Source organism: Pedobacter borealis DSM 19626, assembly GCF_000708285.2.
Lineage (GTDB): Bacteria > Bacteroidota > Bacteroidia > Sphingobacteriales > Sphingobacteriaceae > Pedobacter > Pedobacter borealis.
In genome coordinates, this window is sequence record NZ_JAUG01000003.1 from 1 (window position 1) to 115,343 (window position 115,343).

Sequence of the window (115,343 nt, forward strand, 5' to 3'; positions counted from 1 at the left end):
ATAAGAGGAGCTGAGCCGAGCCGTGCAACCAGTGGGCACAATGCCTGACAACAGGAGAATACTACCGGTTGTTAAGAGATACTATTTCAACAAACCGCCGTATGCCGAACGGCACGTACGGTGGTGTGAGAGGACAGATAGGGAAATAATCCCTATCTTCCTACTCGATTTAAAACCAAAGTGTTTCATCGTTGTTTCTAAATAAAACAAATATCATGGCTAAGTTTTCAGATTTAATTAACGGTGATAAACCTGTTCTTGTTGATTTTTTTGCCGAGTGGTGCGGTCCTTGTAAGATGATGAAGCCGATTTTAGAGCAGTTAAAATCTCAGGTTGGCGATGTTGTTTCTATCATTAAAGTAGATATTGATAAGAATCAACCAGCTGCTACTTCTTTTAATATTCAAGGCGTACCTACTTTAATTCTCTTTAAAAACGGAAAACAGGTGTGGAGACAAAGTGGTGTTTTACAGGCATCGCAGTTGAAACAGGTAATTGATGCCCACTCCTAAACTTCTACCACACTTTTAGGCGTTACTGCAAAAATTCGTTCGTTTACTTTCGGATAAACCGTATAAAGTCCGGTAAATAAACTAAATGCGGGCAAAACGGCGTAGGCTTTACCAAAATAGAAGCATGGGAATTTTAATCTTTGCTTGGCTTTGCCCACAATGGTTACCCCAGGATGGATATGGCCGCTGATGGGATATAATTCTTCTTCCATACCATTTGGAGCATCATGAATAAAGCAAAATGGCCCCAGGCAAAAACTAGGTTCATGTATTTCGATATTCATCGCAGCATAATTGGCGTCCGAAAGCCTATCATGGTTCCCCTTTACCAATAGAAAGTTAAGCTCCTGGTATTGTTTTCTCCATGTAGAAAATTCATCAATATCGGTATTTAAACCATGGTGGAACATATCTCCATTAATTAGCAATGTTTTAGGATTGTATTGTTTAATCAATAAACTTAAGCGTTGAAGATCTGTTTGGGCAATGGTAGAAGGTACTTGCAAACCGGCCTGACGGAAGTGCGCCGATTTACCCAAATGCAGATCGCTTATGGCTAAAAGCTGATGTTTAGGTAAAAACAAAGCCCTTTCTTTATCTAAAATCAGTTCTTCACCCTGGCTTGTAATAGTCATTTATTTTATGCTATGTCATCCTGAGCTTGTCGGAGGGCTTTTGAGGCGTTTCGACAGGCTCAACGTGACAGGTAATTTTACTTAATTTTTTCCGATTCTGCCTTCATTCTTACAATCCGTTGTTCCAATTCCTCCGAGCTCATATTTTCACGCAGGCTATCTACCTTGATCGGGAAGGACAGCGGTGTAAAACTTTTAGGATTGGTGATTACAATTGCTCCATGCTGAATTCGATCCAACGCTGCCGCCAATCTTGGTTCTTCCAGCTGTCGGTAAAAAACTTCATCGTATGCCTGTCGCAAAAGTAAATTATGTTTGTCGTAATCGCTAAAAACATTAAAAAACAAACCAGCAGATGACTGGAGGTGCTTATTGGCTACATATTTACCAGGGTAACCCTGAAAAACGAGCCCGGAAATGCAGGCAATATCCCTAAATTTCCGTCTTGCCATTTCAGTTGAATTGATACTCAACGTAATATCTTCAGTCAAATTTACAGGCGAAAAAACCTCGTAGGCAATCGATTCGTCCATGGGAATTTCTGTTTCACTCAAAAGTTCAAAGCCATAATCGTTCATGGCAATAGAAAAGCTGATCGGCAACAATTTACTTAAACGATAGGCAACCAGGGCCGCCAAAACCTCATGTACCAAACGCCCTTCAAATGGATAGGCAAAGAGATGAAAACCTTCTTTATTATTAATGAGTTCGATCAGTAACTCATCATTTTTGGGTACATGAGAACGTTTTTCCTGTAATAGAAACAATGGGTACACGGCATCTAATTCTTCATACTGATGTGTTTTATCCAATGCTTCATTGTATTTCTTCCGCAAAACCAACCCTAAATTGGAAGAAAGGGGTAATCGGCCACCATTCCAGCTCGGAGAGATCGCATTTTTCTGTTTACTTACCCTCACCACAACAGTCATATCTTTTACCTGGATAAATTCTAAAACCCTGCCAGCCAAACGGAAATTATCGCCAGCCTTTAACCGGGTAACAAAATATTCTTCAACCATGCCGATGTAACCACCAGAGATGAATTTAACTTTTAACATTGCATCACTTACAATTGTTCCAATATGCAAACGGTGTCGCATAGCCAATTGTCTGCTCTTTACTTTCCAAAGCCCATCTTCGTCCTTAACCACTTTCTTAAATTCGGTGTAGGCACTTAAACTATCTCCTCCTGAGGTGATAAATTGCATTACCCAGGTCCATTCTTCAGGAAGGATAAGCTTAAAAGCATGGGTGTTCTTAATTTCTTCGTAAATGATTTTATCATCAAATCCGTCGCCTATGGCCAGCGTAACCAAATACTGGACCAAGGTGTCAAATACCATAATAAATGGCTCACGGCTCTCTATATTGTTTGTTTTGGCTGCTTCTTTAATCGCTGCTGCTTCTACCAGTTCTAATGCATGGGTAGGTAAAAAATATATTTTAGAGGTTTCGTGAGGGGAGTGACCTGAGCGGCCTGCCCTTTGCAAAAACCTGGCAACACCCTTTGGCGAGCCCACCTGAACAACAGTATCAACAGGTTTAAAATCTACGCCTAAATCTAACGATGAAGTAGCAATAACAGCTTTAAGCTGTCCGGTATGTAAAGCATCTTCAATCCAGTTACGAAGTTCAAAATCTATCGATCCATGGTGTATGGCAATCCTCCCGGCCAGTTCGGGTTCAATATTCAACAAATGCTGATACCACATTTCCGATTGTCCGCGGGTATTGATAAAAATTAAAGTGGTTTTACTTTTTTCAATAATCGGTAAAAGCTTGTAGGCTAGCTTTAAACCCAAGTGCCCAGCCCAAGGCAATGTTTCGATATCATCGGGTAAAATTGATTTGATCAGGATTTTCTTTTCCAAATCGGCTTTAACAATAATCCGTTTGGCCTCCATATTGGGTTCGAGTACATCCAGTGCCTCTTCAATATTACCAATAGTGGCAGAAATCCCCCAAATTCTTAAAAACTGGTTTTTCTCTAACTTTTGTAAACCCTTAATCCGCGATACGGCCAACTCCACCAACACGCCTCGTTTACTTCCTAAAAGCTCATGCCATTCATCAGCAACAATACATTTAAGATTTTTGAACAAAGTTGAAGCGCCTTTTTGCGCCAGTAACAAGTGCAGGCTTTCTGGCGTAATCAACAAAATTTCGGGCATCGATTTTTTCTGCTGCAATTTCTCTGCCTGAGAGGTATCACCATTACGCACACCTACATACCAATCCAACTCCAGCTCCAATAAGGTTTCGCGCATGGCCCTTGCAATATCTTTGGCCAGGGAGCGGAGTGGGGTAATCCAGATTAACTGTAAACGGTCTTTCGCTTTTTTATTGTTGGCCTCTGATGCATTTAGAGCCTCAATAACCACCGCCAAAAATAAGGAAAAGGTTTTTCCGAAACCTGTAGGCGCATTTACCAAACCGCTGTAACCATCCAAATAATACTGCCAGGCATCTTCCTGAAACTGAAAAGGCTTGCGTTTATTGGTCTTTAGCCAGGCTTTTATCTTTTTATAACCTTTGGTTTTGGTTTGGTCCATGCTTAAATACTGTTTCTTTGATAGTTATATTCCTCAGTCTGTGTCCTCACAGACCGAAAATTCTCGAATTATAATAATAGTCTGTGAGGACACAGAACATGGCTTAAAATATTTTTTTTGAAAAGCAATAACAGTAATGCTTCGGTTAGAGCAGTCCCGCCATTCGCTTTACCTTTTTTGTAATTACCGTTAAATGTTAATTTATCCCTAACAAAAAAGGGTATCGTTGCTGTCGGGTTTAAAATCGTGCGGTAAACCTATTAAGCTAAACCCATTTCCTCGGTCTGTGTCCCCACAGACCGAAATTGTTAAATTTTGGATCTTGATGGTCTGTGATGACACAGACCATGGATTCTCTTACAAAGTCGATTGCAATAACTGCCTCAAATCTTCCAAAGTATTAATTTCATGGGCTTTTTTATCTTTTCGCCACCGAAATATACGCGGAAAACGCAAAGCTAAACCTGCTTTATGCCGTTTACTTTCAGCAATTCCCTCGAATGCAATTTCGAAAACCAGTTCGGGTTTTACGGTACGTACCGGGCCAAATTTTTCAATTGCATTACGGGTTACAAAGGCATTTACTTCTTTAATTTCTTTATCTGTTAAACCCGAATAGGCTTTTGCAATCGTGACTAAATTTTCTCCATCACGAACAGCAAAGGTATAATCGGTAAAGAAATTAGCCCTTCTGCCACTTCCTTTTTGTGCATAAATCATTACCGCATCAACCGTGTAGGGATTGATTTTCCATTTCCACCAATCGCCCCGTTTTCGTCCACTATGATAATGAGAGGTCAACTTCTTCAACATAATCCCCTCGCTGTTAATCGATCGGGATGTTTGCCTTAATTTGGCCAATTCTTCCCACGAATGGCAATTGATTACCGGAGATATCATCACCGGACTTTCAGCTAAACCACCAATCAACCCTTCGAGTATTTTTCGTCTTATACTTAAAGGTTCTTCTCTAAAATCCTTGGCTTCATATTCTAAAATATCATAAACAAAAAAGCCAATGGGTGCATCTTCCAATTGTTTTTTACTAATCGTTTTGCGGTTTAAACGTTGTTGCAGCGTACTGAATGATAAAACCTGTTTATCTTGCACAGCCAGTATTTCACCATCTAAAACCACACCGTCAGGCAAAACATCAATCATAAAATGCAATTCGGGGAACTGTTCTGTAACCAGTTCTTCGCCACGGCTCCAGATAAAGAGTTCTCCATTCCGTTTTACAATCTGCCCGCGGATGCCGTCCCATTTCCATTCGGCCTGCCATTCAGAAATATCACCCAATTTCTCTGGTTCTTGCTCTAAGGCATAGGCGAGGCAAAAGGGGTAAGGCCAGGAATTATCGGTATTTACATGGATACCATTTATCAGTTCGTGAAAAGTAATTTCATAAGGATTCCATTTCCCCATAATGCTATGCATAATCTGGGCGCTATCTAAACTGCTTTGTTTAGCCAGCGCATTCACGAGCATTTTATTGGAAACACCAATCCTGAAATTTCCAGAAATCAATTTGTTAAAAATAAAACGTTCCTGTGTTTCGAGTTTATTCCATGCGCTCAGAATAAATTCTTTTTTAGTTTCATCGTCTTTACCTTCCAGATCGTGCAAATCTTCAACCCATTTATGCAATTGAAAATCTGAGGTGTTTTCGGCAGGCGGCAATAACAGGGCGATGGTTTCGCTTAAATCGCCAACATTGGCATAACTTTCGGCAAATAACCATTCTGGCGTTTCGGTAATGTTTATAGCCCAGTATTTAAGCAGGGCTGATTTAATTGGTCTTTTAGGTTTTTTACCTGTAAACAATGCGATAACCCACACCTTATCTTTATCATCAGCATGGTTAAAATAATTAACCAATGCCGCGATTTTATCGTTGGTTTTATTGCTCAGTTCGAGCTGTTGGATCAATTGGGCAAAACGTTTCATCCTTATTTATTTTCGTTTTGATCAACCAGATCTACTTTATTTTCTTTATCATCTTCTTGGCCAAATTTGGTTAACACTTCAGCAGCTTCTATGCCTGCATCGTTTAAAAACCGACTGAAGGCAGCTGTAAAACCATGCGTAACATATACTTTTTCCGCTCCGGTTGCAGTAATAGCTTCCATTAAGCCAGGCCAGTCAGCATGATCACTCAGCGCAAAGCCGGCATCGGCACTTTGCCAACGGCGGTGTGCCCGCACCTGCACCCAACCAGAGCAAATACCTGTTACCGGGTGGGCTAAATTTTTGATCCAGCGGCTATCTCTCATGGCTGGTGGCACAATTACAATACCTTTCTGCAATTCATCTTTAGTAGTTTCAGGAGTAATTCTGATGGTTTTTGGAAGCTTTACACCTGCGTCAATAATCAATTCATTCAGATTAGCAATACTGTTATGTACATAAATAGGAGTATCACCAGCCAAATTTTTAATTAAACGTTGTGCTTTACCCAAGCTATAGGCAATTAATACACTTGTTTTTTGCTGTATAATATTATCGCTCACCCAACTCTTGATGCCATTAAAAACAACTTCCTGCTTTTGCCATTTGTAAACAGGTAAGCCAAAAGTACTCTCAGAAACAAAAGAATGGCACTTTACAGGCTCGAAGGGTGTGGTAATGCCATCATCTTCAATTTTATAATCACCAGAGATTACACAAATTTCACCTTTATAAGCTAAACGTACCTGCGCAGATCCGATAATATGTCCGGCAGGAAAAAATGAAATATTCACTCCATTGCGGATAATGCTTTCTCCATATTCCAATGTTTCTACGTTCAAATCTTCGCTGATCCTGCGTTTGATGATAGGCTTGGTTAAGGTATGGCAGAGATAGTATTTATTTCCAAAACGCACATGATCGCTATGTCCATGCGTTGTAACCGCATAATCTACAGGCCACCAGGGGTCTATATAAAAATCGCCTTGCTTACAGTAAATTCCTCTTTTGGTAAATTCTATTAATGCCATAGCTACTAAACAATAAATTTATTGTTTAGTTTTAGGTAAATATCGGCTAAATGCCCGATAATTTAAAATATCGGCTAATTACCCGATAAATAGAAATATCGGCTAATTAGCCGATATTAGTTTTGAAATATGAATAATAAGTTCGATATTGTAATATGATTTGCATTATAACAGGTGATATTGTAGGCTCAAGGAAGATTAAAGATAGCTGGTTATTAAGCTTAAAAACCGCTTTAAAAATAGTTTCCGATCAGAATAATAAGTGGGAGATTTACCGGGGCGATAGTTTTCAGGTAGAAGTTGAGCCAGAAAATGCCATCAGGGCTGCTGCTTATTTAAAAGCATCTATCAGGGTAAATAAACCTGCAGATGTAAGGATGGGTATTGGAATTGGAGATATCAAAAACAAACGGAAAAAACTTTCAGAATCCAGTGGAGATGCTTTTGTAAATTCAGGGGCGGCATTTGACAGTTTAAAACAGGCTAAGGTTAATTTAGCCATTAAAACTGATTCTGCTGATTTTGATGAGGAAATTAATGTCTTAATTAAGCTTTCGCTAATATCAATGGATAGCTGGGGAGTTGTAGCTGCCGAAATGGTAAAACTTGCCTTAGAGAACAATAATCTCTTGCAAAGCGAACTGGCGGCTATTTCGGGCCGAACGCAATCATCTGTAAGCGAAGCTTTAAAGCGTGCACATTATACCGAAATTATGGAAATGGACAGGCTTTACCGTAAAAAATTGAACCAAATGATTTTAAAATAATGGATATCTATTTAATCAAGCTTATCCTTGTCCATTTAATTGGAGATTTCTTTTTACAGCCAAATGCTTGGGTAAAAGATAAAGAAAGGAAAAAATTAAGATCAATAAAGCTCTATTTGCACGTGGCCATCCACATAGTTTTGATATTCCTTATTTTTTTAAACTTTGGCGTTTGGAAGGTAGCACTATCAATAGGGGTGCTTCATTTTGTGATTGACGCTTTAAAATCGATTTTTCAGAACAAAAAAAATGCACGGATACTGTTTTTTGTTGATCAGGTTCTGCATTTTACTTCGATAATAGTGGTGTGGCACTTTTTTTATAAGGGAAGTTTAAACATCAGTTTTTTTAATGAAACCAAAACCTGGGTTTTAATTACGGGAGCTTTATTTCTAACGATGCCTACATCTATTGTAATGCGGGTAATTATTGCCAAATGGCTTCCAGATAACCAGCCGGACAGCCCGCAATCATTACAAAATGCAGGTAAGTATATCGGGATACTGGAAAGAGTGCTGATCTTCTTGTTTATCTTAACCAGTCATTTCGAAGCTGTTGGTTTTTTACTCGCAGCCAAATCCATATTTCGGTTTGGCGATTTAAAAGAAGCACACGACCTTAAATTAACTGAATATGTATTGATCGGAACTTTGTTAAGCTTTGGAATAGCTATTGTAACGGCTATGCTTATTCAAATGTTTATTTTGTAATGACAGCCACTTTAAAGGGCTCCTTTATACTTGCATGACTAAATAAATATTTTGGCCTTAGCCATTTTTCTGACCATATAAGGCATTTAAGAAAATATAAGCTAAAATGCCCTTATATTTCTTATATGGTTAAATTGCATAAAAAAAGCAGCCCGAAAGCTGCTTTTAAATTTTTCTATCTTGCTCCCGGAGGGCAGTTTTCTTTTAAAAACTTAGTGTAAGTTAAGGATAAATGTTTGCCAGTTCCTTCGCCCTCAGAGATACTGTGGGTGCGGTTTGGATAACTCATCAATTGAAAAACCTTACCGTTTTTGATTAACTCATTAATCAGCATTTCGGCATTCTGATAATGTACATTATCGTCGCCAGTACCGTGGATATACAATAAATTGCCTTTTAAGTTTTTAGCATAAGTAATCGGAGAACCCTTAACATACGCCTCTTTACTTGGGAAAGGAGTGCCCATATAACGCTCCTGATAAACATTATCGTAGGTTAATTGATTACCAACTGCTGCAATTGCAATACCTGTTTTATAAATTTCTGGGTATTGGAACATCAGGTTTAAAGTAGATGAACCGCCACCACTCCAGCCCCAAACGGCAACACGGTCTTTATCCATAAAAGCATTAGTAGCCAATAGTTTTTTAGCGGCCATCGCCTGATCGCGGATATTGATTACCCCAATATTTTTATAAATACTTTTGCGCCATGTACTGCCTTTTGGCACAGGCGCTCCTCTATTATCCATTGAAATATAGATATAACCATCTTTGGCCATATCACCGGCATATAAACGGTTTCTTCCTGCACCATAAGTATCTAATGCTGTAGCTGTAGCAGGCTCACCATAAACATAAAATACTACAGCGTATTTTTTATCTGGATTAAAATTATCAGGTTTTTTCATCCAACCGTCCATTTCAATACCATCTTCAGTAGTTACTTTAAAAAACTCAACTTTGTTTTTAGTTGCAGCTTGTTTGGCTAATTGTGTAGTAATGCTACCGTCCATTGTAAATGGATTCCCCGTAGTAAAGTTCATCCACTCTGTAATTGGCTCAACAAGCGAACTGTTATATGAATGGCGCGCATAAGCAGCATTTGGAGAAATATCATAATTATGTGTTCCTGGTAAAACCGAAGGTGTAACCTGTTCTAATTTACCTTTTCCATCTAATTTGGTTTTAAATAGATATTTCTGAGTGGCATTTATTGGTGATGCCAGAAAATAGACCATGTTATTTTTTACATCGATCAATTTTACATCAATCACATCATAATTGCCTTTAGTAACTAATGTTTCTTTTTTTCCATCCAAACTGATTCTATACAGGTGGTTCCAACCATCCTTTTCAGATACAATGGTAAACTCTTTATTATCATTTAACCATCTCCACTCATCCTGTGCATCAATCCAGGCTTTAGCTTTTTCGGTATAAACTGCTTTTGCCGATCCTGTACCTGCATTACAAACGAATACTATACTTTCGTTTTGCTCGCGGTTAAGCTGTTGTAAAATAATGTCATTACTGTTAGGTACCCACTGCATACGTGGAATATAGTGCTGGATATTATCTCCAGGAACATTTAACCAGTTCGTTTTGGCCGTTGCAATATCAACCACACCAACTTTACAAGCCGACGGATTTTCGCCAACCTTTGGATATTCTACAGGAATGGTATATGGATAAATAGAATCTGTATTATTGATCATTAAGAAATTTTTGATCTTAGTTGCATCAAGCTGCCAATAAGCAATAGATTTGCCATCCGGACTCCATCTAAAACCATCACGACAATCAAATTCTTCCTCATAAACCCAATCGAAAGTACCGTTAATCATTCGGTCTGTACCATCAGTGGTTAAGGCTTTTGCGCCAGTTCCATCAATATTTTCTACATAAAGGTTATGTTTACTTACATAAGCAACTTTACTGCCATCGGGCGATAGCTTAGCAAACATTAGTGATGAAGCTGGTCTATCTTTTCCAATTTGAGTGATTTTATTGGATGTTAAATCTGCCAACCAATAATCTCCACGTGTATCATAACGCCAAACTTTTTTACTATTGGTGTAGATTAGTGCTTTCGTACCATCATCCGATAACTGGAAACTTCTTACTGTAATAGCATCATTTTTTCCCGCAGGTGTTAATAATCCCCTTGATATAACGGTTTTTCGGTCGTTTTTAGGAAGTGTTATTGAAACGATTTCGCCACCAATATTCTGATAATAGGAGTTACCGTCTTTTGCCCAATTAATATTTTGAGCTTTTGCATCAATTAGCGCGCATAATGCTATACAAGCAATTGATAATCTTAATAATAATTTTTTAATCATATATAGTTTTTGGACATAAAAAAAGCTTTTCAACTTTCGGCTAATTTAAATAAAAAGCCTGCAGTTAAAAAGCTGTAAATTACCTGGAATTGGTTAATTATTCACCACCTTGCATGGCTTTCAATTCTTCCATAGTTACTACATCGTAACCAGTAGGAATTTCAGTGCTAATGGCACCTACTTTAGCTTCAGAAAGAGATTTTAGAACCAGATCTGAATTTACGCCATTAATTACTGCCGAATATTTTACAGGAAGTGCGCCTAAACCTTTAAAGAAACCACCATTGGTAATTGAAGCAATATCAACATCTTTTGTTGCCCATAATTCGTGAGCTCCGCCTTTGTCATCTTTGTAAGTATATTTTTCAGCACTAAATCCAGCAATTGTCTGTTTTTCACCAGTTGCTTTATAGTCAGAATATTTTGGCAATAAAGCTTCTTGTGCTTCTGTTTCTGCTTTGCTCACCTTTACTGCAAACTGTTTTTGAGCTACAGGAACATCAATTAATAATAATCCGGTTTTATCTGCTGTATTTGAAATGATGTTAACCATGGCAGGGCCATTTTCAATTTCTATTTTGGTTAAGTTACCATTAAATTTAGTTTTAATATCGGTTGTTGTACCATTAGCAGTTACTGCAAATACCAAAGTACCTTCAGTAATTTTCTTTTGTGCATGGGCAATTATAGCAGTACTTACTAAGATTAATGCTATAACACTAGTTTTGATTGATTTGAACATGTTTTTATTTCAGTTTAGTTTTTTACCAATTAATTTTTTCTTTGTTTAAAAATGAAGAGATTCCTTTTTTAAAATCTTCACTCTCCCTTACATGGGCATTTATCTGTACCGCAGTTTCCAAGCATTTTTCCAATAGGGGATTGGTTGTTTGCGTAATCAATTGTTTAGTAATCATTAACGAATTACCAGAGCTCCCGCTGCACAAACTTAGTGCAAATTCTCTTACTATTTGATGAATATCGGATGAATTTGTTACAAAATTTATCAAATTATATTTCAATGCCTGCTCAGCAGAAAAGATTTTTCCAGTCAGTAAAATTTCCTTAGCGATGGATTCGCTTACCTTTTGTTTTAAAAAACAAGAAACAATAGCAGGTACAAAACCAATTTTCACTTCAGTATACCCAAAATTACTTTCAGGGGTAGCAAAAACAATATCACATATCGTGGCCAAACCACAGCCGCCGGCAATGGCATGACCTTCTACCTGTGCAATAACGACTTTTGGTAAATAATAAATGGTTGTAAAGAGTTTTTTTAAATGATTAGAATCAGCCACATTTTCTTCAAATGTATTGTGCTGCAATTGCTGAAGATATGCTAAATCGGCACCCGCACTAAAAGTATCGCCATTTGCATTCAATATTACCACTTTTACCAGGTCATCTTCAGATGCTTTTATAAATGCAGAAGTTAATTCAGCGATAAGTTTGGGGTTTAGCGCATTCCTTTTTTCGGGTCTATTGATTGTTATTGTTGCTATTCTTTCAGCAACCTGATATAAAACCAGATTTTCCATGTTATTGGGTTAGTTGCACCAAATATGCTTTATTTTTCTTTAAAACATGTACATCTATATCATTATTCTCCATACACTTCTTTAAGATCTGAATTTTATAATCTTTATTAGTAGCATCGATTATTGCAGTTTTATATTTTATATCAAGGTCCATTTTGGCTAAATTAAATTTAGTATTTCCACTTAGCCAGATACTTGAAAAAGTAGCATTTCCGTTTATATTTTTATCATTCAGGTTTTCATCAATCAACAGTACCTTATAATTAAAAAAGGCAATTTGCTTGTTCTTTAAAACGAACTGCCCCAAAACGGTATCTTTGTTAAAACTAATAAAGCGTATTTTGTTTACCTGTAATTGCGTTAATGCCGGAACAATAGAAAAATTATAATTTTTATCTTCAGCGCTTAAATCTGAAACCAAAACAGCTTCTTTTCCATTAATAAAAGCAGCCGCATAGTTTTTTCTTAGGGAAAAGAAAATAATTTTCCTTTGATGGGAAGCGTTTAGATCATCGTGTACAATCAAAAGTTGATAGCAAACAAATAGCATTAAAGAAGAGAACAAAAGTCGTTTGTTTAATTTCGCCAAGGCATAAATAAATAACCCGAGCGATAGGCTCAACAATACAAATTCAGGCAAATTAATCCATATTGATGAAAAGCTAGCATATGGTAAATTGGCAATCCATTTTAACACGGCGTTTGTAAAATTTATTACCCATTCGAAAACCGCCGCTAAAAATCTGAATGCTGGAATTAATACTGCAATTCCTAAATACATCATTAACACCAATGGGATGGTGATAAAAAGATTCGCAAAAAGAAAGTAAAATGGGAATTGATGAAAATAGTAAATGCTTAATGGAAACGTGACCACTTGTGCGGCTAAAGACATAGCTGTGAAATTCCATAACTTATCTAGCCAAATATTTTCAGTATAAAGAAGGTTATAAATTTTAGGCTGAAGATAAATTAGTCCGAATACAGCCAGATAGGAAAGCTGAAACCCAACATCTAAAATTAAAAAAGGATTGTAAACCAGCTGACAAAATGCCGAAAAGGCCAAAACATTATAACTGTTGGTTTGCTTCGATAAAACTTTAGCCGTAATTAAAATGCTGATCATTACAGCCGAGCGAACCACAGAAGGTGATAATCCTGTTAACAAAGCATATCCCCAAATCAAAGTACAGATTAACAACAGTTTCACAATCTTTAGCGCCCGATTCTTGTTCAAAAAGAGGAACAAAAAATCCAAAACGACATAAATAATGGCTACATGTGCTCCTGATACAGATAAAGCATGAATGGTTCCTGTTTTGGAATAGGCCGATAAAGTTTCTTTGCTTAAATCAGCACGGTAACCTAAAATAAGGGTAGAGGCCACCGCAAAAGCTTCATCACTTTTAATCAGGCTTCGGTATTTGGCTACCTGCTTTTCTCTTAAGTTTAAAGCCGTCTTTATAATGGGATTACCAATGTTATTTCTGTTGCTAACGATATGATCCTGATCTATAAAAGCCTGATGATAAATATTTTGACTGCCCAGCCAGGCTTTAAAATCAAATTCTGCAGGATTATATGGAGGCTCTACTTCGGTATATGCAGCTGGGATCATTATTTCGTCGCCATACTTTAATTTAATAGGCTTTAAACTATCTAATTTTACGGCAAGAAGCATCTGCCCCGATAATCTGATCTGTTTGTCTTTTTGATATCCCGATATTACCTTTGCTTTAAAACGTACGATATTGCTACTTTGCTGAGGTTCATTGTTCACCCAAACTTTTAAATAGCTACACTCCGTTTTTGCAAAGTAATTTTGGTTTAAACTTTCGTTATGGAGCAGGCAAAGTAAACCGCCAAGGCTGAGGAAAAGTATAAAAATTAAAATACCAACAGCTCCCTTGTAACGGTAAACATTTAATTTTTTATAAGTAATATTCAACAATAAAATGCACAGTAAAACAACAAGTAAGACTGAGGCCCACCATTGAATACCTATGCTTTTTGGAAAAAAATAAAAAACGCAGATGCCTAAAAGAAAAGGAAACAGGATCCTAACAAAAACATATTCGGACTTAAACATTGTTTAAAATTGATAGCGTACCTGAACTTTAACTTCCGATTTTTTATTGCCCTTAATTTCATCCAGGTAGGTACCTACTGTTTCTACGTCCTTATAAACAAACAACCCATATCGAACCCAAACATTTAGCTTCTTAACTATACTGTATTTCAGGTTAAAATAAGTCCTAAAACCTCTTCCACTGTACATTCCAAATGCAAAACTGTACAAAACATCATCTTCATAGGCATAAATTCTGCTGTTATAACTTGGGGTATTGAAATAGGCAAATCTTACGTTTCCTGTCAGCTTGGCGAACATTGGAGAATAGTCTACATCCTGATAAACGAGATAACCAAATTCTCTATTGGCACTACCTTTTTTATATTGTGAAATCTCCAGCCTGTTTTGGAAGCGCCAATTATTATTCAATTGCCAGCTTGCCTCTGCCCGATAACCTTCTCTTTTTACATTGTCTAAAAAGTTAGCAGGCACATCCAAATCCGTATTTTGTTGTTTATGTTCTGTTTTAAACCGGACTGAAATTTTAAAGGTTTTGCTTGGTGTATAAACGGCCTGGGTTAAAATCTCGTAACCTTTTGATGGCTCATCAACACGGTATTTTAACCACGGGAACCGAAAATAATCACCATAGAAAGAAAAGGCCCAATGTTTATTGGGGTTAATATTTAAGCCTGCATACAATCCTTTTTCATTTACCGCTTCGCTCGATTCGGATACTGCCTGATTTAAGAAACTATGATAATCTTTATCATAATCGCGATAAGTTAAAGCAGCAGAAACTGTTGGCGACAAACTAATGAGGACTCCGTTAATATGGGCGATGCCACCACCTAAGCCTTTGGCGGCCTCGCCATAGAGGTACATGTTTTTATATGTATAATTGTAAAACAACCCCAAATTGGTTAACGCCGTGCCTGTGAAACTATATCGATCGTAAGCTGCTGTTTGCGTAACAAAACGGTTCTTATAATGAGTATGATAAGCAATTGCACCAACAGCAAATTCGTTTTTGGCATATTGAACCGTAGTGCCAAATACGCTTTGCGCTAAAACACCCTTATTCTTAATCTCAGTAGGGGTTCTATGTAAACCGGTTTGATTAATGGTGGCCTGAACTAAATTTCCTTCTGAATCTAATTTTTGGCTAGCATCAAGATTGCGGAACGAAACAAAAGGGGTAATGTCTACATTTTTAAATAAGTTAATCGTTGCAGCGCCTCCTCTAAAAAAAGAATATTCATTCGTGGAGTTATAAGGCCTTAAACCTAAATCTTTTTTAGCTACGCTGGTTACATCAGGACCTTTGCCAAAAGAAAAACCCGACCATAATGTTAAGCCCTGCCCAAATTGCAATGTATAATCGCCAACTACCAGTTTTTTTAGCTTACCCAATTTGAATAGTGCAATATTGCCAGAATAAAAATCGAAAGGCTTGCCTATAAATTTTTCACCAGCATCTTTGTCTAAAGTAATGGCTGCTGATAAAATTGAGCTATAATGATATCTGTAGCGCATCTGAAATCTTTCCGGCGAAGCTAAATACCGATTCCCGGGTAAATCTGTATAACCTTTTTGTTTTTGTAAGGCCTGTGCAAATCGCATCATCAAATCATTTTCACCAGTACCTATAATGTTTTTAAAATTGAGTTGCTGGTATTCAGCGATATTGGTCAATGTTACAAATGGGAGGAGATTATTGACGGTTTTAATATCAAAACCGTCAATACTTTGTAATTCCAGCACATCTGTAAGCTGACCATTTTCCTTTAAATGTGTAAAGAAATTACTAATTTGTAGGGGGGAAAGGAAAACCAAAGTCTTTAATTCTTCAACTGAAGTACGGTTCAGATTAATTGGATGTTTACGATATTTTTCCAATACATCAATTAGCTCGGTCATATCGTAATCATCGGGGAGGTTTTCGGCCATACTCTCCAAAATATCACGTGTATCTGTTTCCTCAGTATTGATTTGAGCATTTGCCATGAATCCAATCATTACAAATGCAACAATTAAGCTCTTAAACCGCATAGTCACCTCCAAGTAGAAGTTTATCATAAAGGTTAACAGCGCATGCAGTTACCACTTCTCTGTTACGGATCAATGTAATTCCAAAAGGATTTTCTCGAAGAAAGAAATGATTAACTATTGTAGATAAATAGCCACCCAATTGGTTTTTGGAAAATAAAAAATAGGGGAAAAAGACAAGCAACAATACATACCATATTTTCATAAGCAGGGGTTATACCAGTTAATAAAAAATAGGGGTGATTGATGTTTTGGTTTTGCTAATATAGTAAAATAATTAAAAAAACTACAAAAAATGTGTTTTTCTAATTACATAGGAGTAATATGAAAAAAATCGATAATTATAAAGGAAATAAAATATTTACAGTTCTTCTGCCAGGTTTACCAAAAAACCTTTAAGTTTTTCTAACGAATCTATAATCTTTTGATTCTCTCTAACACCTGTTTTATTATTCTTTAAATAGTCTTTGGCACCTTTTAATGTAAATCCTTTTTCATCCACAAGGTTGAAGATGATCTTTAGGTTTTCGATGTCTTCTGGAGTAAAAAGACGGTTGCCTTTTTTATTTTTCTTGGGCTGTAGGATATCGAATTCCTTTTCGTAAAAACGGATCTGTGATGCGTTAACATTAAACATTTCAGTCACTTCGCCCATGGTATAATACATTTTATTAATGTCTCTTTCTTTATACGGCATATTTTGTGCTTGATTATGAGTGTCTTATATCGATTAATTAAAGTATTCAAATGTAGCTCGATTTTTCCTTAATAACGCAATAAAATTTTAATTTTGTTCCCTCCAATAATATTGAAATGACAGCAAAAGAGATTAGACAGGCATTCCTTAGTTTTTTTGAATCGAAACAACATCATGTTGTTCCTTCCGCACCAATTGTGGTTAAAAACGACCCTACTTTAATGTTTACCAATGCGGGTATGAACCAGTTTAAGGATCTGTTTTTGGGAGAAGCGGCCATAAAATATTCTCGAGTTGCTGATACACAACGTTGTTTACGTGTTTCGGGCAAACATAACGATCTGGAAGAAGTAGGTATTGATACTTACCACCACACCATGTTCGAAATGTTGGGTAATTGGAGTTTTGGCGATTATTTCAAAAAAGAAGCCATTGCCTGGAGTTGGGAGTTATTGACCGAGGTTTACAAAATCCCGAAAGAAAAATTATATGTTACCTACTTTGAAGGCGACGAAAAAGAAGGTCTGGAAAAAGATCAGGAAGCTTACGATCTTTGGAAACAATATGTTGATGAAAGCCATATTTTACCCGGAAATAAAAAAGACAACTTCTGGGAAATGGGCGATACCGGACCATGCGGACCATGTTCTGAAATCCATGTAGATTGCCGTACTGATGAAGAAAAAGCTTTAGTTGATGGTGCTACTTTAGTAAATGCCGATCATCCTCAGGTAATCGAGATCTGGAATAATGTATTTATGCAGTTTAACCGTTTAAAAAATGGTTCTTTGCAAAGTTTACCAGCTAAACACGTTGATACAGGAATGGGCTTTGAGCGTTTGGTACGTGTTTTACAGGAAAAAACTTCTAACTACGATACAGATGTTTTCCAGCCGATGATTCAGTTTATTGCAGAAAAATCGGGGATTAAATATGGTGCTGATGAGAAAACCGATATCGCTATGCGTGTTATGGCCGATCACATCCGTGCCATTTCTTTTGTTATTGCCGATGGTCAGTTACCTTCCAATAATAAAGCGGGTTATGTAATCCGCAGGATTTTACGCCGGGCCGTACGTTATGCTTATACTTTCTTAAACTTTAAAGAGCCATTCTTAAATCAATTGGTTCCTTTATTGGCTGAGCAATTTAAAGGTGTATTTGAGGAACTGATTTCGCAACAGGATTTCGTTCAGAAAGTAGTGCTGGAAGAAGAAGTTTCTTTCTTGAGGACTTTAGAAAAAGGTATAAAGATTTTTGATGATTATATCTTTAGGGTAACTGCAATTACGCACCCTGATAAATTTAAGGAAGTAGAAGCACACGTAGCTTTTGAATTATCAGATACATTTGGTTTTCCGATCGATTTAACGGAATTAATGGCTAAAGAAAAGGGGTTAACTGTTGATCTGGTTGGATACGAACAGGCTTTGAAAAAGCAAAAAGACGATAGTCGTGCCGCAACAGCCATTGATACAGGCGATTGGATTGTCGTAAACACAGAAGACCAAAGCGAGTTTGTAGGTTACGATGATTTAGAAATCGAAACAGAAATTTTAAAATACCGTAAAGTAAAAGCTAAGGGTAAAGAACAGTTCCAGATTGTTTTACGCCAAACACCTTTTTACGCCGAAAGTGGTGGTCAGGTAGGAGATACCGGCCGATTAGAAGACCACAGTCGGCAGTTTTGGGTAGACATTACCGATACCAAAAAAGAAAATGGCTTAACCGTTCATTTCACCGATATTTTGCCCGATAATTTAGAAGGTAAATTTTGGGCTGTTGTAGATGAAGATAAACGTGTTTTAACTGAAGATAACCACTCTGCCACACACTTACTGCATGCGGCCCTTAAACAGGTTTTAGGCAAACATGTTAATCAGAAAGGTTCGTTGGTGAATGCAGACTACTTACGTTTCGATTTTTCTCACTTTGCTAAAGTTTCTGATGAGGAATTAGCACAGATTGAGGTAATTGTGAATCAGAAAATCCGCCAGAATATTAAGTTAAAGGAGCAACGCAACGTTCCTTATCAAGATGCCATTGAAAGCGGTGTAACGGCTTTATTTGGCGAAAAATATGGCGATTTTGTGCGTATGATTACTTTTGACGACCATTTCTCTAAAGAACTTTGCGGTGGTACACACGTAAAAGCTACCGGGCAGATCGGTTCATTCAAAATTGTTTCTGAAAGTGCTGTAGCAGCTGGGGTTCGCCGTATCGAGGCCATTACTGCTGATAAAGCTGAACAATATTTCTTGGACCAAAGAAAAGAGCTTGGTCATTTAAAAGCATTGTTAAACGGAAGTAAAGATTTATCCACATCTGTTCAGGCCTTATTAGATGAAAATGCAAAACTGAAAAAAGAAATTGAAAAGTCGACAATAGAACGGGTAAATACCTTAAAACATGAAATCGTTCATCATGTTAGAGGAATTAATGGCATTAACTTGATTGCTAAACATATTGATCTGCAGAGCGCTGATGCAGTTAAAAATCTGGCTTTCTCTTTGAAAGATATGGTTGACAACCTGTTTCTGGTTTTTACTACAGAAATTGATGGCAAGCCGGGAATAACAGTAATGCTTTCTGATCACCTGGTGAAAAAGGGATTAAATGCTTCTAATATTGTTCGCGAGTTGGGTAAAGAAATTCAGGGTGGTGGCGGTGGACAACCGTTTTATGCTACTGCAGGGGGTAAAAACCCATCAGGATTAAAAGTTGTTTTAGAAAAAGCCGAAAGTTTTATTCCTTAGGAAATCGTCATTGCGAGGAGGCTTTTTCAGCCAACGAAGCAATCTTATAAAACAGATTTAATAAAAAAGAGGCTCTGGAGCCTCCTTTTTTATTTTAATGTCTTCCATGTTTTTCTCTGTGTCCTCTAGAGAATAAGCTTGAATTTACATTTCTATCATGATATCTATTATCTCCACGATAAGATCTGTAATTATTTCTTGGCGAGCTATAACGTACCCGGTTTCCACCACCGTAAGATGAACGGTAATAATTATCATGATTTGAATATCTTACCCTGTGTGTGTTGTAACTACGAAATGGAGTATTGCCATAAACCACCACTTTTCTTCCGTGATGCAGATCGTAACCTCTATATCTCGCTGGTAAATACCTTGATCTTGTCCATCTGTTTCCACTTAAATAAACAAACTGCCTTTGAGGGACATAATAATAAGACTGTACTTCAGGAAGGTAGTAATAATCAACGCTTTGATAACCAGCAGGAACCCAGGTAGGTTGAGCGCCAATATTTACGTTAATACTCACCTGAGCGTTAGATTGATTAGATGTTAAAGCCACGATACCTAAAATCGCGGAGATGATAAATAACTTTTTCATAATAATCTATTTTATTTGTGTGTACTTCAACAATTCAAACGCTGTGCCAAAACTTCTATTGTAACAGATATATAAAAAAAGGAGTCTCTTTCGAAACTCCTTTATAAACATATAAAGTTAAAGGTTAGTGTTTTTCTTTACCGTTTCCGTGGCCTTTATCATTTCCATGGCCCTTACCGTTATTTCCTTTTCCATAAATCTTTTTAGCCTGTCCTGGAGGCATGCCATGAGGATGTCCTTTTACGACATAATATTTTCTATCACGGCTATCCCTAATTACAAATTGCCCTTTATTACCTTTATATTTTGCATACTTTACCTTATCATTCCTGAAATTCAAATAGGGTTTAGGCGAATTGATCACAACTTTATAACCATTATACAGATCGTAATTCCCGTATCTCGAAGGTAAAGAATTGGCAAAAACCCATTCGTTTCCGTTTAAATAAACAAACTGTTTTTGTGGAACATAATAATAACTTTCTACGTCAGGAAGATAGTAATAATCAACATGATCATAACCCGTTGGTCCCCAAAGTGGTTGCGAACCAATGTTAACATTAACATTTAACTGTGCTTTCGCAGGGATGCTGAACAATGAAACCATCATCACTACAGCAACTAAAAATAATCTTTTCATAATCAATTCATTTAGTGTTTTCTATTTATAGCCAAACCACGTGCCAAAAGCAAGTAAACCATAAAGGAGCCCCTCTCAAAGCTCCTTTATTTACAACTAAATATTAATATTAATGGCGCTCGTTACCACGGCCTTGACTGTTATTTCTTTCAGGACGGCCATTCCCACCTCTGTTATCAGTTTTGTGTTCATTGTTGCGGGCAGGACTTGAATTTTGATTTACCCTTACAACAGTTTTCTCCCTACGCATAGGGCGATTATTATTAATTACTACAGTTTTGTTCCCATTATAGTTCGGATGTCCTTTAACTACATAATATTTGGTATCACGACTATCTCTTATAATACCTTGGCGACCACCATAATTTTTATATTTGCTGTATTTGGTTACATAAATATTGTTTCTTAAATATGGTTTTGGCTCATTGATTACCACTTTATAGGCGCGGTATAAATCAAAGTTCCTATATTGAGCAGGCAAGCTGTTTCCCCAAACCCAACGTCCGCCATTCGAGTAAATGTATTGTGCAGAAGGCACATTATAATAGGCATCTATATCAGGAAAATAATAATAATTTACATGATTATATCCTGTTGGGCCCCAAACTGGCTGAGAACCAATATTGATATTTAAGCTAACCTGTGCTTTTGTATTGTTTACGCTGAATAATGAAACCATCAGAACTGCAGCAAATAAAACTAACTTTTTTATAATGTTTTTTAATTAAAGGTTTCTTTTGTGTGTTTACCGATAGACAAACTCAATAGGTTCTGGTTTAACCAGAGTCATCCGATTTAACATTCTTTAACGATTGTATAGGCTATTGAGTAATTTTACTCAGTTCATTGAGTAATTTGTAAAAATAATCATAACTATCTTATTAACAGTTATTTGTTTATTAATTTTTAATATGAAAACAAGCAGATAATACCATTTCTTATTAGAATTATTTAATTAGAACTTAGTGATCGTTTTGAATTACTAAGTACATTGAGTAATTTTACTCAATATTTTGAGTAAATTGTTAAATATGTTCCAAAGATCTTATTTACAGAAACTTGTAAAGGTTATGAATGAACCAAAAAGGTTTATTCAAGTGCTTGTGGGCCCTAGGCAAATAGGCAAAACAACATTGATCAGTCAATTGGTCAAGGAAATTGATACACCTTGTATATTCGAATCTGCAGATGCTGTTGCTGCTTCAGATAGAACTTGGATAGAGCTGATATGGTTTAATACAAGAGAACTACTAAAAGAACCTGGGGTTAATGAATATTTGCTTGTAATTGACGAAATTCAGAAAATTGATAACTGGAGTGAAATTGTGAAGCGCTTATGGGATGAAGACATGCGAAATGGGCTAAACTTAAAAGTAATTTTATTGGGATCTTCCAGACTGCTGATTCAACAGGGATTAACAGAATCATTAGCAGGAAGGTTCGAATTAACCTATTTAGGGCATTGGAGCTTTGCTGAAATGGAAAATGCTTTTGGTTTTACTGCCGAACAATACGTTTGGTTTGGTGGCTACCCGGGCGCTGCAGATTTAATCAACGACGAAGAGCGATGGAAAAACTATGTCTCGAATGCTTTAATAGAAACCAGTATTTCAAAAGACATTTTAATGCTAACCCGTGTAGACAAGCCTGCTTTAATGAAACGCTTGTTTGAATTGGGCTGTTTATATTCCAGTCAGATCCTCTCTTTCACCAAAATATTAGGTCAACTCTCCGATGCAGGCAATACCACAACATTGTCGCATTATTTGCAATTATTAGATACAGCCGGTTTACTGGGTGGTATTGAAAAATTTGCGGCTGATGTGATCCGTAAACGTTCATCCAGTCCAAAATTCCAGGTGCATAATAATGCTTTGGTAAGCGCGCAAAGAAATGAATTCTTTGGAGAGATAAAAAAACAGCCAGCAGAATGGGGGAGGATGGTAGAGTCATCTATAGGTGCGCATTTATTAAACTCTTCATTTGTAGAAGGTTATAAAGTATTTTATTGGCGACATAGAAACGATGAAGTAGATTTTATTTTAGAGAAACGAGGTAAAATAATTGGTATAGAAGTTAAAAGTACAGGCCATGTTACCGGTACTTCGGGAATGGATGCTTTTAGCAAAATGTACAAGCCTGATAAAATACTTTTAGTTGGAGCAGGAGGATTGCCTTGGCAGGAGTTTCTAAAAATTTCTCCATCAAGCCTTTTTTAACGAAAGACTAAATAATAACTATATTTGACACATTAATATTTAACCACAGATTAAATCTGCACTAGGTATAAAATCTGTGGTTAATAAAACTTATAATAACACGAAGCTTTAAATGCCTTTACAAGAAACAAGCCCCCAAACTGCTTTCGAACTCGTTTCAGGACTAGAAATCCACGTTCAGTTAAACACCAACACTAAAATATTTTCTGCTGACAGTGCATCTTTCGGGGCTTTACCCAATCAAAATATATCTACGGTTTCGCTGGCATTGCCTGGAGCCTTACCGAAGTTAAATAAAGAAGTAGTAGCAAAAGCCATCCGTATCGGTCTGGCTTTAAACTGTACCATTAACCAGACCAACCATTTTGATAGGAAAAACTATTTCTATGCCGACTTGCCAAAAGGTTATCAGATTACGCAGGACAATCAACCCATCTGTGTAAATGGTTTTCTGGAGCTGCAACTGGCTGATGGTTCTACGAAGAAAATCGGAATCAATCGCATTCACCTGGAAGAAGATGCCGGAAAAAGTATCCATGATCAGGATGACAACTATTCGTTGGTTGATTTGAACCGTGCGGGTGTGCCTTTAATCGAAATTGTAACCGAACCCGATATTCGCAGTTCGGAAGAAGCATCTGTTTTATTAAGCGAAATCAGGAAACTGGTGAGGCATTTAAATGTAAGCGATGGTAATATGGAAGAAGGTAGTTTGCGCTGCGATGCCAATATTTCTATACGCCCACAGGGCACTACCGAATTTGGAACACGTTGCGAAGTAAAAAACCTAAACTCGATGCGTAATGTACGTAGAGCGATGGATTTCGAATTTGGTCGTCAGGTAGAAGTGATTAGCAATGGAGGAAGAATTATTCAGAGCACATTGAATTTTGATGCTGATAAAGGCACTACATCACCGATGCGCACTAAAGAAGAAGCGAATGATTACCGTTATTTTTCAGATCCGGATCTGCAACCCATTTATATTTCTGATGATTGGTTAGCAGAGATTAAATCTTTGATGCCGGCTTTACCAAATGAAATTTCTCAGCAGATGGTTGCCGACTTTGGGATCAGTAAAGCTGATGCGGCTCTTTTTGCCGAAGATTTAGATCTGTTAAACTACTTTAACCAGGCACAATCAGTCGTTCACAATAAAAAAAGCTTAATTAATTGGTTAATTGGTCCGATTAGAGCTGTTTTAAATGAAAAAGGGATTACGATCTCTGATTTCAAAGTCAATCCAGCACAACTGGCACAAGCTATCAATCTGGTTGATGATAAAAAAATCACACAGCAAATTGCCATCCAACAATTATTACCAGCTGTTGAGCTGGAAGAAAATGCAAAAGTTAATGATTTGGCACAGTCATTAAACTTATTGATCTCTGAAAACGGAGACGAATTAAGTAGTTTTATTGAGGAAGTGTTAAATAAATATCCGCAACAGGTAGAAGCGTACAAGAAAGGCAAAAAGGGCGTTTTAGGTTTGTTTGTTGGCGATGTAATGAAATTAGCCAAAGGAAAAGCTGATGCTAAAAAATTAAATGAATTAATACTTGAAAAACTGAAATAATGAGATTAAAACAATTGAGCCTGATTATGCTGATCGCGATTGCCTTCACTGCATGTAAACCCAAAGATAGCTTTACGATTGACGGAACTTTTCAAAACCCAGGCACGGAGAAAAAAGTATTTTTATACGGGATGCAAAATAGCAATATGGTTGCAATCGATTCTACCAATCTATCAGAAAAAGGTGAATTTAAATTCATCCGTAAAACCCCATCGGTTGATTTCTTTAGGGTATCGATAGGTAACCATGAGTTTATGTTAATTGCAAAAAATGGCGACGACGTTAAATTAGAAGCTGATTTAGCCGACAAAACAATGGCTTATAAAATTTCGGGGGCGAATGAGGTAGAAAAATTATCAGAACTAAATACGATTAGAAACAACTTTGCCAAACAGGTAGAAAAATTACAGGCCGATTTCGAGGCAAAAGTAGCAACACAACCTCAAAACAGGGCAGCTGTGCTAGAAGCAATGAAACCTCAGTACGAATCGTATATCAATCAATTAAACACGCAGATCATAAAATTTGCTAAAGACAATAAAGGTACGCTTGCCAGTTTCTATGCCATGAATACTTTGAGTCCGCAGGAATTTGAAGCAGAACTGGTACAATTTGCGGATGAAGTGAAAGAAGAAATTAAAGGCAATGCTACAGTTGATACTTTTGTAAAACAGATGGCACTTTTAAAAGCGGTTCAGGTGGGGCAGGTTGCTCCGGCATTCACCATTAATACGGCAGATGACAAACCTGTAAGTTTATCAGACTATAAAGGAAAATACGTACTGATTGATTTTTGGGCATCATGGTGCCAGCCTTGCCGCCAGGAAAATCCGAATGTGGTTAAGGTTTACAATAAATATAAAAATAAGAACTTTGATATCATCGGCATTTCGCTAGATACCGACAAGACAGCATGGTTAGGTGCAGTGAAAGCAGATGGATTAACCTGGGCGCACGTTTCCGAATTAAAAGATTTTAACGGTGCAACCGTAAAAAAATACCAGGTACAGGCTATCCCAACTTCTTACTTAGTTGATCCCTCTGGAAAAATAATTGCTAAAAACCTGCGTGGAAACGAATTAGAGGCGTTTTTAGCTAAAACGTTACTTTAAAACAAAATCCATGTTAAACTAATTTAAGTAATTAACAATTTATTAACTTAGGCTTAACTAAATATTGCATCATAGACACTACTTTCGTAACAAATATTTAACTATGAACAACGCAGGTCAGAAAATATTAATTGTTGATGATGAACCAGATATTCTGGAGCTTATTGAATATAACCTTAAAAAAGAGGGTTATCAGGTTTTCACAGCTACCAATGGCCAAGAAGGAATTACTGTTGCGAAAAAGGTGCATCCGGATTTGATTATTCTGGATATTATGATGCCTAAAATGGATGGAATTGAGGCTTGCCGTTTAATGCGTGCAATACCCGAATTCAAGAATACATTTATGGTTTTCTTAACCGCCAGAAGTGAAGAGTATTCAGAAATAGCAGGTTTTAATGTGGGTGCTGATGATTATATCGCAAAACCAATTAAACCACGTGCTTTAGTTAGCCGCATTAACGCGATTTTGAGACGAAATACAGGAACAGAAGAAGTATCAGAGAACAAATTGGAAATTGGCGATTTAGTAATCGATCGTGAAGCCTATTTGGTTTTTCAAGGCGGTAACAAAGTGGTATTGGCAAAAAAAGAATTTGAACTTTTATACTTGTTGGCATCAAAACCAGGAAAAGTTTATACCCGCGAATCGATCCTTAAAAATATCTGGGAGGATTCGGTAGTAGTAACCAATAGAACTATTGATGTTCACATCCGTAAACTAAGAGAAAAATTAGGCGAAACTTATGTATCAACCGTAAAAGGAGTAGGTTATAAGTTTGAGCTTTCTTAAATAGCTTTACCACAGATAGACACAGATTAGCGCAGATTTTTTCTGATGATTAATCTGTGTTTTTTTATGCGTTGTTAATTAGATCCTGAAACAAGTTCAGGAGGACGGCACTCCTTAAAAAAATCGTCATGCTGTCCCGAATATTCGGGATCAGCATCTTCCTTGATTGAGTCCCTGAAATAAATTCAGGGTGACGCCCGCCTTAAAAAAATAAAATCGTATTTTTGCGCTTCATTAATTACAGCACAGTTTGAAGTTTCCAAATTTTAAAGACCTTATTCTTTTCGAAGACAACGATTTTATTGTTATCAATAAACCTCCATTTTTAGCCTCGCTCGATGAACGTGGTGGATCTGGAGAAACCAATGTGTTACGCCTGGCCAAACAGTATAGTGATGATGCACAGGTTTGTCACCGTTTGGATAAAGAAACTTCTGGCGCTTTAATTATCGCCAAAAATCCTGAAGGTTACCGTCATGCTTCTATGCAGTTCGAAAGAAGAAAGGTGAATAAAACCTATCATGCGGTAGTAGATGGGCATGTCATTTTCGACCAGTTAACCGTTGATCTTCCGATCTTGAACGATGGCAATAAAAATGTAACCATTGATAGGGCAGAAGGCAAAAGAGCAGAAACCATTTTCGATTCGTTAAAATACTACAAACATTATACACTGGTTGAGTGCAAGCCAATAACTGGCCGTATGCACCAGATCCGTATTCACTTAGCAACACAAAGGGCAGCCATTGTTGGCGATGATATGTACAAAGGGAAACCTGTTTTTCTTTCGTCAATTAAGAGAGGTTATAAATTAACCAAAGGCGAAGAGGAGCAACCCATTATGAAACGTTTCGCATTACATGCCAGGCACCTGGTTTTTAAAGGATTAGACGACAAAGATATTGTGATCGATGCACCATACCCAAAAGATTTTGCAACCTTAATTAAGTTATTGGATAAATTTGATGCATAACCCCTAAATCCCCAGAAGGGGACTTTGAAATACTGATAAGATGTACATTAAATTTGTAAATTACCTTAATAAGATTAATCAGTACCGAAAATCTAAAATATCAAACCGTAATTTCTTAATTATCCTCGCTGTAATTGTTGGGGTTTTAGCAGGATTAGCCGCCGCCGCTCTAAAGAGCCTAACGCATCACATCGAAGAATTTCTTCAATCAGATTGGCACTGGAAATATAAATACTACCTGTATTTTGTTTTTCCGATGATCGGTATTTTCTTAACGGTTTTGTACATCAAGTATTTTATCCGTAAAACTAAATTCGAAACAGGTTTAACCCCATTGCTTTATGCCATTTCGAAAAAATCGAGCAAGGTAGAAGCACACAATATTTATTCGCAGATTATTACCGCAGCCGTTACGGTAGGTTTTGGTGGTTCAACAGGTTTGGAAGCACCAATTGTTACAAGTGGATCTGCAATAGGCTCAAACCTTGGCCGTTTACTGGGTTTATCATATCGCGAAATTACCATGCTAGTGGCCTGTGGCGCAGCAGCAGGTATTGCAGGAGCATTTAATAGTCCAGTGGCTGGGATTGTATTTGCTATCGAAATTTTATTACCAGAGTTTACCATTCCTGCGTTTATCCCGCTTTTATTATCGGCTGCAACAGCTGCAGTAGTAGCAAGATTATTCTACACACAGCAACTTTTCTTTTTGGTTACAGAAGGATGGAAGGTGAACGCATTGTTTTATTATGTGATACTGGCTTGTTTTATCGGCTTATTCTCCATTTATTTTACAAAAGCCAATTATGCTGTAAAAGGATTATTCTATAAAATAAAACATCCTTATACCAAAGTTATTGTGGGTGGTTTAATGCTTGGAGTTTTGGTTTTTCTATTCCCAACACTTTACGGCGAAGGTTATATCACAATAAAGGGACTGTTAAAAGGCGATTACCAAACAGTGATCAATAATAGTATTTTCGCCGATTACAATACAATTCCGGCTTTAGTGGTGTTGTTTACAGTGGTAACCATTTTCATGAAGTCGATAGCGACTTTGGTTACCTTGGGCGCTGGTGGTAACGGCGGAACGTTTGCGCCCAGTTTAATTATGGGCGGTTTAATCGGGTTTATCTTTGCCTATGTGGTAAATTTATCTGGTTTGGCGCAATTAAATGTTTCGAACTTTATTGTTGCAGGTATGGCTGCTGCTTTGGGCTCGATTATGCATGCTCCCTTAACTGGCATCTTCCTGATTGCCGAAATTACTGGTGGATATATCTTAATGGTACCGCTAATGATTACCACTGCCATTTCTTATGCCATTAACCGCAGCGCTCAAAAACATTCTATTTATACAAAAGCATTAGCGGATAAAGGAGAACTGTTATCGCATGATGATAAGGATACGACTGTTTTAAATCAGATGAAACTAAAGTATTTGATCGAGAAAACCTATCCTCGATTAAACATGAATGATCAAATTTCGGTTAAGATGAACGAAATCATGCAATCGCGTAAAAATATATGTGCTGTCACAGATGAACTGGGCGATTTTAAGGGCATCATTTATATAGAAGAGCTATTTAATGAAATGATTAATCACCCTGATAAGGAAAATTTGCTAGCTTCTTATTTGGTACAACCTGCACCAAACGCCATTACCGAAAATGATGATCTGAAAATGGTATTAGAGAAGATGGAGCAAGATAATGTATGGATTTTACCGGTATTAACTGCGCAGAACCAATACTTAGGTTTTGTTTCTAAAACCGCAATTTTTAATAAATACAGGGCATTGCTAATGAGGCAGAATGATTACATGGGCTAACCCCTAAATCCCCTTGAGGGGACTTCAAATTCCCCGTACGTCATTACTTCAACATAATTATCTTTAATAAAAAAAGTTGAAATGATTAAGATAATCTGCTCATTTCAACTTTAAATTATAAAAAAAAGTATAGTCGATCTCCCCTTTAGGGGCTAGGGGTTACTCAGCTCTCTTTAAACCAAACTTCTCAATTTTGCTGTACAAATGACTTCTTTGGATATCAATCTCATCCGCCGTTTTTGATACATTCCAGTTGTTCTTTTCCAGCTTGAATTTGATGAATTCGCGCTCTGCATGATCTTTATAATCCTGGAAGTTATTGAACGAATCGAAAGAAAAAGCCAGAGTCGAACCGCCGGCACCGGCAATCTGTGCACTGGTTGCAGCACCAATGTTTGTACCGCCTCCTGGATTAGCGAATGCACGTACATCATTTTCGTTAATTACCTTATCACTCAAAATAATCAATCGCTCAATCATGTTATGTAATTCACGTACGTTACCTGTCCACGGTAAGGCCTTTAAAGCAGCCATACCCGCTTCATTTATTTTCTTCACAGGCATTCCATAATCGCTGCAAATATTTTCTAAAAAGTTTTGCGCAATAACCGGAATATCATCTGTACGCTCCGTTAAATGCGGAACATGGATATTGATTACATTTAACCGGTGGTATAAATCCATACGGAAGTTACCATCTTCGATTTCTTTCATTAAATCTTTATTGGTTGCCGCTAAAACACGAACATTTACTTCAATTTCCTTTTCGCCACCTACACGCGAAATTTTATGCTCTTGTAAGGCACGTAAAACTTTTGCCTGGGCAGAAAGGCTCATATCGCCAATCTCATCCAAAAATAAAGTACCTCCATTGGCCAGTTCAAATTTACCGATGCGTTGTTTAACAGCAGAAGTAAATGAACCTTTCTCGTGGCCAAACAACTCACTTTCAATCAGTTCTGATGGAATAGCCGCACAGTTCACTTCAATTAAAGGACTATCGGCACGGTTCGATTTTTCGTGTAACCAACGGGCTACCAATTCTTTACCGCTACCATTTGCTCCAGTAATTAATACACGGGCTTCGGTAGGGGCCACGCGCTCTATGGTTTCTTTAATTTTAGAAATGCTTTCCGATTCGCCTAAAATCTCTCTGGTTTTACTCGCTTTACGTTTTAAGACCTTGGTTTCGGTAACTAAATTTCCACGGTCTAAACCATTGCGGACCGTAATTAATAACCGGTTTAAATCTGGTGGTTTCGAAATAAAATCGAAAGCTCCTTTTTTACTGGCTTCAATGGCAGTTTCAACTGTTCCATGACCAGATATCATAATGAATGGCAAATCGGGTTTAATGATCTGTGCCTGTTCCAGCACTTCCATACCATCCATCTTATTCATCTTGATATCGCAAAGTACCAAGTCGAAATTTCCTTTTTTGATCATTTCGAGGCCATCAATACCGTTATCGATATCTTCAACATCGTAATTTTCGTACTCCAGAATTTCGCGTAAGGTACTCCTTATCGCACGCTCATCATCAATTATTAATAGTTTAGCCATTAGAGATGTATCCTTTAATTTTGAAATGCGAATATATTATTTTTTAATTAATGTATAGTTTTTTATACAATTAATACGCTATAAACCTTAAAAGATGCGAAAGGTTTTAATAAGTATAATCCATTTTGAACTTACTTAAATCGGGCTTATGTTTTTTAGCTCTTTTTAGTTCCAATTCGTAAATGGTTATGCCCAGATTTTTCATAAATGGAAAACAAACTGTTTCGTACTCGTATTTATTATCGTTAAATATGCCATCCTCATTACTATGAACAACCGCGGTTAGGAAATATTCAATTCCATTTTTAAAATCAACGAAATAAGAGTTATCAATGATATAGCCGTAACTATCACCATATTTATTGAAGATGCGGATATTTGGATCAGGAGTTACCTGTTCCCGTCCATAGTATAACATTTTTGCGTAAGTAGTCCAAAATTCTTTCGGATCGTATTTAGGAAAATCACTTTCGGTTGGATACTTACTCATATAAGTATAAATGAGTTTATAATCTTCTTTAGTAAGGTTAAACCGTTCTTTAACCGGAAAAGCATCAGGAAAAATCAATTTCTGCATCAGTTTCTGTTGATCGTTAATGGCGAAAGCGTTTTTCCCCGCTAAACTGAAAGGTTTGTTTACCAGCTTGTTGGTACTGTCCATGTATCCAGTGCCCATTACCAGGTTGCTTAATTTTAATTCATATTCTTTTGAATCGTACTGGGCAGCTTGATCATACACCAATTGTTCGCCATTGTAAAATTTGATGGGATTGGTATGTTTCGCCGATTCTCCTGCATCGCCAATGGCGAGGCGGTTTAAAATGCGGCTATCGTATAATCCGTTAGCTTTCAGTTTTTCATTAATTTCGGCACGACCAATAAACTCGAATAAACGGTTAAAAGCATCATTGTCACTGGTAAGCAAAATCTTTTTAACGTAATGTTCTATCGATGGAAGCCCATTTTTAGCACTTGTATCTGTTAAAACCTTCGTTTGTCCTTTATAGGCACTATCGGTAATCATGGTACTCTTAGCCGTTAAGCCTGTATTTTTTAAGCGGTTTACTTTCTCTAAAGCAAAAATTACAGCGGCTAGTTTAACCGTACTGGCAGGATAAAAATAATGGTGTGGGTCTAAATTGTAGCTAAAGGTTTTAAAAGTGGGTTTATTCTTCGCATCGCGGTTAACCTGGGTATAGAGAATCTGGATCTGGTTTTGATCAGGATGATGAAGTACAGCAGAAAAAAGCTCAGGCTTAGACTCCATCAGTTTCTTCAAAAAAACAGTATCGGTTTTTTGCGCCATAACAGATAGGCTTATTAATGAAAATGTAACAATTAATATTCTTCTCATGGGTAAAAATTTGATTTCTAATTTAGCTTTTTCTATTAAAACCACCATTTTCCATCATCCATTTTACATGTTGTTTAATTTTGTTACTTTTGCAGCGCTTTTGGTTTCCGGCTTTACACCCGGAATTAAAAGGGAATACAGTGTAAATCTGTAACTGTCCCGCAGCTGTAAGCTCCATAACGGATTTCCAATCAATCTGCCACTGTTCCGACTTGTCGGGATGGGAAGGCCGGAAACCCGGGAGTAAGTCAGAAGACCTGCCTTCAGCATTTAATTTCATAGCTTTCGGGGATTGAAGCTAGGATTGAGGTACTTAACGTTTTTCGTATTTTCATTTCCTTTTCTATCTGTTGGCTGTGGGCAAAACCACAATCAAATGAACAAAAAAAGAATGCTAACTGTAGCCAGTTTAGGGCTAGCGCAGTTAATGATTAGCCAGGTGGCTAATGCTCAAACACAAGACAGTTTGCAGCTCAAAGATGTTGTAATTTCTGCAACAAAAAATGACCAGAAACAATCACAGATAGGTAAAGTGGTTACGATCATCAGTCGTGAAGTATTGGAGCTCAGTAACGGAAAATCATTGCCACAACTTATTAGCGAGCAGGCAGGGATTATTGTAGCAGGTTCAAGCAGCAATCCGGGATTAAACAAATCGGTATTTTTTAGAGGTGCAGGAAGTGCTTATGCCGTGGTTTTAATTGATGGTATTGTGCAAAACGATCCATCAGGAAACGGAGGTGCATTCGATTTAAGATTGATTTCTATCGATCACATCGATCACATCGAAATTTTAAGAGGCGGTCAGTCTACCATTTATGGTTCTGATGCTGTTGCAGGTGTAATTAATATCATCACTAAAAAAGGTGGCCCAAAAGGCAATACCATTTATGGTGTGGTCAGTGCAGGCAGTTACGAAACTTACAAAGGAACCATTGGCTTAAACGGTGGTGTTGAAGATTTTTCGTATAATATTAACTATACCCATACCAAAACCGATGGAATTTCAGAAGCGGCAACACCAGTGGGAAGTACAGCCGTATTTGATAAAGACGGCTTTAAAACTGATGCCTTAAATGCTAATTTCGGAATCAAACTGGATAATCATTTCTCTGTAAATCCATTTGTACGCTATTATTATGGCAATTACAAGTTTGATGGTGGCGCTTTTACCGATGCAAACAATTATTCTATCCTGAAAAACTTTGCTGCAGGTACCAATGCCAAATACGAATTTGCAACTGGTAAAGTAACGTTAAACTATAGTTTCGAAAGTACCAGAAACGATGCGCACAGCCAGTACCCAAGCATTAACGAAGGAAGGGTATCGCTATTGGATTTATTCTACAACCAAAAATTGGGTAACAAACTCGATTTATTGGTGGGTATCGATAACCGTGTGATGAAATTATCATCAGCGACAGATAAACCGGAAACCAACATTTTTGCCGCTTACGGATCATTATTCTTACACGATTTAAGTGTGTTTAACCTTGAAGTAGGCGGACGTTACAATAAACACGAACAATATGGCGAAAACTATACCTACTCAATTACCCCAAGCATCAATATCATTAAGGAGATAAAATTATTTGGAACCGTTTCAACAGCATTTAAAGTCCCTACCTTAAACATGCTTTTTGGTCAGTTTGGTGCTAATTTGGATTTAAAGCCGGAAAAATCGAAGAATTACGAAGCTGGCGTTAATTTTAGCTTTGCTGGCGACAAATTTAGCTTACGTTTAGCAGGGTACAAACGCGATTTAACTGACGCCATTATTTATGCTTACCCTAACGGATACATTAACCAGGTAAGTCAGAAAACCAAAGGTTTCGAAGTTGAACCAGCAGTTAAATTCAGTGTGTTTAACATTAATGGCTATTACGCTTATGTAGAAGGCAATGAGTTCAATTTTGTTGATAATGCCGTTGCTAACTATCTTTTCCGCAGACCAAAACATACATTTGGCATTACTGCAGGTGCACAGGCAACGAGCAATTTATATGTGAGTGCAAATTACCGTTATTTCGGCAAACGTACCGATGGTAATTTTAACACGTATACAGTCGACAATCTACCTGCTTATAAATTGTTAAATGCTTATGCCGAATATGCATTGGCAAAGAAACGCGTAAAGATATTTTTTGATGTAAAAAACATTCTGAACGAAAAATACAGCGAAATTATTGGTTACAATAGCCTGGGCTTCAACTTTAATACAGGTGTAAGTTTTAATATCCGCTAATAAAAATTTAACTTTGCTTAAATATTAACCAGAAATAGCAAGTCTCATTTAAAATTTAATCCACGCACTTTAATTTTGTTGTTAATGATATTGGCAATAACGGCTTTACGTTTGCTGGTAACATTCAACTCAGATGAATTAAAGTTTGCCAATTTTTCATCAATAGGAGCAGTAGCTTTATTTGGAGGAGCATATTTTAAAGATCATCTTAAAGCATTCGCTTTTCCGCTATTGAGTTTGTTTTTAAGCGATTTAGTACTTTATACAACCATTTATAAACAGTATGTAGATATGTTTTTAGTTCAAGAACTTTGGACATACCTTGCAATTGCATTAATGGTTTTGGCAGGTCGATTCTTATTAAAAAAGGTAAATATTGCCAGCTTATTCCTGTCTACAATCATAATTGTATTCATCCATTGGATTATAAGTGATATCGGCTCATGGTATAAAAACCCACTGTATACACAAAACTTAAATGGTTTTATAGATTGCTTAATTAAAGCCATTCCGTTCGAAATCAGATTCTTAGAAGGGACAATAATCTATGGTGCTTTGCTTTTTGGCGCTTTTGAAATTTTAAAAGCAAAATACCCGGTATTAAAACTGCAGACACAAGAGTTGTAGTAATATCTATTATTTGGTATAACATCTATCAAGTAAAAACAATATAGAAATCCTCTTTTGATTCGATTCAAAAGAGGATTTTTTTTAACTTAAGGTTTATCGTCATGCTGAATTTATTTCAGCATCTCATAAGACGACGATTAGATTTTCTTTATCTTAGAGGCTATAAAACTATCTGGATCTACCTTATGGGTACCTGACGTTAAGAATAATAGATCCTGAAACAAGTTCAGGATGACGCATAAAATATAGATATGAAAGTTGTTTCCTTTTTACCTGCTGCCACTAAAATGATTTACGATATGGGCCTGCAAGAATACCTGCATGGCGTAACATTCGAATGCCCTAAAGAGGCCGCAGATCAGCCAAAAGTTGTACGTTGCATATTAGAAGGCAAAAACTATTCGAGTATCGAAATAGACCGGATCTTTTCGGCATCAAAAGCACAAGGCAAAAGTTTGTATTGGGTAGATGATGCACTGTTGGAAAGCATCGCGCCCGATGTGGTTTTCACACAAGATATATGCGAGGTGTGCAACATCGATACGGTTTGTACCGAAACAGCCGTAATGAAGCTTAGCAAACAGCCAACGCTGGTACCTTTATCCCCAAATAACTTACAGGATGTTTTCGATTGCGCCATTACCATTGCCAGGGCTTTAGGAAAGGAAGAGGTAGCGTTAAACTATCTGGCAGGCCTGCAAAAGAAAACAGATCATATTTTAGATCAGCTTAGGGCAAACCGTGCACCGTTAAAAAGGATTATGCTAATGGAGTGGATCGAACCGATATACAATTGCGGACATTGGATTCCTTTTCAGATTGCTGCAGCCGGTGGCGTTGATATGTTGTCTAATCCTGGTGGCGACTCTATTGTAACCCAGTGGGATAAAATCCTGAAATATAACCCAGAGGTTTTGGTTATCGCACCATGTGGTTTTGACATGAAAAGAAGCATGGAAGAAATGGAGCTGTTAACGTCAAAATCAGGCTGGACCGATCTTGAGGCAGTAAAAAATAATCAGGTTTATATTGCAGATTTTGATATGTTCACTCAGCCGAGCGTAGGTACGCTGGTTGAAGGTATACAAGCTTTAGCCTGTATGTTTCACCCGGAGATATTTAAGGCAGACGAAAACATAGCCAAAAAATTCATCAGCTACAGCCGGTCTGTTAAATTACTAAAATCAGTGTAATCATTTAAATCTGTGTAATCATAATTATGAAATTAGTTGTTTTAACAGGAGCAGGAATCAGTGCCGAAAGTGGGTTAAAAACATTTAGGGATTCTGATGGATTATGGGAGGGCTATAATGTTTACGATGTAGCTACCCCAGAGGCCTGGGAAAGAAATCCCGGATTGGTGCAAGAATTTTATAATGAAAGAAGAAGACAGGTTTTAGCTGCAAAACCAAATCTGGCCCACCAGGTGCTTGCCGAGTTGGAAAAAGACTTCGACGTTGAAATTATTACCCAAAACATCGATGATTTACACGAAAGGGCAGGCTCTACCAAAGTTACCCATCTTCATGGCGTAATTACCAAGTCTCAATCTGATAGAAAATCAGATTTAACCTATCCCATCACTGGTTCAGAAATCAAAATGGGGGAGCTTTGCGAGTTGGGTTCTCAACTTCGGCCGCATGTAGTTTGGTTTGGTGAAGCAGTACCCATGATAGAGGTAGCCGCTAAACTTTGCAAACAGGCAGACTTGTTTGTACTGATCGGAACTTCATTGGCCGTTTATCCGGCGGCAGGTTTAATCGATTTTGTGCCTTCCTTTGTCGACAAATACATTATCGATCCAAGAACACCCGATGTAAAACGTTATAAAAACGTGATCAACATCGAGAAAAACGCTGTAGAAGGCATTACAGAATTAAAAGAAATATTAGCCAATGCCAGATAAAAAGCTTTGCATTTTTAATTGGAGTGGTGGTAAAGACAGTACACTGGCCTTACACCATGCCCTACAAGATCCTACCATCGAAATCCGTTACCTGATTACTACAGTTACTGAAAAATACAACCGTGTTTCGATGCATGGCGTTAGAGAAGCTTTACTGATTAAACAGGCCGAAAGCATTGGTATTCCGCTGTATCAGATCCATTTGGGCGAAATGCCAGATATGGAAACTTACGACGGTACCATGAAGCATCATCTTTCTAAATTTAAAGAGGAGGGTATTACCCATTCTATTTTTGGTGATATCTTTTTAGTGGATTTACGTACTTATCGCGAAAACAAATTAGCAGAAATTGGGCTTAAGGCTATTTTCCCACTTTGGAAAAAAGATACAAAACATTTAATTGAAGAATTCCTAAACCTGAACTATAAAACCATCATTGTTTGCACACAGCAAAATCTCGAAAATTTTTGTGGAAAAGTAATCAGCCTTGATTTAATCAAGCAACTTCCGGCAGATATTGATCCTTGTGGCGAAAACGGAGAGTTTCATACCTTTGCTTTTGAAGGACCAATTTTCAAGAACAAAATTACTTTCACCATCGGAGAGAAGGTATTCAGAACTTATAACGCACCAAGTAAAACAACGGCTAATGAAGATTCACCTTGTTCAACAACAGCGCTTTCTGGTTTCTGGTATATAGATTTATTGGAATAATTTTTCTTTTCAAAACATTTTGGCATCATTTTTTCTTTAGTATGGGTAATTAACTAAATCACACATCCCATTGAAACCTGTTTAGTGAGGTTAGGTAACTAAACAAGCGTCATATTAAAAAATTAAGAGTTATGAAAAAGATATTGGTAGTAATCGCATTAAGTTCTTCAGTTTTATTTGCTTGTAATAATAAAGCAAAAGAAGAAGCAGCATTAAAACAACAACAGGCCGAAAAACAATTGGCAATTAAAGCAGTTAAAGATAGTTTAAGATTAGATAGCTTTAAAAAAGCCGAAGTGGCCAAAGTAGAACAGGAAAAAGAAGCTAAACACCAGGCAGAATTAGCTGCAGCAAGAAGAGCAAGCTCATCTAGATCGTATGCAAGCTCAGGTGGTGGTTCTAGCAGTGCTTATGGTGGTGCACAACCAACAGCTAAGAAAAAAGGTTGGAGCGATGCAGCTAAAGGCGCTGTTATTGGTGGTGCAGCCGGAGCAGTTGGTGGTGCTTTAATCGATAAGAAAAAAGGCAGAGGTGCCATTATTGGTGGATTAGTTGGAGCTGGTGGCGGTTATTTAATCGGTAGAGGTGAAGACAGAAAATCTGGCCGTGTGCAGCCTAAAAACTAAAAAAAAGGTTTTTAAAGATATAAAAAGTCGCGATGTAAATCGGGACTTTTTTTTGTACCCAAAAAAATGATTTATATATTTAGCGAAAAAAGAACTATGATAGAAACCCAAACTGCAGATAAAGAACAGATCCAACACTTCGTAATGTTCTGGTTAAAACCTCAACTAACCAAAACTGAGATCGCAGATTTCGCTAACTTCTTCGAAAGTTTAAAACCTATAAAATACATTAAAACATTAAGTTATGGCTTAGCGGCAGGTACACCTGTACGCCCTGTTACCGATAACTCTTTTACCTATTCGCTAACCATTACCTTTGCCAACATTGCAGACCATAATGCTTACCAGGAAGATAAAGTGCATTTAGATGCTGTAGAAAAATTCTCTAATAACTGGTACAGGGTAGTGGTACACGATACAGTGATTGCTTAATACACCTTGTTATAATCAGCCGCGGAAACACCTAGCACACGGAATATTCCGTGGCAACTCGTCATCCTGAACTTGTTTCAGGATCTTTCAAAGAGTTGATAAGAATGCAATTATTTTAAGCCACGGCAGCACAGATTAACACAGAAAATTACTTTCGTCGATAGAAGCTATCATTTCTTTCAAAAATACCACAAGCAAAAGATTTTCTTAACCATATAAGACATAGAAGATTCATATAAGCTCAATAACCTTATATTTTCTTAAATCCCTTATATGGTTAAGACATTTAAAATAAAACCTGGCCTAGATTTCCAAAGTGCTTTAAGATTAACTTTAGTTGTAAAAAACACAAAACCTCCCATTAATTTGGTAAAATAAGCACTCAGAATTATATTCTGTCAATCAATTTAAAAACAAGTATATCAATAAGTTACATCAAATCACTTAAATAAAAACTGATATTCAGCATGTTGCTGATAGCGAATAATGGCTTTAAAATCAAAATATAATTTCGATAAACGATTAAATTAATTAGTAATCAGCAACTTACATAAGTTAAGTCATTAATATTGATGCCTGTTATATGCAGCCGTAAAATCAGAACGCATTAGCTTAAATCGCGTCACTACGGTTTGGATAAATTCCTCATCAATAATTTCAAACACATCATTAACACCACCTCCGCTTAGATCAAGTTCAGCGAGTTTATAACTTTGCTCAAAGGTGCCCTGCTCAAACTTTACAATGTATTTTTGATTCATCGAAAAAATCGTGATCTTACATTCTGGATGCGGAAGTTCTGCTACTACTCTCATTTATTTATATTTTTATTTATAATTCAACAGATACGCCATTAAGCGTGCCCCAGCTATCTACAATCGAGAACCGGGCAAACAACTCTTCCTTATACCATTCGCGCTCCCTGGTAAGCTTAATCACATCCGAATGATCAAAAGATTTGTAGGCATAGTTTTTCATGCTATCAGCATCGGCCCAGATTGAAAAGGTAGCCTGATCGAAAAATGGATTTTCGCCAATACCTGCCGACAAGATAAAACCGGGAGCGGTACGCATGGCATCAGCTGCTCTTTTAATATTGCTCCTAAACTCTTTTAACTTATTAAATTTAATCGCCGCCCTTGTAATTACAGCAATCTTACCCGTATGGGTATTACTTGTTTTATCGGATTTAAATGGCTCTACTGCTGACCATAAGCCATGACTGGATAAAGGGTTTAATAAGATAGTAAAACTTTCAACCCCAAAGAAACCAAACCATTTTAGCGCAAAAGAACGACGATAAAAATCACCACAATCGCTCCGGTTATCCCAGGTGGTAAGCACGGCCCAATGTTTATAATCAGGAGCTAAATCTACCTGAGCATCTTTTCCGCTCCCCATTAACTTCCAGAACCTGCATCTCTTATTTAACCACAATGGCAACCGTAAAACAGCTATCCCTACAAATGCAAAAGGAACGGTAAGGCCAGGGAATTTGGTAATGGTTAAAGCTACAATCATAAACTCACGGTTAATGATGCCAAAACTAAGGATTTTAAGAATAGGTTGTCATTCAAATTTTCGTCATTAAAATTCACTATTGCCTTACATCTCACAAATCATAATTAACTTTAATTATAGAAATAAAAAAAAATGGCAGAAGACTTAACCATCACCAGAAATACATCAAAGGAAGAGCAATATCAATCGATCATCTCCCAGATAGAGGCTTTACTTTATGGTGAAACCGATTTTATTGCAAACCTTGCAAACGTTGCAGCAGCACTTAAAGAACAGTTTAACTGGTTTTGGGTAGGTTTCTACCTGGTAAAGCAAGATGAATTGGTATTGGGCCCATTTCAAGGGCCGGTAGCCTGTGCACGGATTAAAAAAGGAAAAGGGGTGTGTGGAGCCTCATGGCAACAGGCAGAAACCATTATCGTTCCGGATGTTGAAGAATTTCCTGGTCACATTGCCTGCGCATCTGCCTCTAAATCAGAAATTGTTTTACCGTTGATTGTTAATGGTGAAGTGATAGGCGTTTTAGATGTAGACAGCGAAGTGTTAAACAAATTTGATGAAACAGATAAAACTTATTTAGAGCAAGTTATATCAATTATATTAAATAGATAGTTAATTAAGGTATTGAAACTAAAAGAAGAATATTATCTAAATGAAGACGTGGTTAGCCTGGCTAAAGATCTGTTAGGCAAAATACTCTATACCAGAATTGATAACGAAATCACCGCAGGCATCATCGTCGAAACCGAAGCTTATTTTGGTGTAAAGGATAAAGCTTCGCATGCTTACGGCGGCCGCAGAACCAACCGAACAGAAACGATGTATAGCAATGGAGGCATTGCTTATGTATATCTTTGTTATGGCATGCACAACCTCTTCAATATTGTAAGTTCGAAAGAAAACGACCCGCATGCTGTTTTAATCAGGGGTATAGAACCTTTGGTTGGCATCGACATTATTGAGCAGCGTAGAAATATGCTGCATACAAAGGGCGCTATTTCGGCTGGCCCAGGCTCTGCCGCAAAAGCACTGGGAATAGATAAAACTTTTAACGCCAAAAATCTAACCGGAGATGAAATCTGGATCGAGGATCATGCTATCCGCTACCTAGATGAAGATATTGCTGCCACACCTCGCGTAGGCATTGCATACGCAAAAGAGCATGCTTTATTACCATGGCGGTTCTTTGTGAAAGGCAATAAATATGTGAGCAAACCAAATAAGGTTTAATAAAATAACATAAATTGAAAAGCAGGTTTGGGAACAATATCTGCTTTTTTTGTATTATTGAGGCAATGAATTTTGAAAACAACTTATTATTCGCACAAAGACAAGACGAAACCGACCAACTACGCGATTTCAGGTCTCAGTTCTTATTTCCAAACCACAACGGAAAAGATTTTATTTACCTGTGTGGCAACTCATTAGGGCTTCAACCTAAAGTTGCTAGTGAAGTTTTAAAAGGTCAGCTTAACAACTGGGCCAACTATGCAGTAGAGGGCTGGTTCGATGGAAACGAACCCTGGATGTTCTACCACAAAGCACTCAAAAAGTTAATGGCCCCGATTGTTGGCGCATTACCATCGGAGGTATGCCCGATGAATACCCTAACCGTAAACCTTCATTTGTTAATGGTTAGCTTCTATCAGCCTAAAGGTAAACGCTTTAAAATCATTATGGAAGGTGGCGCATTCCCATCCGATCAGTACGCAATAGAAAGCCAGGTAAGATTTCATGGTTTCGACCCAAAAGAAGCGATTATAGAGGTTTTCCCCAATGAAGGCGAAGAAATACTCCATACCGAAGATATCTTGGCTAAAATCAAAGAAAATGCAGATGAGATCGCTTTGGTTTTATTTGGCGGAATAAACTATTACACCGGACAATGGTACGATATGGAAAGCATTACAAAGGCAGGGCATGAAATCGGCGCAATTGTAGGCTGGGATCTGGCGCATGCCGCAGGTAACGTTCCTGTAAAGCTTCACGATTGGAATGTTGATTTTGCCTGCTGGTGCTCATACAAATATCAAAACTCAGGTCCGGGGGGAATAAGTGGAATCTTTGTTCACGAAAAACATTTCAGCAACACCGAATTGAACCGCTTTGCAGGATGGTGGGGCTACCAGGAAAGCAAACGTTTTAAAATGGAAAAAGGCTTTATTCCAGAAGCCGGGGCAGATGGCTGGCAGGTAAGTTGCACACAGGTAATGCCAATGGCTTTATATCATGCTTCCCTTCAAATTTTCGAACAAGCAGGCTTCATTGCGCCATTAAGAAACAAAAGTATTACTTTAACTGCATATCTTGAATTTATTATAAATGAAGTAAATAAGGAGTTAGAAGTGGAGCAATATAAAATCATCACACCTAAAGTGGCTAAAGATAGAGGTGCACAGTTATCCATCATCGCGCAACAAAATGGTAAACAGATTTTTGATGGCTTAATGGCAAACCACATACTTGGCGATTGGCGCGAACCTGATGTGATCCGCTTAAGCGCAGTCCCTCTTTATAACTCTTTCGAAGATGTCTATTTGACTGGGCAAGCACTTTTAAAAGTAAGTAAAGAGGTTTTACGATAAAGAAGAACAAAGGCTCGTCAAATAAAAAAGCAAGAAAATGATCAATTACAACCCTAAAGATTGGAGTACCTTCATTTTTCACATCCACAAAAGTGACACTTTTAGAAAACTGTGGCCATTAATGCTTGCGGTAGCTGTTTTTTCGGGTTTGGTGGCATTTGCAGAGCTCAATTTTTTTCAACTTTCTAAAAGCAGCTATGTGACCAATATCGGCATGATGCACAGCTTATTAGGCTTTGTATTATCAATGCTACTGGTTTTCAGAACAAATACAGCATACGACAGGTGGTGGGAAGGAAGAAAGTTATTGGGATCGTTAACCAATGTGAGCCGCAACCTGGCCTTGAAAATAAAAGCGCTTAAATTAACAGAAGAAGATGTCCGTTTTTTCGAATACGGCATTCCTAAATATGCTTTTGCCTTAAAAGAACATTTACGCGAAAGGATGTATTTTGGCAAAAACAGTCTTTTGATAGAGGTTGAACAAGGTAAACACGTGCCAAACCAGATTGCAGGAAGCTTAATTAACAGGTTATACGAACTACTCGAAAAAGGCGCTATTTCGCAGGAGCAATTTATTGTACTTTCTAGCGATTTTAATCAATTTACCGATATCTGCGGTGCTTGCGAGCGCATCAAAAACACTCCGATTCCGTATTCTTACAGTGCTTTTATCAAGAAGTTTATCTTTATTTATGTAGTTACTTTACCTATTGGCTGGGTATTCAGTTTAGGTTATTTTGTGATACCAATTGTCCCCTTTATCCTCTATGTATTAGCGAGTTTGGAGCTGATAGCTGAAGAAATAGAGAACCCATTTGGAGAAGACGCAAACGATCTTCCTGTAGACCAGATCTGCACGAACATTGAAAAACACGTGGAGGAAATTTTAGGCTAATGATTAAGATTGCCTGGCATCCACTCTACGCGCATCCTTTACCCGAAGGACACCGTTTTCCGATGCTGAAATATGAATTGATACCCGAACAACTTTTACATGAAGGGACTATAGCACAGCAGAATTTATTTAGTCCAGAACCGGTTTCTGAAGATATTATACTCCTGACTCATGAAAAAACATATTGGGAACAGCTTAGAGATTTAACACTTTCTACGAAAGACCAAAGGAGGATAGGTTTCCCCTTAAACGCGCAGCTATTAGAACGCGAGCTGCGAATTACCCAAGGCACAATCGATGCAGCCCATTTTGCAATGAGTAACGGAGTTGCCTTTAATGTAGCAGGTGGCACCCATCACGCAGGTAGCAATTGGGGCGAAGGTTTTTGTTTATTGAACGATCAGGCTGTTGCAGCTAATTACTTGTTAAATAATAATTTAGCTAAGCGGATCTTAATTATCGATTTAGATGTACATCAGGGGAATGGCACGGCAGAAATCTTTCAAAAGGAGCCAAGGGTGTTCACTTTTTCGATGCATGGCGATAAAAATTTTCCTTTCAGAAAAGAAATTTCAAGTCTGGATGTTCCTTTAGATGATGGTGTGCAGGATGACGAATATCTGTCAGCTTTAAATATCAATTTAAAAAAGGCATTCGAAAGGGCCAAACCTGATTTTGTATTTTATCTATCAGGGGTTGATGTGCTTACTACCGATAAGCTGGGAAAACTGGCATTAAGCAAAATCGCATGTAAAGAGCGCGACAGAATCGTGCTACAGGCCTGTAAAGATAAAAATTTGCCAGTGCAAGTGAGTATGGGTGGAGGCTACTCCATCGATATCAGAGATATTGTAGATGCGCACTGCAACACCTACCGCCTGGCTTTTGATTTATTTGGATAAGCTCATCCACAAAACCATAATATCCTTATCTTCGCGGCCATATGTTGGAGATTATTTATCAGGACGAAAATCTAATTGCGATTAACAAACCCCATGGGTTATTGGTTCATCAATCTTCCATTGCAAGAGATGCCACGGAGTTCGCACTTCAGTTACTCAGAGATCAGGTAGGCAAGCATGTTAGTCCGGTACATAGGCTAGACAGGAAGACAAGCGGGATCTTATTATTTGCTTTCGACAAAGTATCTGAAATTGCTATGCATCAACAATTTATGAATGCTGAAACTGATAAAAAATACTTAGCTATTCTGCGAGGTTTCACACCCGATGCAATGGATATCGATTATCCATTAGCCAAAGAAAACGGGACCATGCAAGATGCTTACACTTCATTTAGAACACTTCAAAGAGCAGAAGTAGCAGTAGCTTTCGGTAAACATCCAACCTCACGGTATTCATTGGTAGAGGCCAGACCCAAAACCGGGAGGATGCATCAATTGAGAAGACACTTTAGTCATATCCTACATCCAATTATTGGCGATAGGACACATGGCTGTAACAAACAGAACAAATTCTTTAAAGCGCAATGGGATATGACCACCATGTTACTCCATGCCTCAGAATTATCATTCACCCATCCCATCACAAACGAAAGAATCCATTTAAAAGCCGGTTTACACGACGAATTTAAAAGAGTGATGGATTTCATGAAAATGGAATCTTAGCACAATTTTTGCCATCAAAATCTGTTTATATAGCATCTATGATTAAATACTTACGATTTACACTCCCAGTTTTAGCGCTTTTCGCGGCCAGTTGTTCTTCCGTTTATATGCCAAACGTACCAAATACCCCCATGTTAAGTAAACAGGGCGAATTTAGTGGCGGTGCACATATCTCTTTAAAAGGCAATGCAAGTGTTAATGGCGCTTACGCCGTTTCCGATCATATTGGTTTACTTTTTAGTGGTTCGAGAATGAATAGTGAACGAAAAAGCAAGGATTTCGGACATAAACTTATTGAAATTGGGGGAGGATACTTTGATACTTTTGGTCCAGATAACAACCGGATTATTGAAATTTATGCAGGCGTCGGGAAGGGCTGGAGTGATATTACCTTCCGCGATTATAAAGACGACATCCTCATCAGCAGCGAATTGCAGGAAGTAGATTACCGGAAAACATTTTTACAGGTTAATTACAGTTCGAAAAAGAAAAACAACCTTCGGTTATTTGGAACAGATTTCCCAATTAACTATGGTACAGCATTAAGGATTAGCCATATTAAGATGGATAGGTTCTTTTTAAACGGTATTGTTCAGCCGAAAGAAGATAATATTTTCTTTGAACCGGTTTTCTTTACGCGTATGGCGCTCAGCAAAACTTTTCAGCTACAATATACCACCAGCAGTAATATTGGCTTAAAAAACCGTAAATACATGTCTGCAGGCAATTCTATCTTCACCATTGGTGTTGTGGTTAATGTTGGGGGTAAATAATATGAGTAAAGCTCCTTCGACAGGCTACCATTGACAGACCTCCATAGAAAGGTCGTCATTGCGAGGCACGAAGCAATCTTAATGCGCACGCTAGTAGCGATCGTTGTAAGATTGCTTCGTCGGCTGAAAAAGCCTTCTCGCAATGACGATTCCTCGCAGCTTACAATACGATAAAAATCCTTATGTCATTTATATTGATTTTTATATAATAAATTATCCCTCAGAATGACAATTACCTACCAAAGCCTTCGTTTTATTCTGAAAACGCATAAACAACAGGATAGAAGCCGTTAATAAACCCAGGGTTAATCCATACCAGATGCCATTAACGCCTAAGTTAAAATGGAATCCTAATACATAACCAATTGGAATACCAACTACCCAGTAGGCTAAAAAGGTAATAAACGTTGGAATATTAACATCACCAACACCACGTAAAACACCTAAGCCAACCACCTGTGTGCCGTCAAACAGCTGAAAAAAGCCAGCAATAATTAATAATTGGGCAGCAATGGGAATAACAGCGGCATCTTCCGTATAAATGAAGGGCATGATGTTATTGGCCAGAACAAAAATCACTGCGGTAATAGACATAAACAACAAAATAACATGATAGCTGGCTATGGCAGATTTACGTAAATCGTCGAAATTATTTTTACCAAAGTTATTTCCCGTTTTAATGGTAGCTGCCGAGGCTACACCACTGGCAATCATATAGGTCATGGCGGCTAAACTAATCGCAATCTGATGCGCAGCCTGTTCTACCGCACCAATTGTACCGATAAGCACTGCAGCACCGCTAAAAGCACTGATTTCGAAAGAGTACTGCATGGCAACAGGCATCCCAATTTTAGCAATCTTAATCGCCCTTATTTTATCAAAAAACGTGGCTTTAAAACTGATCAGGTATTTTTTGAAATGCTGAGAACGCAATACATAAAAACACATTACGGTGGCCATTAAAATCCTGTCGATTAGAGTACTTAACCCCACACCACTAACACCCATCGATTTAATACCGAACATACCTTTTACGAAAATGATTCCTAAAATGATGTTGATCGCATTTCCCCAGATAGAAACAAACATGGATTGTTTGGTAAATCCTAAACCTTCAGCAAACTGCTTAAAAGTCTGAAAAATCAGTAAAGGGATAATTGAAACAGATAAAAGATTCAGATAAGGTTTTGCATAACGCACTACCTCGGGCGTTTGCTCCAGGTGGTCGATCACAAAAAATATCCCTAATTGAACCAGTATGTATAAAAATATCCCCACACAGATATTAATAATTAAGCTGTTTGATAAAAGCTTTCCGCATTCATCATAATTCTGACGACCGTTTTCCTGTGCGATAAGCGGCGTTAAACCATACGAAATACCCAAACCAATTACCAGGATAAGCATAAATATGCTGTTCACTAACGAAACAGCAGCCAATTGAATGGTATCAGTAAAATGACCGACAATAATACTATCGGCCATGTGTACCAAAGTATGACCAACCTGAGAACCTACAATTGGCAATGCCAGATGAAGATTTTCTTTGTAATAGGGCTTATATTTGGTGTAAATTTTAGAAAACATAGGGTTGCAAAGGTCGCGTTTTTAAAGCTCAAAAAGTAGGTGTGTAGAAAAGTTAATGTTCGGTTTACAAAAAGACGGTCACCCTGTTGCGCTGAATTATTAAGACTAGCAGTTTGCTAAATAAGTTCATGTTTGGTGCATAGTTATCCCACAGGTCAAAAATTGATATCCGAAATCTATTTTGGAGAGGCCGCCAGCAAAGGAGCATATTTCTTAAGGATTGAAAGAATTTTAGTTCTATCGGCAATGTAAATATTACTCATAAAGATAATACCTGTTGTTTTATTGAAGAGTATATTAGCACTTGCACCTGGGTCATCACCATCATGACCAATATATCCATCATTGTAAATATTCCAGAAAACGCCCTTATTTCGTGTTTGTAAACTCATATTCTCGGGTACGCTTTGGAGCGTAAATACTGGTTTAAACATCTCAATTGCAGATGTGCTCTCAATCAAACCAGAATTACTATTGAGCATTTTCATCATCTCCCGTACATATAACGACAGTTCGGCAGCAGAAGTTCTTAATCCTCCATCAGGGTAAGTTGTAAGGTGATAAAAAGGCAATACGATATCTGCTGTTAAATAAGGAACCGCCTGTTTTGCAGCGTTTTGTTTTGTTCTAAACCAATTTGTATTTTTCATTCGAAGTGGTTTAAAAATATACTGTTGGGTAAAGTCGGAGAATGACATACCAGATTTCACTTCAATCAGAAAAGCGGCAAGTGCTGAACCAATATTACTGTATGAGGCCCTTTTTCCAGGTTTCGAATTACTAAAATTCTCTTTTTTATATAACGCACCTTGAGGGGTTAAATAAGCTTTTAGAAATGTTATTAAAGTAGTATCATTAAGATCTGAAGTATAATTATTCTCCTTCATCATTTTAATTAACAACTCATTTTGAACTTTAGGGCCCTCAAAACGATAAGACCGATTGTATATTTCCTGATTATCTAAAATACCAGAAGTATGAGTGGTTAAATATTTAACTTTAATAATTTCATCAGGTAAGTAAGGATTTACAATTTTAAACGGAAGGATAGTATTAATATCCGTTTCCAAATCAAGATAACCGAGTTCTATGGCCTTCATAAGCGATACAGCTATAAATGTTTTACTAACTGAACCTATATTTTGAATTGTTCGTGGCGTATATGTCTGCTTTTTAGCAATATCAGCATAGCCAAAACCTTCTTTAAAAACAACTTTATTCTTGTTTAAAATAGATACCGAAAGACCAGGGATACTATTTTTATTCAGATAATCTGTCAATTCACGCCTTAGAGAGTCCTGATAATTTTGCGACTTAACGGTTAGGCAACAGAAAACAAGAACAAAAAAGAATATTGATTTTAGATACGTCATTTTGATGTTTTTTATGGTATTTGCTACTTCACCACCGTAAAATATTCTTCTTTTTCTGAAGTATGCGATTTGATTACATTGGTTAAAATTAAATTAACCAAAACCTTTTGTGCCTTACGGTAAGAACTGCGCAACAGTTTACTAAACTCTTTCAGCGTAATCTTTTCGTTCTCTTCCAGGTATTCGAGCAGCTTTTTTTCATTTTCAGAATAGGAGATGAGTACACCATTGTTTTTATATTCCTGTTTCAACACTTCAAGAATAATGCGACTGGCGAGAACGCTTTTATCGTCTATGCGGATATAAGCCCACCATTTTTTTTGATCATCGAGTGCATAATGTGGCTTCGTATCACTTTCAGGAATATTAACTACCAATACCAATTTATCATCAACATAAATTTCTTCGAAGTAAGGCTCAATTGCCGGTTTGCAGAACTGATGTGCTGCAGTTAAAATCATGTATTTCTCTTCTTCTTCTGATTTTACCCCTTTAATAGATCCATCATCAGCAACACCAATCAATAGTTTACCACCTTTGTTATTGGCAAAAGCAACCAGGCTCTTGGCAATTTTCTCGGTATTGGTAATGGTTTTCTTGAAATCGAGCATAACGCCCTCGCCCTGCAAAATTAAACTCTTAATACTCGGCATAATCTAAAAAATTAGTAAGCTACTCTAGGGGTTTCGCCCTGATGCAGGTTTCGGATATATACTTCATTCATCACGGTAGCGCACAGCTCGCCATCCTTATTGGTAATTTCCATCGGGTAGGCCTTTACAAACTTTCCAACGGTTTTTAGTGCGTACTCTGCTTCGTTCAACATCTCATCAGTTACGGTTATGGTAAAGTATAATGTAGAACGACCAGGCTTTAAATATTGTATAGAAGCACTTTTTAGCCAAACACGGACTTTAAAGCCTCGGCGCTGCATTAACTGATCGAACAATAAGGCATAAAACGGATCTGTAGCTGCATAAATTGTACCACCAAAAATAGAACCGTTATAATTTTTATTCAAAAAACTCTTGCTCAGCTTAACCGTACAACTTCTAAATTCATTTCCAAATTTCTGAACCCAAATGCGTTGAAAAAATAGGGGTGGGTAAAAACGCATTACCCATTTCAGGGTGTTTTGAGAAATAATCATATTTACTAATATCAGAAAGTTTTATCACCTTTTAAAGTTTTGAAGATCTTGTTTTAGTAATATTTCCGTAATTTAGAATTATGCATGTTTATGGTACCATTACCGACGCTTTAACAGATTTAGATAGTCGTGGTTATAATTTAGATTTCAATTTAACGGCAGAAAGTTTAGCATGTAAATCAGTCAATTTGTTCCTGAAGCCTGAAGAATTTGAAATTGAAGAAGTGTACCGTTTCGAAGGAATGACCGACCCGGCTGATAGCTCGGTTGTTTATGCCATTTCATCAAATGTGGGAAATTTAAAGGGAGTATTGGTAGATGGTTATGGTGTATATGCTGAAAATATATCGCCAGAATTGCTGAATAAGTTAAAGATTCATCATGAATAATACATTTATTTGTTTCACAATACATTAATAATCAATACAATAGTTGAAAAATAACCAATATGAAATAAAAAAAATTAAAACCAAATGATTATAAGGTTGTTAGGTTGATAGATAACAATAAAAACTATGAAAAAAATAATCTTAAGTCTTGCTTTTGCGGGTTCTCTTATGATAGCCACATCAGCATGCAATTCGTCTAAAAATATGGCTGGTTCTTCAGACAGTACTGCGACGGATTCTACAAAAAAGATGGATACCACTAAAAAGATGCCAGACACCACCTCTAAAAAAATGCCTGACACTACCAAAATGCCACCTGATACCACAAAAAAAAATCCTCCAATGTAGGAAGGTAAGAGCCACTCTAAAACAAGAGTGGCTTTTATTTTAAAAATCTATTTTAAATATTTGTGTTATTGCGTACTTTCAGCATTTAAACCAAATAATTAAATGGGTCTTCAAGCAAAAGCAAACAACCGTAATGTAATTTTCTTAGTTATTGTAGCTGCTCTGGGTTACTTCGTAGACATTTACGATCTTGTTCTATTCTCTGTTGTTCGTGTTCAAAGTTTAACTGAAATTGGCGTTTCGCAGGCAAATATGCAATCTGATGGCTTTTTGATCATCAATTCTCAGATGTTCGGTCTACTTTTAGGCGGAATTTTGTGGGGAATACTGGGCGATAAACTAGGAAGGATCAAAGTTCTTTTTGGCTCGATCCTTTTATATTCACTGGCCAATATTGTCAATGGTTTTGTTACCTCAGTTAACAGTTATGCCATTATCAGGTTTATTGCCGGTATAGGTTTAGCAGGAGAACTTGGCGCAGGGATTACTTTGGTTGCTGAAACCATGGATAAAGAAAAACGCGGTTATGGAACCATGATTGTTGGTGCCGTAGGTTTATTGGGTGCAGCCGTTGCAGCAACTGTAGCAGCCGAATTTACCTGGCAAACCTCATACTTTGTAGGTGGCGGAATGGGCCTGGTACTGCTTTTATTGCGTGTTGGTACTTTCGAATCGGGCATGTTTAAACACGCCGCTAACCAAACAGAAGTATCAAAAGGAAATATCTTAATGCTGTTTAACAATTGGAAACGTTTTTCGAAATATCTCTATTGTATCTTAATCGGTATTCCGTTATGGTTTGTAGTGGGGATCCTGGTTACCTTAGCGCCAGAATTTGGCAAAGCTTTAGGTGCAACAGAACCACTAAAAGCTGGTACCGGGATTATGTTTACCTATTTTGGAATTGCAATAGGCGATGTGGTTACGGGTCTCCTCTCTCAGGGATTAAAGTCGAGAAAAAAAACAGTCTTTATCTTCCACTTGCTTTCTGTTGCGAGTGTAGTTGTTTATTTAACCAGTTTCGGCTTAACGGGTAGCAATTTTATCTGGATCTGCTTGTTTATGGGCTTCTCTGTAGGTTATTGGGCCACATTTGTTACCATTGCATCAGAACAATTCGGCACAAACATTAGGGCTACGGTAACTACAACTGCACCTAATTTTGTTAGGGGCGCATTAATCCCTATTACATTCTTATTCGAATTTTTAACCCATAAATACGGATTAATTACTGCCGGATATTTAGTGATGGGAATCTTAACCCTGATTGCGATGTTTGGTTTGAGCCAATTAAAAGAAAGTTTCAACAAAGATTTGGATTATTTAGAAGAATAATAAGTTTCTGACTAAAAATAATGTCAATAAAATGTACTATCTAAACATAAATCAATATAGCTGCCTGAATAGCTTTAAATTTGTATGGAAATAGAAAGAGCCATCATGTTTAAAGAAGAAGTAGCGGAACGGTATAAGCAAATTCAGGATGAAATTTGCAGGGGATTGGAAATTGCCGATGGCAAAGGAAAATTTGAAGAGGAACTTTGGGAAAGAAACGGTGGGGGAGGCGGACGCACCAGGATTATGCAAAATGGTGCAATTATCGAAAAAGGTGGTGTAAATTTCTCTGCAGTACATGGTAAATTGCCCGAAGCTGTAAAAAAAGCCTTTAATGTAAGCGAAGATGATTTTTTTGCTACCGGAGTTTCAATTGTAATTCATCCAAACCATCCACTGGTTCCGATTATCCACATGAATATCCGCTATTTCGAACTTAATGAAGAAACACGCTGGTTTGGCGGTGGTATCGATTTAACACCACATTACGTGTTCGAAAACGATGCCCGTTTTTTTCACCATAAATTAAAGCAGGCTTGCGATGACTTTAGTGCTGAATTTTATCCAAAATTTAAAACACATGCCGATGATTATTTCTTCATTAAACACCGTGAAGAAACCCGTGGTATTGGCGGTATTTTTTATGATAGACTGAAGCCAGAAAACACCAATTTATCATGGGAGCAGATTTTAGATTTTTCTATTAATATTGGCGAAACATTTTTGCCGATTTACACCGAATTGATTGATAGGAACCGCGATAAAGAGTTTACAGAAGCCCAGAAACAATGGCAATATCAGCGCCGTAGTCGTTATGTAGAATTTAATTTAGTTTACGACTCTGGAACAAAATTCGGGTTAGAAACCAACGGACGGATAGAGTCTATTTTAATGAGTTTACCACCACAGGCTAATTGGGGCTATAATGTTCAGCCGGAAATTAATTCTGATGAATACAACACCCAGCAGCTACTAAAAAAAGGAATTAACTGGATCTAAATGACCGAATTAAAAGAATTTGAGCGTCTGCTACTTAAAACGATAATAAAAGATAATCCAGAAAAATTCGGCTATTTGGCTGAGCACTTAGATTTTATAAGGATCGAAACGACTAAAACAACCGGTACAGGTCTGTACATAAATTTTGTCTACCTAAAGGAATTTCAAGAAGAAGAATTTGAAAACGGTTTACTCAGTGCTGAAGCAAAACTAACTGCTCCAAACCTGAAAAATGAATTAACTTATTGCTTGGATGTTACGAACTGTAAAATAGATTCTCTAGAAATTTTAACCAATGAAAAAGAAAATTGGGACGGTGATTTAGAGAATTGTAGTTTGAATTAATTTCGGACTTAATTTTCGCCAAGTATTTTTTTACCAACCAAAAAATAAATTAAAGACCCAAAAAGAGGCAAGAACAATACCACATTGGTCCACATCCATTTTTGTCGTCTCTTATTGTATGGGAATTTCGAAATGTCTAAAATAACGTAAATGTTTATCAACATGATAAGCATTACGACAATAGCGAGAATTATCAAATAAGCGTTCATACGTAAATATAGTCATTTTAAAACAATGTTAAAGATGGCGCCACCTCATGAAAGCCAGCTTTTAGTTTGCCAAGCCTGAAATCATTTACTAGGTTATGAGCCAGGCGTGTTGGTTCGGGGATACGATAATTTCCAACAGATTTTTAATTGTATTTAAACTTTCTTCTTGCAGCTCCCAGCGGCGGCTATCAATCAGATACTCGTCAATTGATTTGAACCTTTCCGAAAACTTAAGGTTGAGCGTTCCTCCTTTTATATGATCAGAAACCCCTTTAAACTACAACGATTGGTTTTCAGAAATGAAAACGTCCCTTATCAGCCTGAGTTTTTCGGAATCTCCATATTGATCTGTAAAAATTATCTGAGTAAATGAATATTGACGGGTACGAGGTTTCCATGATGCAATTGACCTAAAAAAAATAACATAATTTCTTTTTTCAGATAAAATAACTATTTTAGTTCTATCATCCCATATAAACAGCACAACTGTTAAATATTATTGTTTATGAAAAAACCGATGCTTTTATGCGAGGGCGGGTGATGGTCATCTTCTGCGAAAAGAATGTTGCGACACAGCCTGTCGACCAAGCAAAAAAATATTTTTCAGCTGCACAATGTAGCTCAACGATTGTTTGCGGCCATCCCAAAACAAAGCCGATACGTGAGGATCCTCCTTTTCTCTAAAATTTAAAGAGACGATACTCTTCAGTTCAGCGGTATAACAACATTGCTCTAAAAAGAATACAATTATAAATCAGTTTTAAAATGAAGAAAAACCTTAATCTTTACCCTTTGCTTATTGTCATCATATTTTCTGCGTGCAGGAAAAATGATCCAACATTTGAAAATTTGCCAAAAAGAAAAACAGCTCAGACTGAAAATGCTAGCTTGATGCGGTCTGATATCACAAACCCGTATTATCAGGTTGATTCCATTGGCCGCAATATCCAGGTTGTTGCCGAATCGCCTAGTGCCAATTCGGAGAAAGACAGGATATTAAATCGCCGCTTTCCTTCTGACTTTTATCCAACAGGCTTTTTGTTAGCCCCATTAGACACATTAAGGATTAATGCAGAAATTGTTAGTGGAACCTCACTTCCCAAATTGTTAATTGGGACATATCAAAGATACGAAGGCGTAACCCCACAGATCGTTGAGCTAAAATCTGGAGAAAATAAAATTGTGGCCAATAAAAATGGAGGTATAATTTGGGTACGATATAGTAGTAGCCCGATGTCCTCCAGCAAGGCTAAACTAACGTTCGTTAGCGGCCACAAGACCGTCCCGGTTTTCGTCAAGAATACAACTACCCTAGCCCAATGGCAGAAGCTATTTGAACAGGCAGATACAGCAGTTCACGATGTCTTGTTGATCGGACAGCGAACAAATATCGTTTTACCCCGAACTTACGCCATATTGAAAACCCAGGACAATAACTCCATATTGGATGCCTGCGATAAAACCTGGGATACGGAAGACGATATAAGTGGCTTGGATGGATCCGCACCTCTGCACAAAAAGTTAGCCATCCCTCATTTAATGGTGAACAGGGTGTATGCAGGAGGGGCTGCTTGGGATTATGTCACCACATATAGCTACACTTCATCATTTGCCGAATCCTATGCACAAAACGCGTGGTATCAGCGACATGAATCGGGACATCAGCATCAGACGGCCTGGGATTGGGACCAAGAAATCATGGCAGACTTCTACGCCATTTCTACCGGAATGGATTGGGGATTACCTAAAAATCTGATTGCACGCGACGGTGGATGGCTTCAGGTATGGCAACGCGTCAAAGAGTATTTTAATCTTCCCAATACCTCCAGGGACTACAGTAATATCTGGGACGGCAAAAATATTTCTACCGGCGAAAGATTTAGGGGGTCGGCCATGCTTATTCAGCTTAAACTAGCTTTCGGTGCTGGCTTTTATCAAGAACTGCACAAACAAACAAGAGCTGAAAAACCTAAATTACCGGATAATGCAAGCAAATACCGCTATTTTATGCTGAAGGCATGTAATATATCTGGAAAGGATCTGACTACCTTTTTCCGAAAATGGGGGTTTAAAGATGAGGTCGCTTATACAGAGATAACAAAGCTCAACCTTAGCCAACCAGATATAGAACCATCGTCGCTAACTGATGACCCAGTGTTTACGTTTAATTAAGTCCGGCAGACAAGGGCTTGGCACACGATTGCGGGCCTCACTTAATAAGTTGAGGCCCGCAATCGTATCTGTACCAGATATAATAATTCCTAAATGAAACGATTAATCAAAGTGGAAATTTTGTCCCATTTTTGGTTTGAAGCCATTCATTGCACATGTAGAAGATAGCCATTTTGAAACTGTAAGAGCTTACATTACTTTTAATTTTGAAATAATATACTGCAGCATTCTTTAAATGGGATGTATTTAGGTATATACACTTTATCAGGAGAAGAATTACAAGAGTGGATAATGCTTATCTGCAAAAAAAGCTTTTGGATAAACAAAATGAGCTTACTGATCTGTTTTTTCAAAAGCTGAGCAAAGAAGAGTTGTTAAGGATGGCAGCAGCAGCCGGAGCTTTTTGAAAACGAGCTCTCCTTTATTATGTCCTATAATTAATATTATGTTAAGTTGTGTTTTCTAACACCATCCTATTCTCACAAATTACTCAATAAAATTATAGTTCTTGAAGTTTACGGTTAAGTTCTTGTACTTTGTTCGTGACTCCTTTTTTAGTGTAGATATCGATCAGCAACTGTACAGTTTTTTTATCGTTCGGATTAATTTCATTTGCGCGCTGCAAAGCAAACTGTGCACGATTGATGAGGCCTTTATATTTTTCAGTTTTATCAGCATCATTTTTGCTCAGGGTTTCATTGGCTGTATTGATGTAAGCCAAACTCAACTGATACAATGCATCAAAATAATTTTGATCAGTAGACAAAGCTTTATCATAAGCCAAAATTGCGGTAGCGTTATTTCCACCAACCTGTTGCAGATAACCATAAAGAAAATAAAGCAGCTTATTTCCTTTTTCAACTTTTAAATTATTTTCGATTAATCCCTGAGCTTTACTATAATTCTCGGTATCAAGTAATAGATTAATATAATCGTTTGTTAAAAAGCGATTGAACGGATTAAGCACAAGCCCATCCTCCAAAGTTTTAATAGCGGTTTCATTTTCTGATTTCACTACATACATCTGCGCCATTTTCTGAAAAACCGAAGGATTTCTGATTCCGTTCTCTTTTGCACGTTTAAAATAGGTTAAAGATTCGTCGTAAGACTGAATATTTAATGCGCAAATTGCTGTATTTAACGCCAATGTGGTATCTGCAGGAAAATTATCACATACTTCTTTCAAATCAGCAAATGCTTCTTTAAAATCGTTATTAAAAAAAGCTTCATTACCTTTTTCCTGTTTTTTGATGAGAATATTGTGATTAGAGGCTTTAATAAGGCCACCATTATCATCATAACGATCTAAAGATTTGGCTTTTGCTACAGCTTCAACGGCTGAATCGTAAAATTTATTCGCATTATTGGGATCCGTATCAATTAATGAAGCGAAAGAAGTAAGATAAGATTTAATAGACCAGGTTTCACTCCAGTTTTTAGTTTTATTATCTTTCTCAGCTGATTCTATTGATTTTAAGCCTTCTGTAATAATCGATAACTGTTTTTTTTCATCTTCTTTATTGGCAATTGAAGCTTGTAGTTTACCAACAGCATTTCTGGCGATAAGAATTTGACTTTTTTGCGCTACAGCATTAAAAGAAATGAAAATTAAAGCGGTTAATGATATTTTAAGGCAATTCTGCATAATATAAATAATGTGGTAAAACCGTAATAAACGATAAAAATAAACATAAAAAAAAGAGCCCCGAAATTTCAGAGCTCTTTTTTTGGATCAATCAATAAATTATTGTTTAGGCAATGCGTCTAAACGTTTCTTGATATCTTCATAGTTTTTGGTGTCGTTTCTAAAACCATAAATGGTTTTTAATGTTTCTAACGCGCCTTGGTTTTTAGCATCAACTTCAAGTGCTTTTTTGTAAAAAGGAAGAGATTTATCTAACAAAGCATTCATTTTACCAGTTACCTCGTTAAATTCTTTTACTTTTTTAACATCAATTTTATTTCTATCGGCCTGCAATTTTAAAGCCTGGCTGAAATAAATATTGCCCAATAAAACCTGATAATTAGCATTATTTGGTTCTTTTGCAGCTAAAGCAACCAACATTTGCTCAGATTTGGCAGCATCACCCCTATCAATATAAATCTGGGTTTCAGTTTTAATCCAGTCGGTATTTTCAGGGAATTTAGCAGAAGCTTCTTTAATAACGGCTAAAGCAGCTGTTGTATCTTTTTGTTTTGCTAATGTGGTTGTGATAATCTCAGAATATAAATCTTTAGACTGTGGAGAATTCAAAGAGATTACTTTTTTGAATTGGCTAATCATGTTTGGATAATCCTCATTAAGTCTTGCCGCAATACCCGCATTTAGATACATAGCGGTATCGTTTGGATTAATTACTGTTGCTGCCACGAATTTTGCGTAAGCAGTTTTGTAATCTTTTTTATTGTAAGCAATTACACCGCCATTTCTAACTGCGTTGCTAATATTGGTTTCAGCTAGATTAATATTATCTTTTTCGCTCCCTTTTGTATCCAGTTTCTTGGCTTCAACAACTGCATCCTGAGCAATTTTTAGGTTTGCATCGGAATTCGCTGTACTTGTTGAATCCAGAATAGCTGCAGAAGAGGCGAATAAAGCGCGGTAAGACCATGCTTCAGGCATTACTTTAGATTTTTCATCAGCAATTGCTTTGTCGGTATGGGCCAAGCCTTTTGCCAACGCTTCAAGCTTTTTTGCCAATGGCGTTGTAGCATTTGAAGAAGTTAGCTGGAATAAACCCCAGTCGTTTTTTGCCGCGGTTATTTCACTTTTCTGAGCAAATGCAGAGCTTACCGCACCTGCTAGAACTATACTTAGAAATACTCTTTTCATAATTTTTATTCTAATCTTATTTTTAGTTAATTTTCTTCTTCCGTTTCGTTATCCGATTCACCTTCTTCTTCAGTATCATCAGCCTCAGGAGTAGTATCTGCTTCTACTTCTTCACCGTCTGTAACTACTACATCTGTTAAATCTACTGTTTCTTCTTCGTCTTCTTCGTGATCAATTTTAGTAACCGACGCAATTTCGTCATCACCTTTTAATGAGATCAAACGAACCCCTTGTGTGGCACGGCCCATTACCCTTAATGCTGATACCGGAATTCTGATTACAATACCTGAACGGTTAATGATCATCAAATCTTCGCTATCTGTAACGTCTTTTATTGAAACTAATTGTCCCGTTTTTTCAGTAACATTAATTGTTTTTACCCCTTTACCGCCACGGTTAGTTACACGGTAATCTTCAATATCGGTACGTTTTCCATATCCTTTTTCTGATACTACTAACACCGTAACTTCAGGATTGTTTACAGCAATCATGCCAACAACTTCATCCTGATCGTGTGCAAGCCTAACACCGCGTACGCCGGTAGCTGTTCTACCCATCGGACGAACCGTACTTTCGTTGAAACGGATTGCTCTACCAGAACGCAATGCCATTACAATTTCGCTTTGTCCGTTAGTTAAACAAGCTTCCAGTAATACATCACCATCATTAATATTGATGGCATTAATACCATTTACACGTGGACGTGAATAAGCTTCAAGAGAAGTTTTCTTAATGGTACCTTTTTTAGTACACATAATGATGAAATTGTTCTCTAAATATTCCTGATCTTTCAGGTTTTTAACCTTAATGTAGGCTTTAATTTTTTCCTCTTTCGGGATATTGATAATATTCTGGATCGCTCTTCCTTTACTGGTTCGTGAACCTTCTGGAATTTCGTAAACCCTCAACCAGAAACACCTTCCGGCTTCGGTAAAGAACAGCATATAATTGTGGTTTGTGGCCACAAGCATGTGTTCAATAAAATCTTCGTTTCTTGAGTTACTGCCTTTAGATCCTTTTCCGCCTCTACCCTGTGCTCTAAATTCGGTTGCCGGCGTACGTTTTACGTAACCTTCGTGAGAGATGGTGATTACCACTTCTTCATCATCGATGAAATCTTCCATGCTCATGTCTTCGGCCGAGTGAACAATAGTTGTTCTACGCTCATCACCAAATTTCTGACGGATTTCTGCTAACTCATCTTTGATGATCTGCATACGCAAACCTTCATCTGCTAAGATAGATTTTAAATGCTCGATGGTTTTCATCAACTCTGCATACTCTTCTTTGATCTTATCGCGCTCTAGTCCTGTTAAACGACGAAGCGTCATATCCAAAATCGCACGTGCCTGAAGATCGCTCAGTCCGAATTTTTCCATCAAGCCTAAACGGGCATCTTCAGGGGTTTCGGAAGCACGGATTAATTTAATTACTTCATCTAAATGATCTAAAGCAATTAAATAACCCTCTAAAATGTGTGCACGTTTTTCGGCTTCTGCCAATTCGTAACGGGTACGGCGAACAATTACATCATGGCGGTGATCCACAAAATGCACAATTAAATCTTTAAGATTTAACATTTGTGGACGGCCTTTTACCAATGCAATGTTATTTACACTGAAAGAAGTTTGTAATGCAGTATACTTATATAGGTTGTTTAAAACGATAGAAGCATTTGCATCACGTTTAATTTCGTAAACGATGCGGATACCATCTTTGTTAGATTCATCTTTAATGTTCGAAATACCTTCAAGTTTTTTCTCACCAACCAATTCAGCAGTACGCTCAATCATCTGTGCTTTATTAACCTGGTAAGGAATTTCGGTAACAATAATTACCTCGCGGTCTTTAATATTCTCGATTTCGGCTTTTGCACGCATTACAATACGGCCACGACCTGTTTCGAAAGCTTCTTTTACCCCTGTATAACCATAAATAATACCACCGGTAGGGAAATCCGGAGCTTTTACAAACTTCATCAATTCCTCGATCGTAATATCTCTATTATCGATATAGCTTACCACGCCATCAATTACTTCGGTTAAGTTGTGAGGTGCCATATTAGTGGCCATACCTACCGCAATACCAGAAGATCCGTTAACCAATAAGTTCGGGATTTTTGCAGGTAAAACGGTTGGTTCTTGTAAGGTATCATCAAAGTTTAACTGAAAATCTACAGTATCTTTATTGATATCGGCAAGCATTTCTTCGGCTATTTTCGAAAAACGTGCCTCAGTATAACGCATTGCAGCCGGAGAGTCACCATCAATGTGACCAAAGTTTCCTTGTCCATCAACCATTGGATAACGTAAGCTCCAATCCTGAGCCATACGAACCATAGTAAAGTATACAGATGCATCACCATGCGGGTGATACTTACCTAGAACCTCCCCTACAATACGGGCAGATTTTTTATGTGGTTTATTACTGGTTACACCAAGATCAAGCATACCATATAAAACACGGCGGTGTACCGGTTTCAATCCATCACGTACATCAGGCAAAGCCCTCGATACGATTACCGACATTGAGTAATCAATGTAGGCCGATTTCATCTGCTCCTCTATATTAATTTGAATGATTTTGTCGTTCTGCTGATTTTCTAAATCTTCTGCCATAAATTATTATTCTCGCTACTTAAAACGATATTAAAAAGGGTATTACTATAACCTTGCGAATTTAACAAAATTTAGCCGAATTAAGGCATTGTGGAAAAGTTTTGACCTTTGCTATAGGTTTTTTATTCCCGATGGGATTTAAATTTATTGAGGGCTAGTTTAACGAGTTTACTGCATTTACAAAAAAAATGGGTTGTAAGTTTTTTTTGTAAATGTGAGGTTCTATTTCAGTGGCGGTCTGCAGTCCTGCTATCGCTGCAAGTCCTCATTCGTACCTCATTGTGGGCTTTCCGCTATATCAGGTTTATAAACAGCGGACAGTATTTCATATTCGGATCTAAACCTCGCAGGTTTCAAAAACCTACTGGGTTTGTAATTGAGTTTGTAGAGAACTAAAATTTACAATCTTAACTAATTCTGATACTTTTGCGTTTCAAATAACATATAATGGCAAACGGAAAGAAATCTGCAATGAGTTTTATTATGGTTACCCTCCTGATCGATTTTACAGGTTTTGGGCTGATCATTCCGGTTTTACCAAAACTTATTCAGGATTTCACTGGCGGTGGCTTCGGTTTAGCGGCAGAATATGGTGGCTGGCTCACCCTTGCATATGCATCAGTACAATTTATATGCTCTCCAATTATTGGTGCAATGAGTGATCGATACGGCCGAAGACCGGTATTATTAAGCTCTTTGTTCGGTTTAGGTATCGATTACATCTTTTTAGCCTTCGCCCCTTCTATTGTTTGGCTATTTGTAGGAAGGATTATTGCAGGGATAACAGGTGCAAGTTTTACAACCGCACAGGCATACATTGCCGATGTTTCTCCTCCAGAAAAAAGAGCGCAAAACTTCGGTCTGGTTGGTGCAGCATTTGGTGTTGGGTTTATCTTAGGTCCGGTTTTAGGTGGGGCTTTCAGCCATTTTGGTACCCGGGTTCCTTTTATGATTGCTGCAGGTTTATCTTTAATTAACTGGCTTTACGGTTATTTTATACTGCCAGAATCTTTACCTGTTGAAAAACGCAGGGCTTTTGACTGGAAAAGGGCAAATCCAATCGGTTCATTGTTAAGCGTTGGCAAATACCCTGCATTATTGGGCTTAATGGCTACCTTATTCTTATTATACTTTGCCAGTCACGCTGTTCAATCCAACTGGACATTCTATACCATGGAGAAATTTAAATGGGATGCTGCATGGGTAGGTTATTCATTAGGTTTTGTGGGTTTGGTTGTGGGCCTTGTTCAAGGTGGTTTAATAAGGGTGATCCTTCCCAAAATCGGAGAAAAGAAAGCGGTTTACTTTGGTCTCATTTTATACATCATAGGCTTCATAGCTTTTGCTTTTGCAAGCAAGGGCTGGATGATGTTTGCTTTTATGCTTCCTTATGGTTTAGCCGGAATCTGCGGACCGGCCATGCAGGGCTTAATCTCGAATCAGGTACCTTCGAATGCACAAGGCGAAATGCAGGGTGTTTTAACAGGTTTACAAAGTTTAGCTGCCATATTTGCCCCTTGGGTAATGACACATATATTTGCTTATTTTATCGAAGGCAAGGCTCCGGTTTATTTTCCAGGTGCACCGTTTATATTGAGCGCAGTATTAACTTTAATTGGATTGTTTATCTGTTTAAGGAGCTTGAAGAAATACCATTAGGTTTCCCGCAGATCTAAAAAGATAATAAACGCAGATCAAACAGATATTGAAATGTACTATTAATGTGCTAATCGAAAAGCTATCAAATCGATTTAAATCTGTGGCCCTTTTCTGCGAAATCTGCGGGAAATGTTCGGCACTTACAACAACTCATTAGCCAAATTAGCCAACTCACTCCTCTCGCCTTTATGTAGCGTTATGTGCGCGTAAAGCGGATGGTTCTTAGCATTTTCGATCAGGTACGATAAACCATTACTTTCAGAATCTAGGTATGGCGTATCAATCTGGTAAATATCGCCTGTGAAAACTATTTTGGTATGTTCGCCCGCCCTCGAAATTATCGTTTTCACTTCATGGGGTGTTAAATTCTGTGCCTCATCAATAATAAAGAAAATTTTGGTGAGGGTTCTTCCCCGGATAAAAGCCAATGGCGCAATCGCTATTTTTTCGGTTACAATCAGTTCATCAATCTTCTCAGACATTTTATCATCGCCGATAAACTGCTCTTTAATAAACCGCAGATTATCCCAAATTGGCGCCATAAAAGGATCAGTTTTCGATTTTGCATCGCCTGGTAAGAAACCGATGTCTTTATTGCTCAGGGAAACAATCGGTCGCGTTACATAAATCTGCCTAAAGTTTTTACGCTGTTCTAAAGCGCTTGCCAAAGCCAATAGCGTTTTACCTGTTCCGGCATTCCCTTGTATGCTCACCAGCTTAATTTCAGGATCTAAAAGCGCATGAATGGCAAATGCCTGTTCAATATTTTTAGGTTTGATTTTAAATATAGGATCAGTAGAAACTGCTGAAATTGTTTTTAAACTGTTGTTATAAAATACATTTGCTGTTTTTCTCTTATTCCTTAAAATATAAAAGTGATTGCCATTTTTAGGTGGCAGTTCTACCTCATTCGCATCAATAAAAGGTTGTTTTTTTATTTCATCTATAATTTCCACCAGAAAGTTGGCTATTTCGGTCTTTCCGGCATAAAGCTCATCTACATTTTTAATTTTACCAGTTTCGTAATCTTCTGCATTTAAATCCAAAGCTTTTGCTTTTAACCTCAGGCAGATGTCTTTCGATACCAGTACTACTTTCTTATCGGGATATTCTTCTTTTAAACTTAATGCTGCATTTAAAATCTTATGGTCTGTTTTGCCTTTTCCATACACTTCTTCCGCATTTATAGTTAAAGGCTTTTCATTTAAAACTACCTTAAATTTTCCTGAATCAGGGCTTTTTAACGAAATCCAATCGCTGATGAGTTTTTGTTTTGAAGTTTCATCAATAAGGCGGATAAAACTTCTGGCCTCAAAATTCCGGGTATCGTTACCGCTTTTAAAATTATCGAGCTCTTCTAAAACCTGAATGGGAATAGCTACATCGTGCTCGTGGAAGTTATTTATCGCATCATGATCGTACAAAATAACCGAGGTATCTAAAACGAATATCTTTTTTGACGGATTGGAGATTGATTTACCTTTTTTGGCCATTTGGTAAATTTAATATTTTAGGGATAATATGCGGAAAGATTCGCTATTCTTTTTTTGATCGAAAGATCAAAATTTAAGGCAAAATAAAAACGGGGTTCCTCTTCTTTCGATTCAGTTCCCCGTTTTAACTTTAAAAACAACCGTAGTCGCATTTTAAAGCATCTAATTCTTGTTACTTTGATTTTTCCGTTATCGTTAGGTTTTGCAACTTTTGCGATTCGTGAAAATTTATTTCCAACTCCTCCGTCCGTAAACTTCCTAGTTTTCAATAATCTCTGTTTGGGCCTGTGCGATTTTCTTATGATCCAATCTTGCGATGGTATATATATCCTTACTCGGTTTAACCCTTTCTGAAATTAATCGTTTTCCCTGTAAACACTCCGAAACAATTCCCCTTTCGGTTCTTTATCTCTTTTGGATTGTTTTATCAGAATTCAAAGTACTTCGTATTTGATATGATCTAATTTAGTAGGAAAACACGCATTTGTCAAGAGAAAAATGAGCGTTTTTATACACAAAGTTATCCACTTAAAATTACTGTTTATCAACAGTTTATTGTTTTGAAAATGTCGTTTTTGAGTGCTTTTTATGGGTTTTCGATTAGGTTATCAACATTGCTAAAATCACACTTATAAACAATTCGTAATATTTTGTTAATCAAACCATTACCCATTTTCTGCTTAAAAGTTTAAAAAAAGCAAAAAACTTAATTTTAATCGCAACAAAAAACTTCGCTATTATGTTATTTTTGTATCATGCAGATTAGGCAACCTATTAGAAATATACAAGACTTTTTATTGAGTACGTATTTTGCCGACGGTCTCCGCATCACCATTGGTGTACTGCTCCCCTCTTTAATTCTTGCCCAGTTTGGCATGTTAAAGTACGGTATGACTTTATCACTAGGCGCTTTATGTGTAAGTGTGGTAGATAGTCCGGGGCCAATGGTGCACCGAAGAAATGCAATGCTGATTACTACTGCGCTCATCTTTACCTTCTCTATCATAACGGGGTTAACCAACAAGAATCATTATTTTATTGGCTTTTTATTGGCTGTATCCAGTTTTGTATTTTCGATGTTTTACATCTACGGTATTAGAGCTGCATCGGTTGGTACCGCGGTTTTACTGATTATGGTATTAAGCATTGATGATGTACGCCCATGGCAAGAAGTATTGCTACATGCGGTTATGATCCTGGTAGGTAGCCTTTGGTATACTGGCTTAAGTTATTTTGTGTACCGCTTACGCCCCTTCCGTTTGGTGCAGCAATCGTTAAGCGATTCTATCTTGGAAGTTGCAGAGTTTCTACGCGAAAAAGCCAAGTTCTATCATCAAAATAACAATTACGATAAAACCTATTCAGATCTGTTGCAGCTTCAGGTTTCTGTTCATGAAAAACAGGATGCGGTAAGAGAATTGCTTTTTAGAACCCGCGAAATTGTAAGAGATTCTACTCCTAAGGGCAGATTTTTGTTGCTGGTATTTGTAGATATGGTCGATCTTTTCGAGCAGGTAATGTCTACCTATTATAATTACCAGCATTTGCACGATCAGTTTGATAAAGCAGGTATATTATCAGATTATGAAATGGCCATTAAGCGGATTTCGTATGCCCTTGATGATATTGCTTTCGCCTTAAAAAGTGGTGGAATACCCGTTGTTTCAAAACGTTTATTGATTGAGATTGAAAGGTTAAAGATCAAAATCAATAACCTGGAAAAGAACAATCAAAATCAGGAATACAATACCTTAGGCATAATTGCCCTGAAAAATATTGAGGTGAACATCGAAAATATACTATCAAGGGTTAAAACTATTTTCAGCTATTTTAAAATCAGAAACAGCAAAGATATTAGACAAGCTGAGGTAGATACAGAGAAATTTATCACCAGGCAAAAATTCGATTTTAAACTGTTTACAGAGAATTTAACCTATACTTCTTCTACTTTCAGGCATTCGTTACGGGTTACTGTGGTGATGCTTTTGGGGTTTATTGTGGCTCAGATTCTCAATTTCTCACATAGCTACTGGATTCTCCTTACCATTCTGGTAATTTCGAAACCGGGATTTAGTTTAACCAAAGAACGTAATTATCAACGTTTAATCGGCACCACGATTGGGGCGTTCATTGGTATGGGGGTGATTACTTATATCCACGATCGGAATACTTTATTTGTGATCCTATTAATCTGCATGATTGGCTGTTATAGTTTCCAAAGGAAAAATTACGTAGTGAGTGTGCTCTTTATGACACCATACATCTTAATCCTATTTGATTTTCTGGGTATGGGATCGATAGCGCTGGCACGCGAAAGGATTTATGATACTTTTATAGGCTCTGGTATTGCGCTATTGGCCAGTTATTCTTTATTCCCGACTTGGGAGCATGAAAAACTCAAAGAGGCCATGCTCGATATTTTAAAGGCTAATAAGGCTTATTATGGACAGGTGATTAAATTGTATTTTGAGAAAAACTACAATAGAACGGAATATAAACTGGCCCGGAAAGAAGTTTATGTAAGTACGGCAAACTTGGCTTCCCTGTTTCAAAGAATGTTTTCTGAACCAAAAAGCAAACAGTTGTTTATTAAAGAAGTACATCAGTTTACAGCGCTCAGCCATTTATTGTCTTCTTATGTTGCAACACTTTCGCTCTACAATAAGGAACATCAATTTATCTTCGAAAGTTTCGATTCCTTGAAGCCTATTGCCAACAATACCAATTATTTATTGGATATGTCTATTGAAAATCTGGAAAAAGGCGCCAGCACAATTGAGAATGTACCGTTGATCAGGCTAAATGATAACGGTTTAGCCATTAAAAAAGGAGAAGATTTGGTTCCCGAGCAATTCGACCTCATCCAGAAGGTAGCTTACGATATTTATAAGCTATCAGTGAAAATCAAGATTTAGATCGAATTTTATTACGCAAGTAATCATGTTATATTAGTTCAAGGTTTAAACTATCAAATACCTTGTATTAAAAACAAAGGCCACTAAAAATTGTTAAGTATCCATATTAAGAAAACATTATGGAAAAGCTATATACGGCTGAAGTTACAGCTACAGGAGGAAGAGACGGACACATCAAATCAAGTGATGGGATTTTAGATTTTGATTTAAGAAAGCCAAAAGAACTTGGCGGGCAAGGAGGTGCCACAAACCCAGAAGAATTGTTTGCTGCTGCCTGGGGGCCATGTTATTTGGGAGCCTTAGGCGGTGTAGCGGAGCGAGAAGGTGTTGATATTAGTGAAGCAAATATAAAAGTATTGGTTTCTTTTAATAAAGATGGTAATGCATTTGTTCTCTCTGCAGACCTGGATGTACATATTCCAGGGATTTCGCATGAGGAAGCACAGGCCTTGGCTGATAAAGCGCATAGGGCATGTCCGTATTCTAAAGCAACCAGAGGAAATATTGAGGTAAGGGTAACCGCAGTTTAAGGTGAAGCCAGATACCGTGATGTCAGATGTTACCATCTGACTGTTCAAGCAGATTTACAAATAGGATTCAACTCGGTGTCAGATAGAAATACCTGATACCGCTAAAAAAAAAAACCCGATTTTTACCGTGATGTCAGATGTTACCATCTGACTGTTCAAACAGATTTACAAATAGGATTCAACTTGGTATCAGATAGAAATACCTGATACCGCTAAAAAAAAATCCCGATTTTTACCGTGATGTCAGATGTTACCATCTGACTGTTCAAACAGATTTACAAATAGGATTCAACTTGGTATCAGATAGAAATATCTGACACCACTGAAAAAAGAAAGTCCCAATTTAGTCGGGACTTTTTGTTTATAATCTATCTTTGTGTCAGTTGGAAACAACCGACACCACGGATACCGACATCACGGATATCGGTTTATATTTTTTGATTAAACAGCTTCCTGTTCAACTTTCGTGTTTGCTGGCCTGCCATTTTTAAAGGCGTCGCGGGTTTTTAGTCCCAACAATTCAAACATGGCCATATCATCAACAAATGCAGGATTTGGTGTGGTTAATAATTTATCGCCTGCAAAAATAGAACTTGCCCCTGCCATAAAGCAAAAAGCCTGTTCTAATGTGCTCATTTCGTTTCTACCGGCTGATAAACGCACCACCGAGTTTGGCATTACGATTCGTGCTGTAGCAATCATTCTTACCATATCCCAGATTGGAACACGGGGCTGATTTTCCAAAGGAGTACCTTTTACGGGCACTAAAGCATTAACGGGAACTGATTCAGGATGTTTTTCCATGTTTGATAAAGTCTGCAACATTGAAACACGGTCTTCTACCGTTTCACCTAAACCGATAATACCACCACTACATACTGTTAATTTGGCTTTACGAACATTTTTAATGGTATTTAAGCGATCATCATAAGTTCTGGTCGAAATAATACGTTTGTAATCATCTTCAGAGGTATCGATGTTATGGTTATATGCATATAAGCCAGCATCAGCTAAACGTTGTGCCTGGTTTTCGGTAAGCATGCCTAAAGTACAGCAAACTTCCATATCCATATCATTCACGGCTTTCACCATTTCAATTACACGGTCAAAATCGCGGTTATCCCGTACTTCGCGCCATGCTGCTCCCATACATAAACGTGATGCGCCCCCCTCTTTTGCCTTAACTGCGGCGCTAACCACCTGGCTAACCTGCATCAATGGCTGAACTTCTAATTCGGTATGGTAGCGGGCTGCCTGTGGGCAATATGAACAGTCTTCAGCACAACCTCCGGTTTTGATTGAGATTAATGAACTTACCTGAACTTCATTGTAATCTTTATTTTCCCTGTGGATACTTGCGGCTTCGTAAACCAGATCTAAAAATGGTCTGTTATAAATTTCTTGTATTTCTTCTTTTGTCCAATCGTGTCTTGTTTTTTGCATCGGGATCAGATTTTACAGATTTAAAGTTTGTAGTCTAAGTTAAATTAACAGGCGCTCAATTTAGTTTTGCAAGTTTTAAATCTTGAAATCCTAAAATCAAGTAAATCCTGATTATAGTAAAAGTTTGCTGGCCAATCCTAAAATTAATAGGAAACCAAAAACGTCGGTAAAAGTAGTAATAATTATAGATGATGCAATGGCAGGATCGATACCTACCCGTTTTAAAATTAACGGAATACCAGCGCCCGTGATGCCTGCAATTACCAGGTTGCCCGTCATAGCCAGGAAGATAACCAATCCAAGCATTGGGTTTCCATCAAAAAAGTAAGCAAAAATAAATACGATTAATCCATTGGATGCACCATTTATTAAGCCTACGGTAAATTCTTTTAAAACGGTACGATAGGCCTGTTTATCAGTCAAGTCATAAAGTGAAATACGCCTTACGGTTACGGCAAGTGCCTGGGTAGCTGCATTTCCACCCATCCCCGCAATAATGGTCATGTAGGCCGCTAAGGAAGGAATTAACTTAATGGTTGGATCAAAATAACGTACTACAGATGAAGCTAAAAATGCTGTACCGAGGTTGATGATTAACCATGGCAAACGCGATTTTACCGCTTCTACCCAGTTACCGCTCAATTCTTCATCTTCTGATACCCCCGAAATTTTCAAGATATCTTCGGTACTTTCAGCCTCCATTACATCGATCACATCATCGAATGTTACCCTACCGAGTAATTTTTGGTGATCATCTATTACTGGAATACTGGTTAAGTTATATTGTGAAATTAGGTTCGCCACTTCTTCCTGATCGGTATCGGGATGCACATAAACTGCATCTATTTTAACCAATTCGGTTATTTTGGCATTGTGTTTTGCTTTAATAATGTCTTTTAACGAAACAATACCTTTAAAAATCTCCTCATCATCCACCACATAAATGGTGTAAAACTCCTCCATTTCTTCACTCTGCCGGATGATCTCGTCGATTGCATCTTTTTTAGTGAGGTTGATGTTTACACAGATCAGCTCCGTATTCATCAAACCACCCGCAGTTTTTTCGTCGTAAGTTAAAAGGTTCCGGATTTCTGAGGCATGATCTTCGGTAAGGTCTTCTAAGATCTCTTTCTGCTCATGATCCTCCAGTTGGGAAATGATGTCGGTCGCATCATCATAATCCAGTTCTTCAACAATCTCCGTACGTTTATTGGGATGGAGCTCAAAAAGTAAATCTTCCGGATGGGATTCTTCATCCATCTCAGAAATAATCTCAGAAGCTATTTCTGCTGGAAGCAGGTTGATAATATGCCGCTGTTCAGATTTATCTAAACGCTCAAACAAAATCGCGATTTCTGAGGCATGATACTCCTCTAAAACTACTTTTAAAGTTTCATCACCAGCTAAAATTGCATTTTTAACCTTGAGTACGTCGCTTTTATCTATTTCGAATGACTGCATCTATAACCTAACCAAAAACGCCCTAAAGCTACAAATATTAAAAATTGATTTTTATTAAAATTCTGTCTAATCTTTTCAAACTTATTAGTAGAATTTAGTCGTTGTTGCCTGTATTTTTTTTCTTTAACATTTCAAGGTGTTTTTTTGGATCAAAGTCTTCAACCATCCCACCATCAATTCCAACTTTAAGTGCCTCTCTCAAAATTTCGATTTTATTTTCTTCATCTTCCAACAATCTTAATCCTGCACGGATAACTTCGCTTGCATTTTTAAACCTTCCTTCAGATATCTTTTTACCAACAAATTTTTCAAAATGATGTCCTAAAACAACAGATGTATTTCTTCCCATTGTATCAATTTTAATCTAACTCTTAAAGTTACCAAAAATTGGTACATTCTAAAAGTAAAATCCCGTTTAAACTGACGTTTAATCCAATAAAAATAACTCTTTTCTTGATGCGATCGTCATGCTGAACTTGTTTCAGCATCTTTCTTATAAAATAGACCCTGAAATAAATTTACTTCGTAGCTTTCCGCTTTGCTACAGGTCAGGGTGACGATTATAAATTAAAATCTTCTCTATATCTTAAAGGCAGTATTAGTCTGAATGTTAACACTATTTAAACCAACCTTTACGCCAAAAATAAATCACTTGCAAAACCGCAATTACAGCCATTACAATCCAGGTGTACAAATAACCATGTTCGGCGTATAATTCGGGCATATTGTCTTTTAGTATCTTTCCGGTTGTAGGGTCTTCCCGACTAAAATTCATTCCGTAAATACCTGCAATAAAGGTTAATGGAATAAATATGGAAGAAATGATGGTCAAAACCTTCATGATTTCGTTCATCCGGTTACTGATAATGGATAAATTCATATCAATATTGGCTGAAGCAATCTCTTTTAATGATTCGATAAAATCAATGATCTGGATACAATGATCGTACGCATCCTTCATGTAGGTTTTGGTGAGATCTGATATTAACGGACTATCGGTACGGATAATATCATTCAGTTTATCACGCTCCGGCCAGGCTACTTTTCGGATCATGATTAACGACCTTTTAATCGCCTGTGTATCGTACATGATTCTCCTGTCAGGATGATCATATAAACGGTCTTCAATAGCATCCAGTTCTTCGCCCCAAAAATTTAATAAGGAAAAATAATTATCCACTATCACATCCATAATGGCATACATCAGGTAGCTAATACCACCTATACGAATGTTTCCCTTCCCTATTTCCAAACGTTTCCTAACGGGCTCAAAACAATCGGCATAAGTTTCCTGAAAGGTAATCAATGTACGTTCTGACAGGATGAAAGAAACCTGATCATTATTTAAAGTATTCTCCTCATTTAAAAACAGATGCCTGCTCACTGCAAAAATATACTTGTCATTATCATATTCATCCAGCTTGGGGCGCTGGTAAGAACTGGTAATATCTTCTAATACAAGCCTGCTGATACCTAATTTTGAATAAAGCGTTTCGAATATATTCGGATCTGCTAATCCTTTAATGTCAAACCAATAGCAGAAATCTTTATTTTCAATCAGTTTATCAATGTTATTGATATTCTCCAATTCCACTTTTTTATAACTTTTATCGTTATAAATATGAAGTACAATAATTGGCTTTAATGCATCTTCATCAATAGTGTATAAACCCGGGCTGGTACCTGGGGCTGGAACTTTATAGTGCTTATGGCGGTTACGCGGCTTGTTTTTTCCCATAATTATAAATATAGCCGGGCTTGCGGACCCTGGTTAAACAACAAATCTACAATACTTAAGTTGGGCAAAAATTGATGTCTATCTTCAAAAACCTGATAATATGGCTTATTTTTTACAATATCGTCCTCCTTTTTAGGATTCATAATGGTACGAAAATCAAGCTCAGGAGCAATATCATCAAAATATTCGGTGGTAACTCCGAAGCTTTTATTGAGCTTTAACTTTTTGGAGAGCCATTCTACCAATTCGAGGTTATAATCGAAAAGAAATTCAAATTTTTGATTATAAAACTGTGAAAGTTCATCTTCGTAAAACTCAAAATAGGCCGAACTTCTATAGCAACTTTCTAAGCTCAACCAATGTAAACGTTGCCATTTAAAGTCATAACTAATCCGCACATCTTTCATTTGCGTGTGTGTTTTTGAACCTTTAACCACAGGAACGGTAATATCGAGTTTTCCGTTTGGAGAATAAATACTGGCCCTGTTGCGGTAAGTTTGCTTCGCTAAATGTTCATGTTTTTCGATTAAAAAATCTACCTCCAGCTTTTGTAATAAACTAAAATAGCCTACGGGTGGAAGATAAAATAATGGAAGTATAGCTGTATTCTGCATTTGAAAATTTATGTTTGTAGTTGAAACGTTTTAAAAATAATGATTAAAAGAGGGATTGCGCACGTTGGCGTATTTTTTTTATACCTGTTATCGCTGCTGCCTTTATCTTTGCTCTTTTTTTTTGCAAGATTACTATATTATCTGCTTTATTACGTAATAGGCTATAGAAAAAAAGTTGTCAGGCAGAATTTAACCCACTCTTTTCCCGAAAAATCTCCAGTAGAAATTAAGGCTATTGAGAAAAAATTCTTCCTGTATTTAGCTGAACTTATTTTCGAAATTATTAAAATGAGCAGCATTTCAAAAGCTGAAACGCTAAAAAGGGTAAAGTTTACAGGACTGGAGCAGCTCGAAACCCATTTTGCGGCAGGAAAAAGTATATTGGCTTGTACAGGCCATTATGGTAACTGGGAATTGGGCACTTTAGCTTTGGGACTTAGTATTTCTGCCAAAACCATGGTAATTTTTAAACCCATCAAAAATAAAATTTTTGAAACCTGGTTTGATTGTATGCGAACAAAATATGGAAATGTTTTCATTGCCATGCGGCAAACTTTACGTGGGATAGCCGCTTATAAAAATGAACCTACGCTTTTATGTTTTGCAAGCGACCAATCGCCAACCAGAGAAGAAACCAAATATTATGTAGATTTTCTTCACCAGCCTACTGCCGCACTTTTAGGTGTAGAAAAAATTGCAAAATCTACTCAAAGACCGATATACTATTTTAAAGTTAACGTAGTAAAAAAAGGTTATTATCATGTAGAAGTTTTGCCCATGTGCCTCGATCCGGCTAACGTGGATGAGTTTGCGATTACGAATCTGTACTTTAAGTTTTTAGAAAATATTATCAAAGAACAGCCTCAATATTGGCTTTGGAGCCATAAACGCTGGAAATTTAAACCCGAATAAAAAGAATGAACCCATCAGTAGCCGTTGTAATTTTAAACTGGAATGGAAAAGCATATTTACAGCAGTTTTTACCCGGAATTTTGCTTTCTGAGTATGATAATCTGCAAATTGTTGTGGGCGATAATGCTTCCACCGATGATTCAGTTTTGTTTTTACAAGAAAACTTTCCTAGCGTTAAAATTATCCAGAACGACCAGAATTACGGTTTTGCTGGGGGCTATAACAAGGTTTTAGAACGTGTTGAGGCCGATTATTTTATTCTGCTCAATTCGGATGTAGAGGTAAGCCCTAATTGGATAAAGCCGGTAATTGATTTAATGGAAAGCGATGCACAGATTGCGGTAGCACAACCTAAAATTAAATGGCAGCTAAACAAGAAACAATTCGAGTATGCGGGTGCTGCCGGAGGTTATCTGGACATCTATTCTTTTCCTTTCTGCCGTGGCAGACTGTTTAATGTGTATGAGTTTGACAATGACCAGTACAATGATAAAACGGAAGTTTTTTGGGCCAGCGGAGCTGCATTTTTTATTAAAAGTAAATGTTGGCGAGAAGCGGGCGGTTTAGATGCCGATCTTTTTGCTCATATGGAGGAGATAGATCTGTGCTGGCGTTTAAAGAACCTGAATTATAAAATAATGTACTGTCCGGACGCCGAAGTTTACCATGTAGGCGGCGGAACTTTGCAGACAGAGAATCCTTTTAAAACTTATCTTAATTTCAGAAACAACCTCATCATCATGCAGAAAAACCTACCTGCAGGTGATGCCGTTTTCCGAATTACAATCAGGATGTTTATTGATTTTATTGCGTGGTGGCACTTTTTGCTTACCGGGAAATCTAAATTTACAATAGCGGTGAGCAAAGGCCACTGGCATTTTCTTAAATCGATTTCAAAAACGAACAAAAAGCGGAAAGCCGTTCAAAAAGCATATAGCGAACATGCTGGAGTATATAACAACAGCGTTGTATGGGCGTTTTTTATTAAGAAAATTAAATATTTTTCGAACTTAAAGTAAATTGCGAATAGTCATTCCAAGCTCGATCGGGAATCGTATTGCATGAACTTTAAGATTCCGTCTGCACGGGAATAACGACCAATCTTTTTTAACTTTAATTGAAGTGCTGTCAGATGTTGCCATCTGACAGAATTAATATCAGAATTTGAGTGCTGTCTGATGTTACCATCTGACAGTGGTACTAGGAGTAAATCAAACTAAAACTTGCGAAGTTCTTCCATCTCTTGGCCCCTTTAAACTTCGCAAGGAACTAACAAAATTTAAATCAACAAACTTTCAATAGCCAAACGGTAACCTTTTATGCCAAAGCCAGTTAAAACACCTTGACAGTTTTTACCGGTTAAAGAGACATGACGATATTCTTCGCGGGCATAAATATTAGATATGTGCACCTCAACCACAGGGGTTTTAATAGCTGCAATCGCATCAGTAATAGCAACGGAAGTATGGGTGTAACCTCCTGCATTAAGCACTACCCCATCATAACTAAAACCAACTTCATGCAATTTATTAATAATTTCGCCCTCAACGTTACTCTGATAGTATTCAATTTCTATATCCGGATAAACCGTTTTTAATTCTTTAATATAATCTTCAATACTGGTGTTTCCGTAAATAGATGGCTCGCGTACACCTAATAAGTTTAAGTTTGGGCCGTTAATAATTTGTATTTTCATAATATAATGTTGTAACGTTGCAATGTTATAAAAAATCTCAAATAAAAGCATGCTTTGGCCATCATATATTAAAGGATTTAAATCGTATTTAAAGCTAGAGCGGTCGTTATCTGGTAATTCTGTTGATGCCTATCTGAGCGATATTGATAAATTGATCCAATATTTTCAATCTTTGAATGAAGAGCCCAAACTAGCAGATATCACCATCATTGATCTAAAATCCTTTATCTCATGGCTGAATGTACTGGGTATGCAAGCGAGTACACAGGCCAGGGTAATATCAGGATTAAAAGCTTTCTTTGCCTATTTAATGCTCGAAGATGTAATTTCAAATGACCCTACAGCATTGCTCGAAGCACCAAAACTCAGCAGAAAATTACCAGATACTTTGAATATATACGAGATTAATGAACTTATTTCTGCCATAGATGCCTCAAAGCCTGAGGGCATGCGTAATAAAGCTATTATGGAAGTATTATACGGCTGCGGCTTGCGTGTAACAGAATTAACCGAACTCAGGATCTCAAATGTGTTCCCACTGATCGAATTTATAAAAGTAATTGGAAAAGGAAATAAAGAACGTTTAGTGCCCATTGGAAGCGTAGCTTTAAAACTTCTCGATATTTACATCAACGAAGTGCGTGTACATGCTAATATTAAAAAAGGACATGAAGATTTCATCTTTTTAAACCGTTTTGGCGCTAAACTTTCGCGTATTTCGATTTTTAACCTGATTAAAAGTCTGGCTATATCTACCGGATTAAAGAAAACAATCAGTCCGCATACATTAAGACATTCTTTCGCCACACATTTAATTGAAGGTGGTGCCGATTTACGCGCTGTACAGGAAATGTTAGGCCATTCTAGCATTACCACTACAGAAATTTATACGCACATTGATAGAGATTATTTAAGAGAGGTAATCACACAGTTTCATCCGAGGGCTTAGTTGAAGAGCAGAAAGACTAAAGCACCTTTAATTATAGATTCTGAAACAAGTTCAGGAGGACGAACGCCGAGGAATTTTAGTCCTTAGCAACAAATCTTTTGACCTCCGTCCTCGGACTTCAAACATCTTAAATCCCTGCCCTCACCATTCTGTCTTTTCCTTGCATGTCTTGCCTTAACTCAATATCAATAAATTCTTTAGCAGCTAACATTTCAATTGTTTCGTTACCTAAATATTCATTAATTTCGAAATAAAGTTGCCCGTTGGGTTTTAAGTTTGTTCTTGCAAAATCAGCAATAGCTTTATAAAATATTAAGGGGTTTTCGTCACGAACAAATAATGCTAAATGCGGCTCGTACACCAACACGTTATTATGCATATCCGCTTTCTCTAAATCCCTGATATAAGGTGGATTACTTACGATGATATCAAATTTTTCTTCAGATTTGAAAGTCAAAATGTCTGCTTCAATAAATTTGATCTTCACGTCCATCTGTTCTGCATTTTCTTTGGCTATAACGATGGCATTAGCAGAAACGTCCAATGTAGCTACTTCAGCTTTTGACAAATGTTTTTTAAGTGTGATGGGAATGCATCCAGAGCCGGTTCCAATATCAAGAATACTGATTTTATGGTTAGTATTAACCGAAAACTGCGGACTGTTATCCGAAATGATCCAATCTACCAGTTCTTCTGTTTCTGGCCTCGGGATAAGCACCTGTTCATTAACCTTAAACACAGCGCCATAAAAATGGGCTTCCTCTAAAATATGCTGAATGGGTTTTCCAATCTGCAAATCGTTAAGGATGCTTAAAAGTTTCTGCATATTGATAAAGCTGAGATCGATATCTTTTTGCATGATCAATTTAACTGAAGATATAGCCAAAACTTGCTCGGCAGCAATATTAAATAATGCTTTTGCTTCATTACTATCGTATAAAGGCTCAAGTTCGAGTTCATAATGCGCCGCTAATTCTCCTATCTTCATATGTACAAAATTACTTAATTGGGATGATAACAACTCTCTTTTGATAAGGCCATGACTCTTTTTTTACTACTTTTGCGCTAATGAGCGATGAATTTTATATAAAACGCTGTCTTGACCTAGCAGCCTTAGCTTTAGGGAATGTTAGTCCGAACCCGATGGTTGGCTGTGTTATTGTTGTAGACGGCAAAATTATTGGAGAAGGATATCATCAGGAATATGGAAAATCGCATGCCGAACCCAATGCCGTTAAAGCTGTTTTTGATAAACACGGCGATGAGGCCGAAAATCTCTTGAAACAGGCTACTGCTTACGTTAACCTGGAGCCATGTGCGCATTTTGGCAAAACGCCTCCCTGTGCTGATTTATTGGTAAAACACCAGCTAAAGAAAGTAGTGATTGGTAATAGAGATCCTTTTTCAGGGGTTGATGGCAAAGGTATCGAAAAAATAAGAAATGCAGGAATTGAAGTGGTGAGTGGAATTTTAGATGATGAATGCCGCTATTTCAACAGAAGATTTTTCACCAGGATACAAAAACAAAGGCCATATATCATTTTAAAATGGGCCGAAACCGCAAATGGTTATTTCGCAACAAAGGATGGTCACCAGAAATGGATCAGCGGCACTTTGGCCAAACGTTTGGCGCATCAGTGGCGTAGCGAAGAAGACGCAATCCTGATCGGCAAGCAAACTGCCATAATGGATAATCCGCAATTAACTTCGCGTGAATGGCCTGGTAAAAACCCCATCCGGCTGGTAATCGACAAGAACCTTCAGGTGCCAATAACGAACCATATCTTCAATGCAGCAGCCAAAACCATTATTTTTAATGAGGTTAAAACTGATGTTATTGAGAATATCCATTACATTCAGATGGAAGATATGCACTTTTATTTAGCGCAAAAAATCGCCTTTCAGCTTTACCTGATGGATATACAATCGGTAATTATTGAAGGTGGTGCCAATATTTTAAATCAATTTTTAAATACCAACCTATGGGATGAAGCACGTATTTTTACTTCATCTGCCAGCTGGAGCGATGGGGTTTCTTCTCCAAACATTAATGGAAATCTGCAGGAAATAGTACAAATCGGAAATGACAAACTCTCTATCTATCTAAACGACATCAAATAAATGATCTACATTATTTTAAGCATTTGCTGTAGTGTTACCGTAGCCGTTTTATTAAAGCTGGCAAAACGGTACCAAATCAGTATTATTCAAGCCGTTACCATTAATTATTTTACTGCATTAAGCTTATGTTTTCTTTTTTTCAAGCCCGATGTTAAACTGATCACCTCTACTGCACCATGGTCTATTTATATTGCATTGGCTATTCTATTGCCGTCGATATTTTTATTCCTTGCAGCATCGGTAAAAAACCTTGGCATTGTTAAAACAGATATCGCACAACGTTTATCGCTATTTATCCCGATACTGGCGGCTTATTTTATATTTAAAGAAGATTTTAATAACCTGAAAATTATTGGCCTGGCGATTGGTTTTGTGGCTATTTTTTTAACTTTTCTTCGGAAATCTGATCAGGAAGAAAGCAATAAAGGAAGCCTGCTCTACCCCATTATGGTTTTCTTCGGTTTTGGGGCAATCGACATCCTTTTTAAACAAATTGCATTATATAGAGAATTGCCTTATACCACCTCGCTTTTTACTGTTTTTTGCCTGGCATTTATTGTTTCATTGCTTATTGTAATTTCGATGGTAATGGCTGGCAAAATAAAAATACAACTGGTAAATGTACTTTGCGGATTTATTTTAGGCTTCTTCAATTTTGGGAATATCCTTTTTTACATGAAAGCCCATAAAGCGTTGGCAGAAAATCCATCTACCGTTTTTGCAGCGATGAATTTAGGTGTAATCATAGTAGGTACCTTAATTGGTGTTATTGTTTTTAAAGAAAAGCTGAGCAAGTTAAATTACGCAGGTATCATCTTCGCTATTGCTGCTATTATTTTCATTACACTATCGCAAAATGCTGTTCGATGATTCTTATAAAACCATCGAAGGTGCCTCAGAGGGTATCTTTCGAGATAAAGGGAGCAAATTTATTGCATACGCCTATCCAATCCGCAGTGAAGTAGAATTAAAGCCGGTTATCACCAAACTTCGCGCAGAACATGTAAAGGCCAATCATTTTTGTTATGCATATCGTTTAACACCAGATCGATCTATTTATCGAATGAATGATGATGGCGAACCTTCGGGTACCGCAGGCAGGCCTATTCTGAACTGTTTATTATCAGCAGATATTACGAATACATTAATTGTTGTTGTACGTTATTTCGGTGGAACCTTACTGGGGGTTCCAGGTTTAATTAATGCATACAAAACGGCTAGTGTTGAGGCAATTAAATCAGCTTCGATTATCAGCAAAACCGTGAATGATGTTTATGAAGTGCATTTCGATTACCTTCTGATGAACGATGTAATGAAGTTGAGCAAAGAGGAGAACTTACAGATTTTGGCGCAACAGTTTGATACCAATTGTATATTGAAATTTGAAGTCAGAAAAGCACAACTCAACCAGGTTTTAAGTAAATTTGATAAAATTGAAGGTGTTAAATTAAAATACCTGCAAACCGTTTAATAACCACAGATTAAAAGGGTGAACACAGATGAAACCTGAGTGAATCATCGAAATCAGCGGGCTAAATAAACCAAATATGAAAATATCCGAAAGCGACTTAATCATCAATCCTGATGGCAGCATATACCACTTAAACCTTTTACCTGGTGATATTGCCGATACTGTAATTACCGTTGGCGATCCTGACCGCGTTGGCGAGGTAAGCAAATATTTCGACAAAATAGAATTTAAAAAAGGTAAACGCGAATTTATCACCCATACCGGTTATTTGGGCAAAAAACGTGTTACTGTACTTTCAACAGGTATTGGTACCGATAACATTGATATTGTTTTTAATGAGTTAGATGCCCTGGTTAATGTTGATTTTGAAACCCGTGAAATTAAAAAAGAGCTTACTTCATTAAATATTATCAGAGTGGGTACCTCTGGCGCTGTTCAACCGGATATCCCGATGGGAACAATTTTAGCTTCTTCTTACGGCTTAGGGATGGATGCCTTAATGAATTATTACCTTCAACAATTATCTGGTGATGAACAGATTTTAATGGATGATATCAAAGCACACTTTGGGCATCTTAAAAATATCAATCCTTATTTAACTGCAGCGAGTGAAACATTATTGAATACGATTGGAAAAGACATGGCGAAAGGCATAACCATTACAGCGCCTGGCTTTTATGCTCCACAAGGTAGAATTGTACGTGCTAAAAATGAGGTTCCCGATTTTATTGGCTTGATTAATAGTTTTAAAAGCAATCAGCACCGCATTACCAATCTGGAAATGGAAACCGCGGGGATTTATGCACTAGCTAAAGTTTTGGGTCATAACGCAATTTCAGTAAATGCCATTTTAGCCAGTCGCGTAAATTTCGAATTTAGCAAAGAACCAAACAAAATTGTAGCGCAAGCGATAAAAATGGTGCTTGAAAGAATTTAGTTATGGCGGATTCATCACTAATATTAACTTAAGTGTTCTAAGATGTCTCAGATGGTAAAAAACAAGCCTAACGCACACACAAACCTCTAAAACATGAATTCATGCAAAAAACCAGAAGTGTCAGATGGCAACATCTGACACCACGGAAAAATAAAAAGAAAGCTATATCATAAATATAGAATTGTCATCCTGAGCTTGTCGAAGGACATACTTTAGATGTCTTACAAGGTGTTTCGACAGGCTCAACATGACAAATTCAAAGCAAATTACAATTTATGATACAGCCTCTTATACTTTTCGTATCTTCTCCTTTACCAATTCATTGCCTTCAGCACCCAAATAAGTACAGGTCATTTCTTCGAGGTCGGTTACCCATTTCTCTACACCCGCATCTGCAGCTTGCTTGCAAAAGGTAAAATAATCGGTTTCTCCCTGCTGATGTATTTTCAAAGCATGCGCTAATTTATCAGAAGAAGATTCTGTATTAATCGTCAGCGTTGGATACTCATCAGGACTTACCTGTTGAGCGTTGTCTTCATCATCAAAATAAATCGATAAACCGTTTGATACATATACATCGTTTCGCTTAACACCCATTTCCTTAATTTCTTTAATAAACTGAGGAAAATCTGCACCAGTTTTAATTTTTGATTCTGCTGCCCGGATGTCTTCGATGGTGAACATAATCTATCTGTTTAATGAAACTTTGTAAATTGTAGTTTGCGTGTACAAATCATCCGGTCTTAAAATGGTACTAGGAAAAGTTGGAACATTAACGGCATTTGGGTGGTGTTGTGTTTCTACACAAAAGGCTCCATAACTGTCATAATCTTTTCCACCCTTACCATTTTTTACGCCTAAATATTTCGCTGTGTACAAATGGGCTACCGGTTCGGTTGTATACACACTTAAAACTAAACCGCTTTCTTCTTCAATTGTTTTACTTGCTAACGATAAATCACCGTAGATTTTATCCAAAACGAAAGTTTGATCGTATCCTTCATCTTCATTCCAATCCTGCCCTATTGCTTTAGATTTAGTAAAATCCAATGGTGTTCCCTCAACAGGAATTAATGTACCGGTTACCGAATAATTATCATCTTGTTCCAAATAATTTGAAGCGAAAATCTGTTGCTTATGGTTTTTGATGTTTCCACCCTCAGGCGCCAGGTTAAAATAACTATGGTGCGTTAAGTTAATGGCTGTAGCTTTATCTGTTTCGGCTTCATAACTTAAAATCAACTCATCATTTTCAGTCAGTTCGAAAGTTAAATCAATAACCAGGTTTCCAGGGAAATTTTCCTCTCCATCTACACTTTCATATTGCAGGGTAACTGAAGGTTGAGGCCCATCATTAATTTCAACAATATCCCAAACTTTTTTATCAAAGCCTACAATACCACCATGCAGGGTATCGGTACCGGCATTTTGTGCCAGCTGATAGGTTTCATCATCAATAACGAGTCTTCCATTTTTTATGCGGTTGGCATATCGGCCAACTATAGCGCCAAAATAAGGGTAGTTTGCCAAATAAGCAGGATCAAGGTATTCTTCAAAAGTATCGAAACCAAGAACGATATCCTGTTTTTCGCCTTTAGCATTCTTAACTACAAATTTGTTGATAATGGTGCCATAATTGAATATTTTGACATAAGTGCCTTTACTGTTGGTTAGTTCGATTGCGATAACTTCTTCGCCATCAATAATTTTTCCGGTGGGTATTTGCTGAACGCTCATAAATTGTAACTTAGGGCTTTTGTTTCCTAAACAAACATACTATTATTAATGCTTTTTATAAATATATTTTAGCCAAATGAACATTAACCTCGAGGAAAAATTTGCAGAACAATACCATAAAAAAGCTGATGCCGTTTATTTTACCCCCGGGCGTGTTAACCTGATAGGCGAACATATTGATTATAATGGCGGTTTGGTTATGCCATGTGCCATTACCTTGGGAACCTGGGTAGCCATTGCCTCAAATAATGATCATAAATTCAGGTTTAAAAGCTTAAACTTTGAAGTTCAAACTGAGGTAACAAGTAATACCACAAACGATAAAGATGGCAACTTATGGGCCAATTACCCTATAGGTGTGATCAACGAATTTATTAAGGATGGAAAAGAAATTAATGGCGTGGATTTTCTGTTTTATGGAAATATTCCAATCGGATCAGGGCTCTCCTCTTCAGCTTCTATCGAAATTGCCACTGCTTATGCTTTAAATATTTATTTTAATCTTGGTTATGATCAACTGGAACTGGTTAAAATCGCCAAACGCGTTGAGAATGATTTTATAGGCTTAAATTCTGGTATTATGGATCAGTTTGCAGTTGCTTTTGGCGAAAAAAACAAAGTGATTGTTTTAGACTGTGAGACCTTAAAATATAAAATGGTTGATGTTGACCTGGGCAATTATGTTTTGGCCATCATCAATACCAATAAACCAAGAGAATTAGCAGATTCGAAATACAACGAGCGAGTAGCAGAATGCCAAACCGCACTGAAATTGCTGAACCAGGAAATAACACTCCATTATCTTTGCGAATTAACCGCTGAGAAATTTGCATTACACAACCATTTAATAACAGATGAAACGATTTTAAACCGCGCAACACATGTGGTTAAAGAAAATGATCGGGTTCATTTAGCAGCTAAAGCCTTAAACGGCGGAAACCTGGAAGAATTTGGCCGCTTGATGTATGCCTCGCACGAATCATTAAAAACATTATATGAAGTAAGCGGAAAAGAATTGGATACAGTTGTAGATTTTTGCACAGATTATGAGCATGTTATAGGTGGCCGTATGACCGGTGCCGGATTTGGCGGATGTGCAATAGCTTTGTTAGAGAAAGGCTTTGAAGAAGACTTTGCAAAACATTTAACCGATTATTACGTAGATAAAATTGGTTACCCCGCTGCGATTTACATTAGCGAAATTGGCAATGGCCCACATTTAACAACAGATACTTATGGATAAGCACAGTTCCGAAATTATATCTAATCGGCGTAATCCCACTATCTGTATAATCAATTAAAATAATGAGAAAATTAAAATTAGACGAGCTTAATCGTCCGGATATTGAAGCGTTTAAAGCACAGGAAAAATTACCTGTTGTGGTGGTGTTGGATAATGTGCGCAGTATGCACAACGTAGGTTCTATATTCCGCACAGCTGACGGGTTTGCATTGGAAAAAGTTATCCTTTGTGGTATAACGGCTCAACCACCGCACCGCGAAATTGAGAAAACAGCGCTAGGCGCTACACAATCTGTAGATTGGATTCATTATACCGATACCTTACAGGCAGTTGATGCCTTAAGGGCCTTGGGTTATGAGATCATTGCAATAGAACAAGCCGAAAACAGTACCATGCTGAATACTTTCCAGCCTGATCAGGATAAAAAATATGCACTGATTTTTGGAAACGAGGTTGATGGTGTGAGCGACGAAGTGATGGCAAAAATTGATGAATGTATCGAAATTCCTCAATTTGGAACCAAACATTCCTTTAACATCGTAATCTCTGCCGGTATTGTTTTTTGGGATTTCTTCGCTAAATTGAGGCTGTAATTCATCTATTTTTTAACCACAAAGAACACAGAGAAAGGGCGCAGAGAACACAATATTGATCAGACTTATAAAATGGAAAATTTATTATTAAAAAAACTTCAGGTTAAACCTGGCTACGTAGTTAAGGTGCTAGATGCTCCAGAACAAGCGATCGCTATATTTGGCGATATCCCTTCCGATATTATTATAAATTATAATAATGAAGTTGCTTTTAATGTATTGATTACCTTTACTATAAACAAAGATCAGCTTAATAAACAAATTCAAAGTAATCTTAAAAAGATAGATGCAAAAACCATCATCTGGGTGTTCTATCCAAAGAAAACTTCAAAAATAAAATCAGATCTTGACCTGATGAAAAGCTGGGAAGAACTAAATACTTTCGGTTTAACACCCTGTGCTTCTGCTGCAGTAAATGAAACCTGGACTGCCCTGCGTTTAAAATTCATCACTGAGGTAAAGCCATCAGGTATGAGAAACGATCATATTAAAACCAACGAATTTGGCGGATATATAGATCCAGTGAATAAAACCGTTAAACTCCCTGAAGATTTAAAAACCCTCTTAGAAAGCCACCCTAAAGCATTAGACTACTTTAACCAACTTGCTTACTCCCACAGGAAAGAATACGTACTTTGGCTTTTATCTGCGAAACAGGAAAAGACGCGTACAAACAGGCTCGAAAAAACACTGAAGATGTTACTGAACAATAAGAGAAATCCGTCAGACAAGTAGAATTTAAACTACTACATAAAGATTATTTTTAATTTTTTGTATAGAATACTATACAAAAATCAACATGATTTCAGTTACGTAGTAATATTTTTGCGAAATTTATTTACCCTCCTAATCTTCTGATAACATGCTATTTGTAAGAAAAATAATGCTTTTGGCAGGGTTTTTTCTTAGTCCATGCAAAACAGTATGATGTAAAAACTGTTAAGAGACTAATATTTACAAAATAGAAAAACATGAATACAAGAATTACTAAATCAACAATGTTGATTGCTTTATTAGGTTTATCATCACAATTATTTGCACAGGAAACGCCAACTAGCACAAGCGCGGCGGGCCGTTTCTCTCCTACTCAATTCCGTACCTGGTCTATAGGTGTTCATGGAGGTTTATTAACCCCGAGAACTATTTTTGGCAATTCGAACCATCAATTTGAAACTCCGGTTGAGCACATCGGTTATGGTGGTTACATTAAAAAACAAATTTTACCCTCTTTAGGTATTCAAGCCGATTTTTTGGGTGGTAAGGTTGAAGAGTTAAGAATGGCCAATGGAGTTGACGCAAATGGAAATACTACTTATGCTGCAAACACGGGTTACAAAACCAATATCCAATGGTCGGGTGCTTTATCTGCAGTTTGGAATGTAGCAAACATTAGCATCAACCAAGAAAATGCAGTACTTATCCCTTATTTAAAAGCTGGTGCTGGTTATATGTCGTCAGGCGCTACCACAACTCCTAATACCAATGATGCTGGTTCTTACAGAGAAGGTTGGTTTGTACCGGTTGGTGCTGGTTTAAAACTAGGTGTAGCTAAAGGTATCAATGTAGATTTAGGTTACGATGTTAACTTTGTTAAATCGGCTAAATTTGATGGATTTAATGGTTCTACAAACGATAGGTTTGCCTATGCACACGCTGGTTTAGAGTTTGCCATTGGAGATAAATCAAAACCTCAGTTACAAAACTATAGCTCATTGGCCAATTTAAACAAGCAAACTGCTGAAGAAAGTGCTGAATTAAGAAGAGCATTATCTACCGCTGAGCAAAATGCACAACGCGATAGAGCACAATATGCTAAAGATTTAGGCGATGATGATAATGATGGTGTTGCAAACAAATTCGACAAATGTCCTGGTACTAGATCGGGTACTGTTGTTGATGGTTCTGGTTGTCCGATCAAAGTTCAACGTGAAATCATTAAAGAAACCAAAGTAATTACCGAGGCTGACCGTAAAGTTGTTAAAGATGCGATTTCTAACTTAGAGTTCGATTTAGGTAAATCAACTATCCGTTCTAAATCATTTGCTACTTTAAATCGTGTTGCTGGTTTATTGGTTGAGAAAAACTTCAGCTTAAAATTAGCTGGTCATACTGATAATACTGGCAGCAGAGAATTAAACTTACGTTTATCTAAAGACAGAGCAGAATCGGTAAAAGCTTATTTAGTATCTCAAGGTGCCAATGCATCAAGAATCGAAGCTACAGGTTACGGACCTGACCAACCAATTGCAACAAACAAAACAGCAGCTGGCCGTCAACAAAACCGTCGTGTAGAGTTTACTTTATACTAATGGTAAATAAAGGTTAACAAAAAGAGGCTGTATCATAAAGGCGATTTCACCTCAAATGCTGTCATGTTGTCCAAAGGACTCCTACGGAGAGCTTGTTGAAACACCTCAAAGAGTATTTAATAGGCCCTTCGACAGGCTCAGGATGACAAATCTATATTTATGATACAACCTCTTTTCTATCTACGTTGCTTTGTGCTGAATTTATTTCACTGTTGTCCGGTTAAAATTGATATAGAAAATAAATGGAGGTTTATTAGTTAGCTAATTTGTTTATGTTTTAAAATCTATTTCCAAGGTTCCCAATTTTAAACGGTTAGGGTGTGGACCTTGATCCCGCCCTTGTTTCGTCGTTCATCTTGCCGGGACTGGGCTCAGTGGGTATCAGTTGAAAAAGCGTGATGGTGAAAGAATGCACAATGAAGCGTTTATCATATTTCTTTAACCGGCTGTCTGGTAAAAGATGCTGATACCGTTTATACAAAAGCTCGTAATGAAACAAGGTCGGTATGACCAACCGCATAAAAACAAAAAAGGTCGTGGTGCAAACCACGACCCTAAAAATATAGAATTTAAACCTACTATGCGTATGCAACTGCATCTTTCGATGTCAGTTTAGTTGTTCCCATTAAGTATTCGTCTACCTTACGGGCGGCCTCTCTACCTTCAGATATGGCCCAAACTACTAATGATTGTCCGCGGCGAACATCACCTGCAGCAAAAATCTTAGCAATATTGGTTTGGTAAGTGTGTTCAGATGCTTTTACGTTTCCGCGGTTATCCAATTCCACACCTAATTTCTCAATTAAACCTTCTTTTTGAGGATGTAAGAAGCCCATTGCTAAAAGTACCAGTTCGCATGGAAGATCTCTTTCGGTACCAGCCACTTCTTTAAAAGTAACCGGACGTCCGTTTGCATCAATTTCCCATTCTACATCAACTACTTTTAATGCTTTAAGGTTCCCTTTTTCATCAGCAATAAAGTTTTTAGTATTTACCGACCAAGCCCTTTGTGCACCTTCTTCGTGAGAAGAGGTATTTTTTAGCAACATTGGGTAATTTGGCCAAGGCATATGCTCGTTACGTGCCTGTGGCGGCATTGGCATAATCTCAAACTGTGTAACTGATTTCGCACCATGACGGTTTGAAGTACCAATACAGTCAGATCCCGTATCGCCACCACCAATTACGATTACATTTTTACTTGTAGCCATAATATCTTCCGCTTCAACGGCTCTGCTCGCTACACGTTTATTTTGTTGTTTCAAGAAATCCATTGCAAAGTGAACCCCTTTGGCAGAACGGCCATCAATTGGTAAATCGCGTGGAATAGTTGAACCACCAGCCAATACAATCGCGTTGAAATCGCGCAACAATGTACCTATCTCAACATTCTCGCCAACATTGGCATTACATTTAAAAATAATACCTTCTTCTTTCATTAAATCGATACGGCGATCTACTACATTTTTCTGTAGTTTGAAATCAGGAATACCGTACCTCAATAAACCACCTGGCGCATCGTCACGCTCGAAAATGGTAACTTCATGCCCAACCTTATTTAACTGAGCAGCAGCAGCTAAGCCCGCAGGACCTGAACCAATTACAGCTACTTTTTTACCAGTTCTGATTAATGGTGCTTTTGCTTTGATAAATCCTTTTTCGAAAGCAATTTCGATGATATGTTTTTCAATTTCCTCGATAGAAACCGGCGGGCGGTTAATGCCTAATACACATGCTGATTCGCATGGTGCAGGGCAAATTCTACCTGTAAATTCAGGGAAATTATTGGTGCTTAATAAAATATTTGCAGCTAATTCCCATTTGCCCTGATAAACGGCGTCGTTAAATTCTGGTATCACGTTACCCAATGGGCAGCCTGATTGGCAGAAAGGTACGCCGCAATCCATACAACGGGCAGCTTGATTATTTAATTCTTTTGAGGGTAATTCATTTAGAAATTCCCCATAGTGTTTTACACGTGTTGCAGCCTCTTCTCTGGTGGGCGCAACTCTATCGTATTCTTGAAATCCTGTTACTTTTCCCATGGCCTAGTGTGTTTTTACTTGTTGATTACGTTTGCTTAAAACTGCTTTGTATTCTTTAGGGAATACTTTTACGAAATGAGCAGATTGAGTTTTCCAGTCGCTTAAGATAAACTCAGCTACTCTACTATCCGTTAAGCGGATATGCGTTTTAAGTAAAGCTAAAATGCGTTCTTCATCTTCAGCTTGTAATGGATCAAGATCAACCATTTCTTTATTGCATTTGCGTGCAAAAGTTCCGTTGGCATCATAAATCCAGGCTACACCACCACTCATACCAGCAGCGAAATTGCTTCCGGTATCACCAAGAATTAGTACTTCACCACCTGTCATGTATTCACAACCGTGATCGCCCACTCCTTCTACAACAGCTGTTGCGCCAGAGTTACGTACGGCGAAACGCTCACCTGCTTTACCACGGGCAAATAACTCACCAGAAGTTGCGCCATAAAGGGCAACGTTACCGATAATGATATTTTGCTCAGGGATAAAAGTTGAGTTTGAGAATGGATAAATGGCCAATCTAGCACCCGATAATCCTTTACCCACATAATCGTTCGCTTCACCTTCTAATGATAAGGTTACCCCACGGGTATTGAAAGCACCGAAACTCTGTCCGGCCGAACCAACAAATTTAAAGTTGATCGTGTCAGGAGGTAAACCAGCGCCTAAATGGACTTTCGAAATTTCATTAGATAACATGGTACCCAGTGCACGGTCGGTATTTTTTACATCGAAACTGGCAAATACCGGTTCGTTATGATCAATAGCAGGTTGCGCAGCGGCAATTAATTTATGATCTAAAACCTGATCTAAACCATGATCCTGGCCTTCAGTATTAAATAAAGGCAAACCATTTTCTTCAGCTTTATATAATATAGCTGATAAATCAAGGTGTTTCAATTTCCAGTCTTCAGCAGGCAATTCGCGTACTTTCAAAATATCAGCCTGACCGATCATTTCGTGGATGGTTCTGAAACCTAATTCAGCCATAATCTCACGTAGCTCTTCCGCAAGGAAATAAAATAAGTTCACTACATGGTCTGCATCACCGGTAAATAATTTTCTTAATTCCGGATCTTGTGTTGCTACGCCAACCGGACAAGTATTTAAATGGCATTTACGCATCATAATACATCCCGAAGTTACCAAGGCTGCTGTTGCAACCCCCCATTCTTCAGCACCTAATAATGCAGCGATAGCAATATCTCTACCCGTTTTGAGCTGACCATCTGTTTGTAACACGATACGGTTACGCAATTTGTTTTTTACCAAAGTTTGGTGTGCTTCTGCTAAGCCTAACTCCCATGGTAAACCAGCATGTTGGATTGAAGTTAAAGGAGATGCTCCTGTTCCACCATCAAAACCAGAAACCAGAATCACATCGGCATGTGCTTTAGCAACACCCGCGGCGATAGTACCCACGCCAGCTTTCGAAACCAGTTTCACATTGATCCTTGCTGCGCGGTTAGCATTTTTCAAATCAAAAATTAACTGTGCTAAATCTTCGATCGAATAAATATCGTGGTGAGGCGGAGGTGAAATTAAACCAACCCCCGGTGTAGAGTGACGAACTTTTGCAATCCAGTCATCTACTTTGTGCCCTGGTAATTGACCACCTTCTCCTGGTTTAGCACCCTGAGCCATTTTAATCTGTAACTCATCAGCATTGGTTAAGTAGTAACTGGTTACACCAAAACGTGCAGAAGCAACTTGTTTAATTGCAGAGCGCATGCTATCGCCATTTGGCAATTTAGTATAACGCATTTCATCTTCACCACCCTCTCCGGTATTGCTCTTTCCACCGATACGGTTCATGGCAATCGCTAAAGTAGAGTGGGCCTCATGAGAAATTGAACCGAAGGACATTGCCCCTGTTGCAAATCTTTTTAAGATTGCTTCAGTAGATTCTACCTCATTTAAAGGTACTGATGGGCGGCTATAGTTAAATTCGAACAATCCACGGATGGTATAAGCTTGTTGTGTTTGCTCATTCACCAGTTTAGAGTACTGTTTGAAAATATTGTAATCGTTTTTACGGGTTGCGTTTTGCAGCAAGTGAATGGTTTGCGGGTTAAACAAATGCGCTTCACCTTTACGGCGGAATTTATAAGTTCCACCTGCTGGTAACAGGTTTTCGGTTTCTGTTAACGGACCAAAACTGCGGTGATGTTTAATTAAGGTTTCTTTTGCAATTTCATCCAGTCCTAAGCCACCAATACGTGAAACTGCGCCGGTGAAATAAGTATTCACTACTTGTTTATTTAAACCTAAAATCTCGAAAATCTGCGCCCCCTGGTATGATTGCAAGGTTGAGATTCCCATTTTTGAGAAAATTTTAAGTAAACCGCTGTTAACCGCGTAAATATAGTTTTTAGCAAGCTGTTCTGTTGATAAACCAGACTCTTCCTTGAACTCGTTAATGGTTTCTAATGCCAGGTAAGGGTTAATTGCGGTAACGCCAAAGCCCAGTAATGTGGCGAAATGATGTACTTCCCAAATATCACCAGCCTCTATCACAATACCTACAGCACCACGGTATCCTTTGCGGATCAAGTGATGGTGTACAGCAGAAACCGCCAATAAAGAAGGCATTGCAGCGTGCTCAGAGTCAATAGCCCTATCGGTTAATACAATTACCTGGAAACCATCTTCAACCGCGTCAACCGCATAACGGCATAAACGGTCTAAGGCTTTTGCCATAGCGCCCGGCTTGCCATCAGCCCTGAAATAAGTCTGTAAAGTTTTCGCCTGGAAAACACCTGTATCAATACTTCTTAACTTCTCTAATTCCTGATTGGTTAAAATTGGGTGTTTAATGGCTACACAATGCGCTTGTTTTGGGGTTTCTTCCAACAAATTACCCATGCTACCCATAAAACTGGCCAAACTCATTACCACTTTCTCCCTGATCGGATCAATTGGCGGATTGGTTACCTGTGCAAATAACTGCTTAAAATAAGACGATAAATGCTGAGGACGTTTTGATAAAATAGCCAATGGTGTATCGGTACCCATCGAACCGATTGGTTCTTTACCTTCAATGGCCATTGGTTTAAGCAAAAGATCTACATCTTCTCTGCTGTAACCAAAAACCTGTTGATATTTAAAAATAGACTCTGTAGATAAGCCGGTGAACATTACACGTGGCTCAGGTAATTCCTCCAAACGGATCTGGTATTGATTAATCCAATCGGCATAAGGGCTTTTACCACAAACTTCTTCTTTAATTTCGTTATCGCTGATAATTCTACCCTGCTCCATATCCACCACGAACATTTTGCCTGGCGTTAAGCGACCTTTTTCGATTACAGTACTTTGGTCGATGGCTAATGCGCCGGCCTCAGAACCCATAATTACACGGTCATCAGAAGTAATGGCATAACGTGAAGGGCGAAGACCATTACGGTCTAAAGTAGCACCTATTAATTTACCATCGGTAAAAGCAATAGCTGCAGGTCCATCCCATGGCTCCATTAAAGTAGCATGGAATTCGTAGAATGCCCTTTTAACAGGATCCATATCTTCATTACCATCCCAGGCTTCCGGCACCAACATCATTAATACATGAGGCAGGGTTCTTCCTGAGTGAAGTAACAGTTCAATAACATTATCTAAACAGCCTGAATCTGAATTGGTTTCGTCAATTACAGGCAATAACATATCTAATTCTTCAGGTGTAAAGTAAGCAGAAGCAAAAGATTTAACGCCTGCTCTAAACCAGTTTAAATTTCCTTGTAAAGTGTTGATCTCACCATTATGTGCAATAAAGCGGAATGGCTGCGCCAATCTCCACGAAGGGAAAGTATTGGTTGCAAAACGTGAGTGAACTAAACCTAAAGCAGAAACCATGCGCTTATCGGTTAGATCGGTAAAATATGTACGTACCTGTAAAGAAGTAAGCTGACCTTTATATATAATGGTTTGCGCAGAAAGCGAAACAATATAAAAATCTTTACCACCATGAACGGTGTTTACGATCAGTTTAATCAGGTAATTTTTAAAAATATAAAGTTTACGTTCGAAATCTGCCCCTGGTGCTACTGCATACGGACGGGCAATAAATACCTGCTCAATTTCTGGTTCAACAGAAAGGGCCATATTGCCAATATCTGTTGTGTCAACATCAACTTTTCTAAAGCCTAAAATTTCCAGGCCTAATTTTTCGGCGGCACGGTAAATCAATTCTCTGCACTCTTCTCTCGATCTGATATCCTTCGGCATAAATAACATACCTACACCATAATTATTGGTTTCTGGTAGGCTAAAGCCAGCTTTTAAACATTCGTCGTAAAAAAATTCGTGAGGAATCTGAATCATAATACCTGCACCATCGCCTGTATTTGGTTCTGCTCCACATGCCCCTCTATGATCTAGATTCTCTAAAATAGTAAGTGCATCAGAGATGATTTGATGCGATTTTCGCCCTTTCACATGTGCAACGAACCCAATACCGCAGGCATCGTGTTCAAATTGCGCATCGTACAATCCACTGTTTGGTTCCATTCTTTGCTCGTTAGTTGTTAGTGTATAGGAAACACTAAGATACGAAAAACAAATCTTAAATTACAGAGTTGACAGGATTTTTAGAAAAATTTTAGTTCTTAAGTAAGAGAAAGCATTTATATTGAAAAAATGATAACAATATAGATAAATATTTATCAAATTTATAATGATAATATTATACAATAAATGCACTTTTTCTGCTAAATCTCAACATAAATCGTCTTAATTATTGATTTATATGTAAATATTTAATTTACATATAAATTGTTTGCTTAAAAAAATGTTTATCTTGTATTTCCTACTAACTTCTAAAAATATGCATTTTAATTTTATTAATTTATTAATCAGCCACATAGCCTAAAAGAGAAAAAAAATACAAAAATGCATTTCGCGAAACAACTTCTTTTTCTACCTTTGTGGCCGGGCAAGTCTTTTACGACCAGCTCCCTTTGAACTCCCCCAGGGTGGGAACACAGCAAGGGTAGAAGGTTGTAGCGGTGCGATAGAAGGTGCTTGCCCTTTTTTTTCTTTTCCTTAATCCCCTGAAGGGGGAACTAAATTCTTCAGGGTTCAATCATAGAAACTCAAATATTTAAGAATTTATAAACATGAAATTTTTTATTGACACAGCGAATCTTGATCAAATCAAAGAAGCGCAAGATCTTGGCATTTTAGATGGCGTAACCACCAACCCTAGCTTAATGGCAAAAGAAGGTATTACTGGCGAACAAAATGTAATTAACCACTACAAAGCTATCTGCGATATTGTTGATGATAACGTAAGTGCCGAAGTTATTGCGACTACTTTCGATGAGATTATTAAAGAAGGTGAAGCTTTAGCCGCTTTAAATCCGAAAATCGTAGTAAAAGTACCAATGATTAAAGATGGCGTTAAAGCCATCAAATATTTCTCGTCAAAAGGAATTAAAACCAACTGTACTTTAATTTTTTCTGCCGGACAGGCATTATTAGCTGCTAAAGCTGGAGCTACTTATGTTTCTCCGTTTTTAGGCCGTTTAGATGATATTTCTAGCGATGGTTTGGTTTTAATTGAAGATATCAGAACTATTTTTGATAACTATGGTTACGAAACTCAGATTTTAGCTGCATCGATCCGCGGACCATTACACATCGTTAACTGTGCTAAATTAGGTGCTGATGTAATTACTGCACCTTTGGCTGCTATTGCAGGTTTATTAAAACACCCACTAACAGATAGCGGTTTAGCTACATTTTTAGCTGACCACGCTAAAGCTGCTGGGAAATAGAAATAATAAAGTCGAGAGTCTTTAGTCCTAAGTCTTGAGTCGGATTTCCGGTTTAAGACTTAGGATTTTTTGTTTTATGGACATCTTACGAAATCTCAATGGGCAAGCGCATGGAAGGATTTCGTAAGTATAGGGTGGGGGAAAGCGTAATAGAGTTTCAGAAGCTTCTGACTTACGAAGTTATTCATCCGTTCCTTCCCTTTCTAAACTTTGTAAGTCATTGCGTTATTCTGCGTTAACGATGGAAACGGCATCCTTTTTGGCTGTCATCCTGTCCAAAGGACTCCTGTGGAGAGCGTAGTCGAAGGACAGTCAAAAAGATACAGTGTACAGCGTGTTAAAACGCCCAAATGATCACGCTTTAATCAATAGTCTAAACCTTAAATCAATATAAACCTGGACTTAGCGTTTTTTATGCACTTTAAAAAGAGACGCTAGACTAAAGACTCACGACTAAGGACTTCCTTTATTTTCTCATAACTGATCTGCTCATCAGGTTCGATTAGAATGCCCTTTACTCCTGCCCCATTTGCAGCTTCAACATCTCTTGGTTTATCGCCGATCATAATAGATTGTGCCGGGTCGATATTGTACATATCAATTGCATCCAAAATCATTCCCGAAGCAGGTTTTCTACACTTGCATTCGCCACCAACAGTTGGATGATGCGGGCAATAATAAAAACCTGCAATATCGGCTCCTTGAGCTATAAAAGCATTTCGGAGCATTTGATGCATAATGGCTAGCTCTTGCTCGGTATAACGTTTTAAGGCAATACCGCCCTGGTTGGTAATTACAATTAAAAGATAACCTTCATCGAATAGTTTTTTTAATACTGGAATCTGGTAATCCAGGATTTTAAAATCTTCAACACGGCAGATGTAATCATATATTTCGTGATTGAGTACACCATCACGATCGAGAAAAATAGCTTTATTCATTATTGAGATATGAGTATTGTGATTTGAGATTGTATCATAAATATAGAATTGTCATCCTGTCCAAAGGACTCCTACGGAGAGCCTGTCGAAGGACCTGTTTAAATGCCGCTCAGCGTTTCGACAAGCTCAACGTGACAAAATTTCGAATGGAATTACAACAAATGATAAATTCTCTTTATAATTTCGCCAAAATAACTGAAAATAAAGGACAAAAGAAAGCCCAATCTAATTAAAGACCGGGCTTAATCATAAAATTTATTTGGTTTTGGTTATTTCAGATTCAATCCTGCTTTATGGCCTTTTATAGCAAAATACAGAATATACAAGTAACATGGTAATACAGTTAAAAGATAGGCCAACTGAAAGTTAATATGTAATTTTTCATTTAGGAAAGCATATAATAACGGCATTAATGCACCGCCCGCAATACCCATAATCATAATCGCCGAGCCTATTTTGGTAAATTTACCCAAGTGGCTAATGCCTAGCGGGAAAATTGCCGGCCACATTAATGAATTGGCTAAACCCAATAGCGCTACGAAAATTACAGCAAACCAGCTGGAAATAGCAAAAGATAAAACGGTAAATATGATGCCTAAAATAGCACAGATTCTAAGGGCTTTTTGCTGAGAGATAAATTTTGGAATGGTAACGATACCAATAATATAACCGATTAACATACTGAAAAGCGTAATAGAGGTTAGCTTGCCGCTAATCTCTGGGCTAATACCTAACTCGCGGCCGTAAATACCGATAATATCGCCGGCCATAACCTCTGCGCCTACATATACAAAAATACAAAGTGCACCCAGGAACAAGTGTGGGAACTGAAAGATACTTGTATGTTTTACCACCTCTCCTTTGCTTTCGTCGATCACATCTTCTTCCACTTCAACTTCTGGAAGGTTGGTGAATTTAATAAAAACTGCAAAAAGGCAGAAAACGATAGCTAAAACAATGTAAGGCATATTTACACGGCCTAAAACATCGTTTAATAACTGCTCGTGAACAGCGCCGGTAGCCGCTTTGATCTGTTTCTCCACTTCTGTAGCATTTTTCAAAAACAGACTGCCCATAATTAAAGGCACAATCATTCCGGCAAATTTATTACAAATACCCGCAAAACTGATCCGTTTTGCAGCACTTTCTATTGGGCCGATAATGGTTAAGTACGGGTTTGATGCGGTTTGCAACAAAGCTAATGCAGCACCCTGAACAAAAATTCCGGTTAAAAACAAACCAAACGTTCTGGTTTGAGCTGCAGGTATAAATATCAAAGAACCCAGACCTAAAATAACCAAGCCTAAAACAATTCCATTTTTAAAGCCCACTTTTTTAAGTATCCACGATGATGGCAGCGCTAAAAAGAAGTAAGCCATATAAGATGCAAAGGTTACGAAGAACGCCTGTAAATTCGATAATCCGAAAGATAATTTAAAGAAAGGAATTAATGTTCCGTTTGCCCAGGTTACAAAGCCAAAAATAAAGAATAGGGCACAAATGATAATAAGTGGTTTTGGCCCTTGCGTTTGACCTGATTTTGTTGTTTGTTGCATAAAGTTTTGGTTCGGTTTAATTTGTTTGGACCAAACTAAACAATAATATTTAATAAAATAAGGGTCAAACGTTTGCGTAATTTTAACTTTAACAGAAATGGGCTTTAGTTAGTTGCTCACACACCTAAAACCGGTATGCTCTAAGCCCGTATCAACAGAAGTTTTCATTCTCGAAGTTACCCGGTAACCTTTACAATAAGAGGCGTTGCACATAAAAGAACCACCCCTTACCACTCTTTTAGGTATAGTCGGCTCCATAGGGTCGTAGCTGTCTGAAGGACCTTTAGGATTGGTGCTCAACCCTGAAAGCGTGCTATAATAATCAGGCCGGTACCAATCGCTGCACCACTCCCATACGTTGCCCGCCATATCATAAAGTCCATAACCGTTCGGCTTAAATTTTTTCACTGCAGCTAAACTATTAAAACCATCCCAATTCGTATTTTTAACAGGAAAGATTCCCTGCCAGGTATTGGCTTTTACTTTACCTTTTTCTATATCTTCATTCCCCCAGGGGTATTTTTCATTTTTCAAAGCACCTCTCGCGGCATACTCCCACTCTGCCTCTGTTGGTAAACGTTTACCCGACCATTTACAATAGGCCATGGCATCATCCCAGGATACATGTACAACCGGAAAGTTTTCTTTTCCTTTAATATCGCTGTTAGGACCATGAGGGTGTTTCCAATTGGCGCCTTTAACCCAACGCCACCATTGCGAGGCATCATTTAAAGAGATAACACTTTTTGGCTGATAAAAGACCAAAGATGCTGCAACAAAAACACTGTCGGGTGGTTTTGGTGTACCTGCCGGAAGCTGTTTTTTCATTTCTTCCCAATCTGGTTTACGCTCGGCCGTAGTAAGATATCCGGTTGCATCTACAAACCTTTTAAAACTGGCATTGGTTACTTCGGTAGCATCTATCCAGAAAGAAGAGATTTTAACCTGATGTTGCGGGTATTCATCATCTCTACCCTCTTTATCAGAAGCGCCCATGGCAAACTCGCCTGCTGGAATTAAAATCATGCCTTCATGACTTGCTTTATTATTGGAAGCGAAACTTGAAGAATCTTTTACCGCACCAAAACGGCTTGGCATATTTTTTTCGCATGAGGCTAAAGAATCTTGCTTGTGTTTAGCCTTTTCTTCTTCTTTAGCGTGTTTAGATTGACAGGAAAATATAAAGAGAAGCGGCAAAAAAAACAAAGCGGAAAGAAATCTATACATGATTAATATTAAATTTGGAGCGATAAAAATATCAATTAAGTTTAAAAAAGAGAAGCTAAATAATTAATTCGCCTATAAATCAATACACTAACGCTTTTGGCGACTTTTTATTTGCAGGAAATGCTTCATAACCCTATATTTGCACCACTTTAAAGGAAACGGATAATGTTTTAAGCAAAGTAGATTCCGTAGCTCAGCTGGTAGAGCATTACACTTTTAATGTAGTGGTCCTGGGTTCGAATCCCAGCGGGATTACAAGAAACCTCACAGAAATGTGAGGTTTTTTTGTTTTATGTCCGCTGGGATTCGAACAGAAGCGCCGGCCTGGGTTCGATTTGTAAAAGGCTCAGGGCCGAGTTCGGGGTTTTGCGGGGCTGAACCAATCCCAGCGGGATCACATAAAAAATAATCGGAAAGTATATCTCTACTAGGGATAGATTTTCCGATTTTTACTCCACAGGTTTTGTAACTGATCCGGTAAAAACAAAAAAACCTCTCCAGCAAAAAAATCATTTTTTGCTGGAGAGGTTTTTGGCAATACAATAACCTGTAAAACAATCCTTTTATCAAAATAATAATTCGAACTCAGGTTGATAATAAAATCAGGTGTTTTCTCTTAAATAGTTTTACTTATAAGTCGCAGCTAGTTTTAAAGCGTTATAAGCATTCACAATACCACCCGTTACACAAATTTCTGAGAAAGGTACACTAACTGGCGCTCCGTCTTTTAAAGAAGTTACATTATGGTTAATTTTTACAACCGATTTTAAAATGATTTCCTTTACCTGAACTGCTGTTAATTTAGGATAATAAGAACGAATTAAAGCTGCCAAACCTACTACCACTGGTGCTGCCATACTAGTTCCGCTTTCCGGTTTATAAGTGTTTTCGGGAGTTGTTGAATTAATAAGTACCCCTGGGGCAAAAACATCGACACTCGTTTTTCCAAAATTAGAGAACCCAGCTTTTAAAGTTTCGTCATCTTTAAAAGCAGATGCTCCTACTGTAATATATGAACTTGCAATTTCTCCATTTAAGTATTTTCTCGAAGGAAAATTACTTTCAACATCTATATCTTTATTTTCATTCCCAGCAGCTTGTACCAATAATACATCTTTATTTACAGCATATTTAATTGCTTCATCTACTGCTTCTTTATCCCGTGAATATGCTTTACCAAAACTCATGTTAATTACTTTAGCCCCATTATCTGCTGCGTACCTAATAGCGTTTGCAACATCTTTATCACGTTCGTCGCCATTTGGTGTATTACGAACTCCCATAATTAACACATTATTCGCCACACCCATAATACCTAAATTATTGCTACGATCGGCACCAATTATACCCGAAACATGAGATCCATGCGAAGCATCAGGACCTTTTACATCATTATTACCATAAAATCTTTCCTTGCTGTTATTAGGATCATCACCAACAATACTACGAGGGTTATAATCAACATTGTAGTCATAATTAATTTGATCACCAAAATGCTTCATGTCTTTAGCTAGTCGATCATTATAAAAAGTCTTGAAGTCCGTATCTTTTAAAACATTTAATAGAACTGCTTTTATTCTACTTTCTCTCTCGCCCTCTGGTTGAAAAGCTTCAATATCATTAGGTGTTGGATTTTCCTTCCCAATTTTCTTAATTAAAAGATCTAATGCATTTTTGAATCCAGAAATCCCAGCAAAGTTACTTTTTGCTGTGGTCAATTCCTGGGCAAGCTTTGATCGATTCTTCATAAAATCTTCGTAACTTGCTTTATCCTTTTCGGCTACTGTTTCAGCTGTAAGACCAGCAAATCGAACATTATCACGGCGAACCAAACGAGTTAGCTCTAAGTTTTCATGGTCAATTGAACCCGTTGCTCCGCCTAAAAAATTCCAACCATGAATATCGTCCTTGTACCCATTCTTATCATCGTCTACTCCATTGCCTTCGATTTCCTTTGTATTGGTCCAAATTACTCTTTTAAGGTCTTCATGATTTAAATCAACCCCACCATCTAGTACTGCAACCACTACTGGCTTCGATTTTTTACCTTTTAGCAGCTCTTTATAAGCTTTTTCTGTACTGATACCAAAAACGGAGTCAGTTTTAAGATCCAAATTTTGCCAATTCGCCTTTTGAGCAAGTGAAAATAAAGGAAGCACACTAAAACATGATAATGCAATTATTTTTTTTAAAGAATGGTTATTATTCATACAGTTTTTAATAAATTATTATTGACTAATTTCAAAGAATGGCTTTAATGCCGTTTTATTATTAAGTTAATTATTGATTACAGTAATGTTATAAGAGGTTAATAGTCTAAATAGCCCAGTAGTAGAGAATTTAGCTTTTCGAAGTAAATTTCGTTCTGGATCGATGGTAAAGTTTACATTAATGGTTTAATTGCATGTTAGGATTAAATAATTTGACACGTGTTGGAATTTCAAAAGTATAATTAGGGCTTTTCGGGGCTAATGTTACTTCTACAGCTAATGATGTTTGATTAATCCTTTTTACCTCTGGCATTCTGCCTTCCTGGTCCAAACGTTTCATATCAAACCAGCGAAGACCGCTATAAGCACCCTCCCTCCTTCGTTCTGCCAATACTTTAACCAAAGCTTCTTCGCCAGTGGTGGCGGTTTGATCAACATAAGCAGCAGTTTTAATCCTATTTTTACGCAACATGTTCACAATATACATGGCTTCATTAAACTTACCCTCTCTTGCCAACAATTCAGCTTTGGTTAAGTACATTTCCGGGAAGGTAATACCGAAATTATATTCTCCAGGGAACGGAGTCCGTCCCAAACCATTAACGGTTGTTATGGTTGAGAGTTCGTAACGAAGATCATTGCTATCAAAATAGCTTTTTAAATCAGTAGAATAGAGCATAAAATTAGGTGAGCCATTAACTGATGCCCGTTGCCAAAGTACTTCAGGACTTAATTCGTAAACCGGGAAGCCAGTAGGTAAGGTGTATGAATTATAATTTAATAAAGTATGAGGCCCTGTTAAAGCTAAATCGTTATACTTTTTAGCATCTACAAAATCTGCCATATATAAATAAATTCTTGTCAGTAAGCCGTAGGCTACATATTTTGTTACTCGGTACCTATTTACATTACTGCTGGGTAAAGCTGGAATTGCGGTAGTTACATTACCTATAATCTCATCCAACGTAGCTTTGAGCGATGACCTGGCTGGCACCTTATCATTCACATCGGTACTAGTTACTAAAGGAAGACCAGGATCTGTACCTGCAGTTGCAGGATTATAGGCTTTGGCAAATACTGTTAATAACTCGAGATAACAATTGGCTCTAATTACCAATGCTTCACCTGTAATGCTTAATTTCTGTGCGTCAGTACCTTTAGTAGCAGTTGGCACACCATTAATAATCGCATTCGCAGAGTAGATACTACGATAAGCTGAGCCCCAAACATCGGGACTGAGCAGTTCATCAACCGTTAAAATTGGTCGCCAGTAATAGCCATTGGCAGCCGGAGAGGTAGCCGTTACTGTAAATGTATTTAAATTATCGTCTGTAAAATCGAGCAGGTTTATTGAAAATGTTTTGGTTAGCGAAGGAGAATTCAAAATTGCTTCATAATCTTCAACCTTTTCTGGTAAGATAACCCCTTTAGGTTTTACATCTAGAAATTTTTTGCATGAAGAACATGCAAGTACAACAAGAATTAACAGTATGATATGTTTATTTTTCATCAGTTTATAATTTGAGTTTTAATGGTTATGAAGCTATCATGAGTTTCACATTGCATTTGTGAATGTAAACTCATGATGGTTTCATGGTTTCTAAAAGTTGGTAGATAAAGTTAAACTGTATAAAGGTTGAGTTTCCAGTCTGCGAATACCTGAAATCCGATCAATTGCATCTGGATCGATATCGTTTCCGCTAAAAGTATAACGGAATGGATTTTGTGCCTGAAAGCGTAGTTGGGTATTTCTTAACCCTGCTTTTTCTAAAAATTGAGCTTTAGCACGATAGGTGACCACTATATCTCTGATGCGAATGTAATCGGCCTTGCGCACAAACTCTGAAGCATATTGATAGCCAGAAAGTGCACTAGGCTGAAAGTAGCCTGGCGTTGATGGCGAAGCACCCGAATATCCAGGAATACGGGTCTTAGTTTCATCACCTGCCGTTTTCCAGAAATTATTGGCACCTTGTAATGGAGTAAGGCTAAAGATTCCAATATTATTAGGATTTGGCTGTTCTACCCTCATTACATGCCCACCATAATACATCAATAGAAACGAGATATCGAAGGCACCCAAACTAAATTGGTTATTCAAGCCCAATACATATTTTGGTGTCGTTGTACCACGGTAAATCAGATCATCTTTGGTTAAGTCGGTTACACCTGCACCCATATTTGTATAGGCCAATACTTTTTGATTACCGAATCTATCTAACACATAAGGCTGTCCGTTACTGTTTAAACCTCCATAATTATAGCTGTACAAGGCACCAATTGGAAGCCCTTTAACTGGTAAGCTTGAGCTCACAATCTGCTGTGAAGTAGTAAATTCGCTAGCTTTAACTTCCAATACTTTATTTTGGTTAAATGAAGCGGTTAATTGGGTTCTCCATTCAAATTTGTGCTGTCTTAGGTTAATGCTGTTCAATAAAATCTCTAGCCCTTTGTTCTCAATTGATGCAGTATTTGCATTATACTGGTTAAAACCTGTTGTAGGGTCTGCCCCATACTGTCCAAATATATCTTTGGTTCGTTTAATGTAGTAGTCTACCGACCCAGAAATCCTGCTTTTTAAAAAGCTATAGTCCAAGCCAAAATTATAGTTCTGTGTGGTTTCCCATTTCAATGATTGATTTTCGGGAGTGAGTATATCATTATAAGTTAATGGTGTAGTTAAAGTAGTGTTTAATCTAGATTCGAGGGTTAAAAATGGACCACTGTTACTCAATGGCACATTTCCGTTAAAGCCCGTTGCGGCCCTTAATTGTAGTTGGTCTACCCAGGTTTGTTTCTTAATAAACTCTTCTTCTCCCAATCGCCAATTTAAACCAGCAGACCATAATGGTTTATTTCTATATTTTGGATCTACACCAAACAAGTTTGATTTATCGATTCTGAAACTTCCTGTAGCTACATATTTTGACTTATAGATATAAGTTGCCTGACCATAGTAAGAAATAAACCTTCTATCGCTGGCGGTTTCATTAAAATATTCTGTGCTATTAAACTTTGCTCCACTACCATTAGTATTGAATGGAAAGGCAGGTCTAACCGTAGTATTTAAAGCGCCCATATTAATCGGTTTTACAATCAATGATTGTCCGTCATAGCCAAAAAATGAGGTTAAGTATCCTTCACCTACCGTCTTTTTCTGCTCTGCGCCAAGTATTCCCGATAAGCTATGATCTTTACCAAATGTATGACTGAAGTTTAATTGCCCCCGTAAGGTGTAATTAGTGATTTTTTGGGTATTTCGTTTTAAAATATCACCTTTAGGCATATTGGTAAAAAGTGCCTTTCCTGTAACGGCATCTTTTAAGGCCATTGAATTGATTAAAGTTTTAGTTGTAAATGAATCTTCGGTCTGCAATTGATCAAACCTTACATTCTGATTTTCATAATTCCCTCCCAAATCAAAATTAAGCCAATTGGTAATCTTGCTATTTAATCTACCCTGAAATTTGATCAAAGAATTTTTTTGTGTGTTCTCATTGCTAGTCAGTTCCTGATAGGGAAAATAAAACTGGTTGTATAACCCAGCAGCTTGTAAGGCATTATTTGTTGCAGTAGAAGTATGATAAGTAATATAATCCTTTCTTGGCCCTAAAGATACAGGCAGCGGATTTCCATTATCGTCTGCATAACGCTCGTAGGGGAAAATATCCCCATAAATTGGGGTATTGGCCGTGGTGTTATTAATATTAGTGTAAGTTCCCCTAAAATCAAAATTGAATCTAGAAGAAAATCGAAAGGTGTTGGCCAAGTTAAGGTTAAACTGTTTATTTTGTGAACCCCTATTTACTGGTGTTTCTCCAATATAGTTCAAGCCCATCATATACGTATTGTTCGGACTTCCGCCACTTACATCAAAATTTACATTCTTTACCTGTCTTTGTTGATAGAATAAACGTTGGTACTCATTTAGGTTATCATAAGAGCCTAATGCAGCCAATTGCTGATCTACCTGAGCCTGAGTTAATACTGGGTTAACCACACCAGGTCTTGGTCCCTTAAAAAGAATTTCTTGCGCAGGGTTCATTTTATAGATACCCACATTATACAACACATTGTTAGGCTTAGTGATATAAAAATTATCACGTTGTAATTGCACAAATTCACTTGAAGAAATATAGTTCATGTAGCTAAAATCTGGCTTATCTTGAAAAGCTAGAGAACTATTGAAGGTAAATACAGGCTTGCCCATCTTACCTCGTCTCGTTTCTACAACAATGACCCCATTTGATGCTCTAACCCCATAAATGGAAGCTGCAGCCGCATCACGTAAAACAGTAACAGAAGTAATGTCGTTTGGATTAATTGTTCTCAGGTCTATTTCTGTAGGGAAACCATCGAGTACAATTAATGGTTGCTTTACGGCATCAAAAGTAGAAACACCACGGATAGTGAGTTCTCCGGTTTGCCCGTTATAAACCAAGCCTGGAATCTTTCCTTCTAAGCTCTCCAAAAAATTCCCTGTTATTGCTGTTCGCTGCTGATATTGTTCTTCATTCATATTAGATGCCGCTCCGGTTATTTGATCCTTTTTGATCTTTTGATAACCTGTATTAATAGAAACATTAACCTCATCCAATTTACTCGTGCTTCGCACCATCCTTATTGACCCTAAATTAGGTTTGGCTTTAACTTCCATCAACTCATAACCGAGATAAGAAATCACTAATATTGCATTTTCATCAACTTTAGAGAAATTGAATTCTCCTTTATCATTTGTAATCACAAGGTGTGAAGTTCCTTTAATTTTAACAGAAGCTCCCGCAAGTGCTTCTCCATTTTCACCTAATACCTTTCCACTGATATCGATCTCAAGAAATCGCTCTACAAGCCGTTCAAAAAAAGATTTTTCTTTTTGTTCAATATATATGGTTTTGTTGTTTAACGTATATTTCAGCTCTGTTCCATTAATAATTTGATTAATTACATGACTAACTGGTGTATTATTAAACGCTACATCTATTTTTTTTGAGATATCTAGCTTTTTGCTCCACAGCAAAACATCATATCCGGTTTGCTTACGGATTTCATAAAACACTTTTGCAATGGTGATGTTCTTCTCTTTAAGCGTTAAATTTTGCCCGAAAGTTGAAGCACTAACCTGCGCAAGTGTAATGATTAATAAGAATGTAGTTAGTTTAGCCCTCATTATCCATTTTCGTTTATCAATCTCATTCATCCGCTGAAAAAGCGAATCCTTATTCAATAGTATTTTAACCATGTAGCCACAAGGCTTACATAAAAAATTAGTATAATTTTTATACATTTGACATTAGTCTGTTATGGCGTTGTGTCGATTTTTAGAAGGATTGAGCACTTCACCAGGTTTAAGAAATTTGTTTAATCAATATTTCTGAATGCAGATAGAAAGGGCTTCGACCACGAATCGAGGCTCTTTTTTGCATCAAATTACTATACCCTTCAAGGTCCTTGTTTCTGATTTTTCATGTATTTTGGTTGTTTAGGTTTATCAATGGATTTTGCCTTTGTTTATAAGGTTCAAACCGTTAGTTGTTAATCACTTTGAAAGGTTTTGTTAAACTGTTGATTAGTGAGTTATTTCTTTAAGCTAATCGTAACCACATCTTTATCAATTTTAAATGTTGCAAGGCCACTACGTTCTAATACATTAACAAGGCTTGATATTGTTTCATACTTGCTAATTGTACCAGAAATGATTTCGCTTTTTAATTTAGGATCTTCATATATTACTTTTACGTTATACCATCTCGCAACACGTTTCATGATACTTTCTAGATTCTCTTTGTTGAACATAAAAAATCCTTCCTTCCAATCCACAAAAAACTGAGCTTCTACATCGACTATTTCCATTTTAGTTGCAGAATTAATTGCTTGTTGGTTTGGCTTTAAAACTTTAATTATCTTATTTTTTCCAGTAATTTTTACCGAACCCTCCAGTAGAGTTGTACGTGTAAGGATTTCGCCAGCATAACTATTAATATTAAACTGTGTTCCTAAGACTTCAACTTCTTGGCGCTCTGTTTTTACAATAAATGGATGTAATTTATCTTTGTTTACATTAAAATAGCCTTCACCAGAAAGTTCCACCATTCGTTTTTTCTTTTTTGTAAAAGAAGTTGGATACTTTAAGCTAGATGCTGAATTTAGATACACCACAGTTCCATCGGGTAACCTCACCTGAGTTTGTTCTCCATTTGAGGTTTGTAGGGTATTAAATCCACTGCTAGGCGCACTTTCGCGATCATTAATGGTGTATATAATTTGTCCATCCGCAGTTTTAGAAATACTTATCCCTGGTTCACTTGCAAGCACACCTGTTTTGTTGTCTGAGATGTAGATTTTTTTTCCATTGGCCAAAGTCAAGATTGCGCCATTTTTACCTGGGCCTCTATCTGCAATTTGTTCGATCCCATTAAAATGGGCTATATTTCTAAAATACCCTATTCCAGCACCAAATATCACCATTATAATAGCCGCGGCAGCAATTCGAGGCCATAATGAAACTCGTTTTGTTGGTTTGATTTTTAACAATATCGCTTCAAACATGCTTTTGTTTAAGCTGTTTAAATCTTTAGCAAATTGCTCGGGGATAAAAATCTCTTTATCCTGATCAGCATTATACCATGCTGCAAATTCCTTTGTTTCTTCTGATGTAATTGATCCATCCTTCCATTTGGAAGCCAAGTGTTTAAAGCGATCTGGCGTATTTAACTTCTCCATATATAAAGATTTCTATATATAAGTCAGCTAAAAACAAGTTATCCCTTGCTTGTAAAAGGAAATAAATTAAAGAAGTGTTAATAGGAAGGTATTTAGACCTGTTTTGAGCGATTTTATTGCTTTTGTTAAATGGCCTTCAACCGTTTTCTCAGAGATCCCGAGTTTTTCGGCAATTTGCTTTTGGGAATGTCCACCGTCTCTACTCAAAACAAATACAAGTCGGCACTTTTCTGGCAATTCCGCAACGAGTTCGGCAAGTCTATCTTTCAATTCCATAAACGCTAACCATTGTTGAGTAGAATCGTCAATATCAGAAATACGAAGATTATCTAAATAAATTTGATGGTTATTTTTTTTGTCCAACACATTAATTACCCGATATTTTACAGAAACCGCAAGGTAACTGCTTAGTGCTCCCCTAATCTCCAATTGTGTTCTGCGGTTCCAAAGGCTGATAAATATATTTTGTACAATTTCTCGGGCTTCCTCAAGATCGCCGATTTTATTTGCAGCAACAGTAAAGAGCTTCTTCCAGTATCGGTTGTAAATTTCAGTAAAAGCAAGTTCATCGCCAGTTTTTAACAAGCTGATTAATTCTGGCTCTGAAAGTTTACTATGTCTATTCATACGTTAAAATCCTGTCTCAGGATAATAGTAGACTGATCAAATCTAAAGAAATTATCTCGTTATCCTATAGTTATGAGGCTCAAAAGCTTCTTTCCTGTACTAATCGATCAATTTATAACCTTGTCCCCTGATATTCAATATTTCTACATGAGTATCTTTAACAAAGTATTTGCGCAACCTGCTAATGTATACATCCATACTTCGGGCATTAAATATATTATCGTCGCCCCAAAGCTTTAATAATGCAATATTTCTATCTAGTATGCTATTTTTATGTTGTAACAACAGCGCCAATAAATCAGCTTCCCGTTGAGATAATGCAATTGTTGAATTTTCAAACATCAACTCCAACTTTTTGTGGTTAAACTCATAAGGTCCTATCTTATTTGACACTTCCTGTACTGGAGAGTTGGTTATTATGCCTGGAATTTTTCTGCGCATCATGCTTTTTAACCTAAGTATTAGCTCTTCCATGCTAAATGGCTTTTTCATGTAGTCATCTGCCCCAGCCTCAAATCCCTTTAATACATCTTCTGTTTGAGACTTTGCCGTTAGAAAGATAGCAGGAATAAATTCATCTACTTTGCGAATATCTTGAAGCAGGGAGATACCATCCTTTCGGGGCATCATAATATCAATGATACAAATGTCTGGCTTTAGCTGATTGAACATGCTCCAACCCTCAACACCATTCTTAGCAATCTTGATTTCAAAGCCTCTTTTACCAAGTGTTTCAGCAATAATCATTGCCAGAACATCTTCATCCTCAACCAATAGTACTTTAATTTTATCCATAGATAGGGAATTTTAGAATAAAAGTTGTTCCAATACCTTTACTGCTCTTTACGTCGATCTTTCCATTCAAAGCAGCAACAAGCTCCTTAACATAATTCAGACCAAGCCCATACCCTTTTACGTCGTGAATGTTACCCGATGGCACCCGGTAAAACTTATCAAATATATAGGGCAGATATTCTTCATCAATACCTTGTCCGTTGTCTTTTACTTCTAGTTTCCAATGATGATCTGTTAGTGCAGCAATTATATTAATCTTTACCTGTCCTTCTGTATACTTAATAGCATTGTCTACCAGATTGGTTAGCACGGTGTGGATAATATACATATCTGTATTAACATATGCATTAAGAGGCAGATTATATTGGATTGAAATATGATCATGGACAGAAAACTCCGCTATTATTTTATTAATGAGCAACAAAAGATCTACTCGTTCTATGTTTACTGGTTTAACACCATGCTCATACCGGGTAATATCTAATATTCGATCAACATTGCTATCTAATTTATCCAAAATGGCGGTATTGATCTCAAGATAGCGAGAAGTTATCTCTGGATCTGAAGATTCGCCGAATTTATAGAGAGCCTCGTGAGTCGACTTCAGAATTGAGATCGGGGTACGCAGTTCATGGGCTATATTACTGAAAAAATCATTCTTCATAGAATCCAATTTCATCTGTCTTCGAATAATAATTCCCATATAATAAAGGCTAGCAGCAGACAAAAAAATCAATAACAACGAAATTAAAGCCGGGACCAATATTCGTAACAATAAATATTGGCTTTCATTAGTGATATTTGCAACAACAACCTCACTGTCTTTCGAAAAGCTTACAAATACAGCAGCCTTATTAACCGGTAGCATTTTTTGTTTCTTGAGTAAAACAAGGTTGAACGAAATAGCCATATTGTCTTTTTTAAGCTCTTGCTGTAAGAACGAACTTAACATTTTAATTTTCAATGGTTTGCCGAAGTTTTGAGCCATTAGAGTAATGTCTCCCAACTTCATTTGCGAGACGTTTTGAGAGTTTTTTTGAGAAGCTGGAAACTTAACCACAATTCCCTGTCCTCCTACATATGATTCTGGTGAACTATTATTTTCCCGAGGCATCCTCACAATCCCACTGATTTCTGAAAGAGAAGATGAATCTGCTTTGAAAATAATCTGAGGCTTAATCTCCTTTGACATGTAAGCACTAATGCTACGCTCTAATGAAAAAGTTACCGAACTATAAAAATTACGTTCTTCTGTTTTATAAGAATTATATACCCAATATACCTGAAACACAATGATTCCTGTAATTGTGACAATAGCCAATAACCATACAAAACGCATTCTTTTCTTCATGTAAATTATATTCTTTCTGTAGTGTTAAAGATACCTAATAATAAGGTACAGATTAGGTGAGTTAACACTAGTTAACATTAATTAAGGCATCGTTAACAGAAACAGGCAGCATAGTGAAGTAGTTTTGTTTATCAAAATGTAAAGTAAATTAAAATCAAATTAAATCCACATGAAAAATTATTTAATGTTAATAGCACTGTGTTTATTCGCTAGCCTTGCTAATGCTCAGGAAAAAATGCGCAAAGAAGATATGTTCCCAAAAAATGCAAAGTATTTTATCAAAGGAGGGGCGGAAATATCTTATGCAAAGATTGATAGTGTTATGCAAGCCTGGGGCGGGAGTTTTCAAATGGAGAAGAGTAGCGAAGGCAATGAACAGCACATCTATTTGGTAAAAGTTGATACCTCGAAGATAAAACAACTACAAGAAAAAATGGAGCAAGCAAATGCCACAATGGCAAAGGAGACAGGAAAAACTGCACCTCCTTTTGAATTAAATGACATTAATGGAAAAAAATACGCATTGCAAGATCTGAAAGGAAAAGTAGTTGTACTGAACTTTTGGTTTGCAGCTTGTGTACCATGTCAACATGAAATGCCCGAACTCAATAAATTAAAAGAAAAATATAAGGGCAAGGATGTTGTCTTTCTTGCCATAGGAAATGACGGTGCTAAGGAAATTAAAGAATTTTTAAAAACGAATACCTTCAATTACACACTATTGAGTGATGGGAAAAAAACAGCAGGTGATTATAAAGTTGCAGCATATCCAACTTCAATAGTGATTGACAAAAATGGCATTATTAAATATTCGCAAATTGGTGGATCGAATATCGCTGAATCTTTATCAAAAGAAATTGACAAACAGCTTTAGTCTAATAAAATACCTTATATTCTACTTCATAAAAAGGGTGTATCATAAATCAGAGGGCACTGAAAAAGTGACCTTAAAATAGTCTACGGCAAAAGAAGGCAGTTGAATGGTTATGAACTATTCAACTGCCTTCTTTTTGCTGTGTTATTTCACATTTACTTTTAGGCTGCCTTCCGATTTATTTTATAGCGGTTTGCAAACTCCTGAAGAATTTTTTTGGGATGAGATTACCAAACCTAGAATTTGAGTATTCTTTTTAGATTTACTACGAATATGGCAAGAGCACCTTGCATTTTCATGCTTTCCAAACCATAGGAATCTGCCCTGTCATATCCATGAACATTCTTCAGTTCGCTATTTTTCGCCTCTATTTTGTACCTATGTCTCGACTTTTCCCTGAAGTAATCGCTTTGCTGAAATACTTCCTGTTCTATGTGTTCATTTGCTTTTATTGCAACTGAATAAGTTTTGCTTTTGGCCTCTGGCTTGTAACATCCATCCCTCAGCGGACATCTCTTGCACTTTTCAACGTCAAAATAATAAACCATTGACTGGTTGTACCTATTTATCTTTTTACCCTGAACTCTTTTGTACATGGTCTGGTTCTACAGTTTTGGTAGTTCAGGACCATCTCCCTTCTCTGCCGAGGTAACAATAGCAGTAGTAATGATACGTTCCTCTGTCATTGCCAAATGTATTTTGTAACCAAAAAAAACTACTGTCAGCTGTTTTGTGTCCGACCCTGGCATCCATATCTTTTGATAAAGTGTAATTCTCCTGTGTATCTTCAACTGATTCAGTTTCTCCTGTACGGCAGGAATTTTGCTTAATGTTTCACCAGATTCGATGCGCTTTTGTAATTCCCGGCAGTATTCTATTTCCTTTAAGATGTCATTTGAATCGTTTTTCTCTGGCATTTGATCCTTAAAATCATCATCCATCAAATAAACGGCTTTGCGCAATGTCAGTGAGGTTCACAAAAGGTGCAAGAGATTGCACCTTTTCTATTTATAATGTATTTTAAAAGGCATTTTTCAAAAAAATCATATCATAAATTACTTACAATCTCATGTCTAGTTAAATGTTTTTGTTTCAGTGACTCAATACATAATTACCACCAGCTTTGGTCGCAAAAGTATACCTTTCTCCAATCTTTTGAACAGGGATTAACAAGCCATTTTCTCTCACCTGGATGTCGTTTCCTTTCCAGGGATCATTTAAATAGCATCTAGTGCCTTTCTCACTAAATATTTTCAGGTTAGAAACAGTTTTTCCATCATAATCAGCTGAAACCAGAAATGCCCCTTTTGTTCTCAACCGAGTAAATTTAGCTGCCGATTTGGGCCAATTAGGAAATAAATATAAAGTGCTATCAAGCGTTTGCAACATCATGGAGTTAATGGTTTCAACAAGTGCCGTCTTTTCTGCACCATGATGTCCGTCAATAATCAGGAAATTGGGTTTGGCCTTAGAAACCAGTGTTCTTAGATTCTGAATAATTATATCAGGATTAAAGCCCACCCTGGCAGCCATTATAAATCCACTTAATCCCAATGAATTCATAGAGCCTGTGAAACCGTTTTGAGAAACTTCATAGTAATCTACCGTATTTCTCGCAATCTGCAAGGTGTCTGGGGCTGAAAGCAAATCCAATACTTCACAAGGATACACAGGGTGCATTTGTATCATGTGGTTTGGGTGGTCCCAGCCCGCCTCATTCTTAGCAAAGACAGGTAATCCTTTGTTAGGACTCTTTGTAGGCATGATTACCTTATACTTTGGTAAGTGCAAAAGAATATCCTGCCATAAGGCTCTACGCTCTGCATCCACATTAAGTACCCTACTATACTTTAAGAGTAAACTAAAGGTTTGCTCAACAAATCCTAAATCTGAAGGTGGATTCAAATCCCAGGAGTCCTCATGTGCACCAGTAGTGATCGTGTAACGATAGGAATCGCCATAGGCCTCCTTTTTCAGGTAGTCTTCGTAGAAATCTCCACATTCCCGGATAAAAGGATAAGCGCGATTCTTCAGGAAATCCTCGTCGCCAGTATATTCATAATACCAGCTGAAAAGCGGAACATTGAAAGGCGCATTCATGGTCTGCTGCCAATAGTAGTTATATGGGACTCCGATACCCAGTCCCCCTACAAGGAAAACCGCTCCTCTGAATGATTTGCCTGCCAAAGATGGATGCACACTACCCATATCCGTTTGCGCTCGTCTTTTCCCATCCGGAACAATGGATTCAATGAAATTATAGAAGGGTTTGGCAATCTCAGGTCTGTTTGCAGAAAATACACTGTAAAAACCAGCCTGGCTGTTGTAATTCAAATGAATATCACCATGATACATCATTGAATCAGCCATATTCCATACCCCATACATCCCACCGCAGGCTGGCGAATGTTCATTGTAGGCCGAAGCCAGAAAATAAATGGATGATAAATAATGTCTGTTGAGCAATTCATCATTAGTTTCTACATATGATCTGCTCCACATGTCTTTCCACCAGGCAGCTTTGGCTTTTTTTAATCTGGCAACAACACTCCTATCTATAGATTTTAAATGCCTGTAAGCAGATGGCAACTTAGCATCGTTAATTTTTCCACCTCCTGAAATGTCCGTCAATACAAATACTGGCTTTGCATTTGTAAGCACAAAAGAAGAATTAACCTGTGATTTTGAAACCAGACTTAAGGTAGAGCCCGCACCTATGATCCTGGTGGAGATTCCGGCTTTAGAGATCCACCTTACCTCAGCAGTTTTGGTTTGACGAGTAACCTGAGCGACCTGATCATTAATTTCAGATGTAGTTCCATATAAAGTGTTGGCACCATCTGCAAATGTTTCCACTGATATCTTTACCGGATTGGGAGAAGTGGTTCTAAGTTCAGTAATCATCACATTATCATTTACTGTTATCCAGCTTTTCATCTTTACCGGTTGAGCAGTAGCTGTATTCATCCGTAATTCGTTCCCGAGTTGATCCATTTGATAATTAAAATCATCGGTAATAGGAGATTTTACAGTGATTTGGACACCGCCAACTGGTAATGCTGCTGGCCCTGTGCCTGCCCAGTCGCTCCAACCATCAGTTACAAAATCTACTTTGGATATACGAAAAGTCTGACTGTTACCAGATGTGTGGCAAACCACGCCAACATCGCCGTTTCCCATATATGGGCCAATTGGAGCACTATTTGACTTGATGCTATTGTAACCAAATGGTGTATTCCAGGTTGCGGTAAGTAAGCTCCTGTTCTTTACAAAAAATAGCGAATCCGTTTTACGCTCATCGATTTTCAAAGACTTTTTGCTTGTTACCCTCTCCCCCTTACTTTGGGAAATCTTTAATTCTTGAGAATGGACTAAAAAACTCCAAAAGAGAAAACAGAATGTAAAATTATTCTTAATAGACACCTTTTGTACATTTAGCATAAATTGATTTTTAATTTGTTTATAGTTCTGTTGAAGACAAAGAAATTGAGGTATTGAATCATTGTGTCGCTGTTCAGGTTTTTCAGATAACCAACGAGCATCAATTTTATAAATACCACTGGGCCGATACTTTTCTGCCCCTCTCCGCCATAAAGGTTTCATCACTATTTGGATGATAGTGCGAGTAAAAGGGCTCCGTCATTACCCCAGCCCTTACAACATGGTCATTAAAGAGGGAAAGCGGAATATTTTTGTAGCTGCTTACGCCGGCGGTCTCCTGCTCAATATCAATCACGGTAAGCTGCGGTATGGTCCTGATCATTTTTTAAAATTACATATTTTTTGATTTAAACCTATTAATACGTGATTACATC

At 37.4% G+C, this 115,343-nt stretch carries 96 protein-coding genes, 1 tRNA gene, 1 other RNA gene, 1 pseudogene and 1 riboswitch; of the genes and pseudogenes, 48 read left to right on the top strand and 51 right to left on the bottom strand.

All coding sequences use genetic code 11. From position 1 onward, the window contains the following. The first annotated feature begins 215 nt into the window (after window positions 1-215). Window positions 216-512, top strand: a complete 297-nt coding sequence (gene trxA, locus AW17_RS01485) for a thioredoxin (RefSeq protein ID WP_029274315.1) — start codon at window positions 216-218, stop codon at window positions 510-512. On the opposite strand, the gene pdeM is transcribed toward trxA, so the two are convergent. From pdeM to AW17_RS01505, 4 genes are all read right to left on the bottom strand, one after another. Next, a complete protein-coding gene (gene pdeM, locus AW17_RS01490) occupies window positions 509-1,147 on the bottom strand; it encodes a ligase-associated DNA damage response endonuclease PdeM (RefSeq protein WP_029274316.1) in 639 nt (212 codons plus the stop codon). The genes trxA and pdeM overlap by 4 nt on opposite strands. 77 nt (window positions 1,148-1,224) lie before the next feature. Next, the gene (locus tag AW17_RS01495) at window positions 1,225-3,702 is read right to left on the bottom strand and encodes a ligase-associated DNA damage response DEXH box helicase (RefSeq protein ID WP_029274317.1); all 2,478 of its coding nucleotides are present in this window, start codon (window positions 3,700-3,702) and stop codon (window positions 1,225-1,227) included. A gap of 357 nt (window positions 3,703-4,059) precedes the next feature. Next, on the bottom strand, window positions 4,060-5,649 hold the full coding sequence (locus AW17_RS01500; RefSeq protein WP_029274318.1) for an ATP-dependent DNA ligase: 1,590 nt from the start codon (window positions 5,647-5,649) through the stop codon (window positions 4,060-4,062). A gap of 2 nt (window positions 5,650-5,651) precedes the next feature. Continuing rightward, entirely contained in the window at window positions 5,652-6,680 is a 1,029-nt protein-coding gene (locus AW17_RS01505) for a ligase-associated DNA damage response exonuclease (RefSeq protein ID WP_029274319.1), read from the bottom strand. Between the two features lie 155 nt (window positions 6,681-6,835). On the opposite strand from AW17_RS01505, the gene AW17_RS01510 reads away from it, so the two are divergent. Together AW17_RS01510 and AW17_RS01515 are read left to right on the top strand one after the other, a co-directional pair. Further along, window positions 6,836-7,447: a SatD family protein gene (locus tag AW17_RS01510; RefSeq protein WP_029274320.1), complete on the top strand. Its 612-nt coding sequence runs from the start codon at window positions 6,836-6,838 to the stop codon at window positions 7,445-7,447. Continuing rightward, a complete protein-coding gene (locus AW17_RS01515; RefSeq protein WP_029274321.1) occupies window positions 7,447-8,157 on the top strand; it encodes a DUF3307 domain-containing protein in 711 nt (236 codons plus the stop codon). Before AW17_RS01510 ends, AW17_RS01515 begins: the two co-directional genes overlap by 1 nt. A 175-nt stretch (window positions 8,158-8,332) precedes the next feature. Here AW17_RS01515 and AW17_RS01520 read toward each other — a convergent pair whose 3' ends face one another. The 7 genes from AW17_RS01520 to AW17_RS01550 form a co-directional block, all read right to left on the bottom strand. After that, window positions 8,333-10,501 (bottom strand): S9 family peptidase, encoded by a 2,169-nt coding sequence (locus tag AW17_RS01520; RefSeq protein ID WP_029274323.1) that lies wholly within the window; start codon window positions 10,499-10,501, stop codon window positions 8,333-8,335. Between the two features lie 97 nt (window positions 10,502-10,598). Next, window positions 10,599-11,243 carry a DUF4412 domain-containing protein gene (locus AW17_RS01525; protein ID WP_029274324.1) on the bottom strand — a complete coding sequence of 215 codons (645 nt, stop codon included), beginning with the start codon at window positions 11,241-11,243 and terminating at the stop codon, window positions 10,599-10,601. A gap of 22 nt (window positions 11,244-11,265) precedes the next feature. Then, on the bottom strand, window positions 11,266-12,042 hold the full coding sequence (locus AW17_RS01530; RefSeq protein WP_029274325.1) for an enoyl-CoA hydratase/isomerase family protein: 777 nt from the start codon (window positions 12,040-12,042) through the stop codon (window positions 11,266-11,268). A gap of 1 nt (window position 12,043) precedes the next feature. After that, window positions 12,044-14,131, bottom strand: a complete 2,088-nt coding sequence (locus AW17_RS01535; RefSeq protein WP_029274326.1) for a ComEC/Rec2 family competence protein — start codon at window positions 14,129-14,131, stop codon at window positions 12,044-12,046. A gap of 3 nt (window positions 14,132-14,134) precedes the next feature. Continuing rightward, window positions 14,135-16,120 (bottom strand): helix-hairpin-helix domain-containing protein, encoded by a 1,986-nt coding sequence (locus tag AW17_RS01540; RefSeq protein ID WP_245234987.1) that lies wholly within the window; start codon window positions 16,118-16,120, stop codon window positions 14,135-14,137. 34 nt (window positions 16,121-16,154) lie between these two features. Next, a complete protein-coding gene (locus AW17_RS24395) occupies window positions 16,155-16,367 on the bottom strand; it encodes a hypothetical protein (protein WP_029274328.1) in 213 nt (70 codons plus the stop codon). A 156-nt stretch (window positions 16,368-16,523) separates the two neighbouring features. Beyond that, window positions 16,524-16,859 carry a MerR family transcriptional regulator gene (locus tag AW17_RS01550; RefSeq protein ID WP_029274329.1) on the bottom strand — a complete coding sequence of 112 codons (336 nt, stop codon included), beginning with the start codon at window positions 16,857-16,859 and terminating at the stop codon, window positions 16,524-16,526. Between the two features lie 116 nt (window positions 16,860-16,975). Here AW17_RS01550 and alaS point away from each other — a divergent pair, with 116 nt between their 5' ends. Then, window positions 16,976-19,615: an alanine--tRNA ligase gene (alaS, locus tag AW17_RS01555; protein WP_029274330.1), complete on the top strand. Its 2,640-nt coding sequence runs from the start codon at window positions 16,976-16,978 to the stop codon at window positions 19,613-19,615. 94 nt (window positions 19,616-19,709) lie between these two features. On the opposite strand, the gene AW17_RS01560 is transcribed toward alaS, so the two are convergent. From AW17_RS01560 to AW17_RS01570, 3 genes are all read right to left on the bottom strand, one after another. Beyond that, window positions 19,710-20,213, bottom strand: a complete 504-nt coding sequence (locus AW17_RS01560) for a zinc-binding metallopeptidase family protein (RefSeq protein WP_051691573.1) — start codon at window positions 20,211-20,213, stop codon at window positions 19,710-19,712. Window positions 20,214-20,337: 124 nt separating this feature from the next. After that, window positions 20,338-20,853, bottom strand: coding sequence for a hypothetical protein (locus tag AW17_RS01565; RefSeq protein ID WP_029274332.1), 516 nt, complete (start codon window positions 20,851-20,853; stop codon window positions 20,338-20,340). 109 nt (window positions 20,854-20,962) lie between these two features. Next, window positions 20,963-21,532, bottom strand: coding sequence for a hypothetical protein (locus tag AW17_RS01570; protein WP_051691574.1), 570 nt, complete (start codon window positions 21,530-21,532; stop codon window positions 20,963-20,965). 391 nt (window positions 21,533-21,923) lie between these two features. Here AW17_RS01570 and AW17_RS01575 point away from each other — a divergent pair, with 391 nt between their 5' ends. From AW17_RS01575 to AW17_RS01600, 6 genes are all read left to right on the top strand, one after another. Then, window positions 21,924-23,072, top strand: a complete 1,149-nt coding sequence (locus AW17_RS01575) for an ATP-binding protein (protein WP_245234988.1) — start codon at window positions 21,924-21,926, stop codon at window positions 23,070-23,072. 112 nt (window positions 23,073-23,184) lie between these two features. Next, window positions 23,185-24,648: an Asp-tRNA(Asn)/Glu-tRNA(Gln) amidotransferase subunit GatB gene (gene gatB / locus AW17_RS01580; protein ID WP_029274336.1), complete on the top strand. Its 1,464-nt coding sequence runs from the start codon at window positions 23,185-23,187 to the stop codon at window positions 24,646-24,648. Beyond that, window positions 24,648-25,760 carry a TlpA disulfide reductase family protein gene (locus tag AW17_RS01585; protein ID WP_029274337.1) on the top strand — a complete coding sequence of 371 codons (1,113 nt, stop codon included), beginning with the start codon at window positions 24,648-24,650 and terminating at the stop codon, window positions 25,758-25,760. The genes gatB and AW17_RS01585 overlap by 1 nt, the downstream gene beginning before the upstream one ends. 103 nt (window positions 25,761-25,863) lie before the next feature. After that, window positions 25,864-26,553, top strand: a complete 690-nt coding sequence (locus AW17_RS01590) for a response regulator transcription factor (RefSeq protein WP_029274338.1) — start codon at window positions 25,864-25,866, stop codon at window positions 26,551-26,553. Between the two features lie 250 nt (window positions 26,554-26,803). Further along, a complete protein-coding gene (locus AW17_RS01595; RefSeq protein WP_029274339.1) occupies window positions 26,804-27,526 on the top strand; it encodes an RluA family pseudouridine synthase in 723 nt (240 codons plus the stop codon). A gap of 40 nt (window positions 27,527-27,566) precedes the next feature. Then, window positions 27,567-29,357, top strand: coding sequence for a chloride channel protein (locus AW17_RS01600; RefSeq protein ID WP_029274340.1), 1,791 nt, complete (start codon window positions 27,567-27,569; stop codon window positions 29,355-29,357). A 159-nt stretch (window positions 29,358-29,516) separates the two neighbouring features. On the opposite strand, the gene AW17_RS01605 is transcribed toward AW17_RS01600, so the two are convergent. After that, window positions 29,517-30,920, bottom strand: a complete 1,404-nt coding sequence (locus AW17_RS01605) for a sigma-54-dependent transcriptional regulator (protein WP_029274341.1) — start codon at window positions 30,918-30,920, stop codon at window positions 29,517-29,519. A 106-nt stretch (window positions 30,921-31,026) separates the two neighbouring features. Continuing rightward, window positions 31,027-32,274 carry a serine hydrolase gene (locus AW17_RS01610; RefSeq protein ID WP_029274342.1) on the bottom strand — a complete coding sequence of 416 codons (1,248 nt, stop codon included), beginning with the start codon at window positions 32,272-32,274 and terminating at the stop codon, window positions 31,027-31,029. 84 nt (window positions 32,275-32,358) lie between these two features. Continuing rightward, a riboswitch (cobalamin riboswitch) is annotated at window positions 32,359-32,553 on the top strand. A gap of 97 nt (window positions 32,554-32,650) precedes the next feature. Between AW17_RS01610 and AW17_RS01620 the strand changes: the two genes are divergently transcribed. The 7 genes from AW17_RS01620 (at window position 32,651) to AW17_RS01650 (ending at window position 38,828) form a co-directional block, all read left to right on the top strand. Next, the gene (locus tag AW17_RS01620) at window positions 32,651-34,519 is read left to right on the top strand and encodes a TonB-dependent receptor plug domain-containing protein (protein WP_051691575.1); all 1,869 of its coding nucleotides are present in this window, start codon (window positions 32,651-32,653) and stop codon (window positions 34,517-34,519) included. 21 nt (window positions 34,520-34,540) lie between these two features. Further along, window positions 34,541-35,146, top strand: a complete 606-nt coding sequence (locus AW17_RS01625) for a DUF6580 family putative transport protein (RefSeq protein ID WP_029274345.1) — start codon at window positions 34,541-34,543, stop codon at window positions 35,144-35,146. A 254-nt stretch (window positions 35,147-35,400) separates the two neighbouring features. Next, window positions 35,401-36,342 carry an ABC transporter substrate-binding protein gene (locus AW17_RS01630; RefSeq protein WP_029274346.1) on the top strand — a complete coding sequence of 314 codons (942 nt, stop codon included), beginning with the start codon at window positions 35,401-35,403 and terminating at the stop codon, window positions 36,340-36,342. Between the two features lie 26 nt (window positions 36,343-36,368). Further along, window positions 36,369-37,055 (top strand): SIR2 family NAD-dependent protein deacylase, encoded by a 687-nt coding sequence (locus AW17_RS01635; RefSeq protein WP_029274347.1) that lies wholly within the window; start codon window positions 36,369-36,371, stop codon window positions 37,053-37,055. Then, a complete protein-coding gene (locus tag AW17_RS01640; RefSeq protein ID WP_029274348.1) occupies window positions 37,045-37,770 on the top strand; it encodes a Dph6-related ATP pyrophosphatase in 726 nt (241 codons plus the stop codon). Before AW17_RS01635 ends, AW17_RS01640 begins: the two co-directional genes overlap by 11 nt. A gap of 131 nt (window positions 37,771-37,901) precedes the next feature. Further along, entirely contained in the window at window positions 37,902-38,396 is a 495-nt protein-coding gene (locus tag AW17_RS01645) for a YMGG-like glycine zipper-containing protein (protein ID WP_029274349.1), read from the top strand. A gap of 96 nt (window positions 38,397-38,492) precedes the next feature. Continuing rightward, the gene (locus AW17_RS01650) at window positions 38,493-38,828 is read left to right on the top strand and encodes a Dabb family protein (RefSeq protein WP_029274350.1); all 336 of its coding nucleotides are present in this window, start codon (window positions 38,493-38,495) and stop codon (window positions 38,826-38,828) included. Window positions 38,829-39,391: 563 nt separating this feature from the next. Here AW17_RS01650 and AW17_RS01655 read toward each other — a convergent pair. Beyond that, the gene (locus AW17_RS01655) at window positions 39,392-39,643 is read right to left on the bottom strand and encodes a hypothetical protein (protein ID WP_029274351.1); all 252 of its coding nucleotides are present in this window, start codon (window positions 39,641-39,643) and stop codon (window positions 39,392-39,394) included. Between the two features lie 16 nt (window positions 39,644-39,659). Continuing rightward, on the bottom strand, window positions 39,660-40,349 hold the full coding sequence (locus tag AW17_RS01660) for a DUF3291 domain-containing protein (RefSeq protein WP_029274352.1): 690 nt from the start codon (window positions 40,347-40,349) through the stop codon (window positions 39,660-39,662). Between the two features lie 132 nt (window positions 40,350-40,481). On the opposite strand from AW17_RS01660, the gene AW17_RS01665 reads away from it, so the two are divergent. The 7 genes from AW17_RS01665 to AW17_RS01695 all read left to right on the top strand — a co-directional run bounded on the left by AW17_RS01665 (window position 40,482) and on the right by AW17_RS01695 (window position 46,232). After that, window positions 40,482-40,961 carry a GAF domain-containing protein gene (locus AW17_RS01665; RefSeq protein WP_029274353.1) on the top strand — a complete coding sequence of 160 codons (480 nt, stop codon included), beginning with the start codon at window positions 40,482-40,484 and terminating at the stop codon, window positions 40,959-40,961. A gap of 12 nt (window positions 40,962-40,973) precedes the next feature. Then, window positions 40,974-41,579: a DNA-3-methyladenine glycosylase gene (locus AW17_RS01670; RefSeq protein WP_029274354.1), complete on the top strand. Its 606-nt coding sequence runs from the start codon at window positions 40,974-40,976 to the stop codon at window positions 41,577-41,579. 65 nt (window positions 41,580-41,644) lie between these two features. Further along, window positions 41,645-42,934, top strand: coding sequence for a kynureninase (kynU, locus tag AW17_RS01675; protein ID WP_029274355.1), 1,290 nt, complete (start codon window positions 41,645-41,647; stop codon window positions 42,932-42,934). 37 nt (window positions 42,935-42,971) lie between these two features. Continuing rightward, window positions 42,972-43,832, top strand: coding sequence for a bestrophin family protein (locus tag AW17_RS01680; RefSeq protein WP_029274356.1), 861 nt, complete (start codon window positions 42,972-42,974; stop codon window positions 43,830-43,832). Next, complete coding sequence (locus AW17_RS01685) at window positions 43,832-44,734, top strand: histone deacetylase family protein (protein ID WP_029274357.1); 903 nt, start codon at window positions 43,832-43,834, stop codon at window positions 44,732-44,734. Before AW17_RS01680 ends, AW17_RS01685 begins: the two co-directional genes overlap by 1 nt. Window positions 44,735-44,775: 41 nt before the next feature. After that, window positions 44,776-45,459 (top strand): pseudouridine synthase, encoded by a 684-nt coding sequence (locus AW17_RS01690; protein WP_029274358.1) that lies wholly within the window; start codon window positions 44,776-44,778, stop codon window positions 45,457-45,459. Window positions 45,460-45,590: 131 nt separating this feature from the next. After that, on the top strand, window positions 45,591-46,232 hold the full coding sequence (locus AW17_RS01695; RefSeq protein ID WP_245234989.1) for a hypothetical protein: 642 nt from the start codon (window positions 45,591-45,593) through the stop codon (window positions 46,230-46,232). A gap of 213 nt (window positions 46,233-46,445) precedes the next feature. Here the strand turns inward: AW17_RS01695 and AW17_RS01700 are convergent, their stop codons facing one another. The 4 genes from AW17_RS01700 to AW17_RS01715 all read right to left on the bottom strand — a co-directional run bounded on the left by AW17_RS01700 (window position 46,446) and on the right by AW17_RS01715 (window position 50,342). Then, window positions 46,446-47,819, bottom strand: coding sequence for an MATE family efflux transporter (locus tag AW17_RS01700; protein WP_029274360.1), 1,374 nt, complete (start codon window positions 47,817-47,819; stop codon window positions 46,446-46,448). A 176-nt stretch (window positions 47,820-47,995) separates the two neighbouring features. Next, on the bottom strand, window positions 47,996-49,192 hold the full coding sequence (locus tag AW17_RS01705) for a serine hydrolase domain-containing protein (protein WP_083488598.1): 1,197 nt from the start codon (window positions 49,190-49,192) through the stop codon (window positions 47,996-47,998). A 23-nt stretch (window positions 49,193-49,215) separates the two neighbouring features. Continuing rightward, window positions 49,216-49,845: an AlbA family DNA-binding domain-containing protein gene (locus tag AW17_RS01710; RefSeq protein WP_029274362.1), complete on the bottom strand. Its 630-nt coding sequence runs from the start codon at window positions 49,843-49,845 to the stop codon at window positions 49,216-49,218. Window positions 49,846-49,856: 11 nt separating this feature from the next. Beyond that, a complete protein-coding gene (locus AW17_RS01715; RefSeq protein WP_029274363.1) occupies window positions 49,857-50,342 on the bottom strand; it encodes a DUF4442 domain-containing protein in 486 nt (161 codons plus the stop codon). An 80-nt stretch (window positions 50,343-50,422) separates the two neighbouring features. Between AW17_RS01715 and AW17_RS01720 the strand changes: the two genes are divergently transcribed. The 5 genes from AW17_RS01720 (at window position 50,423) to AW17_RS01740 (ending at window position 53,758) form a co-directional block, all read left to right on the top strand. Further along, complete coding sequence (locus AW17_RS01720; RefSeq protein WP_029274364.1) at window positions 50,423-50,731, top strand: hypothetical protein; 309 nt, start codon at window positions 50,423-50,425, stop codon at window positions 50,729-50,731. Window positions 50,732-50,857: 126 nt separating this feature from the next. Continuing rightward, window positions 50,858-51,079 (top strand): hypothetical protein, encoded by a 222-nt coding sequence (locus AW17_RS01725; protein ID WP_029274365.1) that lies wholly within the window; start codon window positions 50,858-50,860, stop codon window positions 51,077-51,079. Between the two features lie 102 nt (window positions 51,080-51,181). Then, on the top strand, window positions 51,182-52,414 hold the full coding sequence (locus AW17_RS01730; RefSeq protein WP_029274366.1) for an MFS transporter: 1,233 nt from the start codon (window positions 51,182-51,184) through the stop codon (window positions 52,412-52,414). An 84-nt stretch (window positions 52,415-52,498) separates the two neighbouring features. Further along, window positions 52,499-53,413, top strand: a complete 915-nt coding sequence (gene hemF, locus AW17_RS01735; RefSeq protein ID WP_425339084.1) for an oxygen-dependent coproporphyrinogen oxidase — start codon at window positions 52,499-52,501, stop codon at window positions 53,411-53,413. Then, the gene (locus AW17_RS01740) at window positions 53,414-53,758 is read left to right on the top strand and encodes a hypothetical protein (RefSeq protein ID WP_029274369.1); all 345 of its coding nucleotides are present in this window, start codon (window positions 53,414-53,416) and stop codon (window positions 53,756-53,758) included. Window positions 53,759-53,766: 8 nt separating this feature from the next. Here AW17_RS01740 and AW17_RS25310 read toward each other — a convergent pair whose 3' ends face one another. Continuing rightward, entirely contained in the window at window positions 53,767-53,967 is a 201-nt protein-coding gene (locus AW17_RS25310; protein ID WP_029274370.1) for a PLDc N-terminal domain-containing protein, read from the bottom strand. A gap of 765 nt (window positions 53,968-54,732) precedes the next feature. On the opposite strand from AW17_RS25310, the gene AW17_RS01750 reads away from it, so the two are divergent. Continuing rightward, window positions 54,733-56,139 (top strand): M60 family metallopeptidase, encoded by a 1,407-nt coding sequence (locus AW17_RS01750; RefSeq protein ID WP_029274371.1) that lies wholly within the window; start codon window positions 54,733-54,735, stop codon window positions 56,137-56,139. Between the two features lie 499 nt (window positions 56,140-56,638). Here the strand turns inward: AW17_RS01750 and AW17_RS01755 are convergent, their stop codons facing one another. From AW17_RS01755 to gyrA, 3 genes are all read right to left on the bottom strand, one after another. Further along, window positions 56,639-57,784: a tetratricopeptide repeat protein gene (locus AW17_RS01755; RefSeq protein WP_029274372.1), complete on the bottom strand. Its 1,146-nt coding sequence runs from the start codon at window positions 57,782-57,784 to the stop codon at window positions 56,639-56,641. Between the two features lie 99 nt (window positions 57,785-57,883). Then, window positions 57,884-58,972, bottom strand: coding sequence for a tetratricopeptide repeat protein (locus AW17_RS01760; protein WP_029274373.1), 1,089 nt, complete (start codon window positions 58,970-58,972; stop codon window positions 57,884-57,886). 26 nt (window positions 58,973-58,998) lie between these two features. Further along, window positions 58,999-61,590, bottom strand: coding sequence for a DNA gyrase subunit A (gyrA, locus tag AW17_RS01765; protein ID WP_029274374.1), 2,592 nt, complete (start codon window positions 61,588-61,590; stop codon window positions 58,999-59,001). Between the two features lie 447 nt (window positions 61,591-62,037). Here gyrA and AW17_RS01770 point away from each other — a divergent pair, with 447 nt between their 5' ends. Further along, complete coding sequence (locus AW17_RS01770) at window positions 62,038-63,249, top strand: TCR/Tet family MFS transporter (RefSeq protein WP_029274375.1); 1,212 nt, start codon at window positions 62,038-62,040, stop codon at window positions 63,247-63,249. A gap of 140 nt (window positions 63,250-63,389) precedes the next feature. Here the strand turns inward: AW17_RS01770 and AW17_RS01775 are convergent, their stop codons facing one another. Then, window positions 63,390-64,742 carry a PhoH family protein gene (locus tag AW17_RS01775; protein WP_029274376.1) on the bottom strand — a complete coding sequence of 451 codons (1,353 nt, stop codon included), beginning with the start codon at window positions 64,740-64,742 and terminating at the stop codon, window positions 63,390-63,392. Between the two features lie 755 nt (window positions 64,743-65,497). Here AW17_RS01775 and AW17_RS01780 point away from each other — a divergent pair. After that, a complete protein-coding gene (locus tag AW17_RS01780) occupies window positions 65,498-67,657 on the top strand; it encodes an FUSC family protein (protein WP_029274377.1) in 2,160 nt (719 codons plus the stop codon). 119 nt (window positions 67,658-67,776) lie between these two features. Continuing rightward, window positions 67,777-68,187, top strand: a complete 411-nt coding sequence (locus AW17_RS01785) for an organic hydroperoxide resistance protein (RefSeq protein ID WP_029274378.1) — start codon at window positions 67,777-67,779, stop codon at window positions 68,185-68,187. Between the two features lie 441 nt (window positions 68,188-68,628). Here AW17_RS01785 and bioB read toward each other — a convergent pair whose 3' ends face one another. The 5 genes from bioB to AW17_RS01810 form a co-directional block, all read right to left on the bottom strand. Next, window positions 68,629-69,630, bottom strand: a complete 1,002-nt coding sequence (bioB, locus tag AW17_RS01790) for a biotin synthase BioB (RefSeq protein ID WP_029274379.1) — start codon at window positions 69,628-69,630, stop codon at window positions 68,629-68,631. Window positions 69,631-69,741: 111 nt separating this feature from the next. Next, window positions 69,742-71,091 carry a magnesium transporter gene (gene mgtE / locus AW17_RS01795; protein ID WP_029274380.1) on the bottom strand — a complete coding sequence of 450 codons (1,350 nt, stop codon included), beginning with the start codon at window positions 71,089-71,091 and terminating at the stop codon, window positions 69,742-69,744. A gap of 94 nt (window positions 71,092-71,185) precedes the next feature. Next, entirely contained in the window at window positions 71,186-71,440 is a 255-nt protein-coding gene (locus AW17_RS01800; RefSeq protein ID WP_029274381.1) for a type II toxin-antitoxin system ParD family antitoxin, read from the bottom strand. A 267-nt stretch (window positions 71,441-71,707) separates the two neighbouring features. Next, on the bottom strand, window positions 71,708-72,829 hold the full coding sequence (gene corA, locus AW17_RS01805) for a magnesium/cobalt transporter CorA (protein WP_029274382.1): 1,122 nt from the start codon (window positions 72,827-72,829) through the stop codon (window positions 71,708-71,710). A 2-nt stretch (window positions 72,830-72,831) separates the two neighbouring features. After that, window positions 72,832-73,443 carry a WbqC family protein gene (locus AW17_RS01810; RefSeq protein WP_029274383.1) on the bottom strand — a complete coding sequence of 204 codons (612 nt, stop codon included), beginning with the start codon at window positions 73,441-73,443 and terminating at the stop codon, window positions 72,832-72,834. Window positions 73,444-73,482: 39 nt separating this feature from the next. Here AW17_RS01810 and AW17_RS01815 point away from each other — a divergent pair, with 39 nt between their 5' ends. After that, a complete protein-coding gene (locus AW17_RS01815) occupies window positions 73,483-74,355 on the top strand; it encodes a lysophospholipid acyltransferase family protein (RefSeq protein WP_029274384.1) in 873 nt (290 codons plus the stop codon). 5 nt (window positions 74,356-74,360) lie between these two features. Continuing rightward, window positions 74,361-75,374 (top strand): glycosyltransferase family 2 protein, encoded by a 1,014-nt coding sequence (locus AW17_RS01820; protein WP_029274385.1) that lies wholly within the window; start codon window positions 74,361-74,363, stop codon window positions 75,372-75,374. Between the two features lie 260 nt (window positions 75,375-75,634). On the opposite strand, the gene aroQ is transcribed toward AW17_RS01820, so the two are convergent. Beyond that, entirely contained in the window at window positions 75,635-76,051 is a 417-nt protein-coding gene (gene aroQ, locus AW17_RS01825; RefSeq protein ID WP_029274386.1) for a type II 3-dehydroquinate dehydratase, read from the bottom strand. 49 nt (window positions 76,052-76,100) lie between these two features. Between aroQ and xerD the strand changes: the two genes are divergently transcribed. Beyond that, window positions 76,101-77,000 (top strand): site-specific tyrosine recombinase XerD, encoded by a 900-nt coding sequence (gene xerD / locus AW17_RS01830; protein ID WP_029274388.1) that lies wholly within the window; start codon window positions 76,101-76,103, stop codon window positions 76,998-77,000. A gap of 127 nt (window positions 77,001-77,127) precedes the next feature. Here xerD and prmC read toward each other — a convergent pair whose 3' ends face one another. Beyond that, the gene (gene prmC / locus AW17_RS01835; protein ID WP_029274389.1) at window positions 77,128-77,988 is read right to left on the bottom strand and encodes a peptide chain release factor N(5)-glutamine methyltransferase; all 861 of its coding nucleotides are present in this window, start codon (window positions 77,986-77,988) and stop codon (window positions 77,128-77,130) included. Between the two features lie 80 nt (window positions 77,989-78,068). Here prmC and ribD point away from each other — a divergent pair, with 80 nt between their 5' ends. From ribD to AW17_RS01855, 4 genes are all read left to right on the top strand, one after another. After that, a complete protein-coding gene (gene ribD / locus AW17_RS01840; RefSeq protein WP_029274390.1) occupies window positions 78,069-79,121 on the top strand; it encodes a bifunctional diaminohydroxyphosphoribosylaminopyrimidine deaminase/5-amino-6-(5-phosphoribosylamino)uracil reductase RibD in 1,053 nt (350 codons plus the stop codon). Beyond that, window positions 79,122-79,991, top strand: a complete 870-nt coding sequence (locus tag AW17_RS01845) for a DMT family transporter (RefSeq protein WP_029274391.1) — start codon at window positions 79,122-79,124, stop codon at window positions 79,989-79,991. After that, the gene (locus AW17_RS01850) at window positions 79,978-80,592 is read left to right on the top strand and encodes an IMPACT family protein (protein WP_029274392.1); all 615 of its coding nucleotides are present in this window, start codon (window positions 79,978-79,980) and stop codon (window positions 80,590-80,592) included. The genes AW17_RS01845 and AW17_RS01850 overlap by 14 nt, the downstream gene beginning before the upstream one ends. A gap of 76 nt (window positions 80,593-80,668) precedes the next feature. Beyond that, window positions 80,669-81,529, top strand: a complete 861-nt coding sequence (locus AW17_RS01855) for a nucleoside phosphorylase (protein ID WP_029274393.1) — start codon at window positions 80,669-80,671, stop codon at window positions 81,527-81,529. 288 nt (window positions 81,530-81,817) lie between these two features. On the opposite strand, the gene AW17_RS01860 is transcribed toward AW17_RS01855, so the two are convergent. Together AW17_RS01860 and AW17_RS01865 are read right to left on the bottom strand one after the other, a co-directional pair. Beyond that, window positions 81,818-82,213 (bottom strand): DUF1398 domain-containing protein, encoded by a 396-nt coding sequence (locus AW17_RS01860; RefSeq protein WP_029274394.1) that lies wholly within the window; start codon window positions 82,211-82,213, stop codon window positions 81,818-81,820. 3 nt (window positions 82,214-82,216) lie between these two features. Next, window positions 82,217-83,266, bottom strand: a complete 1,050-nt coding sequence (locus tag AW17_RS01865) for an aldose epimerase family protein (RefSeq protein ID WP_029274395.1) — start codon at window positions 83,264-83,266, stop codon at window positions 82,217-82,219. 76 nt (window positions 83,267-83,342) lie between these two features. On the opposite strand from AW17_RS01865, the gene AW17_RS01870 reads away from it, so the two are divergent. The 4 genes from AW17_RS01870 (at window position 83,343) to AW17_RS01885 (ending at window position 87,411) form a co-directional block, all read left to right on the top strand. Beyond that, window positions 83,343-84,509 carry a galactokinase gene (locus tag AW17_RS01870; protein ID WP_029274396.1) on the top strand — a complete coding sequence of 389 codons (1,167 nt, stop codon included), beginning with the start codon at window positions 83,343-83,345 and terminating at the stop codon, window positions 84,507-84,509. Window positions 84,510-84,571: 62 nt separating this feature from the next. Next, window positions 84,572-85,102, top strand: coding sequence for an RNA methyltransferase (locus tag AW17_RS01875; protein WP_029274397.1), 531 nt, complete (start codon window positions 84,572-84,574; stop codon window positions 85,100-85,102). Window positions 85,103-85,174: 72 nt separating this feature from the next. Next, window positions 85,175-85,837 (top strand): YdeI/OmpD-associated family protein, encoded by a 663-nt coding sequence (locus AW17_RS01880; RefSeq protein ID WP_029274398.1) that lies wholly within the window; start codon window positions 85,175-85,177, stop codon window positions 85,835-85,837. Window positions 85,838-86,073: 236 nt separating this feature from the next. Next, window positions 86,074-87,411 carry an OmpA family protein gene (locus AW17_RS01885; RefSeq protein ID WP_029274399.1) on the top strand — a complete coding sequence of 446 codons (1,338 nt, stop codon included), beginning with the start codon at window positions 86,074-86,076 and terminating at the stop codon, window positions 87,409-87,411. A 578-nt stretch (window positions 87,412-87,989) separates the two neighbouring features. Here the strand turns inward: AW17_RS01885 and AW17_RS01890 are convergent. Together AW17_RS01890 and gltB are read right to left on the bottom strand one after the other, a co-directional pair. Beyond that, window positions 87,990-89,456 (bottom strand): glutamate synthase subunit beta, encoded by a 1,467-nt coding sequence (locus AW17_RS01890; RefSeq protein ID WP_029274400.1) that lies wholly within the window; start codon window positions 89,454-89,456, stop codon window positions 87,990-87,992. A gap of 3 nt (window positions 89,457-89,459) precedes the next feature. Then, a complete protein-coding gene (gene gltB / locus AW17_RS01895; protein WP_029274401.1) occupies window positions 89,460-93,959 on the bottom strand; it encodes a glutamate synthase large subunit in 4,500 nt (1,499 codons plus the stop codon). 422 nt (window positions 93,960-94,381) lie between these two features. On the opposite strand from gltB, the gene ffs reads away from it, so the two are divergent. Together ffs and fsa are read left to right on the top strand one after the other, a co-directional pair. Then, window positions 94,382-94,481, top strand: an RNA gene (ffs, locus tag AW17_RS23485) — signal recognition particle sRNA small type. An 86-nt stretch (window positions 94,482-94,567) separates the two neighbouring features. Further along, complete coding sequence (fsa, locus tag AW17_RS01900; RefSeq protein WP_029274402.1) at window positions 94,568-95,227, top strand: fructose-6-phosphate aldolase; 660 nt, start codon at window positions 94,568-94,570, stop codon at window positions 95,225-95,227. Between the two features lie 434 nt (window positions 95,228-95,661). Here the strand turns inward: fsa and AW17_RS01905 are convergent, their stop codons facing one another. The 3 genes from AW17_RS01905 to AW17_RS01915 form a co-directional block, all read right to left on the bottom strand. Continuing rightward, window positions 95,662-96,168 carry a D-glycero-alpha-D-manno-heptose-1,7-bisphosphate 7-phosphatase gene (locus tag AW17_RS01905; RefSeq protein WP_029274403.1) on the bottom strand — a complete coding sequence of 169 codons (507 nt, stop codon included), beginning with the start codon at window positions 96,166-96,168 and terminating at the stop codon, window positions 95,662-95,664. Between the two features lie 269 nt (window positions 96,169-96,437). Further along, window positions 96,438-97,724 carry a sugar MFS transporter gene (locus tag AW17_RS01910; protein ID WP_036668811.1) on the bottom strand — a complete coding sequence of 429 codons (1,287 nt, stop codon included), beginning with the start codon at window positions 97,722-97,724 and terminating at the stop codon, window positions 96,438-96,440. 108 nt (window positions 97,725-97,832) lie between these two features. Further along, the gene (locus tag AW17_RS01915; protein ID WP_029274405.1) at window positions 97,833-98,951 is read right to left on the bottom strand and encodes a formylglycine-generating enzyme family protein; all 1,119 of its coding nucleotides are present in this window, start codon (window positions 98,949-98,951) and stop codon (window positions 97,833-97,835) included. A gap of 182 nt (window positions 98,952-99,133) precedes the next feature. On the opposite strand from AW17_RS01915, the gene AW17_RS01920 reads away from it, so the two are divergent. Then, a tRNA-Lys gene (locus AW17_RS01920) sits at window positions 99,134-99,206 on the top strand. Window positions 99,207-99,577: 371 nt separating this feature from the next. Here AW17_RS01920 and AW17_RS01930 read toward each other — a convergent pair. The 7 genes from AW17_RS01930 to AW17_RS01960 all read right to left on the bottom strand — a co-directional run bounded on the left by AW17_RS01930 (window position 99,578) and on the right by AW17_RS01960 (window position 110,654). Continuing rightward, window positions 99,578-101,161 (bottom strand): S8 family peptidase, encoded by a 1,584-nt coding sequence (locus tag AW17_RS01930; RefSeq protein WP_029274407.1) that lies wholly within the window; start codon window positions 101,159-101,161, stop codon window positions 99,578-99,580. Between the two features lie 178 nt (window positions 101,162-101,339). Continuing rightward, window positions 101,340-102,671: a RagB/SusD family nutrient uptake outer membrane protein gene (locus AW17_RS01935; protein WP_029274408.1), complete on the bottom strand. Its 1,332-nt coding sequence runs from the start codon at window positions 102,669-102,671 to the stop codon at window positions 101,340-101,342. Between the two features lie 90 nt (window positions 102,672-102,761). Further along, window positions 102,762-106,400: a SusC/RagA family TonB-linked outer membrane protein gene (locus tag AW17_RS01940; protein WP_029274409.1), complete on the bottom strand. Its 3,639-nt coding sequence runs from the start codon at window positions 106,398-106,400 to the stop codon at window positions 102,762-102,764. A gap of 335 nt (window positions 106,401-106,735) precedes the next feature. After that, window positions 106,736-107,881, bottom strand: a complete 1,146-nt coding sequence (locus AW17_RS01945) for a FecR family protein (protein ID WP_036668816.1) — start codon at window positions 107,879-107,881, stop codon at window positions 106,736-106,738. Between the two features lie 66 nt (window positions 107,882-107,947). Next, on the bottom strand, window positions 107,948-108,466 hold the full coding sequence (locus tag AW17_RS01950) for an RNA polymerase sigma-70 factor (RefSeq protein ID WP_245234990.1): 519 nt from the start codon (window positions 108,464-108,466) through the stop codon (window positions 107,948-107,950). Window positions 108,467-108,607: 141 nt separating this feature from the next. Next, window positions 108,608-109,303, bottom strand: coding sequence for a response regulator transcription factor (locus tag AW17_RS01955; protein WP_029274412.1), 696 nt, complete (start codon window positions 109,301-109,303; stop codon window positions 108,608-108,610). Further along, window positions 109,296-110,654: a sensor histidine kinase gene (locus AW17_RS01960; protein WP_029274413.1), complete on the bottom strand. Its 1,359-nt coding sequence runs from the start codon at window positions 110,652-110,654 to the stop codon at window positions 109,296-109,298. The genes AW17_RS01955 and AW17_RS01960 overlap by 8 nt, the downstream gene beginning before the upstream one ends. 169 nt (window positions 110,655-110,823) lie before the next feature. Here AW17_RS01960 and AW17_RS01965 point away from each other — a divergent pair, with 169 nt between their 5' ends. Then, on the top strand, window positions 110,824-111,528 hold the full coding sequence (locus AW17_RS01965) for a peroxiredoxin family protein (RefSeq protein ID WP_051691577.1): 705 nt from the start codon (window positions 110,824-110,826) through the stop codon (window positions 111,526-111,528). A 236-nt stretch (window positions 111,529-111,764) separates the two neighbouring features. On the opposite strand, the pseudogene AW17_RS24785 reads toward AW17_RS01965, so the two are convergent. The 3 genes and pseudogenes from AW17_RS24785 to AW17_RS24000 form a co-directional block, all read right to left on the bottom strand. Continuing rightward, window positions 111,765-112,320 (bottom strand): annotated as a pseudogene (locus AW17_RS24785) (transposase); the annotation flags it as partial. Between the two features lie 300 nt (window positions 112,321-112,620). Next, complete coding sequence (locus tag AW17_RS01980) at window positions 112,621-114,837, bottom strand: glycosyl hydrolase family 95 catalytic domain-containing protein (RefSeq protein WP_209444179.1); 2,217 nt, start codon at window positions 114,835-114,837, stop codon at window positions 112,621-112,623. Between the two features lie 238 nt (window positions 114,838-115,075). Continuing rightward, window positions 115,076-115,291 carry a cupin domain-containing protein gene (locus tag AW17_RS24000; protein ID WP_157280180.1) on the bottom strand — a complete coding sequence of 72 codons (216 nt, stop codon included), beginning with the start codon at window positions 115,289-115,291 and terminating at the stop codon, window positions 115,076-115,078. Window positions 115,292-115,343 lie beyond the last annotated feature (52 nt).

Bases quoted from the DNA above. Each gene is read 5' to 3' on its own strand.
- trxA (WP_029274315.1), top strand. From the start codon at position 216: ATGGCTAAGTTTTCAGATTTAATTAACGGTGATAAACCTGTTCTTGTT.
- pdeM (WP_029274316.1), bottom strand. From the start codon at position 1,147: ATGACTATTACAAGCCAGGGTGAAGAACTGATTTTAGATAAAGAAAGG.
- AW17_RS01495 (WP_029274317.1), bottom strand. From the start codon at position 3,702: ATGGACCAAACCAAAACCAAAGGTTATAAAAAGATAAAAGCCTGGCTA.
- AW17_RS01500 (WP_029274318.1), bottom strand. From the start codon at position 5,649: ATGAAACGTTTTGCCCAATTGATCCAACAGCTCGAACTGAGCAATAAA.
- AW17_RS01505 (WP_029274319.1), bottom strand. From the start codon at position 6,680: ATGGCATTAATAGAATTTACCAAAAGAGGAATTTACTGTAAGCAAGGC.
- AW17_RS01510 (WP_029274320.1), top strand. From the start codon at position 6,836: ATGATTTGCATTATAACAGGTGATATTGTAGGCTCAAGGAAGATTAAA.
- AW17_RS01515 (WP_029274321.1), top strand. From the start codon at position 7,447: ATGGATATCTATTTAATCAAGCTTATCCTTGTCCATTTAATTGGAGAT.
- AW17_RS01520 (WP_029274323.1), bottom strand. From the start codon at position 10,501: ATGATTAAAAAATTATTATTAAGATTATCAATTGCTTGTATAGCATTA.
- AW17_RS01525 (WP_029274324.1), bottom strand. From the start codon at position 11,243: ATGTTCAAATCAATCAAAACTAGTGTTATAGCATTAATCTTAGTAAGT.
- AW17_RS01530 (WP_029274325.1), bottom strand. From the start codon at position 12,042: ATGGAAAATCTGGTTTTATATCAGGTTGCTGAAAGAATAGCAACAATA.
- AW17_RS01535 (WP_029274326.1), bottom strand. From the start codon at position 14,131: ATGTTTAAGTCCGAATATGTTTTTGTTAGGATCCTGTTTCCTTTTCTT.
- AW17_RS01540 (WP_245234987.1), bottom strand. From the start codon at position 16,120: ATGGCAAATGCTCAAATCAATACTGAGGAAACAGATACACGTGATATT.
- AW17_RS24395 (WP_029274328.1), bottom strand. From the start codon at position 16,367: ATGAAAATATGGTATGTATTGTTGCTTGTCTTTTTCCCCTATTTTTTA.
- AW17_RS01550 (WP_029274329.1), bottom strand. From the start codon at position 16,859: ATGCCGTATAAAGAAAGAGACATTAATAAAATGTATTATACCATGGGC.
- alaS (WP_029274330.1), top strand. From the start codon at position 16,976: ATGACAGCAAAAGAGATTAGACAGGCATTCCTTAGTTTTTTTGAATCG.
- AW17_RS01560 (WP_051691573.1), bottom strand. From the start codon at position 20,213: ATGAAAAAGTTATTTATCATCTCCGCGATTTTAGGTATCGTGGCTTTA.
- AW17_RS01565 (WP_029274332.1), bottom strand. From the start codon at position 20,853: ATGAAAAGATTATTTTTAGTTGCTGTAGTGATGATGGTTTCATTGTTC.
- AW17_RS01570 (WP_051691574.1), bottom strand. From the start codon at position 21,532: ATGGTTTCATTATTCAGCGTAAACAATACAAAAGCACAGGTTAGCTTA.
- AW17_RS01575 (WP_245234988.1), top strand. From the start codon at position 21,924: ATGAATGAACCAAAAAGGTTTATTCAAGTGCTTGTGGGCCCTAGGCAA.
- gatB (WP_029274336.1), top strand. From the start codon at position 23,185: ATGCCTTTACAAGAAACAAGCCCCCAAACTGCTTTCGAACTCGTTTCA.
- AW17_RS01585 (WP_029274337.1), top strand. From the start codon at position 24,648: ATGAGATTAAAACAATTGAGCCTGATTATGCTGATCGCGATTGCCTTC.
- AW17_RS01590 (WP_029274338.1), top strand. From the start codon at position 25,864: ATGAACAACGCAGGTCAGAAAATATTAATTGTTGATGATGAACCAGAT.
- AW17_RS01600 (WP_029274340.1), top strand. From the start codon at position 27,567: ATGTACATTAAATTTGTAAATTACCTTAATAAGATTAATCAGTACCGA.
- AW17_RS01605 (WP_029274341.1), bottom strand. From the start codon at position 30,920: ATGGCTAAACTATTAATAATTGATGATGAGCGTGCGATAAGGAGTACC.
- AW17_RS01610 (WP_029274342.1), bottom strand. From the start codon at position 32,274: ATGAGAAGAATATTAATTGTTACATTTTCATTAATAAGCCTATCTGTT.
- AW17_RS01620 (WP_051691575.1), top strand. From the start codon at position 32,651: ATGAACAAAAAAAGAATGCTAACTGTAGCCAGTTTAGGGCTAGCGCAG.
- AW17_RS01630 (WP_029274346.1), top strand. From the start codon at position 35,401: ATGAAAGTTGTTTCCTTTTTACCTGCTGCCACTAAAATGATTTACGAT.
- AW17_RS01635 (WP_029274347.1), top strand. From the start codon at position 36,369: ATGAAATTAGTTGTTTTAACAGGAGCAGGAATCAGTGCCGAAAGTGGG.
- AW17_RS01640 (WP_029274348.1), top strand. From the start codon at position 37,045: ATGCCAGATAAAAAGCTTTGCATTTTTAATTGGAGTGGTGGTAAAGAC.
- AW17_RS01645 (WP_029274349.1), top strand. From the start codon at position 37,902: ATGAAAAAGATATTGGTAGTAATCGCATTAAGTTCTTCAGTTTTATTT.
- AW17_RS01650 (WP_029274350.1), top strand. From the start codon at position 38,493: ATGATAGAAACCCAAACTGCAGATAAAGAACAGATCCAACACTTCGTA.
- AW17_RS01655 (WP_029274351.1), bottom strand. From the start codon at position 39,643: ATGAGAGTAGTAGCAGAACTTCCGCATCCAGAATGTAAGATCACGATT.
- AW17_RS01660 (WP_029274352.1), bottom strand. From the start codon at position 40,349: ATGATTGTAGCTTTAACCATTACCAAATTCCCTGGCCTTACCGTTCCT.
- AW17_RS01665 (WP_029274353.1), top strand. From the start codon at position 40,482: ATGGCAGAAGACTTAACCATCACCAGAAATACATCAAAGGAAGAGCAA.
- kynU (WP_029274355.1), top strand. From the start codon at position 41,645: ATGAATTTTGAAAACAACTTATTATTCGCACAAAGACAAGACGAAACC.
- AW17_RS01680 (WP_029274356.1), top strand. From the start codon at position 42,972: ATGATCAATTACAACCCTAAAGATTGGAGTACCTTCATTTTTCACATC.
- AW17_RS01685 (WP_029274357.1), top strand. From the start codon at position 43,832: ATGATTAAGATTGCCTGGCATCCACTCTACGCGCATCCTTTACCCGAA.
- AW17_RS01690 (WP_029274358.1), top strand. From the start codon at position 44,776: ATGTTGGAGATTATTTATCAGGACGAAAATCTAATTGCGATTAACAAA.
- AW17_RS01695 (WP_245234989.1), top strand. From the start codon at position 45,591: ATGTTAAGTAAACAGGGCGAATTTAGTGGCGGTGCACATATCTCTTTA.
- AW17_RS01700 (WP_029274360.1), bottom strand. From the start codon at position 47,819: ATGTTTTCTAAAATTTACACCAAATATAAGCCCTATTACAAAGAAAAT.
- AW17_RS01705 (WP_083488598.1), bottom strand. From the start codon at position 49,192: ATGACGTATCTAAAATCAATATTCTTTTTTGTTCTTGTTTTCTGTTGC.
- AW17_RS01710 (WP_029274362.1), bottom strand. From the start codon at position 49,845: ATGCCGAGTATTAAGAGTTTAATTTTGCAGGGCGAGGGCGTTATGCTC.
- AW17_RS01715 (WP_029274363.1), bottom strand. From the start codon at position 50,342: ATGATTATTTCTCAAAACACCCTGAAATGGGTAATGCGTTTTTACCCA.
- AW17_RS01720 (WP_029274364.1), top strand. From the start codon at position 50,423: ATGCATGTTTATGGTACCATTACCGACGCTTTAACAGATTTAGATAGT.
- AW17_RS01725 (WP_029274365.1), top strand. From the start codon at position 50,858: ATGAAAAAAATAATCTTAAGTCTTGCTTTTGCGGGTTCTCTTATGATA.
- AW17_RS01730 (WP_029274366.1), top strand. From the start codon at position 51,182: ATGGGTCTTCAAGCAAAAGCAAACAACCGTAATGTAATTTTCTTAGTT.
- hemF (WP_425339084.1), top strand. From the start codon at position 52,499: ATGGAAATAGAAAGAGCCATCATGTTTAAAGAAGAAGTAGCGGAACGG.
- AW17_RS01740 (WP_029274369.1), top strand. From the start codon at position 53,414: ATGACCGAATTAAAAGAATTTGAGCGTCTGCTACTTAAAACGATAATA.
- AW17_RS25310 (WP_029274370.1), bottom strand. From the start codon at position 53,967: ATGAACGCTTATTTGATAATTCTCGCTATTGTCGTAATGCTTATCATG.
- AW17_RS01750 (WP_029274371.1), top strand. From the start codon at position 54,733: ATGAAGAAAAACCTTAATCTTTACCCTTTGCTTATTGTCATCATATTT.
- AW17_RS01755 (WP_029274372.1), bottom strand. From the start codon at position 57,784: ATGCAGAATTGCCTTAAAATATCATTAACCGCTTTAATTTTCATTTCT.
- AW17_RS01760 (WP_029274373.1), bottom strand. From the start codon at position 58,972: ATGAAAAGAGTATTTCTAAGTATAGTTCTAGCAGGTGCGGTAAGCTCT.
- gyrA (WP_029274374.1), bottom strand. From the start codon at position 61,590: ATGGCAGAAGATTTAGAAAATCAGCAGAACGACAAAATCATTCAAATT.
- AW17_RS01770 (WP_029274375.1), top strand. From the start codon at position 62,038: ATGGCAAACGGAAAGAAATCTGCAATGAGTTTTATTATGGTTACCCTC.
- AW17_RS01775 (WP_029274376.1), bottom strand. From the start codon at position 64,742: ATGGCCAAAAAAGGTAAATCAATCTCCAATCCGTCAAAAAAGATATTC.
- AW17_RS01780 (WP_029274377.1), top strand. From the start codon at position 65,498: ATGCAGATTAGGCAACCTATTAGAAATATACAAGACTTTTTATTGAGT.
- AW17_RS01785 (WP_029274378.1), top strand. From the start codon at position 67,777: ATGGAAAAGCTATATACGGCTGAAGTTACAGCTACAGGAGGAAGAGAC.
- bioB (WP_029274379.1), bottom strand. From the start codon at position 69,630: ATGCAAAAAACAAGACACGATTGGACAAAAGAAGAAATACAAGAAATT.
- mgtE (WP_029274380.1), bottom strand. From the start codon at position 71,091: ATGCAGTCATTCGAAATAGATAAAAGCGACGTACTCAAGGTTAAAAAT.
- AW17_RS01800 (WP_029274381.1), bottom strand. From the start codon at position 71,440: ATGGGAAGAAATACATCTGTTGTTTTAGGACATCATTTTGAAAAATTT.
- corA (WP_029274382.1), bottom strand. From the start codon at position 72,829: ATGGGAAAAAACAAGCCGCGTAACCGCCATAAGCACTATAAAGTTCCA.
- AW17_RS01810 (WP_029274383.1), bottom strand. From the start codon at position 73,443: ATGCAGAATACAGCTATACTTCCATTATTTTATCTTCCACCCGTAGGC.
- AW17_RS01815 (WP_029274384.1), top strand. From the start codon at position 73,483: ATGATTAAAAGAGGGATTGCGCACGTTGGCGTATTTTTTTTATACCTG.
- AW17_RS01820 (WP_029274385.1), top strand. From the start codon at position 74,361: ATGAACCCATCAGTAGCCGTTGTAATTTTAAACTGGAATGGAAAAGCA.
- aroQ (WP_029274386.1), bottom strand. From the start codon at position 76,051: ATGAAAATACAAATTATTAACGGCCCAAACTTAAACTTATTAGGTGTA.
- xerD (WP_029274388.1), top strand. From the start codon at position 76,101: ATGCTTTGGCCATCATATATTAAAGGATTTAAATCGTATTTAAAGCTA.
- prmC (WP_029274389.1), bottom strand. From the start codon at position 77,988: ATGAAGATAGGAGAATTAGCGGCGCATTATGAACTCGAACTTGAGCCT.
- ribD (WP_029274390.1), top strand. From the start codon at position 78,069: ATGAGCGATGAATTTTATATAAAACGCTGTCTTGACCTAGCAGCCTTA.
- AW17_RS01845 (WP_029274391.1), top strand. From the start codon at position 79,122: ATGATCTACATTATTTTAAGCATTTGCTGTAGTGTTACCGTAGCCGTT.
- AW17_RS01850 (WP_029274392.1), top strand. From the start codon at position 79,978: ATGCTGTTCGATGATTCTTATAAAACCATCGAAGGTGCCTCAGAGGGT.
- AW17_RS01855 (WP_029274393.1), top strand. From the start codon at position 80,669: ATGAAAATATCCGAAAGCGACTTAATCATCAATCCTGATGGCAGCATA.
- AW17_RS01860 (WP_029274394.1), bottom strand. From the start codon at position 82,213: ATGTTCACCATCGAAGACATCCGGGCAGCAGAATCAAAAATTAAAACT.
- AW17_RS01865 (WP_029274395.1), bottom strand. From the start codon at position 83,266: ATGAGCGTTCAGCAAATACCCACCGGAAAAATTATTGATGGCGAAGAA.
- AW17_RS01870 (WP_029274396.1), top strand. From the start codon at position 83,343: ATGAACATTAACCTCGAGGAAAAATTTGCAGAACAATACCATAAAAAA.
- AW17_RS01875 (WP_029274397.1), top strand. From the start codon at position 84,572: ATGAGAAAATTAAAATTAGACGAGCTTAATCGTCCGGATATTGAAGCG.
- AW17_RS01880 (WP_029274398.1), top strand. From the start codon at position 85,175: ATGGAAAATTTATTATTAAAAAAACTTCAGGTTAAACCTGGCTACGTA.
- AW17_RS01885 (WP_029274399.1), top strand. From the start codon at position 86,074: ATGAATACAAGAATTACTAAATCAACAATGTTGATTGCTTTATTAGGT.
- AW17_RS01890 (WP_029274400.1), bottom strand. From the start codon at position 89,456: ATGGGAAAAGTAACAGGATTTCAAGAATACGATAGAGTTGCGCCCACC.
- gltB (WP_029274401.1), bottom strand. From the start codon at position 93,959: ATGGAACCAAACAGTGGATTGTACGATGCGCAATTTGAACACGATGCC.
- fsa (WP_029274402.1), top strand. From the start codon at position 94,568: ATGAAATTTTTTATTGACACAGCGAATCTTGATCAAATCAAAGAAGCG.
- AW17_RS01905 (WP_029274403.1), bottom strand. From the start codon at position 96,168: ATGAATAAAGCTATTTTTCTCGATCGTGATGGTGTACTCAATCACGAA.
- AW17_RS01910 (WP_036668811.1), bottom strand. From the start codon at position 97,724: ATGCAACAAACAACAAAATCAGGTCAAACGCAAGGGCCAAAACCACTT.
- AW17_RS01915 (WP_029274405.1), bottom strand. From the start codon at position 98,951: ATGTATAGATTTCTTTCCGCTTTGTTTTTTTTGCCGCTTCTCTTTATA.
- AW17_RS01930 (WP_029274407.1), bottom strand. From the start codon at position 101,161: ATGAATAATAACCATTCTTTAAAAAAAATAATTGCATTATCATGTTTT.
- AW17_RS01935 (WP_029274408.1), bottom strand. From the start codon at position 102,671: ATGAAAAATAAACATATCATACTGTTAATTCTTGTTGTACTTGCATGT.
- AW17_RS01940 (WP_029274409.1), bottom strand. From the start codon at position 106,400: ATGGTTAAAATACTATTGAATAAGGATTCGCTTTTTCAGCGGATGAAT.
- AW17_RS01945 (WP_036668816.1), bottom strand. From the start codon at position 107,881: ATGGAGAAGTTAAATACGCCAGATCGCTTTAAACACTTGGCTTCCAAA.
- AW17_RS01955 (WP_029274412.1), bottom strand. From the start codon at position 109,303: ATGGATAAAATTAAAGTACTATTGGTTGAGGATGAAGATGTTCTGGCA.
- AW17_RS01960 (WP_029274413.1), bottom strand. From the start codon at position 110,654: ATGAAGAAAAGAATGCGTTTTGTATGGTTATTGGCTATTGTCACAATT.
- AW17_RS01965 (WP_051691577.1), top strand. From the start codon at position 110,824: ATGAAAAATTATTTAATGTTAATAGCACTGTGTTTATTCGCTAGCCTT.
- AW17_RS24000 (WP_157280180.1), bottom strand. From the start codon at position 115,291: ATGATCAGGACCATACCGCAGCTTACCGTGATTGATATTGAGCAGGAG.